The 115,343-nt window shown below is 70.6% G+C and carries 94 protein-coding genes, 1 tRNA gene and 2 pseudogenes; 48 read left to right on the top strand and 49 right to left on the bottom strand.

Annotated elements, in window-relative coordinates:
• Both AC2XR2_RS00005 and AC2XR2_RS00010 read left to right on the top strand, forming a co-directional pair.
• A partial coding sequence (locus tag AC2XR2_RS00005) for a helicase associated domain-containing protein (protein ID WP_491513787.1) occupies positions 1–1,057 on the top strand: 1,057 nt, incomplete at its 5' end.
• 379 nt (positions 1,058–1,436) lie between these two features.
• Positions 1,437–1,568, top strand: coding sequence for a hypothetical protein (locus AC2XR2_RS00010; protein WP_491513788.1), 132 nt, complete (start codon positions 1,437–1,439; stop codon positions 1,566–1,568).
• Here the strand turns inward: AC2XR2_RS00010 and AC2XR2_RS00015 are convergent.
• Complete coding sequence (locus tag AC2XR2_RS00015; RefSeq protein ID WP_491513789.1) at positions 1,555–2,298, bottom strand: DUF4241 domain-containing protein; 744 nt, start codon at positions 2,296–2,298, stop codon at positions 1,555–1,557. The genes AC2XR2_RS00010 and AC2XR2_RS00015 overlap by 14 nt on opposite strands.
• Before the next feature lie 90 nt (positions 2,299–2,388).
• On the opposite strand from AC2XR2_RS00015, the gene AC2XR2_RS00020 reads away from it, so the two are divergent.
• Positions 2,389–2,661, top strand: coding sequence for a hypothetical protein (locus AC2XR2_RS00020; RefSeq protein WP_491513790.1), 273 nt, complete (start codon positions 2,389–2,391; stop codon positions 2,659–2,661).
• Positions 2,662–2,836: 175 nt separating this feature from the next.
• Here AC2XR2_RS00020 and AC2XR2_RS00025 read toward each other — a convergent pair whose 3' ends face one another.
• Positions 2,837–3,022, bottom strand: a complete 186-nt coding sequence (locus AC2XR2_RS00025; RefSeq protein WP_491518377.1) for a DUF8636 domain-containing protein — start codon at positions 3,020–3,022, stop codon at positions 2,837–2,839.
• 166 nt (positions 3,023–3,188) lie between these two features.
• Here AC2XR2_RS00025 and tap point away from each other — a divergent pair, with 166 nt between their 5' ends.
• Entirely contained in the window at positions 3,189–5,288 is a 2,100-nt protein-coding gene (tap, locus tag AC2XR2_RS00030; protein WP_491513791.1) for a telomere-associated protein Tap, read from the top strand.
• A gap of 5 nt (positions 5,289–5,293) precedes the next feature.
• The gene (gene tpg, locus AC2XR2_RS00035; protein WP_491513792.1) at positions 5,294–5,854 is read left to right on the top strand and encodes a telomere-protecting terminal protein Tpg; all 561 of its coding nucleotides are present in this window, start codon (positions 5,294–5,296) and stop codon (positions 5,852–5,854) included.
• A 136-nt stretch (positions 5,855–5,990) separates the two neighbouring features.
• On the opposite strand, the pseudogene AC2XR2_RS00040 reads toward tpg, so the two are convergent.
• A pseudogene (locus AC2XR2_RS00040) lies at positions 5,991–6,537 on the bottom strand (aminotransferase class I/II-fold pyridoxal phosphate-dependent enzyme); the annotation flags it as partial.
• Positions 6,538–6,905: 368 nt separating this feature from the next.
• Positions 6,906–7,505, bottom strand: a complete 600-nt coding sequence (locus AC2XR2_RS00045) for a DUF308 domain-containing protein (RefSeq protein WP_491513793.1) — start codon at positions 7,503–7,505, stop codon at positions 6,906–6,908.
• Between the two features lie 209 nt (positions 7,506–7,714).
• Here AC2XR2_RS00045 and AC2XR2_RS00050 point away from each other — a divergent pair, with 209 nt between their 5' ends.
• Both AC2XR2_RS00050 and AC2XR2_RS00055 read left to right on the top strand, forming a co-directional pair.
• Complete coding sequence (locus AC2XR2_RS00050; protein ID WP_491513794.1) at positions 7,715–8,899, top strand: sensor histidine kinase; 1,185 nt, start codon at positions 7,715–7,717, stop codon at positions 8,897–8,899.
• The gene (locus tag AC2XR2_RS00055; protein WP_491513795.1) at positions 8,896–9,555 is read left to right on the top strand and encodes a response regulator transcription factor; all 660 of its coding nucleotides are present in this window, start codon (positions 8,896–8,898) and stop codon (positions 9,553–9,555) included. The genes AC2XR2_RS00050 and AC2XR2_RS00055 overlap by 4 nt, the downstream gene beginning before the upstream one ends.
• A 198-nt stretch (positions 9,556–9,753) precedes the next feature.
• Here AC2XR2_RS00055 and AC2XR2_RS00060 read toward each other — a convergent pair whose 3' ends face one another.
• Entirely contained in the window at positions 9,754–10,563 is an 810-nt protein-coding gene (locus tag AC2XR2_RS00060; RefSeq protein ID WP_491513796.1) for an SDR family NAD(P)-dependent oxidoreductase, read from the bottom strand.
• 393 nt (positions 10,564–10,956) lie between these two features.
• Positions 10,957–12,384: a coniferyl aldehyde dehydrogenase gene (locus tag AC2XR2_RS00065; protein ID WP_491513797.1), complete on the bottom strand. Its 1,428-nt coding sequence runs from the start codon at positions 12,382–12,384 to the stop codon at positions 10,957–10,959.
• Between the two features lie 174 nt (positions 12,385–12,558).
• On the opposite strand from AC2XR2_RS00065, the gene AC2XR2_RS00070 reads away from it, so the two are divergent.
• The 5 genes from AC2XR2_RS00070 to AC2XR2_RS00090 all read left to right on the top strand — a co-directional run bounded on the left by AC2XR2_RS00070 (position 12,559) and on the right by AC2XR2_RS00090 (position 15,763).
• A complete protein-coding gene (locus tag AC2XR2_RS00070) occupies positions 12,559–13,056 on the top strand; it encodes an acyl-CoA-like ligand-binding transcription factor (protein WP_491513798.1) in 498 nt (165 codons plus the stop codon).
• A 126-nt stretch (positions 13,057–13,182) separates the two neighbouring features.
• Positions 13,183–13,764, top strand: coding sequence for an SMI1/KNR4 family protein (locus AC2XR2_RS00075; RefSeq protein ID WP_491513799.1), 582 nt, complete (start codon positions 13,183–13,185; stop codon positions 13,762–13,764).
• Between the two features lie 304 nt (positions 13,765–14,068).
• Complete coding sequence (locus AC2XR2_RS00080) at positions 14,069–14,812, top strand: SDR family NAD(P)-dependent oxidoreductase (protein ID WP_491513800.1); 744 nt, start codon at positions 14,069–14,071, stop codon at positions 14,810–14,812.
• Positions 14,813–15,016: 204 nt separating this feature from the next.
• Positions 15,017–15,334, top strand: a complete 318-nt coding sequence (locus tag AC2XR2_RS00085; protein ID WP_491518378.1) for a hypothetical protein — start codon at positions 15,017–15,019, stop codon at positions 15,332–15,334.
• A 48-nt stretch (positions 15,335–15,382) separates the two neighbouring features.
• A complete protein-coding gene (locus AC2XR2_RS00090; protein ID WP_491513801.1) occupies positions 15,383–15,763 on the top strand; it encodes a VOC family protein in 381 nt (126 codons plus the stop codon).
• Positions 15,764–15,907: 144 nt separating this feature from the next.
• On the opposite strand, the gene AC2XR2_RS00095 is transcribed toward AC2XR2_RS00090, so the two are convergent.
• Positions 15,908–16,060 carry a hypothetical protein gene (locus tag AC2XR2_RS00095; protein ID WP_491513802.1) on the bottom strand — a complete coding sequence of 51 codons (153 nt, stop codon included), beginning with the start codon at positions 16,058–16,060 and terminating at the stop codon, positions 15,908–15,910.
• 437 nt (positions 16,061–16,497) lie between these two features.
• Here AC2XR2_RS00095 and AC2XR2_RS00100 point away from each other — a divergent pair, with 437 nt between their 5' ends.
• On the top strand, positions 16,498–17,466 hold the full coding sequence (locus tag AC2XR2_RS00100) for an ABC transporter ATP-binding protein (RefSeq protein ID WP_491513803.1): 969 nt from the start codon (positions 16,498–16,500) through the stop codon (positions 17,464–17,466).
• A gap of 48 nt (positions 17,467–17,514) precedes the next feature.
• Here the strand turns inward: AC2XR2_RS00100 and AC2XR2_RS00105 are convergent, their stop codons facing one another.
• From AC2XR2_RS00105 to AC2XR2_RS00120, 4 genes are all read right to left on the bottom strand, one after another.
• The gene (locus AC2XR2_RS00105; protein WP_491513804.1) at positions 17,515–20,349 is read right to left on the bottom strand and encodes a hypothetical protein; all 2,835 of its coding nucleotides are present in this window, start codon (positions 20,347–20,349) and stop codon (positions 17,515–17,517) included.
• 35 nt (positions 20,350–20,384) lie between these two features.
• Positions 20,385–23,651, bottom strand: coding sequence for an FtsX-like permease family protein (locus AC2XR2_RS00110; protein ID WP_491513805.1), 3,267 nt, complete (start codon positions 23,649–23,651; stop codon positions 20,385–20,387).
• Positions 23,652–23,899: 248 nt separating this feature from the next.
• Entirely contained in the window at positions 23,900–26,200 is a 2,301-nt protein-coding gene (locus AC2XR2_RS00115; RefSeq protein WP_491513806.1) for a hypothetical protein, read from the bottom strand.
• Positions 26,201–26,203: 3 nt separating this feature from the next.
• Positions 26,204–26,275: transfer RNA gene (locus AC2XR2_RS00120), tRNA-Pro, on the bottom strand.
• 168 nt (positions 26,276–26,443) lie between these two features.
• On the opposite strand from AC2XR2_RS00120, the gene AC2XR2_RS00125 reads away from it, so the two are divergent.
• The 5 genes from AC2XR2_RS00125 to AC2XR2_RS00145 all read left to right on the top strand — a co-directional run bounded on the left by AC2XR2_RS00125 (position 26,444) and on the right by AC2XR2_RS00145 (position 31,092).
• The gene (locus tag AC2XR2_RS00125) at positions 26,444–26,935 is read left to right on the top strand and encodes a hypothetical protein (protein WP_491513807.1); all 492 of its coding nucleotides are present in this window, start codon (positions 26,444–26,446) and stop codon (positions 26,933–26,935) included.
• Between the two features lie 294 nt (positions 26,936–27,229).
• Positions 27,230–28,216, top strand: coding sequence for a hypothetical protein (locus tag AC2XR2_RS00130; RefSeq protein WP_491513808.1), 987 nt, complete (start codon positions 27,230–27,232; stop codon positions 28,214–28,216).
• Between the two features lie 88 nt (positions 28,217–28,304).
• A complete protein-coding gene (locus AC2XR2_RS00135) occupies positions 28,305–29,828 on the top strand; it encodes a hypothetical protein (RefSeq protein WP_491513809.1) in 1,524 nt (507 codons plus the stop codon).
• A gap of 186 nt (positions 29,829–30,014) precedes the next feature.
• Positions 30,015–30,419 (top strand): PaaI family thioesterase, encoded by a 405-nt coding sequence (locus tag AC2XR2_RS00140; RefSeq protein WP_491513810.1) that lies wholly within the window; start codon positions 30,015–30,017, stop codon positions 30,417–30,419.
• A 28-nt stretch (positions 30,420–30,447) separates the two neighbouring features.
• Positions 30,448–31,092 carry a TetR/AcrR family transcriptional regulator gene (locus AC2XR2_RS00145; RefSeq protein WP_491513811.1) on the top strand — a complete coding sequence of 215 codons (645 nt, stop codon included), beginning with the start codon at positions 30,448–30,450 and terminating at the stop codon, positions 31,090–31,092.
• A gap of 101 nt (positions 31,093–31,193) precedes the next feature.
• On the opposite strand, the gene AC2XR2_RS00150 is transcribed toward AC2XR2_RS00145, so the two are convergent.
• Entirely contained in the window at positions 31,194–32,318 is a 1,125-nt protein-coding gene (locus tag AC2XR2_RS00150) for a helix-turn-helix domain-containing protein (RefSeq protein ID WP_491513812.1), read from the bottom strand.
• Between the two features lie 395 nt (positions 32,319–32,713).
• Here AC2XR2_RS00150 and AC2XR2_RS00155 point away from each other — a divergent pair, with 395 nt between their 5' ends.
• Positions 32,714–33,163, top strand: a complete 450-nt coding sequence (locus AC2XR2_RS00155) for a DUF2690 domain-containing protein (RefSeq protein WP_330269469.1) — start codon at positions 32,714–32,716, stop codon at positions 33,161–33,163.
• A 185-nt stretch (positions 33,164–33,348) separates the two neighbouring features.
• Here the strand turns inward: AC2XR2_RS00155 and AC2XR2_RS00160 are convergent, their stop codons facing one another.
• The 3 genes from AC2XR2_RS00160 to AC2XR2_RS00170 form a co-directional block, all read right to left on the bottom strand.
• Positions 33,349–35,109 carry a S8 family peptidase gene (locus tag AC2XR2_RS00160; RefSeq protein ID WP_491518379.1) on the bottom strand — a complete coding sequence of 587 codons (1,761 nt, stop codon included), beginning with the start codon at positions 35,107–35,109 and terminating at the stop codon, positions 33,349–33,351.
• A 264-nt stretch (positions 35,110–35,373) separates the two neighbouring features.
• Positions 35,374–36,066 (bottom strand): hypothetical protein, encoded by a 693-nt coding sequence (locus AC2XR2_RS00165; RefSeq protein ID WP_491513813.1) that lies wholly within the window; start codon positions 36,064–36,066, stop codon positions 35,374–35,376.
• A gap of 257 nt (positions 36,067–36,323) precedes the next feature.
• Entirely contained in the window at positions 36,324–38,261 is a 1,938-nt protein-coding gene (locus AC2XR2_RS00170; RefSeq protein WP_491513814.1) for an RICIN domain-containing protein, read from the bottom strand.
• A 548-nt stretch (positions 38,262–38,809) separates the two neighbouring features.
• Here AC2XR2_RS00170 and AC2XR2_RS00175 point away from each other — a divergent pair.
• Positions 38,810–39,276 (top strand): annotated as a pseudogene (locus AC2XR2_RS00175) (AbfB domain-containing protein); the annotation flags it as partial.
• A 106-nt stretch (positions 39,277–39,382) separates the two neighbouring features.
• Here the strand turns inward: AC2XR2_RS00175 and AC2XR2_RS00180 are convergent.
• Both AC2XR2_RS00180 and AC2XR2_RS00185 read right to left on the bottom strand, forming a co-directional pair.
• The gene (locus tag AC2XR2_RS00180; protein ID WP_491513815.1) at positions 39,383–40,657 is read right to left on the bottom strand and encodes a carboxylesterase family protein; all 1,275 of its coding nucleotides are present in this window, start codon (positions 40,655–40,657) and stop codon (positions 39,383–39,385) included.
• Between the two features lie 252 nt (positions 40,658–40,909).
• Complete coding sequence (locus tag AC2XR2_RS00185) at positions 40,910–42,340, bottom strand: endo-1,4-beta-xylanase (protein ID WP_491513816.1); 1,431 nt, start codon at positions 42,338–42,340, stop codon at positions 40,910–40,912.
• A 426-nt stretch (positions 42,341–42,766) separates the two neighbouring features.
• Here AC2XR2_RS00185 and AC2XR2_RS00190 point away from each other — a divergent pair, with 426 nt between their 5' ends.
• From AC2XR2_RS00190 to AC2XR2_RS00215, 6 genes are all read left to right on the top strand, one after another.
• Complete coding sequence (locus AC2XR2_RS00190; RefSeq protein ID WP_491513817.1) at positions 42,767–44,239, top strand: non-reducing end alpha-L-arabinofuranosidase family hydrolase; 1,473 nt, start codon at positions 42,767–42,769, stop codon at positions 44,237–44,239.
• 141 nt (positions 44,240–44,380) lie between these two features.
• A complete protein-coding gene (locus tag AC2XR2_RS00195; protein ID WP_491513818.1) occupies positions 44,381–45,004 on the top strand; it encodes a hypothetical protein in 624 nt (207 codons plus the stop codon).
• A gap of 364 nt (positions 45,005–45,368) precedes the next feature.
• The gene (locus AC2XR2_RS00200; protein ID WP_491513819.1) at positions 45,369–46,154 is read left to right on the top strand and encodes a glycoside hydrolase family 18 protein; all 786 of its coding nucleotides are present in this window, start codon (positions 45,369–45,371) and stop codon (positions 46,152–46,154) included.
• 41 nt (positions 46,155–46,195) lie between these two features.
• Positions 46,196–47,497 carry a ThuA domain-containing protein gene (locus tag AC2XR2_RS00205; protein ID WP_491513820.1) on the top strand — a complete coding sequence of 434 codons (1,302 nt, stop codon included), beginning with the start codon at positions 46,196–46,198 and terminating at the stop codon, positions 47,495–47,497.
• Positions 47,498–47,710: 213 nt separating this feature from the next.
• Complete coding sequence (locus AC2XR2_RS00210; protein WP_381308741.1) at positions 47,711–48,481, top strand: NPP1 family protein; 771 nt, start codon at positions 47,711–47,713, stop codon at positions 48,479–48,481.
• Between the two features lie 151 nt (positions 48,482–48,632).
• Positions 48,633–49,619 (top strand): L,D-transpeptidase, encoded by a 987-nt coding sequence (locus tag AC2XR2_RS00215; protein ID WP_491513821.1) that lies wholly within the window; start codon positions 48,633–48,635, stop codon positions 49,617–49,619.
• A 60-nt stretch (positions 49,620–49,679) separates the two neighbouring features.
• Here AC2XR2_RS00215 and AC2XR2_RS00220 read toward each other — a convergent pair whose 3' ends face one another.
• A complete protein-coding gene (locus AC2XR2_RS00220) occupies positions 49,680–50,171 on the bottom strand; it encodes a nucleotidyltransferase domain-containing protein (RefSeq protein WP_491513822.1) in 492 nt (163 codons plus the stop codon).
• A gap of 103 nt (positions 50,172–50,274) precedes the next feature.
• On the opposite strand from AC2XR2_RS00220, the gene AC2XR2_RS00225 reads away from it, so the two are divergent.
• Positions 50,275–50,946, top strand: a complete 672-nt coding sequence (locus AC2XR2_RS00225) for a hypothetical protein (protein ID WP_491513823.1) — start codon at positions 50,275–50,277, stop codon at positions 50,944–50,946.
• 173 nt (positions 50,947–51,119) lie between these two features.
• On the opposite strand, the gene AC2XR2_RS00230 is transcribed toward AC2XR2_RS00225, so the two are convergent.
• From AC2XR2_RS00230 to AC2XR2_RS00290, 13 genes are all read right to left on the bottom strand, one after another.
• Complete coding sequence (locus AC2XR2_RS00230) at positions 51,120–53,240, bottom strand: PQQ-dependent sugar dehydrogenase (RefSeq protein ID WP_491513824.1); 2,121 nt, start codon at positions 53,238–53,240, stop codon at positions 51,120–51,122.
• A 143-nt stretch (positions 53,241–53,383) separates the two neighbouring features.
• Positions 53,384–54,547, bottom strand: a complete 1,164-nt coding sequence (locus AC2XR2_RS00235) for a sugar phosphate isomerase/epimerase family protein (RefSeq protein WP_449352606.1) — start codon at positions 54,545–54,547, stop codon at positions 53,384–53,386.
• A gap of 304 nt (positions 54,548–54,851) precedes the next feature.
• Positions 54,852–56,003: an inositol-3-phosphate synthase gene (locus AC2XR2_RS00240; RefSeq protein ID WP_491513825.1), complete on the bottom strand. Its 1,152-nt coding sequence runs from the start codon at positions 56,001–56,003 to the stop codon at positions 54,852–54,854.
• Positions 56,004–56,489: 486 nt separating this feature from the next.
• A complete protein-coding gene (locus AC2XR2_RS00245) occupies positions 56,490–57,497 on the bottom strand; it encodes a sugar phosphate isomerase/epimerase family protein (protein WP_491513826.1) in 1,008 nt (335 codons plus the stop codon).
• Between the two features lie 15 nt (positions 57,498–57,512).
• The gene (locus tag AC2XR2_RS00250; protein WP_491513827.1) at positions 57,513–58,709 is read right to left on the bottom strand and encodes a Gfo/Idh/MocA family protein; all 1,197 of its coding nucleotides are present in this window, start codon (positions 58,707–58,709) and stop codon (positions 57,513–57,515) included.
• A 67-nt stretch (positions 58,710–58,776) separates the two neighbouring features.
• On the bottom strand, positions 58,777–59,826 hold the full coding sequence (locus AC2XR2_RS00255; RefSeq protein ID WP_330269447.1) for a substrate-binding domain-containing protein: 1,050 nt from the start codon (positions 59,824–59,826) through the stop codon (positions 58,777–58,779).
• A 165-nt stretch (positions 59,827–59,991) separates the two neighbouring features.
• Positions 59,992–61,026, bottom strand: a complete 1,035-nt coding sequence (locus AC2XR2_RS00260; protein ID WP_491513828.1) for an ABC transporter permease — start codon at positions 61,024–61,026, stop codon at positions 59,992–59,994.
• Entirely contained in the window at positions 61,023–62,546 is a 1,524-nt protein-coding gene (locus tag AC2XR2_RS00265) for a sugar ABC transporter ATP-binding protein (RefSeq protein WP_491513829.1), read from the bottom strand. Before AC2XR2_RS00265 ends, AC2XR2_RS00260 begins: the two co-directional genes overlap by 4 nt.
• Before the next feature lie 323 nt (positions 62,547–62,869).
• Positions 62,870–64,051 carry an ROK family transcriptional regulator gene (locus AC2XR2_RS00270; protein WP_491513830.1) on the bottom strand — a complete coding sequence of 394 codons (1,182 nt, stop codon included), beginning with the start codon at positions 64,049–64,051 and terminating at the stop codon, positions 62,870–62,872.
• 186 nt (positions 64,052–64,237) lie between these two features.
• Positions 64,238–64,858, bottom strand: coding sequence for an Rv1733c family protein (locus AC2XR2_RS00275; RefSeq protein WP_491513831.1), 621 nt, complete (start codon positions 64,856–64,858; stop codon positions 64,238–64,240).
• Between the two features lie 98 nt (positions 64,859–64,956).
• Positions 64,957–65,802, bottom strand: coding sequence for a hypothetical protein (locus AC2XR2_RS00280; protein WP_491513832.1), 846 nt, complete (start codon positions 65,800–65,802; stop codon positions 64,957–64,959).
• Positions 65,799–66,173, bottom strand: a complete 375-nt coding sequence (locus tag AC2XR2_RS00285; protein WP_491513833.1) for a TraR/DksA family transcriptional regulator — start codon at positions 66,171–66,173, stop codon at positions 65,799–65,801. Before AC2XR2_RS00285 ends, AC2XR2_RS00280 begins: the two co-directional genes overlap by 4 nt.
• A gap of 46 nt (positions 66,174–66,219) precedes the next feature.
• Positions 66,220–66,546, bottom strand: a complete 327-nt coding sequence (locus AC2XR2_RS00290) for a TraR/DksA family transcriptional regulator (RefSeq protein ID WP_491513834.1) — start codon at positions 66,544–66,546, stop codon at positions 66,220–66,222.
• 292 nt (positions 66,547–66,838) lie between these two features.
• Here AC2XR2_RS00290 and AC2XR2_RS00295 point away from each other — a divergent pair, with 292 nt between their 5' ends.
• The 4 genes from AC2XR2_RS00295 to secD all read left to right on the top strand — a co-directional run bounded on the left by AC2XR2_RS00295 (position 66,839) and on the right by secD (position 71,396).
• Positions 66,839–67,849 carry a HAMP domain-containing sensor histidine kinase gene (locus tag AC2XR2_RS00295; protein WP_381303117.1) on the top strand — a complete coding sequence of 337 codons (1,011 nt, stop codon included), beginning with the start codon at positions 66,839–66,841 and terminating at the stop codon, positions 67,847–67,849.
• On the top strand, positions 67,846–68,511 hold the full coding sequence (locus tag AC2XR2_RS00300; RefSeq protein WP_381303103.1) for a response regulator: 666 nt from the start codon (positions 67,846–67,848) through the stop codon (positions 68,509–68,511). Before AC2XR2_RS00295 ends, AC2XR2_RS00300 begins: the two co-directional genes overlap by 4 nt.
• 80 nt (positions 68,512–68,591) lie before the next feature.
• Positions 68,592–69,005: a hypothetical protein gene (locus AC2XR2_RS00305; protein ID WP_491513835.1), complete on the top strand. Its 414-nt coding sequence runs from the start codon at positions 68,592–68,594 to the stop codon at positions 69,003–69,005.
• A 132-nt stretch (positions 69,006–69,137) separates the two neighbouring features.
• Positions 69,138–71,396: a protein translocase subunit SecD gene (gene secD / locus AC2XR2_RS00310; RefSeq protein WP_491513836.1), complete on the top strand. Its 2,259-nt coding sequence runs from the start codon at positions 69,138–69,140 to the stop codon at positions 71,394–71,396.
• Here secD and AC2XR2_RS00315 read toward each other — a convergent pair.
• Positions 71,366–73,012: a rhamnogalacturonan lyase B N-terminal domain-containing protein gene (locus AC2XR2_RS00315; RefSeq protein ID WP_491513837.1), complete on the bottom strand. Its 1,647-nt coding sequence runs from the start codon at positions 73,010–73,012 to the stop codon at positions 71,366–71,368. The genes secD and AC2XR2_RS00315 overlap by 31 nt on opposite strands.
• A gap of 244 nt (positions 73,013–73,256) precedes the next feature.
• Positions 73,257–73,703: a DoxX family membrane protein gene (locus AC2XR2_RS00320; protein WP_381303100.1), complete on the bottom strand. Its 447-nt coding sequence runs from the start codon at positions 73,701–73,703 to the stop codon at positions 73,257–73,259.
• Positions 73,704–73,788: 85 nt separating this feature from the next.
• Here AC2XR2_RS00320 and AC2XR2_RS00325 point away from each other — a divergent pair, with 85 nt between their 5' ends.
• Positions 73,789–74,469 carry a helix-turn-helix transcriptional regulator gene (locus AC2XR2_RS00325; RefSeq protein ID WP_381303115.1) on the top strand — a complete coding sequence of 227 codons (681 nt, stop codon included), beginning with the start codon at positions 73,789–73,791 and terminating at the stop codon, positions 74,467–74,469.
• Positions 74,470–74,589: 120 nt separating this feature from the next.
• Here AC2XR2_RS00325 and AC2XR2_RS00330 read toward each other — a convergent pair whose 3' ends face one another.
• Both AC2XR2_RS00330 and AC2XR2_RS00335 read right to left on the bottom strand, forming a co-directional pair.
• Positions 74,590–75,144: a phosphatase PAP2 family protein gene (locus AC2XR2_RS00330; RefSeq protein WP_491513838.1), complete on the bottom strand. Its 555-nt coding sequence runs from the start codon at positions 75,142–75,144 to the stop codon at positions 74,590–74,592.
• Positions 75,145–75,199: 55 nt separating this feature from the next.
• On the bottom strand, positions 75,200–76,249 hold the full coding sequence (locus AC2XR2_RS00335) for a YihY/virulence factor BrkB family protein (RefSeq protein ID WP_381303098.1): 1,050 nt from the start codon (positions 76,247–76,249) through the stop codon (positions 75,200–75,202).
• A 147-nt stretch (positions 76,250–76,396) separates the two neighbouring features.
• Between AC2XR2_RS00335 and AC2XR2_RS00340 the strand changes: the two genes are divergently transcribed.
• Both AC2XR2_RS00340 and AC2XR2_RS00345 read left to right on the top strand, forming a co-directional pair.
• A complete protein-coding gene (locus AC2XR2_RS00340) occupies positions 76,397–77,002 on the top strand; it encodes a dihydrofolate reductase family protein (RefSeq protein ID WP_491513839.1) in 606 nt (201 codons plus the stop codon).
• A gap of 100 nt (positions 77,003–77,102) precedes the next feature.
• Positions 77,103–77,834: a dienelactone hydrolase family protein gene (locus AC2XR2_RS00345; RefSeq protein ID WP_491513840.1), complete on the top strand. Its 732-nt coding sequence runs from the start codon at positions 77,103–77,105 to the stop codon at positions 77,832–77,834.
• Positions 77,835–78,010: 176 nt separating this feature from the next.
• Here the strand turns inward: AC2XR2_RS00345 and AC2XR2_RS00350 are convergent, their stop codons facing one another.
• On the bottom strand, positions 78,011–78,355 hold the full coding sequence (locus AC2XR2_RS00350) for a winged helix-turn-helix transcriptional regulator (protein ID WP_356465642.1): 345 nt from the start codon (positions 78,353–78,355) through the stop codon (positions 78,011–78,013).
• Positions 78,356–78,451: 96 nt separating this feature from the next.
• Here AC2XR2_RS00350 and AC2XR2_RS00355 point away from each other — a divergent pair, with 96 nt between their 5' ends.
• The 3 genes from AC2XR2_RS00355 to AC2XR2_RS00365 all read left to right on the top strand — a co-directional run bounded on the left by AC2XR2_RS00355 (position 78,452) and on the right by AC2XR2_RS00365 (position 81,621).
• Positions 78,452–79,333 carry an NAD(P)-dependent oxidoreductase gene (locus AC2XR2_RS00355; RefSeq protein ID WP_491513841.1) on the top strand — a complete coding sequence of 294 codons (882 nt, stop codon included), beginning with the start codon at positions 78,452–78,454 and terminating at the stop codon, positions 79,331–79,333.
• 151 nt (positions 79,334–79,484) lie between these two features.
• Positions 79,485–80,198, top strand: coding sequence for a hypothetical protein (locus AC2XR2_RS00360; protein ID WP_491513842.1), 714 nt, complete (start codon positions 79,485–79,487; stop codon positions 80,196–80,198).
• Positions 80,199–80,436: 238 nt separating this feature from the next.
• Positions 80,437–81,621, top strand: coding sequence for a beta-ketoacyl-[acyl-carrier-protein] synthase family protein (locus AC2XR2_RS00365; protein ID WP_491513843.1), 1,185 nt, complete (start codon positions 80,437–80,439; stop codon positions 81,619–81,621).
• A gap of 75 nt (positions 81,622–81,696) precedes the next feature.
• On the opposite strand, the gene AC2XR2_RS00370 is transcribed toward AC2XR2_RS00365, so the two are convergent.
• Positions 81,697–83,859, bottom strand: coding sequence for an ATP-binding SpoIIE family protein phosphatase (locus AC2XR2_RS00370; RefSeq protein WP_491513844.1), 2,163 nt, complete (start codon positions 83,857–83,859; stop codon positions 81,697–81,699).
• 286 nt (positions 83,860–84,145) lie between these two features.
• Here AC2XR2_RS00370 and AC2XR2_RS00375 point away from each other — a divergent pair, with 286 nt between their 5' ends.
• Entirely contained in the window at positions 84,146–86,638 is a 2,493-nt protein-coding gene (locus AC2XR2_RS00375) for a SpoIIE family protein phosphatase (protein WP_491513845.1), read from the top strand.
• 19 nt (positions 86,639–86,657) lie between these two features.
• On the opposite strand, the gene AC2XR2_RS00380 is transcribed toward AC2XR2_RS00375, so the two are convergent.
• The 7 genes from AC2XR2_RS00380 to AC2XR2_RS00410 all read right to left on the bottom strand — a co-directional run bounded on the left by AC2XR2_RS00380 (position 86,658) and on the right by AC2XR2_RS00410 (position 97,884).
• Entirely contained in the window at positions 86,658–87,818 is a 1,161-nt protein-coding gene (locus AC2XR2_RS00380) for a substrate-binding domain-containing protein (protein WP_491513846.1), read from the bottom strand.
• Between the two features lie 56 nt (positions 87,819–87,874).
• On the bottom strand, positions 87,875–88,981 hold the full coding sequence (locus AC2XR2_RS00385) for an ABC transporter permease (RefSeq protein WP_491513847.1): 1,107 nt from the start codon (positions 88,979–88,981) through the stop codon (positions 87,875–87,877).
• Positions 88,978–90,525, bottom strand: coding sequence for a sugar ABC transporter ATP-binding protein (locus tag AC2XR2_RS00390; protein WP_491513848.1), 1,548 nt, complete (start codon positions 90,523–90,525; stop codon positions 88,978–88,980). The genes AC2XR2_RS00385 and AC2XR2_RS00390 overlap by 4 nt, the downstream gene beginning before the upstream one ends.
• Before the next feature lie 136 nt (positions 90,526–90,661).
• Positions 90,662–93,541, bottom strand: a complete 2,880-nt coding sequence (locus AC2XR2_RS00395; RefSeq protein WP_491513849.1) for a SpoIIE family protein phosphatase — start codon at positions 93,539–93,541, stop codon at positions 90,662–90,664.
• A 131-nt stretch (positions 93,542–93,672) separates the two neighbouring features.
• Positions 93,673–94,641, bottom strand: a complete 969-nt coding sequence (locus tag AC2XR2_RS00400) for a cyclase family protein (RefSeq protein WP_491513850.1) — start codon at positions 94,639–94,641, stop codon at positions 93,673–93,675.
• A 231-nt stretch (positions 94,642–94,872) separates the two neighbouring features.
• Positions 94,873–97,143, bottom strand: coding sequence for a M4 family metallopeptidase (locus AC2XR2_RS00405; protein WP_491513851.1), 2,271 nt, complete (start codon positions 97,141–97,143; stop codon positions 94,873–94,875).
• A gap of 321 nt (positions 97,144–97,464) precedes the next feature.
• The gene (locus tag AC2XR2_RS00410) at positions 97,465–97,884 is read right to left on the bottom strand and encodes a VOC family protein (protein WP_381303083.1); all 420 of its coding nucleotides are present in this window, start codon (positions 97,882–97,884) and stop codon (positions 97,465–97,467) included.
• A gap of 109 nt (positions 97,885–97,993) precedes the next feature.
• Between AC2XR2_RS00410 and AC2XR2_RS00415 the strand changes: the two genes are divergently transcribed.
• Entirely contained in the window at positions 97,994–98,986 is a 993-nt protein-coding gene (locus tag AC2XR2_RS00415; RefSeq protein WP_491513852.1) for a helix-turn-helix transcriptional regulator, read from the top strand.
• Between the two features lie 71 nt (positions 98,987–99,057).
• Here AC2XR2_RS00415 and AC2XR2_RS00420 read toward each other — a convergent pair whose 3' ends face one another.
• From AC2XR2_RS00420 to AC2XR2_RS00430, 3 genes are all read right to left on the bottom strand, one after another.
• Positions 99,058–100,644 carry an alpha/beta hydrolase gene (locus AC2XR2_RS00420; protein WP_491518380.1) on the bottom strand — a complete coding sequence of 529 codons (1,587 nt, stop codon included), beginning with the start codon at positions 100,642–100,644 and terminating at the stop codon, positions 99,058–99,060.
• Between the two features lie 14 nt (positions 100,645–100,658).
• Complete coding sequence (locus tag AC2XR2_RS00425; protein ID WP_491513853.1) at positions 100,659–101,942, bottom strand: serine hydrolase domain-containing protein; 1,284 nt, start codon at positions 101,940–101,942, stop codon at positions 100,659–100,661.
• Positions 101,943–102,112: 170 nt separating this feature from the next.
• Positions 102,113–102,841, bottom strand: a complete 729-nt coding sequence (locus AC2XR2_RS00430; RefSeq protein WP_491513854.1) for an HAD family hydrolase — start codon at positions 102,839–102,841, stop codon at positions 102,113–102,115.
• Positions 102,842–102,970: 129 nt separating this feature from the next.
• Between AC2XR2_RS00430 and AC2XR2_RS00435 the strand changes: the two genes are divergently transcribed.
• From AC2XR2_RS00435 to AC2XR2_RS00445, 3 genes are all read left to right on the top strand, one after another.
• The gene (locus tag AC2XR2_RS00435) at positions 102,971–103,996 is read left to right on the top strand and encodes a DUF4232 domain-containing protein (RefSeq protein WP_491513855.1); all 1,026 of its coding nucleotides are present in this window, start codon (positions 102,971–102,973) and stop codon (positions 103,994–103,996) included.
• Complete coding sequence (locus AC2XR2_RS00440) at positions 103,993–104,562, top strand: hypothetical protein (protein WP_491513856.1); 570 nt, start codon at positions 103,993–103,995, stop codon at positions 104,560–104,562. The genes AC2XR2_RS00435 and AC2XR2_RS00440 overlap by 4 nt, the downstream gene beginning before the upstream one ends.
• 233 nt (positions 104,563–104,795) lie before the next feature.
• The gene (locus tag AC2XR2_RS00445; protein ID WP_491513857.1) at positions 104,796–105,998 is read left to right on the top strand and encodes a PP2C family protein-serine/threonine phosphatase; all 1,203 of its coding nucleotides are present in this window, start codon (positions 104,796–104,798) and stop codon (positions 105,996–105,998) included.
• An 80-nt stretch (positions 105,999–106,078) separates the two neighbouring features.
• Here AC2XR2_RS00445 and AC2XR2_RS00450 read toward each other — a convergent pair whose 3' ends face one another.
• Both AC2XR2_RS00450 and AC2XR2_RS00455 read right to left on the bottom strand, forming a co-directional pair.
• A complete protein-coding gene (locus tag AC2XR2_RS00450; protein ID WP_491518381.1) occupies positions 106,079–106,744 on the bottom strand; it encodes a nitroreductase in 666 nt (221 codons plus the stop codon).
• A 343-nt stretch (positions 106,745–107,087) separates the two neighbouring features.
• The gene (locus AC2XR2_RS00455) at positions 107,088–108,305 is read right to left on the bottom strand and encodes an acyl-CoA dehydrogenase family protein (protein WP_491513858.1); all 1,218 of its coding nucleotides are present in this window, start codon (positions 108,303–108,305) and stop codon (positions 107,088–107,090) included.
• A 119-nt stretch (positions 108,306–108,424) separates the two neighbouring features.
• Here AC2XR2_RS00455 and AC2XR2_RS00460 point away from each other — a divergent pair, with 119 nt between their 5' ends.
• The 6 genes from AC2XR2_RS00460 to AC2XR2_RS00485 all read left to right on the top strand — a co-directional run bounded on the left by AC2XR2_RS00460 (position 108,425) and on the right by AC2XR2_RS00485 (position 115,331).
• Positions 108,425–109,261 (top strand): enoyl-CoA hydratase/isomerase family protein, encoded by an 837-nt coding sequence (locus tag AC2XR2_RS00460; protein WP_491513859.1) that lies wholly within the window; start codon positions 108,425–108,427, stop codon positions 109,259–109,261.
• Between the two features lie 109 nt (positions 109,262–109,370).
• Entirely contained in the window at positions 109,371–109,988 is a 618-nt protein-coding gene (locus AC2XR2_RS00465; protein ID WP_330269408.1) for a hypothetical protein, read from the top strand.
• Positions 109,985–112,600 (top strand): putative PEP-binding protein, encoded by a 2,616-nt coding sequence (locus AC2XR2_RS00470; RefSeq protein WP_491513860.1) that lies wholly within the window; start codon positions 109,985–109,987, stop codon positions 112,598–112,600. The genes AC2XR2_RS00465 and AC2XR2_RS00470 overlap by 4 nt, the downstream gene beginning before the upstream one ends.
• The gene (locus tag AC2XR2_RS00475) at positions 112,597–113,718 is read left to right on the top strand and encodes an acyl-CoA dehydrogenase family protein (RefSeq protein ID WP_381303072.1); all 1,122 of its coding nucleotides are present in this window, start codon (positions 112,597–112,599) and stop codon (positions 113,716–113,718) included. The genes AC2XR2_RS00470 and AC2XR2_RS00475 overlap by 4 nt, the downstream gene beginning before the upstream one ends.
• 18 nt (positions 113,719–113,736) lie before the next feature.
• Positions 113,737–114,180, top strand: coding sequence for a Zn-ribbon domain-containing OB-fold protein (locus AC2XR2_RS00480; RefSeq protein ID WP_491513861.1), 444 nt, complete (start codon positions 113,737–113,739; stop codon positions 114,178–114,180).
• Positions 114,177–115,331, top strand: a complete 1,155-nt coding sequence (locus AC2XR2_RS00485) for a thiolase family protein (RefSeq protein WP_491513862.1) — start codon at positions 114,177–114,179, stop codon at positions 115,329–115,331. The genes AC2XR2_RS00480 and AC2XR2_RS00485 overlap by 4 nt, the downstream gene beginning before the upstream one ends.
• Positions 115,332–115,343: the final 12 nt, after the last annotated feature.

The following is a 115,343-nucleotide window of genomic DNA, read 5'->3' on the forward strand; positions in this document are numbered from 1 at the left end:
AGAGGCCGTGGAACTGCTGGCCATTCCACAGGAGCCACAGAAAGACGTCGCGCAACCGTCCGTGAACATCGGTGTCGCGCCCGAGGAAGGCGAAGACGAATCCCGTCTTCTGCTCCGCTTTGCAGCTCCGCGGGATCCGGTGATGGTCGCAGACTGGGTCTCCTTCAACGTGATCGACACCGAGCGCCAGGACTGGGCCCGCGGCTGGGCGAAGCTGAAGGCGTACGTCGAGCGGACCGGAAACGCGAGGGTGCCCTACGGACACCGCGAAGGCGCGACACCCCTTGGGCAATGGGTCGCGGAACAACGACGTGCCTTCTGGGCTGGGGAGATGAGCGGGCTGCGTGCCCGCCGGCTCGAGCAGCTCGGCATGGTGTGGTCGGTGACGGATGAGCGGTTCCAGGAAAACCTCGAAGCCGCCAAGGCCTACTACGACCAGCACTGGACGCTGTGCGCTCCCAGGTCGGCAGCGATGCTGGACAGGCCGTTGGGGATGTGGCTCGCGAATTTGCGGCGGCCCGGTGCACTGGACGGGCACCCGGAGTGGAAGACCGCGCTGGAAGCCGTGGACAAGGACTGGAACCCGCCATGGTCGGCCGACTGGCAACGCCACTACGCCGCACTACGCGAGCTCCTGGCCGATGAACACGGACAGGCTGGTGAGACCGAGGTGCTGCCCGGGCTCACCGTCCACGGCATGGACATCGGGAAATGGCTGGCCAAGCAGCGCAAGCCCGAGGTCTGGCAGGCCCTTCACGACGGGCAGCGCGAACGCCTGGAACAGCTCGGCATCACGCCAATCGCCCCGGAGCCGGAAGCGCCCGCGAAACCGCCCACCACGGCCATGAGCGCCTTCGAGAAGGGCGTAGCGGCCCTGGCACAGTACAAGGCCCGGGAAGGGCACCTGACAGTGCCTAGGGGACACGTAGAACGGCTGGGCAACGGGAGCGAAGTCCGACTCGGAGTCTGGCTGACCAACACCAAGACCAGACGGGCGAAGCTCACCACCGAGCGGCTCGCGCAGCTCGCCGAACTCGGACTCGACTGGGCAGCATAGGAGGATCCGGGATGTCCTCGGCGGTCTCGGCGGCCACGGCGATCTCGGCGCTGGTGGTTGGCCTCGTGACGGCTATGTAGGCCATCAGCTTCCAGCGCGCGGCTGCAGGGGCTGATGCTTCGACCTGGACGGAGGAGAGCACCACGACGGTGTCGGCGACGTCGGCGAGCGCGAGGACCCCGCGGACGCGCTCGCCCATGGCGGCCGGGTCGGTGTTGCCGTCGGCGCCCTCGGCAGCCTCCGTGGCCGCGCGGTCGAGGGCACGGCGCGAGACAGTTGTCCAATCTTCTTCGGTGACGGCGACGCCGGCACGGAGCTCACTGCCGTCGGCGTCGGCCGCAGTTTGTCGTCCTCGGTGTCTCCACCCCTAGATCCGAGCATGTCGAACATCGGGATGAGCGCCATGTACGTGCCCACGGCGGCGTTGGACCAGGAGGCGACCAGCGGCACTGCCCCGCCGCGCCCGGTGGGCTACGACCGCGTCCGGCAGGCCTTGCTCACACGGCTGTGAACAGCCGGTTATGAAAGGCAGGCGTTCCAGTCGTGACGATCGAGGCGATACTCCCGGTCTCCGTGCGCCCCAGCCATACAACGCTCCCCCCATCGGCCGGGAACGTCACGAGGTCGGCTCCGAGAGCCTCGTCGCTCACCCGCTCAAACGACTCGCCCAGAGACTCGGCGGCCAGGGATGCATCCTGCTTGCCCGCATCGACCTCGAGCCAGACCTGGCGGAATGGCTCGGTCAGCGATGGCCAGGCGGTGGCGTCGGCGAAACTCCCCATATTTTCCTCAGAGTCGAAACCCGGCCGCTCACCGTGGACGATTTGCTCGATGCTCTCACCGACACCGAGGCCCGCCTCCCAGCAGGCCACTGGGGCATCGCTGACAAGCAGGCGGACGGCGACCGCCTCGCGGCCGTCGAACTGCTCGCCGTTGTACTCGTACGGCGCTTCCGTCCAGGAGGCCTGCACCCGGTGAACGCCAGGGGGGATCCGGTCCTTCAGTTCCCGGCCGGCCGGGGTGGGCAACTCCCAGTCGGAATCATCCGGCCAGGGTGAGGCGACGACGAGCCGACCGCTCGGCACCCGGATCGGGCTTACCTCCGTCACCTCGACGACGTACACGGCTCTCGCCGGATCCTCGGCATGCGTGCCCACCTGCGCCCCCAGTGTGAACACCGCCTCCAAGTACCGGCTCTCTTCCGGACCTGCCGCCAAACGTTCATCTGCCGTATATCCCATGGCCGAACCGTAGAGGGCCCCACTGACAGAGCCCCACGTCCCGGCACCGCCAGTGAGACCGAGGTGCTGCCCGGGCTCACCGTCCACAGCATGGACATCGGGAAATGGCTGGCCAAGCAGCGCAAGCCGGAGGTCTGGCCGGCCCTTCACGACGGGCAGCGCGAACGCTTGCAGCAGCTCGGCATCACGCCGATCGCCCCGGAGCCGAAGATGCTGGCGAAACCGTCCACGGCGCCTCTGAGCGCCTTCGAGCGCGGCGTTGCGGCCCTTACGCAGTACAAGACCCGCACGGGCTCCGTGACCGTCCCGCGGGGGCACGTAGAGCAGCTCGAGGACGGCACCGAAGTCCGCCTCGGCGTGTGACGCAGCAACATGCGCAGCCGGCGAGACTCGCTGCCCGATACACGCCGCCAGCTGCTCACGGACCTCGGCCTGTTCGACTGAGGGTCGGATCAGTGGCTGGTCAACGCGCCGCACGCGGCCTTCAGGCGCTGCTGAACGGGATTCGGCTGGTGTGCTCTACCTCGTGCCGCTTTGCTCAGGAAACCGGCTCGGGGACCTCCCCCGGCCTGACCGGCACGATCTCGACACGGGTACAGCCCACGGCCTTGAGTTCGGTGCGGCGACGCTTCGCGGACCGTTTGTCGTACCTGCCGGCCGACGCCTGCGGGGCGCCGTCCGGGTCGGTCCACAGCAGGCCGTAGTTCTGCATCACGCTCGTCATGGAGATCACGCTTCCCCTCCCCCGACGAACGTAAGCACCGCGCGAAGCGCACCGTGGACCCACTTGATCGCACTGGACGCGCTGGGGCTGAAATGGGTCCTTGGGGATAAGGAATGGGATAAGTTTGTGGTTAAGCAATACCGGTCCTGACGTGAAGGTGCAGGCAATGGCATCTGAGGAAGAGCTGTTCGCGTCCGTCGACGCTCTGCTGAACGAGGAGCCGCACCTGCCGCCTCCGGCGGAGCGGGCCCGGCTGCGTGAGGCTGCCGGTATCACGCAGGCCCGTCTTGCCGCCGCGCTGAAGACCACGACCCAGTCGGTGAAGAACTGGGAGAACGGCCGCAGCGAGCCGAAGTCGCCGCGTCTGGACGCCTACCAGCGGCTGCTGAACGGGTGGGCGGCGAAGTATCCCGCCCCCGGCGCAGCCCCGGCGGTCTCGGCTGTCGCGACAGCACCGGCGGCGTCTGCTGAACCGGCCGCGTCCGAGGCGGCGAGGGCAGACGCCCCGCAGCCTGTCGACGTTCCAGGTGCGGGGCCGACGCGTCCCGCCATCCGACCCGCTGCGGCATCGCGGCGCCCGGCCTCTGCGAGGTCTGCAGCCGATCCGCGGTTCCCGCACGGGCCGCTCGCGGTGCTGGGCGGTGACGGCTGTGCGTACGGCGTCGACGGGATCGTGCTCGACTGCCCGGCGGCCACCGTGGTGGAGCTGGTGGAGTGGACGCTGCGCGCCTCCGGGCTCGGTGCGCCGCGTCTGCACCGCAACGGCAAGGACAGCGACCCGCTGATCGTGCTCACCGCGGCGGCCGCCGTGAAGCTCGGGCTTCCGGAGCGCCTGGAGGGGCATGAGCAGCGCCGCTCCCTTCGGCTGCCGGAGGATCATCCGGTGGTCCAGCAGGTGGCGCGGGCGAAGTGGCGGCTCACCCAGCGCGGGTTCGGGCCGTGGGCACGGATCTACCGCAAAATTCAGGGGCGTGAGCGGCAGTGCGTGCAGCTGGCGGTCCTGTCCTGGGACGCTTTGGACCCTCGGTCGTGGCCCGGGGTGGCGGAGATGGAGCCGGCTGCCATCGCGCGTGTCCTGGGCGTGTACGCCCAGCGGGTCATCACCCCGCGCGGGTCGACGGCCGTGTCCGGGCTGGAGCTGATGACGGCGCTGCGGCCGCCCACCCGTGCGGTGCAGGACCCGCAGACGGGGAACTGGGTGCCCGGCCACAATCCCGGCTCGCTGGGGGTGGAGCCGGTGGACCCGGCGCCGCCGGAGGCCACCCCCGAACACCCCGTGGTCGTCGACAGCGGCTGGAGCGGCGGGTTCCTGAACGAGGAGGCGTATCAGTGGGTGCGCGATGTCAGCCTGCTGAGCGATGAGGAGTGCACGCTGCCGTACGCGGTGGGCCTGGACCTGAACACCGCGTTCCTTGCCGCCGCGGCCCGTCTGGTGGTCGGCCTGAGCGCCCCCGATCACTTCGTCGGCCCGGTGTTCAACCCGAAGATCCCCGGTTCCTGGCTGGTCGATCTGTCCCACGTCGAGGTCGACCCGCGGCTGCCCTGCCCGTTCACCCCGGACGGCACCCGGCCGACCGGGCCTGCCTGGTACCAGACCCACACCGTCGCCTACGCGCAGGAACTCGGCTACAACGTCGCTCCGTTGGAGGGGTATCTGCGCCGGGAGAGCGGCGCGTACCTGGATCCGTGGCACGACCGCCTCAAGGCTGCCTACGTCGACACCCTCGCCGACCTCGGCGTCACCCGGGAGCTCACGGACGTGGAGTTCCTGGCGGCGATGGAGCGGCACAAGGACGCCGACCCGGCGATGGCGGCGGTGCTGGCGGCGATCAAGGCGACGGTGAAGGGCGGCATCGGCAAGCTCCGCGAACGCCCGCAGGGCAGGAAGTACAAGGAGGGCGAGCGGTGGCCGGCCCTTCAGCGGCCGACCTGGCGCCCCGACATCCGCGCCGCCGTCATCTCCAAAGCGCGCATCAACATGCACCGCAAACTGCGCAACATGGCGGCGATGACCGGCCTGTATCCGCTGGCCGTGCTCTCCGACTGCGTCGTCTACCCCTCCCCCGGCGACTCGCCGCTGGACTTCCTGCCCTATGCCGCGTCCGGCAAGCCGCAGCCGGGTGGGTTCCGTCTCGGGCCCACGCCGGGGCTGGCGAAGCTGGAGGGCGTGCAGTCGATGCTGTGGGCGGTCGACCTCATGGAGCAGGGCTACAACCCCGCCCGCCACATCAAGGGCGGCGACGCCGTCCTGGACGAAGGAGAGTAGGCGCTGTGGCCGGAGAGATCGACGACGCCATCGAGCGTGCCGACCGGGAAGGGTTCACCCGCCGGCCGCCCAAAACCCTCAAAGGGCAGATCGGCTACCTGATCCGGCAGCTGGGCAGCGCCAAAGCGGTCGCCCGCGAGATCGGCGTCACCGCCGACTCCGTCAACCGCTACCGGCGCGGCGCCCGCAAACACGCCCGCCCCGACATCGCCGCCAGGATCGAGGACGCCGTACGCAAGCGGTGGCAGCCCCAGGTCCGTAAACGCCGGCAGAAGCAGGCCGCCACCACCGGCGGGATCACCGTCGAGACACGGGCCCGCTTCGGGTACACCGCGCCTGTCGGGACGACCGACGACGGACGCTTTCGCCGCCTGACCGTCCATCTCCCCCCGGCCTATGCGCAGCGGCTGTTCGACGCCCGCCGCACCGGGGCCGGCGACCAGCAGATGCGCCAGATCATCGCCGAAGGACTCAAAGACATCTACTTCCAGGACAACGGAAACCGCGCTTTGGGGCTCTCCGACGTCACCCTCAACGACATCGACTACCTCGACCTCGACTACTGAACTTCACGCCGGACGGCAAGCCCGGCACCTGCTCGTTGTGGCTCGGCGCTCTACTTGGCGGATGGGCGGTTGAGTCGGCGAACTGAAGCACTCGGGCGTGGGGACGCCTGGCAAGCTGAAGCGCTCAGTTCGCCGACTCAACCAGCCCCCAGAACGGGCCCCCGCGCCGCACCGCGAAACCGAGGCCGCGCAGATGCCGTCGCACGACCGCAGCCGGGCAGCCGTACGACGACGAAGAAACCCTCCGCGGGCCCGGTCACCCGCAGCCCGCCCGGGGCGAACTCCCGCAGCCCGGCGACAGGATGGGCCCGGCCGGCGGTGACGCGGTGGGCCGCGTGGGCGGCCTTGGCCAGGGCCCGCGGCTCCATGCAGGCCGCGGCCGCGGCGAGGGCCGGGGTGGAGACCGGCCACAGGGGCTGGGCCCGCTCCAGGTCCGCGATCGTCTCCGGGGCGGCGAGGACGTAACCGATCCTCAGACCGGCCAGCCCCCAGGTCTTCGTCAGGCTGCGCAGGACAACCGGACCGGGCACGTCCGTGCGCCCGGCCAGCGCCACGCGCTCGCCCGGCACCGCGTCCAGGAACACCTCGTCCACCACCAACGTCCGCCCCGGACGCGCCAGTTCGGCGATCGCGGCGGCCAGGTGCAGGACCGACGTGGGGTTGGCCGGGTTGCCGACGACCACCGCGCCAACAGCCACCACCCGGAGGCGACATCCGGGCGCTCACCCCGGCCCCGGCCCCCACGCCGGACCGCCTCACGGAGACGCCGTGAGGCGGTCCTCTCCGCGCAACCGGTCGAACCGGAACGGCCGCAGTACCTGCGGCCGGTCGCCGGTGAGGATGTACTGGGCGAGCCGGCGGCCGGTGGCGGATGCGACTGGCTGAGAGTGCGGTCGCGACTGCGGCGGTGGTTTTGCCGGGTGGGCTCTGGCGAGCCTCGTGCTTCCGTTGTTCAGCTGAAGGCCGGTGGTGATGTCTCTCCCCAGGAGGTCGTACTTCTGGTGAAGGCGCCGCGCCTCCGGGACAGGCGGTGGCGGCGACGTGGCGGTGGTCAACGCTTTTCGCGTCGGCTGCGCAGGCTCAGGGCGATGACAGAGACAAGGAACCAGAAGGCACCGAAGGCTGAGTATCCGGCGAGGGTGGACAGGCTGCTCGTCGCCGAGGCGGACATGGCAGCGATGGTGGCACCGGCGAGGACGGACTGTCCGCCGCTGATGACCATGGGCCACTGGGCGCCGACGGTGCGCCGGCGTCGGACCGCTACGACAAGCTGGATCGCTCCAGAAAACAGGGCCCAGACGCCGAACACGAGAAGGGCCGCACCGATGGTGGAGAAGACAGCGATGATCATTGCGAGGGTGGTGGCGAGACCGAGAGCCATGTTGATGCTACGGACGCGGTCCGTGCAGCCGGTGCCGGCCCGGCGACGCTCGATGAGCGTGGCGAGGGCGTCCCACAGGGGGTAGACGATGAGCAGCACGGCCGCGATCACTGTGGGCCTGTCCGTCGAGACGAGCGAGGCGCAGGTCGTGAAGACCAGTGCCACCCAGATCAGGGAGAAGACGACGCGGATCAGGTGGAGCGATCGGAGCCCGGAGGGCGTCGTAGCGGCCGTCGTCGAAGCTGCCGGAGTTACGGTGGTCTGAGTCATGGGGTGTCCCGTTGTGATCGTGACGGTGTGAGACGGTCGCCTCGAGGAGGAGTCTCAGCGGCCTCGGGCGGGGCCGTGTACTTCGAACGAAGTAGTTCTGCCATCCACTTCGAGGGACTGAGTTCTGCCGTCTTCATCGACCGAAGCAGCCTCGCCGTCTACATCGTTCGAAGTACACGGCCACAGCACACGTGAACGAGAATCAGCTCATGGCCAAGGCGCACAACAGTCAGGACGGGCCCGCGGCACCGCTGTGGGTCCGCCGTCCCGAGGTGCTGCACCGAGTCGCCTCTTCAGTGGCCGCGCTGGTGTTCACCGGTCAGATCGTGGCCGTGATACTGAGGGGCTCGGACTGGCCGACAGCCCTCTCCGTGCTCCTCGCCGGCGGCGGTGTCGCCCTCTCGTGGTGGAAGCCGTGGGCAGGACTGGTCGTGACGAGCGCGGCGTCCTTCGCCGTCACAGCGGTGGGCCACGACCCCCTGTCGGTGTGGATGATGGCGGTGCTCGTCCTGTTCTCGGCCACCCTCAAGGGGAAGCAGCCGCTGGCCGCAACCGGCATCGTGGCGGCGTTCTTCCTGGGAGCGTTCATGACGGTGGGCGGCTTTCGTGGCGGCGCGGTCGTGGGAGCCGCCGCCCTCTTCTCAGCCATGGCCGGAGGTGCGACAGGGGCCGCGCTCCGCATCCACCGAGACCACTGGTGGACCCTGGAGGAACGGGCCGAAAGCGCCATCGCCACCCGCGAGATGGAAGCCACCCGACGAGTGACCGAAGAACGGCTGCGCATCGCCCGGGACCTCCACGACGTCATCGGCCACCAGATCGCGATGCTGAGCCTGCACCTCGGTGCCGCGGAAATCGGACTGCCCGACGACGCCGAGTCCTCCCGGCAGGCCCTCGTATCGGCCCGGTCCAGCGCCCGCACCGTCGTCGTCGAGACGCAACGCATCCTCGCGCTCCTCCGCCTCGGGGACGACGCCGGTGGCGACGAGGCGCTCCGCCCGACCCCGGCGCTCAGCGGTCTAAAAGGACTCGTCGCCTCCTTCGAAAGCGTCGGCCTGGACATCCGGGCCTCCATCGATCCCCCCGCCGGCTTCGTGGAGCCCAGCGTCGGTGTGACGGTCTACCGGGTCGTGCAGGAAGCACTCACGAATGCCTACCGGCATGGAGAGGGGACGGCAACGGTGGAGGTGCGCGAGCGCGACGGCAGGATCTGCGTCACCGTGGAGAACCGCGTCGGTCATTCACCCCGCGGCTCCGACCCGGGCAGCGGACTCGGACTCGTGGGGATGCGCGAACGCGTCGAGTCCTCCAGCGGACGGCTGATGATCGACACTCACGACGGGCGATTCCGGGTCCATGCAAAGTTCAGCCCCCTGGGAACGGCCGTCCGATGACACGGATTCTGATCGTCGACGACCAGGACGACATCAGGGCCGGGATCCGGGCGATGCTTTGGCTCGACCCGGCTCTCGTTGTCGCGGGTGATCTCTCCGACGGGCTTCAGGTCGTCCCCTTCCTCCGGGACCACCCCGTCGACCTGGTCCTGATGGACATCCGCATGCCCGGCATCGACGGCGTCGAAGCCACCCGCCGGATCCGCGAGGAGCACCCGCCCGACAAGACGCGAGTGATCGTGCTGACCACTTTCGACCAGGACGACATCGTTCTCGCCGCCCTGCGCGCGGGCGCCAACGGATTCCTCAGCAAGACCATAAGCCCCGCTGAACTCGTCGCCGGAATCACCGAGGTCATAGGTGGTGGCGGTACGCTGTCCGCCGCCGCGACGGCCGCCCTCATCGGCCACATGACCGACAGTCCGCCCCCGGTGATCGACCGGGAACTGCTGCGACGCTTCGACGCCCTGACCCCCAGAGAGCGGGATGTGGTCGTTCACGTGGCAAGCGGACTCGGCAACGACGAGATCGCGGCCCTGATGTCCGTGTCACCGTTCACCGTGAAGACACATGCGGTACGGGCCATGACAAAGGTCGGCGCACGTGACCGAGCGCAACTCGTCTCCTACACCTTCCGGGCCGGCCTCTACCCCTGAACGAGCCTGCCGAACACAACCCCCAAAAAAGGTGGCCGCCGCAGCGATCCGAGCAGCCCGGGGGGCGAGAGGGCGTAGACGCGCACCAAGACCCGAACCGGCGCTGGACTCGTCGAGCGAGGCCAGCACATGCGCGGAGGTCCGGGGGCTGGTGCGGCAGAGGTCGGGAACCTCCCCTTGGAGGTGGTACGGAGCAGGTCAGTGACCGTGCCCGCGTGAGCGCATCTGCCACTGGGTCATCGCGCCGAAGGCCAGAACGTTGGCTCGGCGGGTGGTGAAGCGCGAGGTCAGGGTCATCGCCCAGTTGAAGGTGCCGGAGACGACGCTGGGGGGCGGGTTGCGCCGGTCCAGCGTGCGCAGTGCGGTGGTGACCACCTGGCGCGGGGTCTGCAGCCGTACACCGCGGGCCATGTCGTCGGAGCCGGCCGTGTCGAAGAACTCGGTGCGGGTCGGGCCCGGGGACAGGGCGAGCACGCGCAGGCCGGTCCCGCGCGACTCCTGCCACAGCGCCTCGGTGAAGCTCAGCACGAACGCCTTGGTCGCCCCGTAGACGGCGGCGTTCGGCCACGGCTGATAGCCCAGGGAGCTGGCCACGTTGACCAGGACCCCGGTCAGCTGGCCGATGAACGCCCTGGTGACGTCGACCAGGGCGGCCACGTTCAGGTTGATCTCCTGCTGGACGCGTGCCGCATCCTCCTGCCGGAACGGGCTGTGGGTGCCGAAGCCGGCGTTGTTGACGAGGCTGGTGACGGTGATCCCGCGCCGGGCCACCTCCTTCGCCAGGGCCTCGCCCGCGTTCGGCGCGGTGAGGTCGAACGGCACCACCGTGACCGTGACCCTGTACTTCGCGGACAGTTCGCCGGCCAGGGCCTGAAGCCGGTCCGCGCGGCGGGCGACCAGTACGAGGTTCGAGCCGCGCTCGGCGAACTGGCGGGCGAACTCCGCGCCGAGTCCGGCACTCGCGCCGGTGATCAGTGTGGTCTGGGTGCGGTAGTCGATCTTGTTCATGGCGGTCGGGGACGCGGTGCCCTCGCGGGCATCTCTTCCCCTCCTCCTTTCAGTCCTTGCGATGGTCTGGGACCGTCATCTGGTGGTCATCTGGTGGTCGTCGGCTGCCGAGGCGGGCTCGGAGCATGCCGGGGTGATGTGGTGTGTCGTTCGTTCGGGGTGCTCCCCGGTGACGAGAACGCGGCGTGATCTGCCGTCGGCGGTCCCGTTGCCCTGGTGTGCGCCCTGGCCCCGGCTACTGCGGGGGCCGTCGGGCGTCCCGGGGCTCGGCAGTGCCGCCCGGGGTGAACACCCTTGGCGCCGATCCGCCGATCCATTTCGGCTTACGGCCGGGCCGCGCTGGTGCGTGCGGGAGGGCGGATGGGCCGGTCGGTGCTGCGGGTGGTGGCTGCTTCAGCGCAGGAAGAAGTTCAGGAGGGTGTCGGTGCGCTTGCTGAAGGGGGCATGCAGCAGGCGGGTGGCGTTCCAGCGTCCCTGTACATAAATGCCCTTGGGGTGGCTGAGGGTGCGGAAGCCCTCGATGCCGTGGTACTTGCCCATCCCGCTGGCGCCGACGCCGCCGAAAGGCAGGTCGTCCTGCGCGACGTGCATGATCGTGCCGTTGACGGTGACGTTGCCGGACGTCGTGCGATCAAGGACCCGGCGCCGCTCGGGGCCGTTGCCGCCGAAGTAGTACAGGGCGAGCGGGCGCGGACGCGCGTTGACGTAGTCGATGGCCTCGACGATGTCGCGGTAGCCGAAGACCGGCAGGATGGGGCCGAAGATCTCCTCGTGGGCGATGCGCATGTCGTCGGTGACGCCGAGGACGACGGTCGGCGCGAGGGTGTGCGCACGGCGGGCCGCGTCGGCGGGCCGGTGTCCTACCTCGATGATCCGCGCCCCGCGGGCGCGGGCGTCCTCTATCAGGCCGGTGAGGATCCTGTACTGCTTGTCGTCGACGATCGAGGTGTAGTCGTCGCTGGTGGGGCCCTCGGGGTAGGCGGCCTTCACCAGACGGTCGTAGGCGGCGATGAAGGCGTCGATCTCCGATTCGTGCACCAGGGCGTAGTCGGGGGCGATACAGGTCTGGCCGCCGCTGAGCAGCTTGCCGAAGACGATGTCGGACACCACCTGGTCCCGGATGTGTCCCTTGGCCACGATGGTCGGGGACTTGCCGCCGAGTTCCAGCGTGACGGGGACGAGGTGGTCGCCGGCCGCCTTCATCACGGCCCGCCCGACCTCGGTGCTGCCGGTGAAGACGAGATGGTCGAACGGCAGGGAGGAGAACGCGGAGCCGTCGCCGCTGACCATCGTGACCTGCTCCGGTGGGAAGAGCTCGCCGATCATCGAGGCGAGCACCGCGTTCGTCGCCGGGGTCAGCTTCGACGGCTTGAGCATGACGCGGTTGCCGGCCGCGATCGCGGTGACCACGGGCATCAGCGACAGGTTCACCGGATAGTTCCACGGCGAGATCACGCCGACCACGCCCAGCGGCTGGTACTCGATGCGGTTGCTGCCGTTACGCAGCAGCAGCTCGATGTGGCGGCGGGTGGGGCGCATGAACCGGCGAAGGTTGCGGTGCAGGTAGTCGATCCCCTGCACGACACCCACGATTTCCATCAGCGCGCTCTCATGCCGGGAGCGGTGTCCGAAGTCGGCGTCTATCGCCTCCTCGATGGCGCCGCGCCGGGCGATCAGCGCCTTCCGGAACCGGGCCAGATCACTGCGCCGGGCTTGAAGAGAGGGCGCTCCGTCTCGGAGGTAGGCGGCACGCTGCGTCTGCAGGATGTGAAGGAAGCGCTCCGCGTCGGTGGGCTGTGCGGTGACATCGGTGCTGGTCATGGTCGTGTTCCTTAGCGGTTGACGAGGGCGGCGCGGGGAAGGAGTCGACCTCGCCCACGACATTCACTCTACGCACCGCTTTGCACTGAGTGCAAGCAACTGCATGACGTGAGTCTAATTACCATCGGTGCATGACTCAGAGACTAGCCCTCCAACCGGGAGCAGACCCGCGCGGTGGTCCTCGACGAGGTCGCCTCCGCCGCGGGCGTCTCCCGGCGCACCCTGTTCACCTACGGGACGGCGCTGCGCGCCGCCTTCCAGGTGCTGGAGGAGATCGACTTAACCGCCGAAGGGCGCCTGGAGTTCATCACGCTGCTCTTCGGCAACGACTCCCTGCGCGCCGGGCACGCCGAGAAACAGGCCCGCTGGCAGGGCCTGTTCGCACCGCACATCGAGCCGCGACTGCCCGACTCCGACCAGCGCACCCTGCAGGCCCGCGCCATCGCCGCCGCAGCGATCGTCTGCATGCAGGCAGCCAACGAGGAATGGGTACGCCAGAGCGGGCAGGCCGACATGTTCGACCTCTACGACACCGCCGTACAGGCCATCCAGCTACCTGCCTGGGACCCTCCACATCCAGCCCCACCACACCCGCCGGCGTGGGGACCTGGGAACGGACCGGCGTCGGCGGGCCCCCTCCCCCGACACTCCCCAGGATCTGGCCGGCCTTGAGGCCGCCGCCTTCAACGGGGCATGGACGGGTGGGTGCGCCGCCCAGGAAGACCAGGCCCTCGATGCCCGGTCGCGGGCCCACGTCATTAGCGCTACTAAGCGCCGCCGGACTGGCATCATCCTGGGATGACTCCATCGATAACCGAGTCCTGGACCCGCATAGAGGCATGGCTCGCCCGGCACACGCCTCGAACGTTCGCCGCTCTCGCGCCCCCGGCGCAGCAGTCGGCAATCGCCGCGGCCGAACAGGTCGTCGGGCAGCCGTTCCCCGAGCCCTTGGTGGAGTCCCTGCTGCGGCACAACGGCACAGGCGACTATGCCCTGTTGCCCCCGTTCTGGTCCCTGCTCGAGGTGCAGCACATCGCCGGGGCCTGGCAGACACGCATGAAGATCTACGGAGATGAGCTGGCGGGAGCTGAGGAAGGCGATCCGGACGGCGAGTACGGACCATGGTGGCACGCCCATTGGATCCCCTTCGCCTCCGACGGTGGAGGCGACTACCTCATCATCGACCAACGGCGCTACCACCGGCGCGGAAGGATCGGCAATGCCGATCACGAAACAGCATGTTCCTTTGCACCCAACCCCATGTGGGCATCGCTGCCGGCTCTCCTTGCCGCCACAGCGACGGCCCTGGAGACCGGCGAGGTGGTGAACGGCTACCAGCCAGTCGCAGTCGACGACGACGAACTGGACTGGGACTTCTGAATGAACAACTCGCTGAACCACTCTCCGCCGTGAACACCCTCAGTGCTCACACGGCGCGAGTGGCGTGAGGTGCGTTTCTACGCCGTCACGGCGTTGGACGGGGTGGTCTTCAACGCGTGGGACTGACATCCACACGGGAGGTCGCGATCGGCGCCGGGCATCGCCTGGCTGAGACTGGCCTGATCCTCCGCCCCCAGTCTCCCACTCCGGCATCAGGCAGTCCCGGGAGGAGCCGAGGAACGTCCGGCAGTGTGATGCCGCTCACATCGCGTCACGGGCGCGACGGGAGCGGTGTCTTGTGGGCATGACCGACACGAAGCAGTCCACAGTCCTGATCACCGGCGCCAACAAGGGTCTGGGTCACGAGGCCGCCCGTCGTCTCGGGGAGCTGGGATGGAAGGTGTTCCTCGGCTCCCGGGATGAGGTTCGCGGCCGCGCGGCCGCGGAGAAGCTGGCCGCCGACGGCATCGATGTCGTCCTGGTCCCGCTGGACGTCACCTCGGAGGAGTCCGTGGCGGCCGCCGAGGAACTCGTGCGCGCGCACGCCGACCGGCTGGACGTCCTGATCAACAACGCCGGCGCGCCGGGCCACGCGATCCACCCCGGCCAGGCGACGGTCGCGGAGGTCCACGCCGTTTACGACACCAACGTCTACGGCCCGATCCGCGTCACCCATGCCTTCCTGACGCTGCTGCAGGCCGCCGAGCACCCCCGGGTGGTGATGGTGTCCAGCGCCGTCGGGGCGTTCTCGGTGGTGACGGATCCAGAGCAGCCGGTTTCGAAGATGCACGAACTCGCCTACAGCTCCTCCAAGGCGGCCCTGAACATGCTGACCGTCCGCTACGCGCAGGCGTTCCCCGCCATCAAGTTCAACGCCGCCACCCCCGGAGAAGTAGTGAACCGCACCTTCGCGGCCACCGACATGAACAACAACACGGGCCAGCTGACCGTCACCGAGGGCACCGACTCGATCGTTCGCCTGGCGCTGCTGGACGCCGACGGCCCGAGCGGGACCTTCACAGACCGGCTCGGCCCCATCGAGTGGTGACCCTCCGGCCGGCGGCGGGGACGAACACGGAGCCGTTGGCGTGGGAGGGGAAGACGTTCATGCGGCCGGGGTTGACGAAGTTCCGCGGTCGGTCGAAGGCGGTGTGGGAGCGGCGGCAACGGCAGGCTGCGAAGCCAACCGGGGCCGCTGCCCCTGGCTGAGCGGATACTGATCGTTGCCGTGTACTACCGCACGAACCTGACGATGCGACAGTTGGCGCTGTCTGGCGTCTCGTCCCCCACGGTCTGCCGAGTCATCCAGCGGCTTGCTCCACTACCGGCACTCGAACCCCTCTCGGCACAACCGACGGCGCGGACCGGTTGCCCGCCAGGTGATCGCCGCCGCCCACCCGGTGCCCAGCACTACCGCGTACCCACACCCCTGACGGGCCTCCGGACTGAGCAAGCACCGCACGGGCGTGACCGTCCCGGGCCATCCCAACCCACGGCTCAGCTGGCCCACGGCCCCCGCAGAAGGAGTTCGCCTGTTCTGAGCCGGGGAGGCTGGCGTTCCTGGCCGTGACGGTTGATGATCAAGATGCGAGATCCCAGCTGATCAGGAAGAGCTGCAATGCATCGAAGCCGCGTATACGCCGTTCTGATCGACACACCCGTTGCTGAGGCTGACAAGGCGGCGGTCTTTTGGTCAGCAGCTCTCGGTGTCACTGCCCAGCCGTTTCCGCCTGCACCGGAGTTCACTACACTCCACCAGGCCGTGCCGGGGCTGATCATGGCAGTCCAAGCGGTCGACGATGCACCTCGCGTCCACTTGGACATCGAGACCGACGACGTCGAGGCGGAAACCACGCGCTTGGTCGCTCTGGGCGCTGAGCAGGCTTCGCAGTGGCAGGAGTGCCGAGTGTTGCGCGTGCCCGGCGGTCATTTGATGTGCGTACTCCCGGTGGAGAGCGACCCGGCCACTTTCCGAGCACAAGCCAACGTCTGGCCATGACGATGCCGTGAGGTCTGCCGTCAAGGGTGACCCGCGCGACTTCGTCAGCAAGGGGGGGCAGATCGCCTCGGCCTCCCTAACATGCCTATCCTCTCTGCACCGCGTCTGGCTCCTGGGACTACTGAAACCCACGGCGTCGCTGACCTAGATCCGGGAGAGCCGTTCGCAGTCTCTCGCGCGGCGGGCGGCCATCATCCAGGCACGGCCGCGTTCGACGACCCAGCAGCAGGGCAGCACGACCACGTCCTTGGCATGGTGGGTCGCGGGCGTCAGCACCGGCAGGCCGAGCGAGTCCAAGTGATCTGTCAGCTACGGCCGTTGATCATTTTCGTGGGCGTCGTAGCTGCGGCTTTCCCTCCCGACGGTGCAGGCGGCCTTGACCGACCGGCGTCGACTACCAGCATCACCGGGTGTGGGCAGCGGCCCTTGCCGGTCGGGAACTCTCTCGTTGACCTTCTCCCAGGGTGGGCAATCTGCAGCTAGGGCTCGCCACTTCGCACTGCTGTCGACGATGTGGCGGATGCCGCGGCGATCTCCCCCTGGGGCAATATTTCCGGGTGCCCGCCGACATTGGTCTGACAGGCCGACGCAGAGGCACGCTGCCTACCTGGTGGATCTCACCCTCGTACAGACTTCCGGATTATCCTGGCGGCGCTTCGACAGCGTTGTCCGTAGACCTCACCTTCTCGGGGGACCGTGTGCCAGCTCGCGAACAGCCTTCTGAGGGGCGGGACTTGGACGAGCTGCGGCGACGGGCCTCAGCAGGTGCTCCGCAGCGTGAGGCGGGGATGGTCGTGTGCGAGAACCTGGTGCGGATCTACCAGACCGAGGGGGTCGAAGTGCAGGCCCTCCAGGGTCTCGACCTGACTGTGGCGCAGGGCGAGATGGTCGCGGTGATCGGGGCCTCCGGCTCCGGCAAGTCCACCCTGCTGGGCATACTCTCCGGCCAGGACGTGCCCACCGCGGGAGCCGCTGAGGTCGCCGGACACGACCTGTTGGCGATGAAGCGCCGCGAGCGGCTCAGGTACCGGCGCGGCAGCGTGGGCTTCGTGTGGCAGCAGACCTCCCGCAACCTGCTTCCCTACCTCTCGGCGGCCGAGAACGTGATGCTGCCGATGACGTACACCGGGATCAAGCGCTCCCGGCGCCGGGCCTGGGCCGAGGAACTGCTCGACCTGTTGTCCGTCGGCCACTGCCGGGACCGCACCCCCGACACGCTCTCCGGCGGCGAGCAGCAGCGGGTGGCCATCGCTGTCGCCAACGCCAACGAGCCGCGGGTGCTGCTCGCCGACGAACCCACCGGCGAACTCGACACGGCCACCAGCGACGAGGTCTTCGCGGCGTTGCGTCAGGCGAACGAGGAGTTGGGCGTCACCGTGGTCGTGGTCACTCACGACGCGCTCGTGTCCGAGCAGGTGCAGCGCACGGTGGGGATCCGCAACGGCCGCACCTCGACCGAGGTGCTGCGCCGGGTCGCCGCCGGCGAGGACGGCGTTCAGGTGCTCACCGCTGAGGAGTACGCGGTGCTGGACGCCAGTGGCCGGCTCCAGCTGCCGGGCGAGTTCACCGAGCGTCTGCACCTGCGCAAGCGCGTGCGGTTGGTGCTGGAGAGCGACCATGTCGGGGTGTGGCCCGACGAGGCCGCGCGGCGGGCGAGGTCCGACGCGCAGGAGGACGCGGCGGGCGGCGGCCCCCAGCACTGACAGGTATAAGGCGAGGGCGCCCGCGGGCCTCCCACGCGTGCCGAGCCTTCACACGAGGCGCAGTACCCCTCCCAGTCCGCGTCGGCGGGCGAGGACGGTCTCGGTGAGCGCAGCGGCCAGGATCAGCGTCGTCACTCCGGCGACGAGGGCGATGGTGAGTGAGTAGTCGGTGCGCAGCGCGGGTTGGGCCGGGCCGCCGGTGAACTGGCGCAGGTCCAGGGTCCGCGCCATGAGCCGTGGTTCGAGCAGCCCCAGCAGTGTGCCGCCCGCTGCCGAGGCGAGGGCCAGCGGCAGCAGTTGCAGGAAGTGCAGCGCCCCGGCTTGCTTGGCGTCGAGGCCGAGCGTGCGCAGGAACGAGGTGGTGCGGCTGCGTTCGTGGGAGGTGAGGGTCAGTTCCAGGATGAGTGCGAGCAGGCCCAACAGGGCGGACAGGACACAGCTGGTGGTGTAGATCGCGCCGAGCCCCTGCGTCAGGCCGTCCGCGCGCAGGGCGCTCAGCGTCTGGGAGCGGATGTGGATGCGGGCCGTCGGTCCGAGGGCTTTGGCCGCCGCCGACCGCAAGGCTGCGGGCGGGGCGGTGGTGGAGCCGTCGTCCTTGAGGAGCAGGACGGTGCTTCCGGAGGCCTGCCGCGGGATCAACTGCCCGGCTCTGTCGGTGGTGATCAGCATCGGCGTCCCGGCAGCGATCTGGGCGGTGACCGGGCCGAGGAGGGGGTCCCGTAGTTGTCCGGTGGTGAGGGTGCCGACCGGCTTGAAGGTCAGGTCTTTCGGGGGCTGCCCGTTGGGGACGATCGTCGTGGTGAAGCCGCCGGTGCGCTCGCTCGCCCGCAGGCTGGGTGAGAGGAAGGACGGGAGCGGGGCGTGCGCACCGGCCCGGTCTTCCGTCGGGGTGGCCAGCCGGGACAGCAGGGCGCGGGCCAGCGGCGACGCCGGGGCTACGGCGGCCAGTTGCCGGGGATCTACGGTGATCACGGCGACCTGAGGGACCACCGTGCCCTCGGTCTGTCCTGCCAACTGGAGGGTGTACAGGTGCTGGAGAGCGGTCCGTATGCCGGTGGGTGCTGCCTCCGGTGCGGGGGCCACCGTCCCGGCCACCTTCGCGCTCGCGTCGGCGCCGGTGGTCCAGGCCGCACCCGTGGCCAGCCCGTCGTCGATGGTCTGCTGCACGAGGCCGCCGAACACGGCCGTCCCCAGGGTCAGTACCAGGACGAACAGGGCCAGTCCGGTCGCCGGGGCGTCCTGGGCGGCCCGTGCGGTCCCGATGAAGGCCACCGTTCCCCGGCCCCGCCGGGTCTGCCGCAGCACGGGGCGCAGCAAGAGCGGGTAGAGCCGCAGCAGGACGAGTACGACGGTCAGCGCGACCAGCACGGGCACCGCGCCCAGCAGCCCGTCGGGCCCCTGACCGCGCAGGGCGATCACGCCCGCCGCCGTCGTCGTCAGCACCGTCAGTTCCAGGACCACACGACGGCCGGCGGCGATGGTGCGGCGTCTGCGCCGTAGCCGGGCGGGCCTGCGCGGCTCGCGGACCGCGTGCCAGGTCATCAGCGGCACCGTCAGCGCCACCACCGCCGCGGCGAGTGCCGCGGTCATGGGTTGCGGCGATCCGGAGGTGCCGGTGGGAGCGAGGGTGACTCCAGCCGTCCAGCCGAGCAGTGCGGCGATCAGTACCACCGGCCAGGCCACGGCGCACCGCAGCAGTACGAGCCGCGTGGTGGACGCGCCCCGCGCGCGCTGCAAGCGCAGGTGTGCCTGCCTTCGGCGCAGCAGCAGTCGTACGGCGACGGTGACGGTGGCGAGCGCGACCGCGGCCAGGGCGTCCACGGCGAACGTCGCCAGGTCTCTTGCCTGTTGGTCCTGGGCGGTGAAGGCGTCGAGCAGCGGGCTCAGGGCGTCGGTCACCAGCAGGGGGCCGGTGGCCTGGCCTCTGATGTGGCAGCTGATGTCGCTGGTGATCGGGTCGACTCCCTGGCACAGGGCGTCGCTGAGGTCCGCGCTGTAGTGGGCCAGGGGCCCGGTCAGAGCGTGGGCGCGGTCGAGCGCCGCGCCGGACAGGTCGGTGCGCAGCTGCCAGGTCACTCGTGGGCCGCCCACTCCGGCGCCGGCCAGCAGGTCGGCGGCGTCGAGGCCGAGGAGGCCATGGACGGCGAGGACCGTGCCGGCAGAGCGCTCGGCCGGGTAGCGTGCGGGCTGGTCCAGTGTCTCGCGGCCGGTCCAGAAGTCGTCGCTCCCGGCCCTCGCGCGGAAGACCCCGCTCACCTGCAACTGCGCCCGGGGCGGGGCGTCTTGCACCCCGAGCGTCTTGGCGAACTCCAGGGTCAGCCGGCTGCCGGCCCGGACGCCGAGCGCCTGAGCGGTGGCCTGCGACAAGCCGATCTGCGGGGCGCTGCCGAGCGGTGTGTGATCGGCCGGCGCGTGGCCGCTGACGTACCGCAGGTGGGTCCGTGCGGACGGCAGGTGACCGGCCGTCAGCCGGGTGCTGGTGTCGGCCGGTCCGGGCGGCCGCGGTGAGATCAGGGACGCCTGGCCGTAGTCGTAGCTGCCGCCGGCGAGGGACAGGTGCCGCGCGGCGGATCCGCTGAGGTGCTCGGTGAGGGTGCGGCCCGCATCCAGCAGGGAGGCCGTGTCCAGTGCGGGCGGCACGGTGTCGAAGATCTCGGGTGTGGTGCTCAGGCTGATCAGGGGCGCTTGGCTCTGCGTGGCGCCGACGCCTTGGCGCAGTGCCTGGTCCTCCTGGCCGCCCGCGTAGGCGGGGATCCAGGCGCACAGCGTCGTCAGGACGAGGACCACCACCGTCAGACAGGCCAGCAGCGGCAGATCGCCGCGCGCCTCCTGGCGTATCAGGCGCCGCGTCACCGCCGCGCCCGCGCGCACAGGGCTCGTCACGGTCCGCTCTCGTCGGTCGTGTCCGGCCGCCCGGCTCAACGGTCCTCCCCCGCTCGCAGTACACGTACCAGGTTGACCCGGGCCAGCAGCCGGGCCAGGGCCAGCACGACCGCGCTGATGGCACAGGCGGTCGCCACCGCCGTCAGCGCCACCACGCCCCAGGGGACGACCAGCGGCAGCGGGGGGTAGGGGGCCTTCCCGCTGTCGTCCACGGTGACCAGGGGCAGTACCGCCGATGCCAGGGCCACGCCCAGGAGCGCCCCCGGGACCACCGCGAACAGCGTCAGACCCAGTTGCTCGGCGCCCAGCAGCGTGGACAGGTGTCCGGCGCGGACACCGATCGCCCGCAGCAATGCGAACTCCTTGCGGCGCTGCCGGGTCGAGACCACGGCGTGCACGGTGAAGGCGACGACCGCGAAGCCAGGGGCCAGATACCGGACGAGTTCCAGCACCCGGCGCAGCCCGCTGTGGAACGGGTCGGCCCGCAGGGACTCGGCGGTGCGTGCCGTGGTGGTGACCCGGCCCAGCGCGGGCTGCTCCTCGGCCGCGGCGGCCGTACGCGCGCTGTCGGTGCTGCTGAGCCACCAGAACGCCGGCTCCTGTAGGTCGGCGCCGGCCCGCGTCATGGCGGCGGCGAGTTGGCGCTGGTCGGCGATCAGATGCCCCTGACCGCGGCCCAGTCCGGGCAGCGAGTCCACTCGGCTCACCACCTTGGCGGCCACACGGGCACCGCCCAGCTCCAGCGTGGTGGTGCTGCCCACGTCCAGGCCGGCCTCGTTCAACGTGGAGGCGTCGGCGCGCACCGGCAGCGGTGCCGGCGGGCCGGACGGGCCCGCCACCAGCCGCACCCGGCTGGTGGGCCGGGTGTCGTAGTCCTCGGTGGACAGGCCGCCCATCACGTCGTCGGTGGCCTGGGAGGCGCGGATGCCGGTGCTGATGGTGGTCCGGAGGATTCCGGAACCGGCGGGAGCGACCGAACACACTCCGGGGGTGCCGGGCCCGTAGCTGCCGGTGAGCTTTCCTCGGCACGCACCCGCGGTGGCCTCGGCCGCGTAGTCCGTGCCGTCGGCCCAGACCTGCCCCGCGGGCAGCCGGGTGACCCAGGTGTCGGCCGCGCCGCGCGCACCGACACGGAACACTTCCAGGTCCAGCCGCGCGGGACGCACCTCGGGCTGTGGCAGGACACTGACAGCGGTCACCGTCAGCGGATAGTCCCGGCGGTGCGCGCCGCTCAGCGGCACGTCCAGGGGGACCACGACGGTGTGCCGGGCTCCATCGGCGGTGGGCAGACGGGTAGGCACGGTGCTGACCACGCCTGACGCGTCCTGCACGGTCAGTTCCAGGCTCGGTGCCGCACGGCTGCCGTCGCTGCTCAGCCGTTCCTCCACGAGCAGCGCGGTCGGACGCCCCGGAAGCGGTATGCCGAAGGTGACCGGCGACGGGGTGCGGGGAGCGGGTCCGCCGATCGTGCCGACCAGTTCCGCGTTGGCGCCGCCGGGCAGGGTCACCAGCGACTGGGTCACCGGTGTCACGGCGGTCACCGCCGGCAGACCGCGATAGGCCGTGCCCAGTACGGAGGAGGGGTAGGTGTCGGCTCCGGACGAAGAGATCCGCACGTCGGCGCCGACGGTGAACGCGGCCTGCTCCCACGTCAGGCCGCCCAGGCAGGCCAGTGCCGTGGTGGCGAACGTGCTCACGGACACGGCCAGGCACATCAGCGCCACCGGTCCCGCGTTACGTGCGGCCCGCCGGCTCACCTGCCAGCCGGCCAGCGCGAGGACGAGGCCCCGGCTGCGACGGGCGAACACGTCCAGCAGACGTGCGGTCAGCGGCAGCAGCCGTAACAGCAGGAGCGCGGCTGCGCCGGCCACAAGCGCCGGGACCAGAACCAGCACCGGGTCCGCGGACGCGCTGCCGGTGCCCAGGCCGGCGATCAGCGAGTGGTGCCGCCGCAGTTCCAGATACCCGAGGGTCGCGATGGCCAGCAACGCCAGGTCGGCGCCCAGCCGTTGGGCGGCGGCGGCCCGTGCGCCGCGGGGCGGCTTGGACCGCGCCGACGGCAGCACGGGCAGCAGCACCGCCGCGGCGTGCACCAGCAGGGTCAGGCCCACCGCCGCCCACGCGCCGGTGCCCTGGCCGCCGGGATGCAGCAGCCTGGCCAGGAAGGGGGCCGCGAGGGCGGCCGGGACGCCGGTCAGTGCCCACTCGGCCGCCGCGCCGCGCAGCAACCGCGGGGTGCCGGCGCCTCTGGCCCGTTGGAGAGCCAGCTCGCCGCTGCGCCGTACGGTCAACTGACGCGCGGCCAGCACCATGGTGGCCAGGGCGAGTGCCGCCAGCATCACGCTCGGCAGGTACAGCGAGGACCGCGCCGCCACCATCGGCACCGTCAGGTCCTCGATCGCTCCCGGCAGACCGGAACTCACCGCCAGGCCGTCAAGCGACGGCTCCCGCCCGCGGAACACCGAGATGCGGCTCTTGCTGCCGGAGAAGCCGCGCAGCCGGTCGTGCAGCCCGGGAAGGCTGCCCGCGTCGATGCGGGAGAAGTCCGGCTGCACACTCCAGTGGGCCGTCAACTGGCCGTTCAGGACGGCGCTGCCGTTGAGAGCGGATGCCGAGACCACCAGCAGGCGCTGGTCGGCGGTCTGCCCCTGGGCCAGGTCGCCGGCCATCGCGGGCCAGAACCCGACGGCATCTCTCGCCCGGAACACGCCGGTGATCCGCAGGGTCATGGCGCGCCCGAAGGCGTCCTGGACCTGGAGAGCGGAACCGGGCTTGACGTCCAGGCGTCTGGCCAGCGCCTCGGGCACAGCCGTCTCCACCGGGGCGGTGGAGCCGGTGGCGACCTGCACATCGGGAAGCGAAGTGAACGCGCCGGCCGGGGCGTCGGCCGTGCCGGCGGGCCATCGCCCGGCCAGCAACTGCCCGAACCTGCCCGCCGCTTGCACCGCGACCGGGTGCAGCCCGCTTGCTCCGGGACCTCGCGGAGGGCCCGCGCCGTCGATCCCTGCCACTGAGACCGGCGACGCGCCCAGCAGTCCCACATACGTCAGCTGCGGCACCCCGGCGAACACTTGAGTGGCGGCGGCCCGCACGTCCCGGTCGGCGGTGGCCATTCCCTGCGCCCGGAAGGACGCGCTCACGCTCACCTGCGCGTCGAGGTCGGCAGCCAGCCTGCGCACGGCCCCGGCCTGCACCGAACTCCCCGCCAGCGCCGCGAGCGCGGCCAGCGCCGTCGCACACAGCAGCACGGTCAGCGTGACGGCGGCCCACACCAGCCCGTGCTGCGTGGCCTGCCTGACCACGACGGGAAGCCGCTGCCGGGGCGGGCGCGGAGCCTGCGGGCGTCGCCGCGGTAAGGACCTCAAGGCCGTGGCGACCACATGAACCCCCGCAGAATCGAACATGTGACGGTGACGGCGCGGCACAGTCCTACCAGGCATCCGCCCGAGGGCACAAGAATTGCTGATCTCTTGGCGGCCGGGCGCTGGAGCGGCCACGGCCGCCGGCGCACCGCGGCATGCTGTGACGCCTCCTGCACGCGCAGGAGGAGTTACCGCATCCAGTGGCCGTCGGTGCTCCATCCCAGGAAGCGCCTGCTGCGGCCGGCGTCCGCCGTTCCGTCGTCGTTGAAGGTGCCGCCCTCGGTGACCAGGGCCAGGCCCGCGAGCGCGGGGGCCAGTCGGGTCTCGACGTGGCTGGGGTGACGGGCCGTCTGCGCATTCAGGCCCGCGACGAAACGTCGCTGCTCCTCGGGCGGGCACAGGGACAGGAAGAACAGCATCTGGCGCCATGCGTACGCGGCATCCTTGATGGTGCTCAAGGGGCGCGGATTGTTGTGGACGCGAGCGGTCAGCCGGCACACGGTGACGAATGAACGGCGCGCCAGGTCGGCCCAGCCGGGCCGCGGAGCGATGCCCACCCAGTGGACCAGCGTGGCGAGGTTGTGCGTGGTGAGGATCTGCGCCTGCTCGATCACCTTGCCGTTCGCGGCGACCGACCAGGAGTCCGGCGTCGTGCCGACTCGCCCGGCCGCCAGCCGTGCGAAGCCGGGAGAGGTCGGGGCACGACGTGAACGGGCCGGGGCCGTGCCGGTCTCGGCGATGGCCAGGTCGCGGATCTCCTCGTAGTCGATGCCGTAGTACCGCTCGTACAGCGTGCCGCCCAGCAGGTCACCGGCGATCCGCGCCGCCGTCAGGAACTTCCGGCTGAACTCGCCCATGAAGATGTCGGCGGCCAGCTCCTCCACGAACGGAACGCCCAGGCCGCACTGCCGTTCCAGCACGCCGAGTTCGCGGACCAGCGGGTTGGGCAGGATGGTGCCCGGGAAGGCCTGCACGGCCACCTCGCCCAACTGCTGCAGCACTGTCAGTGCGCCTTCGCCGTCCGACGTGCCCGTGACCGCGGAGCGGCGGCCGGACACCGCCCGCACCCACGGCAGTTCCTCGATCCGCACCTGCCGCTCCAGGTCGAGCAGCAGCAGGGACCGGCGGTTGCGGAACGCCCGGTAGTGGGCGGTCATCAACGCCCGCAGCGTTTCGTCGTCGTACGCCCGCGCGGTGGCGGCGGCGACCAACTGCGGTACCAGTTCGGCCAGAACCTCGGCGGAGGGGACGACACCCCGTTCGACGAGGGTGCCGAGCGGAGCGCTCAGTGCGGACACGACCACCCGGCCGATAGCGGGCGGGAGGGCAGCCCCGGCGGGCAGCCCGGCCGTCCGGCTCTCCTCCTCGCTCACTGGGCGAAGCAGCGGCTCCACCTCCGCGATGCCCTCCTGCTGCGGAAGGTCGGCGAGTCGGCGCAGCACCAGCTGGGCGAGGGCGTGGTGGGAGGGCAGCTCCGCCTGTGCGGCCTGGCTGCGGCGAAGGGCCGTATGGCCGGGCGAGCCGGGCAGGCCGCGTCGGCGCACCATGGACTGCACCGCGTGCCGCAGCAGGCCGAGCCGGCGCGCGTCCAGCGGCCGTCCGGCGACGACCTCCTCCAGCGCACCTCGCAGGATGCCCAGGTTCTCCTTGGGGTTGCGGTGCTTGGTGCAGAGCGTGTGTTCCGCGGCGAGCAGCCGGTAGCGGTCGAGCAGAGCCGCGGCCTGCGCCAGCCAGTCGGGGTCCGGGGCGTGTGCCAGGACCTCGCCCTCCTCGGCCGTGCGCAACCAGTGTGCGAGGAGGTCGTCTCCGAACGGCTGCCAGACGGTGAGTGCTTCTCGCTGGGTCTCGACGGCCGTGTTCGGCCGCCGTCGCCCCAGGGTGACGACCGCGTCCTGGACCGTGTGCCGGTGTACGGCCGTGCCGGGTTCTGGGGCGGGGCGGTCCGCCGGACGGGGCAGGAAGCGCAGCCGGTCGGCGAACGGCTCCAGTTCCGCCAGGAGGTCGAGCGCCGCGTCCGTCTCCCCGTGTCGCACCAGCGAGGCCATGGTGAGCAGTGCCGCCTCTTCGGGCACGTCGATCCGGTAGCGGCCGCTGTCCAGCAGGGCCCACAGCCAGGTGAGTCCGGGTTCGGTGAGGCAGTGGGCGAAGAGCGCATGGCGCTCTGCGGGCACCCCGAAGCTCCGGGCCGTCTCGGTCTCGTACGGCTGAAGCGGACCGGCCGCGCTCGCGGTTCCGGTGGCGAAGCCGCCGCGCAGCACCTCGGGGGTGACCCAGGCCGGGAGCCCCGCGACCGGGGTCCGCGAACCGATCGTGAGCCGGCCCGCGGCCATCCCGGCGAGGACCTCCCGCCAGCGCTGCCCGCGCACCTCGGCGCGACGCCGGGTGTCGGGGTCCTCGTGGGTCAGCGCGGTCCTGAATGCCTTGGCCAACTGGCCTGCGGCATACGAGGGCGTGGCGGTAGGAGGCTGCTGCTCAGCGTTGTCGTTCATAAGCCGACGTGGCAGGTTCCGCCCCTGCGCCCTCCGGGTCCCGAGCCCGGTGCTCTCCTGCTGAGCTACACGCCGATGAGCTCCGAAAGTAGCTGCGGGGGCGGGCGGGGCTCAACTGGATTTGGGGTCTTCCCAAGGACCGCCCCGGGGGCTCGTCGCCGTCCGACAAGGCGGCGGAGCAAGCTCGGCATCGGGCTGATATCGGGGTGCGGACCAGCTCGGGAGCGTGTCACAGTCACCGGCGTGACCTTGATGGACGTACTCGTCGACTTCTCCAGCACGGGCCGGATCGGTCCCCTGAGTTGTGGAATGTCTCTGGCTGAGGCTGAAGACCTGCTCGGACCGGGGCGCCCGCATCCAGCCCACCGCTTGAAGGGGCCCGATATCGACGGCTACCCCTACTCGTGGGACGGGCTGCAGTTGGTGGTCACTCAGCGGGCCGTCAGTGGGATCTGGATCAACCTCTGGCCCGGTTCGACGGTCAAGCTTCCGCCGCTCGTTCTGCCTGAATCCGAGTCGTTCGAGGCCACCGTCCTTCGCGAAGACCTGATCGGCGCCCTCGATGGCGCCGGCTGCCGGCATGCGGTCAACAGCACTCTCACCTTCGGCGAGCAGTCGAGCATCCTGACCCAACCCGCCGACGCCTGCGCGGTCTTCAGTCTGCCTGGGCGGGACAACCATGTTGCGCGCCGTGACCGGCACTTCCTCGACGTGATGCACAAGCACGCGGCTTGACGTCGCCAATTCCACAGACGGCCGGCGGTCACTGTGTCGAGGTCTCGGAGCAGGTGGTGTGGCGCGCAGGGCGGGAATGCAGGCGCGGACGGCCTGGTAGGTGGGACAAGGGTGTCCTGCAAAGGTGGGCATCGCGCGTCGGGGGCGGCCACGTGTGCGGCGGGGGCGGCGATCGGGTGTCCGGCGGACCAGGAGGCCACCTGAAAGACACTCGCCGATCCGCCAGGGACCTCCGAGCCGAACGCCCGAAATGCGTTCGTCCTACGTCGCCCAGCGGGGCTAGCCTCGCCGGTCATGGGAGCACGAGCGCAGTACGTGGTGGTCGAGGACGGCGCCTGGCAGCGGTACTACTCGCACTGGGCCGCCGGCCGGGTCGTCGACGACCTGTTGCCCGGTCCGGCCGCGGCGACACGGTGCTTCCGCGCCAACCGGGAGATCGACCACTGGCTCGACGACGTGTGGTGCGAGGGTGCCGCGCTCGTCGACCACGACCGTCGAATGCTGCTGTGGTTCGCCTTCGCGGACAGCTGGGCCGACCACACCGCCGCCCGCGCCGTACTGGCCCGGACCTGGCCCGGCTGGGACGTCCGCTTTGCGCACGACGGCATGGGTGACCTGACACATCACCTGGGCCTCGGCAGGAATCTGACCCGTCCCCCGGGTTGGTTCGAGACCTTCGAACCGTCCTGGTTCGCGGACACCGAGTGCACCGAGCCCTGGTCCGTCATCTCCCTGCGCCTCCCTGACGGAAGTGTTCGCGCGTGGGGCAGCTTCGGTGAGCCCATCGAGCACATCGCCGGCGGCCCCGGCCTGATCGACCTGCTCATTGCGTCGCCGGCCACTCCCCCGCTCACCGACATGCCGTATGGCGGTGTCCATTTCGACCCGCAGGTCCGCACCGTCTCGCTCTGGGCCGTGCAGACCGTGGCCGGCGTGCACGACTGGCCGTTGCCAGGCTGGGACGACTGGGGCCTGGACTTCCATGGGGACGACCACATCCAACAGGCCGGGCTGCTCCCGGCGGACTTCCCCTTCCCGCGGCCCCCGCTCGGGACCGCCCTACGGCGCCTCAGCGACGGCCTCGGCACCCCGCCGCCCGACGTGAGCTCGCTCCTTGCCAACGCCACTGGTGCACCTGGTGGTCCTGCGGGGACCACTCCTGTGCTGAACCCCGCTGCGCTGGTGGCGCACGAACCGGCCGATCCGACCCCGGCCGAACTGGCCGCACTGCGTACAGCTCTCGCTGCGCTGGTCGCAGAGGCAGAGGCACGGGCAGAGTGACGAAGTGGGCTGGACAGGACAGCACTTCGGGCTGCTCCTCGCCCGCCACGGCCCCCTCCAGGCGTCAGCGAGCTGACAGGATGACGCGATGTCCGACTCTCTGCGCGAACGTTGGCTGCGCGGCCTCGCGTTCAATCCGGCAGCGCCCGCCGACGTGCTCATACGCCTGTTGGATCCAGCGGCCGGCGACGCCGGACCGCTGATGTGCGAGGGCCGTGACCTGCCCGTCGCCGTCATCGACGCCGCCCTGCGCCATCCGTCCGGAGTCATCCGCGGCGCGCTCGCCCGCAACCGGTACGTCGACCCGGTGCGGCTCGCCCCCTTGGCGTCGGACCCGTCGGGGCTCGTCCGCGCGCGGCTCGCCTCGGGCCCCCGAGACTGGCCCCGACGGGTCCGACCGCTGCCGGACGAGATCCTCGTGACTCTGCTGCTGGCGCAGGACGGAGGCGAGGACAACAGGCTCACCGCGAAGGAGATCATCGCGGAGCTCGAGTCGTCCCGGCAGATCCCGCTGTCCTTCTTCCGCTCCGTCGCCGGCCACGCACAACCCGAACTACGGACCGTGGCCACATGGAGGTGGGAGTCCCTCACGCCGGCGCAGCGGGCGGCGCTGCTCGACGATCCGGACGACGGCGTCCGGGAAACGGCGCAGGACAGGAACTGGGCGCTGGAGCCGGAACGGGTGGAGGCCAGACTGCCGTCGTTCGGCCCGCGCAACGCATTCGTGTTCGGCACGTGTGCTCTGTCCCCCGCGCTCGTCGAACAGTGTTTCGCGGACGGCACGGTGCTCCCCATGGCCCGGAACCCCCACACCCCGGCCTACGCCCTCGTCCGGCTCACGCGCCACCGCGACGCGGAGGTCCGCGCGTCGGTCGCCGTCCGGCCCGACGTGGGACCGGACCTGGTGGCGGAGTTGAGGTCGGACCCGGTCGAGTACGTGCGGACGTGCGCGCGCCTCCACCCCTTCTCCCACACCTGGGCGGAGTACAGGGCGATCGACCAGGTCATCGGGCACGGTCCTGACTGCACCTGTCCGATCGGCGAGCCGTTCACCGATGCGCACGTCGACCCGGCTGTCGGGCCGTCGCCCGACTGGTTCGCCTCCTGTGCGGTGTCCGAGGAAGCGGTGCTCCGCCGGGTTGCGGCCAGTTGGCCGGGGCTGCCGGCGGAACTCGCCGAAGCCCTCGCACAGGACGACGACGAGGAGGTGAGGATCAGGCTGGCCTGCCACCACCCACTGGCTCCGCCGCGCCTCCTCCTGGATGTCTTCCTCACCCGCCCGGCCCACCGTCCACACCTGCTGGACCTGCCCACCTTCCCCCGTACCGGCTGGGCCCACCTCATCGATCACCCGGATGCCGAAATACGAACCCTGGCGGCCGCCGATCCCGCTTTGTCCGACCCCCCGGTGCAGGACCCCGACGCGTCGGTGCGCCAGGCAGCGGCCGCCAACGCGAGCCTGTCACCGCATGCCCTGGAGCCCCTCCTGACCGACCCCCACACCGCCGAGGGCGCTGCGTCCAACCCGGCTTTGCCCGTTCCCCGTATGCACGCACTCCTCGACCACTGCCTGGACGGCGCCGCCACCGTGCCGGCGGCCGTCCGGCGCTGAGTCTGTCTGGACCAGCTGACCTGGGCTCTCGACGACGGGGGTCGCGCCTCAGCCATGATCGGCGGAGTGGGCCACGCCCTCCTGGTCGAGAAAGCTCAGCACCTTCCGCACTTCGTCCACGATCCCCGATTGACGAGCTGAGTTAACGTCGATAACTTAACTGCACTAACTCAGATCGGAGCAGCCGTGTCCCTACTTGCCGCCGATGACGTGTACGCCCTCGCGCCGTACGCCAAGACGCTGGGGGTCGTGTTCGACGAGATGAGGGCGGACGGAGTTCGAGCCACGCTGGCGCACGATCTGTCCCTGTCGACGGTCGGAGGCGGGCTCCACGGCGGGGCGTTGATGGGACTCGCCGATGTGTGCGGTGCAGTGTGCGCAGCGCTCAACGGTCCGGCCGGTGCCGCTCCGGCCACCGTGGAATCGAGCACGCACTTCCTCCGGCCGGCGCGCACCGACGTCGTCGCGACGGCACGGCCCCTGCGGGTGGGCCGCAACACCGTCGTCGAGATCGACGTGCACGACGCCGAAGGCGCACTGTGCGCCCGGGTGACCCAAGTGGTCACGGCCGTCGCGCCGAAGACCTCATGATGGCGCCCTCCCACGGAGGCTCCCCTTCATGACCGGGTCCCGCACTCGCGCCGCCAAAGGCCAGGGCGGCCTGCTGCGCGACCATCTGCTCGACATCGCCGGCCGGATCCTCGAAGACGGTGGCGCCGGCGCCCTGACGATCCGTGCGGTGGCAACCAGCGCCGGGGTCACTCCGCCGGCCGTCTATCTCCACTTCGCCTCGAAGCAGGAACTCGTCCACGCCACGTGCCTGCGTGTCTGGAGCTCACTGTTCATCGAGCTGGAAGCCGTGTCCGGCGGGGTCTCGGACCCTGTGACGGCGCTCTACGAAACGTGTGTCGCCTACGTCGCCTTCGGGCTCCGGCACCCCGCCCAGTACCGCCTCGTGATGGACGGCGAAGCCACCGAGGCCAGCCGCCACAACGAGGACGCGTGTTTCCGCTATTTCCGCGACAAGGTCACAGCCTGCCGTGACGCAGGCGTGCCGGTGGACAGCGCGACCGAGACCACCAGACTGCTGTGTTCCGGCGTGCACGGCGCGGTGTCCCTCCTGATCCACCAGGAACGTGACGCATGGCCTGCGGACACCGGCCGTTACGTCGCCCGCACTGCGTCCTCAGTCGTCCACGGCGCTCTCCTCACCGCGTCTCATGCGGCTCCGCCCTCGATGGCGGCCATGACGGCGTCAGACTGAACCAGGAGAGCGCCGGGGTGCGTCAAGAGGGCCTCTAGTCACGGCGCCCCGAGTGTGGCACCACCGTGGAGTCCCTGTTCACCCCGGCCCGTTCGCCGCCGTCAGTTCTTCTCCGAGGCCGTGGGCGAGGCCGAGGACGGGGAGGGCGATGCCTTGGTTCGCAGGGCGCGCTCGCAGTGCGGCCAGTCGTGGAAGTCGCGGTCGCGGGACCAAAGCCGTTCGGCGGCCTGGATGTTCCATTCGGGGTCCAGCGCCTTACGCGGAGTGCCACCCAGTTCACGCAACCGGGTGTCGGAGATCTGGAAAAGGCCCCAGTTCCTGCTGCCGTTGGTGTTCGGCAGGATGTGCAGCGGGTCGAGGAAGGACTGGCAGTCGGCGATGGCGACGGCGTCGTCCGGTGCTTCGGCGAAGACCTCGCGGATACGCCGGCGGGCTTCCTCCGGCGACCAGGTGTCCATGCGGGCCTTCGACTCGTAGAGCGCCGTCTTGGTGGCTGTCGTGACGACGCCGTTGGGCGGGAGGCCGGTGATGACCTGGAAAGCCGTCACTCGGCGCAGTGTCTGCGGACCGAAGTCGCCGTCCACGTCGATGTCGGCGCCATGCCGATCGAGCAGCGTCTGTACTTCGCGGACGCACTCGTCGTGCTGGCCCATGCTCACGACGGGTGAGCAGACGGAGGAGAACAGGGTTCGTGAGTCTGACTTCTCCGCCTTCTCATCGGGGCCTGACGTCAGGGACATGGCCCAGCCGACGGTCCCCAGAACGGTGACGGCGGCCACGGCGGTCAGAGCAATGGCCCTACGATTCGCCGGGAGTTGACCACGCTTTGGCGTCGGCTCCTGGTTGCCGGGAGCGGAAGCAGGGCCCTGGGTGGGCAACGTACGGGATACGGTGGCGGGTTCCTGGTCAGCGCCGGCTGATACCGCGGCTGCGGGGGCGGCTTCCTCACCGGGCTCCTCCTGCGGCACCCGTCTCTCGCGTTCGGCGTCGGCGAGAGCCCACAGCCGGTGCAGTTCGCGCAGTTCGGCGGAGGCGGCGCCGCAGGCGGTGGCGATGCGGTGCAGGACGCCGTAGTCCTGCGGGACCGACGAAGCCGCGCAGTAACGGTGAAGGCTGGAACGGCTGATGCCGGCTCGCTGCGCGAGAGCGTCGTAGCTGAGCCCCGATCTCTCCTTCAGCGCACGCAGCTGAGCGGCGAGCCGCTCAGCCTCACTGTATTGGTTCATGGAGAACCCCCCTGTTGTTCGAACACGCTCGCCCGTCCTGGCGGCGTGTCGGCGCGTGCCGACGGCCCGATGCTTCGTCGGCAGGGGACGTGGTCACGATCCCGGCGGTCCAATGTGCCAGAACTTGCCCGGCCAGGCGGGGAGTTGATCGCTCCGGATGCCGAGGGTTGCTCCGCCCGCGTCCCATGCGCCTCCCAGGCCATCGAGGAACACGCAGCTCAGAGGGTGAGTGAGAGTGTCAGCGTCCCCAGCGTCACCATTCCGCTTGTTCGATTCGGCGGGGCCCGCCACCGTGACGCCGTCGGTGCCTTCCACGTCGTTCGCCTCACCCCGTGGGTGTGTGGACGAAGGTGCCGTCACTGGCTCAACTACGCGCTACGGATATGGGAGAACAGATGAGAAACAGCACGACCTGGGCGCGCGCCGCGGTCGCGATCCTGCTCGCAGGCGGCGGACTGCTCGCGGCGACCCCGGCGCAGGCGGCCGCCACCGCGTGCTCGGGGTCGGCCTGCGACGGCAAGGACCCGGCCGTCTACTGCCAGGGCGACGCGCGGACCGTGGAGAGCACCAAGCTCGGGCAGGCGCTGCTCGAACTCCGCTACAGCCCCAGCTGCCGGGCCGCCTGGGGCCGTATATCCAACGCGGGCTATGACACGCGGGACCAGTTCACCCCGTACGCCACGGTGCACCGCAACAGCGACGGGCGTGAGTACTCCTGTTCCGTGCCCAACGGCGACACCGACTGCTACACCCGCATGGTCAACGACGCCAATGTCACGTCGTACACGAAGGGAATGTGGGACAGCGGGGCCCGCATCTACGAGGGGCGTACGGCCTCCTACTGAACTTCCTGCCGAGGCTCGACGTCTTCTTGATGTACGCCGCCGCCTCGCGTAGTTCGGCCCGAGCGGCATGCCTTCCAGCTGCTCGGGCCGAACTGGCTTGCTTTGATCCGCGATTCGACGGCCTACGTCCTCAGCCCCTCCGGGCGTCAATGCCCGGCGGTACGCGGGTGTTGGCGGGCCCTGCGCTAGAAGGTCAGATTCCAGGCGTCGATCTTGCCCGTGTCGGAGGCGGCGTTGTCGTTGACGCGCAGCTTCCAGGTGCCGTTCGCGACCTCGGAAGAGGCGTTCACGGTGTAGGTCTGGGCGATGTTGTCGGCGCTGCCGCCGGTGTGGTTGTGCAGCGTGTAGACGGTGCCGTCCGGCGCCACCAGGTCGACCTTCAGGTCACCGATGTAGGTGTGCTTGATGTCCACACCCACCTTGAGGGTGGCCGGGGCGTTGCCGGTCACGCCGGTGACGGCGATCGGGCTCTCCACGGTCGCGTTGTCGTTGACGGCGAAGTCCGCGAGGTTCTCGAAGTACTTGCCGGGCGGCGGGGTGGTCCCGACGGCCTTGAGGGCGTCGACCTGGCCTTCGCCGAAGAACGAGTTGTTGGCCGTCGTGCCCGTGCAGCGGCTGTCCGAGGGGCAGGCGATGTCGTTGGCCTGCTCGGCCAGCTTGGCGCGGAGCTGCGCCGGGGTGATGCCCGGGTTGGCACTCGCGAGGAGCGCCGCCACGCCGACCACGTGCGGGGTGGCCATCGAGGTACCGCTCTTGCTGCCGTAGCCGCCGCCGGGGACGGTGGAGTACACGTTGCTGCCCGGTGCAGCGACGTCGATGACGCCCTGACCGTAGTTGGAGAACGAGGCCTTGGTGACGCCCGTGCCGTTGGCGGCGACCGTGACCACGCCCGGCAGCTCGGTCGGGATGTCGAGGCAGGCGTTGGTGATGGTGCGGGTGACCGGGGTCGAGTCGTTCGGGCTCGCGGAGTCGGTCGTCTTGTGGGCGAGGTCGTAGTTCTCGTTGCCCGCGGCGGCGATCTGGAGGGAGCCCTTGCTCTCGGCGTACTCCTGGGCGCGCTTGACGCCCTCGATAATGGCGGCCTGGTCGATGTTGTCCGGGCAGTTGAACTGCCACGGGTCCGTGTAATAGCTGTTGTTGGTGACCTTGAAGCCGTGGTCACCGGCCCAGACGAAGCCGCAGATGGTGTTCTCGGCGAAGAAGAAGGAATTGCCCGGCTCGGCGACCCGGACCGCGGCGATCTTCACCCCGGGTGCCACGCCGACGACGCCCTTGCCGTTCTTGGCCGCGGCGACGGTGCCCGCCACGTGGGTGCCGTGCGTGTCCACGTCGCGCCAGGCGCCGGCCCGGGTGTCGGGCTTGCCGTAGGCGCAGGAGACCGAGTCGGCCGCGTCGAAGTTGGGCGCCAGGTCCTGGTGCTGGTCGTCCACACCGGTGTCCAGGATGCCGACCTTGACGGAGGCGGAGCCGGGGTTCACGGCCCAGGCCTGGTCGGCCTTGATCTGGCTCATGTCGGCCCGGACCGGTTCGCCGGCCGGGGTCGAGGCCTGGGCCGGATTGGGCGGGAGCGCCGGGTCGTAGGCGGCGGCCGGGACGTCCGAGGTACGCGTGGCGCCGACCTGCTGCACGCCGGCGACGCCGCGCATGGTGGCGGCGAAGGTGGTGGACGCCGAGTGGGCGACGATCACGCCGATGGCGTCGAAGTTCGAGAAGACGGTGCCGCCGTTGGCCGTGATCGCCGAGCGGACCGCGGAACTGTCACCGGGGGCGGTGATCACGAGGAAGGCGCGCGTCCCGGCCACCCAGTCGGCGCTCTGGGATGCGGGCACGGCGGCCGGCGCGTGGGTCTTGGCGGCCGGCGCGGTGGAGGGGACGACGGGGAGCGTGCCCGCGAGGGCGCCGGGGGCGCCGAACGCGAGGGCGGCGCCGAGCGTGGCCGCCAGCACCAGCGTGCGTCTGGGGCGGCGGCTGGATATGTGGGGTATCAATGCGTCCTCCGGAGACGGCCCGGCAGTGCCGAGGGCACCTGTCGGGACGTACGAAACGAGTGGTCGGTGCAAGATGTCAGGTGCATGCCCTTGTACGGAAGTACCTTTCCGTGCAGAGAGGTCATAGGGGCATGGCTGAAAAGAGACGCACTGCGGGCATCGGGAGGGACGCGGATCCTCGGAGCCCGCCCGCGTACATGTGGGTGTAGCCGTTTCCCGGCGTCACGCCGGTTTGAGTGGCAGACCTGAACGCTCGTGCAGAGACGCGAGTGCGGTGTGGTCCACGGCCGCGACCCGCAAAGTGCCGGTGTTGTAGGAGTAACTGGCCAGGATGCGTCGCGATGGGTCGACGAAGCTCAGCCAGTCACCGCCCTTTTGCGTCTCACGAGACCCGACGTAGCTGAGCAGTGACTCGACGACCCCCAGTTGCTGCTCACGGATCCGGCAGGTGGCCTGGTGCGGCAGCGACCTCACGGCCTGCCTGCCGGCGACATTGATCAGGAAGGACGACAGTCTCCGGCATTCGCTGTACCACTTACCGCCCGGCTCGCTTCGGCCATGGACCCTGGGGTCGGAGAAGTCGGCGTCATCCGGGCGCACGCTCCACTGGGCGGGCCATCGGTTCTCCCCACAGAAGACCAGGTGTCCGTCCTCGACACGCAGGTGCGCGGGAACCATCACCCGGAGGGTGTGCTCGTGGCCGCCCATGCCCATCAGCTCCGGGTGCCGGCCCGCGGCGGCGTAGTAGTCACGCAGAGCGTCCGGCAGGCTGATCCCCAAGCGGTCCCCGACAGCCGTGACTTCGGCATCCACGCACCCGTCGTCCGGCGTCCAGCCACCGAACGCGGTCGACATGAGTTCCTGAAGCGACTCTTTGATCAAGGCAGGCCCCAAGCCGGTGGGATCATCGCTCACCGCGAGTGAGCGTTCCGTCCGCGATGATCATAAGTGACCTGCTCACGATCTCGATCGACAGCCGCCAGTGGACGGGAACCGGATCCGGATCGCATGGCAACCGGTTCGACAACTGCTCACGCCTAGGCCGCTGCCGCCCGGCAGCCGAGCATCCATGGTGTGGATCCGGCTGCCGCGCGTACATGGCGTGGCCGAGGGTGCGGCGACCATCCGACAGGAAGGCCTCGCAGCTCCCGATCGCCAGGGCCCACCCGCCGTCAGACCGCGATGATCTGCCACTGCTCCTCGGGTGCGCGGTTGTACGTGAACTGGTTGATGTTGGCCCCGTCGGCGGTCTGGCCGGCGTCGACGTTGAGCGCCAGTCCGCTGAGCCTGTTGGTCAGGTAGTAGTAGCCGTCGCCGGTCGGGGTGACCGCCCAGTGCTGTTGCGGGACGCTGTCGTCCGCCCAGATGGAGACGTTGCCGCCGTCGGCCCGCGAGAGTCCGGCCACCTCCATCAGCTTGCCGCTGTTGACGTTCTTGATCTTGTAATAGCCGTCTCCGGTGGAGGTGAAGGTCCACTTCTGAGCGGTGTTGTTCAGCCAGGGCCACAGCTGGATGTTGGTTCCGTTGGCGGTGCCGAAGTTGTACACGTCGGCGACCTTGCCGCTCTTGCGGTTGACGATGCGGTAGACCGTGCCGTCGCCGGGCAGGACCGACGAGACCAGTGCGGGTGCGGCGGTACGGCCACCGATCCGTAGGGCCCCGATGTTGGCGTAGCCACCGGTCGCGGAGTTGACCTGGATCCGGACGTACCCGGCGTTCCTGGCCGGCCATTCGGCCACCTTGGTGGCGCGGTCGCCGGTCCAGGTGCCGGTGGCGACCTGCGTGAAGTTCGTGCCGTCGGTGCTGGTGGAGATGGTGTACGAGGTGATGTCGCCGTCGGTGGTGTCGGTGCGGTTCCACTGCTTGGGGAGGTACTCGAGGGTGGAGATGTTGCTCCAGACAGCGCCCAGGTCGATGGTGACGGAGTGGGGCAGCGTCAGGCTCCAGGTGGACCAGCAGGTCTCGAAGCCCTTGTCGCTGAGCCCGTCGATGGCCCTCATGGGTCCCTCACCGGTGTGGAAGCCCGTTGCGTACGCGCTGACCGGGGTCACCGGGTGTTCCGCCCGCGGCATCTGGGCGGGCAGGGGCGGGCGCGAGTTGTTCGGGCTCCACGCGGCGCCGACCTCGGCGAGCCGAGCGACGATGTTGTCGTCCAGCCTGCCGTCGCGGTTGGGCGGGCAGTTGAGGATGAACGAGGTGTACTTCGGTTCGAGATCAGCCAGATGCGACAGGATCGCCGCCTTGCTGATGGGATCGGTGGTCGGCGTGTCAGGGTGCCAGAACCAGCCGTTGCTCACGGTCTGCCCTTGCAGAGCCGCATAGGTGTTACCCGCCGGAGCCGTGACGCCCAAGGGCTCCTCGAAATAGATCGCGTCGCCGAGGAAGGGCACCGACAACCCGCCGTGGTCGATCATGACGATGTCCGGCTGGAGCGACTTCACATGCTCCCGAACGCGCTGGTACGAGATCGCCTGCTGACCCATCTGCCAGGCGTAGCCGTCGGTGACGAACAGGTCGATGGTGCCGTAGTTGGTCAGCAGTTCGGTGATCTGGTTCAGGATGAAGGTCAGGTCGGCCGGCTGGATCACCTGGTCGGCGGGCACGCCGTGACGGGTGTCGTAGGCCTGCACACTGTAGGTGCGGTCCCAGATCGAGTAGTACAGACCCACTCTCAGACCCCGGGCCCGGAACGCGTCGACGTACTGTCGCACGACGTCGTGCTTGTACGAGCTGTTCGCCACGTTCTGCGTGCCGTACGCGCTGGGCCACAGGGCGAAGCCGTCGTGGTGCTTGGTGGTCAGTACGCCGTAGCTCATCTTCGCCGCGGCGGCCGCGGCAGCCCACTGTGCGCAGTCCACGGCCGTGGGAGCGAAGAGTGTCGGGCTCTGGTTCGGGGCCGCCCACTCCTCGTTCGTGAACGTCCCCAGATTGAAGTGGTTGAACATGCCGAACCGCATGTTCGCCAAGTTGCTGAGATTCGTCTGGGCGTCGGCGGCGGCGGCCTCCGTCAACAGAGGTGACAGCGCAGGGGCGACGGGCAGAGCGGTCGCGGTCACAGCGGCGCCGGCGGCACCCAGCAGCGTGCGACGCGACAGTTTTCCTGAGGACATGGACTCGCTCCTACTCCAGGGGAATTGGGCGCCCCGGGTTGTGGGCTGCTGCTGGGCTGTGGGCTGCTGCTTCGTTCACGTGCACGGCGCACGAGCGGCGGGGGAACTACTGGGGCTCGGGTGCCGGGTGGTTACGCATGAAGTTCCGCCATGTGACCCGTACTTGTCAACGGGCGTGCAGGGATGAATCCTGCCTTCAATACGTCGACTATCACCGTAAAAGTGAGGGATAGGTTGATTTATCTGCCGAGAGACATCACATGTCTGGGAGTGCACCGCGTTGCAGGTCGGCCCCACGTCCGGTGGTTCGCGGCTACCCGCGCGATCACCGCGGTGACTGGCGTGAACTACCCGACGTCCGCTACTACGGCGCAGCCCTCACCCAACTCGGCCGCTGGCACTTTGTCTTGAGGGGGCTCGTCGAACGTCCAGGACTCGCTGGGCCATCGACGATGAACGCCGAACCTGCCGCATGTACTGCCATCGTGCTCGGCCGATGGTGTCGGGGCGTTCTGACCTCACCACCGGCCCACCATGGGCTCCAGCGGCTGCGCCCCAACGTCTCCGGCTTCAACCCGATGCACAAGGAGGGCGCGATCATCCTCGGCATCGGCGGCGACGACAGCAAGGGCCATCACCGCCGCCGGCTACAACAGCGGCTCCACCAGCACCGGTTCGCTGACGCCCGGCTCCCGGATCTCCCTCCAGGCCACCACGTCACCCTGCTGCACCACGGACTACCTCCGCCACGACGACGCCGACACCAAGGTCGTCATCTCCAGCATCAGCTCCGCCAGCCCGGCCACCGACAAGGCGGACGCCACGTTGATCGACCGCGCGCGCCCTGGCCAACGGCTCCTGTCTGCCGTTCGAGTCCACCAACAACCCCTGCCAGTACCTGCGCCACTACAACTGCACGGCCTGCATCGCAGGCAACGGCGGATCCAACTCCCGGGACGCCACGTCCTCGTGGGCCCAGGACACCAGCTGGCTCACCGCCCCTCCCTGGGGCTGACCAGCCATCCGACTCCTCTGAACGCACCACCCGCGAGCACGGCATCCCGGCAACATCCCGGGACGCCGTGCTCGTCCTCGCTCGGCCCCCGTGGACCGTCGGTCCGTCAGTGACGATGCCGGGCTGCCATCCACTGCCAGATGTGGGTTCCGTTGATGCTGGGCTCGTTGCGGGCGACGTAGATCCACGACCAGTGGCCGTTGAACTGGTAGCCGTTCCGGATGACTTGGTCGTAGAGCGTCATCAGTGAGCCAGGGATCACGGCATGCGCGTGCACGGTGTTGGCCTGTGGGTCCACGGTGGGATCGTCGCGCGAGGTGACGAGCCAGGTCGGAGTGCTGATCCGGGCCAGCTCGCTGTCGGGGATCAGGGGTGGGCCACCGGCCGGGAACGACCCGACGACACCGCACACCGGCACCGAGGCGGCGAACAGAGCGGGATAGACAGTAGTCATCTTCATGCTCATGTAGCCACCGTTGCTGCACCCGGCGACGTGGATCCGGTCGCGGTCGACGGGGTTGCGGCGCGTGACGTCGCTGATGATCTCGTGGACGAGCGGGGCGAAGCGGGGGCCGTCCTCCATCCAGAACGAGGTGCTCTGCGGGGCGAGGACGTAGGCGCCGTCGAAGATGCGCTGAGCCTGCGGGGTCGCGAAACCCAGGGCACCGCGGTTGGCTCGCAGCGTGGTCTCGTTGTCGTAGTAGGCGTTGGGCAGTGAGGCGCCCTCGCCTCCGCCGTGCAGCCAGACGATCAGCGGACGCTTTTTGTGCCGGGAAGCGTGGGAGCCGGTGGGCGCGTACAGCCGGTACTTCATTCCCGAGCCGGAGATGTGCGAGCTGAAGGCGTCCACCTCGGGGTCCGACAACCGCGGGTGCTGCACGAAGTCGTCGATGGTGATCGTCCGGTGGTCGCGCAAGGGGATCGGGGCGTGCTGGGTGAGGGTGTAGACGAGGTCGAGCATCACGTTGCGGCCCGCGCGCGCGAGGTAGCCGAGCGTGCCGCCCCCGGTCTGTCCCTCGCCGTGGCTCAGTTCGAGCACGATGTCGCCGTGGTGGTCGAGGCGAACGGCGGTCACCGTCCGGTCGAGGTCGTACTCGCCGAAGATGATGTCGTCCGGGGGGACGGGAAACGGGCTGGTGGCCTCGGCGTGCACGCCGAAGGTGCCGGTGGTGAGGCCGGCCGGGTCGATCGGGCCGAGCCGGGAGGTCCTGAGGGTGATCGACGTGACCTGTTCACCGCCGTCGAGCACCTGGGCGTTCAGGGTGAATCTCACGCTGGTGGTCGCACCGTCGTCTGCGTGGGCGGCAACTCCCGGCAGGGACAGGCCCGCGGCGCTCGCTCCGGCGGCCAGAACGGTGCGACGGCTGATACGTGGTGCCATGCGGACTCCTTGTGGGGGTCGGAGGCTTCACCGCGACCTGTTCACGCCGACTCGGGGCGAAGCCGCCCAGGAGCGCGAACGGTCGGCCCCGTCTGCCGAGGCTCACACCACCGGACGCCAACCGGTGACAGGAGTCAAGAGTGCGTACACGAGTGACGGGGCCCTACTGGGTCCGCGAGTTCCAACTCGGCCGCGTCCAGGGGAGGGAAGCCGGTCGGGCCGCCGTCGTGTCGACGGCGGCCCGACCCCCCATCAGGTGCGGGTCCAGCGCTGGTTGCTGCCGTTCGAGCAGGAGTAGAGCTGGATCAGGGTGCCGTTGGCGGTGGCGGCTCCGGCCGCGTCGAGGCAGAGGCCGGACTGGACGCCGACGATGGTCCCGTCGGAGTTGAGGCGCCACTTCTGGTTGTCGCCGCCCCAGCAGCTGTAGATCTGGACCTTGGTGCCGTTGCCGGTGCCGGCGGCGTCCAGGCACTTGTTGCCGTACACCCTGAGCTCGCTGGCGCTGGTGTACGTCCACTGCTGGTTGGTGGCGGTGTGGCAGTCCCACAGCTGGAGCTGGGTGCCGTCGGTGGTGGTGGCGTTGGGGACGTCCAGGCAGCGGCCCGAGCCGACGCCCTTGATCTGTCCGGAGCCCGAAGGGGGCGTGCTGGTACCGCCGTTGAGGGCGTTGAGGACGGCGGTGTAGGCGGCCTTCTTACTGCCGTCGCCGTTGAAGAGCAGCGGGGTCTGGTCGGCTCGCCAGGAGTCGGTGTCGCGCACACCCCAGACGGTGATGCCGAGGCAGCGGGTAACGGCCAGGCAGTCGTTGGTCACGTTGGCGTAGGTCGAGGCCGGCGCGCCCTGGATGTCGAGTTCGGTGATGGCCACGTCGACGCCGAGGGCGGCGAGACTCTGCAGGGTGGTGCGGAAGTTGCTGTTGTACGGGCTGCCGCTGTTGAAGTGCGACTGGAAGCCGACGCAGTCGATCGGTACACCGCGCTGCTTGAAGTCCCGGACCATGGAGTACACGGCCTGGGTCTTGGCCCAGGTCCAGTCCTCGATGTTGTAGTCGTTGTAGCAGAGCTTGGCGGCGGGGTCCGCCGCGCGGGCGGTACGGAAGGCGACCTCGATCCAGTCGTTGCCGGTGCGTTGCAGGTTGGAGTCGCGTCGGGCTCCCGAACTGCCGTCGGCGAAGGCCTCGTTCACGACGTCCCACTGGGCGATCTTGCCCTTGTAGTGGCTCATCACGCCGTTGATGTGGTCGATCATCGCCTGGCGGAGGCTGCTGCCGCTGAGGCTCTGCATCCAGCCGGGCTGCTGGGAGTGCCAGGCCAGGGTGTGTCCGCGGACCTGCTTGCCGTTCTGCACGGCCCAGTTGTAGACGCGGTCACCGGCGGTGAAGTTGAACTGTCCCCGCTGTGGTTCGGTGGCGTCGATCTTCATCTCGTTCTCGGCCGTCACCGAGTTGAACTCACGCGCCGCGATCGTCGTGTAGGCCGAATCACCGAGCCTGCCCGAGGCGATGGCCGTACCGAAGTAGCGGCCGCTCTGTGCCGCGGCGGCGCCGAGCGTGCTCTCGGCGGCGCGTGCGGTCTGCGGCGTGACCAGTGCGGTGGCCGCGCTGAGGACGCCGATGACCAGCGCGAGCAGGAGACTGCGGCTCCTCCGGCGGACAGCGGGTCCGGGAAGGACATGCAAACCCATGGCTTTTGCCTCCAGTGTGGGCGTCGATGGATGACTCGGGCGCAGCAGGGAGGAGTCGTCCACTCCCCCGCTGCTCGATGACGTACGGCCACAGCGGTTCGAAATCTCGGAGCCCGTGCGCCCCTGGAGACGGATGATTGAGGCGTTGACGGTGGCCCGTCAATATGTTGGGGCGAAGAAAGTTTCACTATCTATCTCGAAACATTCGGAGCAGCCGAGAAAAGGCACCTCACCCTCTCTGGACTCTTTTTTCTCGTGTTCGCGGACCTCACGCCTCAGAAGCGAGCGACTGTTTGCAGACAGAACAGCGCCAAGCCTTGACCTCGGGACCCCGCATTTCTAGCTTGTGCCGTCGAAGGTTCTGCGAGCGGATCGAATGTTTCGAGAACCTCGCCTCTCGCCCGCCCGGCCCCAAGGAGGCCCCAGATGCGGTTACGCCGCCCTTCCACGGTCCCGCTCAGACGCCTGCTCGTCGCCCTCTCCCCTCTGCTGCTCGTGGTGACCTTCCTCGGCCTCGGCGCCCAGCCCGCCAGCGCGGCGACCGTGGACCCCAACGCCTCGTACGTGCTGGTCAACCGCAACAGCGGCAAGGCCCTGGACGTCTACAACATGGCCACCGGTGACGGCGCCCGCATCACCCAATGGGCCCGGAACGACCAGAGCCAGCAGCAGTGGCAGTTCGTCGACTCCGGGGGCGGCTACTACCGCATCAAGTCCCGTCTCTCGGGCAAGGTGCTCGACCTGTACAACTGGTCCACCGCGAACGGCGGTTCCATCGTCCAGTGGGCCGACCTGAACGCCACCAACCAGCAGTGGCGCCTGGCCGACAGCCCGGACGGCTACGTGCGGTTGATCTCGCGCCACAGCAACAAGGCCCTCGAGGTACAGGGCGCGTCCACCGCCGACAACGCGAACGTGGTCCAGTACGACGACTGGGGCGGCACCAACCAGCAGTGGCAGCTCGTCAAGGTCGGTGGCGACTCCCCCGGCGCGTGCGACCTTCCGTCGGCCTACCGCTGGACGTCCACGGGCGCGCTGGCCCAGCCCAAGTCGGGGTGGGTCTCGCTCAAGGACTTCACGGTCGTCCCGTACAACGGCAAGCAGCTCGTCTACGCGACGACGCACGACACGGGGACGAAGTGGGGGTCGATGAACTTCGGCCTGTTCACCAACTGGTCGGAGATGGCTTCGGCCGGCCAGAACACGATGTCGTCGGCCACCGTCGCGCCGACTCTCTTCTACTTCGCTCCGAAGAACATCTGGGTGCTCGCCTACCAGTGGGGCGGGACCGCGTTCTCCTACCGGACGTCGAGCGACCCCACGAACTCCAATGGCTGGTCGGCGCAGCAGGTGCTGTTCTCCGGGAGCATCTCCGGCTCCGGGACGGGCCCCATCGACCAGACACTCATCGGTGACGGGACGAACATGTACCTGTTCTTCGCCGGTGACAACGGCAAGATCTACCGGGCCAGCATGCCGATCGGGAACTTCCCTGGCAGCTTCGGCTCGACCTCCACGGTGGTCATGAGCGACACGACGAACAACCTGTTCGAAGCCCCGCAGGTCTACAAGCTGCAAGGGCAGAACCGCTATCTCATGATCGTCGAGGCGATCGGCTCGCAGGGCCGCTACTTCCGCTCGTTCACGGCCACCAGCCTCAACGGCTCGTGGACGCCGCAGGCCGCGACGGAGAGCAATCCCTTCGCCGGCAAGGCCAACAGTGGCGCCACCTGGACCAACGACATCAGCCACGGTGAACTGATCCGCACCAGCCCTGACCAGACCATGACGGTCGACCCCTGCAATCTGCAGTTGCTCTACCAGGGCCGCAGCCCCAGCTCCGGCGGCGACTACGGCCTCCTGCCCTACCGCCCGGGCCTGCTGACCCTCCAGCGCTGACCGGACGCAGCCCCCGCAGAAGGCCGACTTGGGCGGGCCCGGCGAAGAGCCGGGCCCGCCCGAGTCTCCACCGCCCAGGGCGTTGTCGGTGCCGTCTGCGATGATCCCCCATGGTTCAGGGACACCACGGTGGGAGGGTTCATGTCTTTCGGCTTCAAGACGACATGGCTGGCGGTGCGCGACGCCTCGCCGGAGGAAGTGGCCGATGCCCTCGAGCTGCGGTATCGGCAGCGCCTCGACTGGGAGACCGGCACCGAACTCGCCTACGACCACGGTGTCTTCGTCGCCCGGCCCGTCCCGGAGTGGACGCTCGCCCATGGCCGGATGCACCTGCTGCACGACACCGACCCCACGTACCCGGACTTTCCCGGTCGGCTGCGGGCGCTGGCCGCGCTCATCGGGGACTTCCAGTACTTCCGCACCGAACGTGTCAGTGACTATCACGCATGGGTCAAGGTCGAATCCGGTGAAGTGACCCGCGCCTACTGCTACATCGGCATGACCGGTGAGGTTCCCCTGCGCCAGGGAGAGCCCACCGCCATCGAGAAGGAGCTCGGCGTCGGACTGGTCGGGCGGGAAGAGGTACGGAAGGACTGGGGAGACGCCGAATGGGACGCTTGGCACGCCGCCATGCCCACAGAGCATGAGGTGATGCGCATCGCCGCCAACTGGAGCGTCTGCCCGCCCCTGATCGAGGACGACTCCGTCACCGCGCCCGGGATCTACGGTCTCCCACCGGGCGTTGAACCCGCATCCACGTCCTGATGAGCTGAAGCTCGGCGGGGTGCGTTTCCGGTCTTCCGGCTTCGCAGAGGGAAGGTGGCGTTCGGGCACCGGGCTGGTGGCGGTCGCCAACACGAGTCGACGAGGCCAGGTCATCCTGTACGGCTACCGCCGGAACGCTCTCATTCCTACGCTGCTTGCTCTGCTCCGCCTACAACTTCTCAACTCAGCACAGCCCTGGCGGACTTGCCCGGCCGCACCTCTTGACGGCCTTGGTGTAGACCTTTAGGTTCACCAGCCAGCAGATCCGTCACGCATGCATCCCCACCACACATATGTGAACCCGCGTGCTCACCTCTCACCGCCCGCACACGGGCGGCATCCCCCCTCAACGAAAGGCCCCGTCATGCAACGACTGGCCCTTCGCTGCACTCCCGACCTCTCCCTCGGCCTCACCGCTGTAGGCACACTCGCATCCCCCTCCGCCTCGGCCGCCACCGGGACCATCGCCGGCCTGGACGGCAAGTATCTCGACGTGACCGGTGCGCGTTCGGCAGACGGTACGGCCGTACAGCTCTACGACCGCAACGGCACCGCTCCGTACCTCCATAACGGCTGGGGCAATCCCCGCAGTCCCTACACTGTCATGAACGCGACAGGCGTGAAGTGGTGCGCGCCGGCGTTTGTCCTGAGTTCCTGCTCCAGCGCCGACGAACTGGCGGCGGCATACCAGAAGGTCATCAACGCCTACTCGCTGAAGGCGACAGACATCGGCCTCGATGCCGACGCCTACAGCAACGGCACCGTGCAGCAACGGACCGCGGACGCCTGGGCGACCACGCCGTTCGACTTCGGCGGTGCGGGCCAGAACATGGGCACCCTCACCCAGCGGGCGGCCCGGGGGCTGAAGACCGCGCTGAAGCACGCGTACGGCTACAGCGACGACGCCGCCTACCGCCACATGGGCATCTCATCGATGAACGGCGTCACCGACGACCACGAGACCGTCACCACCGCCGACTTCCGGACCATCCTCGGGTACGCCCAGGCCCACCACCTGGCACGGCTCACGTGCTGGTCCGCGAACCGCGACCGGCCCTGCCCCGGTGCCTACCCGAACGACGACACCTGCTCGGGCGTGAGTCAGAGCAACGGGCAGTTCACCGGCGTCTTCGCCCGGCACACCGGGTGAACGGCACGCGAGGCGACCACGAGGAAGGGATCGGCCACAAGATGAACACCGTTACATCCGGCGGCTCCACCCGCACGCTGCTGCGCGTCCTGCTCCTGCTGGCCACGCTGCTGGGCCTCGCGGCCGTACCGCCCGTCGCACAGGCCGACACCGCCGCGACCCCGTTCAAGGTCCTCGCCCTGTACAGCGGCACCTACGACGCGGCGCACATCGACTTCGACAAGGAGGCGAACGCCTGGTTCCCGCAGCAGGCGGCTGCCAACGGCTTCACCTACACGGCCAGCACCGACTGGGACCTGCTGGCCAACGGCGGGGTCAACGCCTACCAGGTCGTCCTGTTCCTGGACGATCTTCCGCAGACGTCCGCCCAACGCTCCGGTTTCGAGGCGTACATGAGGGGTGGCGGCGGCTTCCTCGGTTTCCATGTCTCGGCGTTCACGACCGACGCGGGGAGCTGGTCCTGGTACCACAACACGTTCCTCGGCTCGGGCAACTTCGCGTCCAACACGTGGGGGCCGACCGCGGTGACCCTGGAGGTGGAGGACCGCACGAGCCCCGCGACCGTGAACCTGCCGGCCACGTTCACCTCGTCGGTCAGCGAGTGGTACAGCTGGTCCAGGGATCTGCGCCAGAACCCGGACATCAAGGTCCTGGCATCGATCGACCCGAGCAGTTTCCCGGTCGGCACGGACCCCAACCAGTCCTGGTACAGCGGCTATTACCCGATCCTGTGGACCAACACGAAGTACAGGATGCTGTACGCCAACTTCGGCCACAACGCGATGAACTACACCACCAACACGCGGCTGTCGTCGACGTTCGCGAGCGCGACACAGAACCGGTTCCTGCTGGACGGGCTCAAGTGGCTGGGCGGGAGCGGCTCCACGACGCCTCCGACCGGCGACGAGATCTCCGAGACCGCCTGGTACAGCGTGCGGAACGGCGGCAACGGCACGTGCGTGGACGCCCGTTCGGCAGCGACCGCGAACGGGACGGCGATCCAGCAGTACGCCTGCAACGGCACGCTCGCGCAGCAGTTCCAGTTCCGCGGCACCGACAGCGGGTACCTCCGGATCACCGCCCGCGGCGACTCCGCGCAGGTGATCGACGTGACCGACCGCTCGACGGCCGACAACGCGCCGTTGCAGCTGTGGGCCTACTCCGGCGGCACGAATCAACAATGGCAGCCGGTGCGCGAGACCAGCGGGCGCTACCACTTCGTCGCCCGGCACAGCGGCAAGTGCCTCACAGCTGCCGCGGCGGCGACGAACAGCGTCCAGCTCACCCAGCGGACCTGCGACGGCTCGGCCGCGCAGTCCTTCCAGCTCGCCGCGCAGTCCTGAGCCACTGCGCGGCGACACAAGGGGGCCCCGGAACGGGGAGCAGTCCTCGTTCCGGGGCCGGCTGATCAGCCCACGTGCACCGATTCCACTTCAGCAAAAAACCTCCCTGAGTTTGGTGGAAAGCCCTTCCATCCCCCTCTCGGCTTGCCAGTCTCTGTCTGCACACACGCCGGATGTCATGTCCGCGATCGTCATGTCGCCACGGAGACCCCCATGCCTCGAACCACCCGCAGAACCTTCCGGATTGCCAGAGCCGCCGCGGTCACGGGGAGCGGCGCCGCTCTCGCCGTCACCCTGACGGGCAGCGCCTCCGCCGGCGTGCTGCAGAACCTCCCCGAGAACGCCACCACGTTCCAGAAGTACTTCGAGCCCGTGTACGACTACGACACGGACTCCTGCTACCCGGCCGCCGCCATCGACGCGAACGGAACCCTCAACGGCGGCCTGAAGCCGACCGGTCCCATCACCGGCCAGTGCCGCGACGGCCACCTCGGCCACGCCAACACCTACTCGCGGGCCAAGTGCAACAACGGCTGGTGCGGGATCATCTACGCCAGCTACTTCGAGAAGGACGAGGCCTCCCCCGGCATCGGCCACCGTCACGACTGGGAGTGCATGGTCGTATGGGTCCAGCAGGGAGCGGACACGCCGTCTTACCTGTCGGCCTCCCGGCACGGCGGCTTCAGCACACACCCCATCGCCGACGTTCCGATGAGCGGCCAGCGGGTCATGGCCGTGTACCACAAGGACGGCGCCAGCACCCACGCCTTCCGCTTCGCCAAGTGGGGCGAGACGGCGGAGAACGACACCGGCGCCTGGCACCAGGAGAACCTGCTCACCTGGGACAACCTCGCCCCCAACCTGCGCACGGTCCTGAACGGCTCCGACTGGGGCAGCGCCAACCTCCCGCTCCAGGACTCCAAGTTCAACGACACGCTCAACAAGGCCAAGCCGGGCGACATCCCCTTCGACCCGTACGCATGACGTCCACGCCTTCCCCGTACGTCCTCGTCGCAGGGCGGCGCGAACCTTGGGACACGCTTTACGCGACGCATGCAACTGCCACCTACGTCTTCTCTGTCTGACAGGGAGATGGGCCCGTCAGGGCCGAGGAGCGAGCAGACCGGGGCAGTTCGTGGGACGGCGCAAGACCAGCATATGGATCGCATTCGTCACGGGTGTGACGCTGATGGGCGCGAGCGCCTGCGGCGGAGGCGGCAGCGACACGGCGAGCGGGGGCGACGCGAAGGCCTCGGCCGAGCCGAGTGCGAGCGCCTCCCCGTCACCGACGAAGCCCGCGGGTCCGCCGATGCTGCTGGAGACGATCACCCCGCAGACGGGGACCACGGTCGGCGTGGCCATGCCGATCTCGGTGATCTTCACGAACCCCGTGGCGGCCAAGGCGCGGGCCACCGTCGAGAAGCACATGAAGGTGAGTGCCTCCCAGCCGGTGGCCGGCGCCTGGCACTGGATGGGCGACAAGCGCGCCGACTGGCGCCCGAAGACGTACTGGCCCTCCGGTACGACGGTGAAGATCGACGCCGACATGACGGGCGTCAGCAACGGCAACGGACGATACGGCGTGCACAGCTACACGCACACCTTCAAGATCGGTGACGACGTGCGCGCGGACGTCTCGGTGACCGGCCACACCATGAAGGTGACCCGGAACGGCACCCTGGTGCGCACCCTGTCGATCAACGCGGGCAGCGCCGAGTTCCCGACGTGGGACGGCACGATGGCCGTCATCGACAAGCAGGAGAAGGTCCACATGACCTCCTGCAGCGTCGGGATCAGCTGCGACAAGGGCAGTCCCAACTACTACGACCTGACACTGCCCTGGGACATCCACCTCACCCAGTCCGGCACCTACGTCCACTACTCGACCGGCGACCCGAACCCGGGCAGCGGCAGCGCCCGCGGCTCGCACGGCTGCGTCCACCTGTCCCTGTCGGACGCCAAGTGGTTCTACGGCCAGGTCAAGCAGGGCGACCCCGTCACGATCACCGGCTCCCCCCGCGGCAAGGCGCCGGCCGACAACGGCTACGCCGACTTCAACCTGGACTGGGACCAGTGGCTCGCGGGCAGCGCCTCCGGAGAGTCGACGACCGCGTCTCTTTGACGCACATGAGAGTGGGATTCTCCACTCTCTGCCGGAAGGCGCCGTCCTGTCGGGTCGGGGTCAGAAGTGCGTGGCGATCCCGAAGACGCGGCGGAGTTGCGCCATGTCCTGGCGGTCGCGTTCCGTTGGCTCGTACCCCTGATGGAAGTAGACCTGCTGCTCGGCGGACAGGCACGGGACGGGTGTTCCCTGGATGGTGCCCGTGACGAAGCAGGACGAGGGATAGGCGAAGGGATGTTGCGGGTCGGGGGACGCCTGCGCCGCTGAGCCGTCAGCGCTGAAGACCAGTGGATGAAGGTCGATCTCCCGCCCGTCCGCAGACTTCACGACGAAGCGGATGGGTCGCCAGTTCAGGCTCTCCGCGAAACCTGCCGTGGAGAGAGCGGCGACTACGGCGGCTTCCTGGTCCTGCCGGTGCATCAGGTCCAGGTCGCGGTGGTCTCGGGTCTGCACGCCGACCAGCGCGTCGATCCCCCATCCGCCACCGACCCAGACGTCAAGCTCCGCTCGCTGGAGCAGGGCCAGGACGAACAACACGTCATCAGCTGTCATCACCCGACGCAGGCTAGGAGTGTCAGGGGGCGGGCAGCGAATGCTTTCTCTCGACGCCTCCGGGGCCGGTCGGCCGGGGGCCGCTGCCCTAGGCTCGTCGACCATGGCGGTTCTGATCAGCGTGTGGGGGGCCTCTCCCGGAGTGGGCAAGTCGACCCTGTGCGCTGGTCTGGTCGGGTGGCTGGCCGATGCCGGGCTGCGCGTGGACCACTTCCGTGAGGAGGAGGTCCTGACCAGGCCGCAGTTCAGCGCGGTGGCCGAGTCTTTCGAGAGAACCGGCGCGGTCGACCTGGCGACGCTGATCGCGGCGACCGCCGAGTTCGTCGATTCGGTGCTGGTGGACGGCGACGACGTGGTGGTCGCGGACGCCCTGGTGCCTTACATACCTACGGTGCTGGCCATGGGGCACGAGGAGGAGACGATCGGCGCGTTCATGACCGAGCTGACGGCGGTGCTCGCCCCGGTCTCTCCGGTCATGGTCTTTCTCGACGGGAATGCCGAAGCCGCCCTGTCCCGGGCTGTCAGGAGGGAAGGGGCGCGGTGGCTCGACTGGTATGTCGGAAAGCTCGCCGCGTACGCGGTCAGCCCTCCGGTGACGGACCTCGCCTCGGCGGTGACCTACCTGCGGCGCGAGCGCGCGGTGACACTTGGCGCCATGGCCCGGCACGAGTGGGACCTCGTCGTGATCGAGCGCGCCGACGAACTGTCCCGAAGCGAGGTGCTGAGGGCCACGCAGCGGAGCTTGAGGCCGTGGCTCAAGACGGCCACGCGTTAGGGGAGGACGGCCCGGGCATCGGCCGTCGACCCTGGTGAAGTGGCGGTTGCGGGGGGGAAGGTCGGTGCCGCCCGGCCGGGGGTGCGTCCAGCAGCCCGCCTTGCTCGCGTGTCCGCGTACGGCGACGGGGCGCCCCGGCACGGAGCGCCCCGTCGCGGTCTCGTCGTAGCCGGTCAGTCGGCCGGGGTCAGGGCGACCTCCGCGCTGCCCGAGAGGGAAGGCAGGCCGGCCGGGGGTGTGTCGGTGTAGGTGGCGTTGAAGACCGCCTTGAGGTTGTCGGAGCCGGAGTGGCCGCCGTCCACGAAGGTCTTGAACGATCCGGAGCAGCCGTTGCTCGTCGACAGCGGGTGGCCGTGCGAGTCGTGGCCGAGGATGAACGAGACGCTGACCTTCGCGCAGTCCACCGGCTGGTCGTCGGTGACGGTGACCTGCCAGGTGACCGTGTCACCCCAGTGGAACGGGGTGCCGCCGTGCGGGGCCGGGTCGGTGGTGAGCGAGACGACCGGTGCCTTGTTGCCGACGACGACCGGAACCGACGCGGAGGCCGAACGCCCGGTGCTGTCGGTCACCTTCAGTGTGGCGTCGTAGACGGCGTTCTCGGTGAACGTGTGCTTCGGGTTCGCCTCCCTGGAGTCGACCGTGCCGTCGGCGTCGAAGTCCCAGGCGTAGCGCAGGGCGTCGCCGTCGGCGTCGGTCGTGCCGGCGCTGGAGAACTGGACGGTGAGCGGGCTGGTGCCGTTGACGACGTCCGCGGCGACCTTGGGCTCCGGGGTGCGGTTGCCTCGCGTGAAGTCGATGCGGGACAGCTGGGCCTCGGGCAGCTCCGCGAAGTACCCGGTGCCGTACTCGAGGACGTACAGCGCGCCGTCGGGGCCGAACTCGGCGTCGATCGGGCCGTCCGTCTTGATCGTGGGAATCGCGTCCTCGATCTTGAGGACCTGGTTCTTCTTGCCGAGGGTGATGGCCTTCATCTGGTCACGGGTCCACTCGTAGAAGAGCGGCTTGCCGTCGAAGTACGAAGGCCAGCGGTTCTGGGCCTTGTTGCTCTTGTTGTACTGGTAGACCGGGCCGCCCATGGGGCCGATGCCGCCCGTGCCGAGCTCCGGGAACTCCGCGGAGGCCCCGTAGCCGTAGACGATCTCCGCGTCCTCGACCGGGGGCAGCTCGCTGCGGCCGGTGTTGTGGCGGGAGTCGTTGACCGGCTTGGCGCAGTTGAAGGCGCCGGCGGAGGTCTGGGTGGCGAAGTCGTAGTCCTGGTAGGGCATGTCCTGGGTCACGCAGAACGGCCAGCCGTAGTTGGCGGGGCGGTCGATGACCATCCAGCGTCCGTGGCCGGCGGGACCGCGGCCCGGGTTGGCGGTGTTGGCGTCGGGCGAGTAGTCGCCGACGTAGACCTCGCCGGTCTTGTCGTCGACGCCGAAGCGGAACGGGTTGCGCAGGCCCATGGCGTAGATCTCGGGGCGGGTCTTCGGGGTGCCCGGCGCGAAGAGGTTGCCGCGCGGTATCTGGTATCCGCCGCCCGGCTTGACCTGGATGCGCAGGACCTTGCCGCGCAGGTCGTTGGTGTTGCCCGCGGTGCGTCGCGCGTCGTAGGCCGGGTTGCGGTCGGCGCGGTCGTCCAGCGGGGCGTAGCCGTCGGAGGAGAACGGGTTGGAGTCGTCGCCGGTCGACAGGAACAGGGTGCCCTTGGCGTCGAAGTCGATCTTGCCGCCGACGTGGCAGCAGATGCCGCGGTCGGCCGGTACGTCGATGACCTTCTGCTCGGTGGCGAAGTCGAGCTTGTTGCCGACGAGCTTGAACCGCGAAAGGCGGGTGACGCCCTTGTACTTGGCGAAGTCCGCGGCCGTACCGAACTGGGGTGCGTCGCCTTCGTTGACGCCGGGGGTGGCAGGGTCGTCCATGGGGGTGTCGAGGCGGGGCGAGTAGTACAGGTAGACCCAGTGGTTCTTGGCGAAGCCGGGGTCGATGGCGATGCCCTGGACGCCCTCCTCGTCGTGCTGGTAGAGCCCCGCGGGGCTCTTCTTCAGGTCGGCGGCGAGGAAGTTGACGCCGCTCTTGGGGTCGTGGATGCGGACCTCTCCGGTGCGCGCCGTGTGCAGCACGCGCCGGTCGGGGAGGACGGCGAGGGCCATGGGCTCGCCCGGGCGGTCGTTGAGGGTGACTTTCTGGAAGTCCGACGCGTTCGGCGGTGCGGGGTCCGGTTTGGCGGCCTGCGCCGGGGAGACGGGCATGAGCCCCACGGCTCCGGCCAGGGCGGCTGCCCCTAGGAGGGTGACGATCCGTCTGTTGCGCACTCAGAACTCCTTCGGTCTGGTCGGCGGCCGCGATGCGGGTCCGCGGCCGCCGGCCGGTGCAGGGTGGAGGCGGGTCAACTGGCAGGCGCGTTCCGTACGTTGCGCACGGGAGCACGTCTGCTGGGATGTCGGGTGAGGCTTCGTCAGTGGCGGGCGCGCAGGGCCGCGAGGTTGTCGTAGCCGATGCGGGCGTAGTCCAGGGACTGGCCGGGCACGGTCGTGCTGGGCGCGTTGTCCTGCTCGACCATCGGGTTGCGGTAGTTCTTGTCACCCACCCGGGTGAAGAACCGCCGGTAGTCGATGTCGCCGGTGCCGAACGGCACCATGTCGTAGCCCAGCCCGCTCTGGGTGTTGACGACGCCGTCCTTGGCGTGGAAGAGCGGGAAGCGGGTGCTGTTGCGCTCCACGAGGGCGGCCGGGTCGAAGACGCGCTCGCGCTGGGAGCCGTCGTGGGCGGTGTAGGTGTGGAACTTGTACTGGGCCACGTGCGCCCAGAAGACGTCGAGTTCCAGGTAGACGCTCTTGCGGTCGGTCACCTTCAGGAAGTACTCCAGCTTGCGGATGCCGGAACTGCGGGTCGGCCGGCCCTGGGCGTCGAGCGGGCCGCCGTCGAGCAGGAAGTCGTAGGCCGCGTCGTGGTTGTGGGTGTAGAGCTTGATGCCCTCGCGGCGGGCGATGGCGCCCAGCGTGTTCCACTTCTGCGCGGCGACGTCCCAGTCGGCCCGGTAGGGGGTGTTGGTGGGGTCGGCGCCGGTGCCCATGTGGTCCATGCCGAGGATGTTGGAGATCTCCAGCCAGCGCTTGAAGGTGTCCTTGTCGGCCGGCGTCAACGGCCAGGACGGCGGGATGTAGCCGTGGCTGCCCTGTGCCCGCAGGCCGTACTCGTCGAGCCAGGAGCGCAGCAGCTTCGCGCCCTGGACGGTGCCCAGGTCGGCGCCACCGGGTGCGTTGGCGTGCTGGCCGTAGCCGGCGAACTCCACCTGGCGGTAGCCGAATCGGGACAGCTGCTTGAAGACCTCGCGGAAGCCGGAGGGCAGGTCCGAGGCGAGCGGGTCGCGGCCGATCGCGTCCCGGACGGTGTAGAGGATGATGCCGCGCTTGTGCGGCGGGACCAGGGCGGAACGGCCGCGGTCATGGCCGGCGGCTTCCGGTCCGTTCTGCGCCAGGGCGGGCGAGGCGCCGAAGACCGGGGCCGCGATCGCCGCCCCGGTGACGGCCGTGCAGGTGCTGAGGAAGCGGCGGCGGCTGACGCCGAGGGTGCGGCGCAGTGCGTCGCCGGTGACGGCTTCGTCGTTGAACGCGGTCACAGTGGTTCTCTCTTTCGTCGTCGCGGTGCTGCGGGTGCCTTGCGGCTTCCGCCTCCGGCGAGGCCGGGGAGCCGCAGGAGAAGGGACTTCACTTCGGTGGCCGCTCCACGGCCGGATACTGCGCGGGGGGTGGAGAACTGGACGAGCGGACGGTCGTCGACGCTCGTACGGAAGCGGACCTGGCAGCCGCGGACAGGGGCCGCTGCGGGTGGGGCCAGAAGTGCCGCATCGGGTGGGGCCAGGAGTGCCGCTGCGGGTGGGGCAAGGAGTTCCGCTGCGGGTGGGGCCGGGAGGGAGGACGGCATCAGCGCGCCTCCCGAAGGCGGTCGGCGAACGACAGGAGCGCGGTGTACTGCTCCCCCAGACCCGCCGGGCCCGCGTCGGGGTCCTTGAAGTAGAAGCCCAGTTCGGGGAGCGGGCCGGACAGGCCCGCCTCGTGGGCGCGGGCGACCAGCCGGGCCAGGTCCAGGACGAGCGGCGCGGCGAGGGCGGAGTCGCAGCCCTGCCAGGTGGTCTGGAGGATCATGCGGGTGCCGAGGAAGCCGTCGAAGGCGATGTGGTCCCAGGCGGTCTTCCAGTCTCCGAGTGCCGGGACGTCGTCGATGTGGACCTCGCCCTGCGGTGTGTGTCCGAGGGTGTCGGCCAGGACGCGTTCCTTGCCGGCGTTCTTCGCCGCGGCCGCGCCCGGATCGGCCAGGGCCGCTCCGTCGCCGCCGCCCAGCAGGTTGGTGCCCGACCAGGCGCGGACCTCCAGAGCGCGTTGGGTGAACATCGGGCCGAGGACGGAGCGGAGCAGGGTCTGGCCGGTCTTGCCGTCACGGCCCGCGTGGGGCAGCGCGGCGACCGCGGCGGCCTCCGTGAGGGCCGGGGTGCGCAACCCGGTGGACGGCGTGAAGTTGACGTAGGGACAGCCGGCTCGCACGGCGGCGGCCGCGTAGAGGGAGCTCGCGGGCAGTCGTACGGCGTCGGGTGCGGGCAGTGGCTCGGTGGAGGAGACGTTGACGACGACCACCCGTGCCAGTGCGTTGCGCACGCGGAACGAGGTGAGGTCGGCCGCGAAGTCCGCGATGAGTTCCTCGTCGCTCCGCGTGTCGCCCGGGAGGGGGCCACCGAGCCGTATCTCCTCGTCCGCGGCCTGGAGTTCGGAACGCACGGCGGGGGCGAGCCCGTGCGGCAGGACACCCGCGTCGGTGAGGTGTTCGGCCCGCTTGGGCAGCGGGGAGTGCGCGGTGTCATGGCCGCCGAAGACGAGCGAGTGGAGGGGCGGCAGGCCCGTGCCGTCGAAGGGGGCGGTCTCGGTGACCATGCCGGTCGGCGGTCGCAGTCGGGCGGCGACCGCCGCGCAGCCGGCGACGGCGGTGGTCGCGACCGATCCGCGGGCTCCGACGAACCAGACACCGGTGCGTGCGGTCCGCCCGACGGTGTGGGGCTCCGATGCGTTCCCGTCGTGGGTCACGGGCTGCCTCCCTGCCATGTCGATGTTCCGATGCGGTTGGAGGACGGTCGGCGGGGGCGCGAGGGCCTCCCGTCCACCGTCGGCACGGGGACGGCTTCGGCCGCGGTCCGGAGGGGTGCTCCGTGGTAAAGGCGCGGCTGCGGCGTGCGAGCGGCGACAAGGGGCCGCCGGTGAGAGATGCGGGTGCCTCAGGGTCTTGGTCGTGCGCTGTGCGGGGTCGTTCTCGGTCGGACGGTCGAACGATTGGTGCGCGTACGGCCCTAACTCGTCGTCAGTTTCGAGCCACTGTGTGGTTCCTGTGCACGAAGGGACCGTAGCCCCGTTCGTCCTTGGCCGGAACCCCTTGCGCAGCGAAACGGCGAACTTCTTCCAGGACCAGGACAAAGCCGTGAATGGGCAGGGTGGATCGGCCCGGCGGCTCGCTGTGACGTTATGTCAGCACTCCGCCGGGTTTGCGCCTTCTGCACAGGGGCCCTTGGTGGTCGCCTAGTTGTCGCCGCCTCCGAAGGCGGCGTCGAAGGAGGCCGACGGCGGCTCGAAGTCGTAGCGCTTCAGGCTCTTCAACGCCTCCGGTGCGCCCTGCAGCCGGTCCATGCCGGCGTCCTCCCACTCCACCGAGATCGGACCTTGGTAGTCGATGGAGCGCAGCATGCGGAAGACGTCCTCCCAGGGCACGTCCCCGTGGCCGGCGGAGACGAAGTCCCAGCCGCGGCGCGGATCGCCCCAGGGCAGGTGGGAGCCGAGGCGGCCGTTGCGGCCGTCCAGGCGCTTGCGGGCCTCCTTGCAGTCGACGTGGTAGATCCGCTCACGGAAGTCGTAGAGGAAGCCGACCGGGTCCAGGTCCTGCCACACGAAGTGCGAGGGGTCGAAGTTCAGCCCGAACGCCGCACGATGGTCAACGGCCTCCAGAGCGCGCCGGGTTGTCCAGTAGTCGTAGGCGATCTCGCTGGGATGGACCTCGTGCGCGAACCGCACACCCTCGGCGTCAAACACGTCCAGGATCGGGTTCCAGCGGGCGGCGAAGTCCTCGTAGCCGCGCTCGATCATCGCCTCCGGCGCGGGCGGGAACATCGCGACCAGATGCCAGATCGCCGAGCCGGTGAAACCGATGACGGTCTCGACACCGAAGGCGGCCGCGGCCCGCGCGGTGTCCTTCATCCGGTCCGCCGCCCGCTGCCGCACCCCCTCCGCGTCACCGTCGCCCCAGATCACGGACGGCAGGATCGCCTGGTGGCGTTCGTCGATGATGGCATCGCACACCGCCTGCCCGACCAGGTGGTTGGAGATCGCCCAGCACTTCAGGCCGTACTTCTCCAGCAGTTGATGCCGGGACTTCACATACGACGGGTCCGCGAGCGCCTTGTCGACCTCGAAGTGATCGCCCCAGCAGGCGAGTTCGAGACCGTCGTAGCCGAACTCGGCGGCCAGGCGGCAGACCTCCTCCAACGGCAGATCGGCCCACTGACCCGTGAACAGCGTGAACTGACGCGGCATGTGTCGAAACCCTCCTCAGACGGCAATCGGCGTGTAGACGGAGTTCTTCTCCGCGCTCTCCTCCACCGCCGCGAGCACCCGCTGGACCTGGAGCCCGTCCGCGAACGACGGCCGCGGTTCCGTGCCGGACGCGATGGCGTGCACGAGGTCACGGGCCTGGTGGACGAAGGTGTGCTCGTAACCCAGGCCGTGGCCCGGCGGCCACCACGCCTCCAGGTAGGGGTGCTCGGGCTCGGTGACGACGATCCGGCGGAACCCCGCCGTGGCGACGGGCTCCCGATGGTCGTGGAAGGACAGCTCGTTGAGCCGCTCCAGGTCGAACGCGAGTGAACCGGACTCGCCGTTGATCTCCAGACGCAGGGCGTTCTTGCGCCCTGTCGCCATCCGGGTCGCCTCGAAGGTGGCGAGTGCCCCCGAGGCGAGCCGGCCCGTGAAGACGGCCGCGTCGTCGACCGTCACCGGCCCGCGCCCGGTACCGCCGGACGCCGTCAGGCCGGAGGAGGCGCCGTCGAGGCGGGGGCGTTCCCTGACGAAGGTCTCCATCTGGGCGGAGACGCCGACCAGGACCTCGCCGGCCAGGTACTGCGCGAGGTCGACGATGTGCGCGCCGAGGTCGCCGAGCGCCCCCGATCCCGCGTGCTCCCGTTGCAGCCGCCACGTCAGCGGGAAGTCGGGGTCGACCAGCCAGTCCTGGAGGTAGCTGACCCGTACGTGACGCAGTGTGCCGAGCCTGCCGTCCGCGATGAGGCCGCGCGCGAAGGTGAGGGCCGGCACGCGCCGGTAGTTGAAGCCCACCATGGCCAACTGCCCTCGTGAGCGGGCCTCTTCGGCTGCCGCGACCATGGCCTCCGCCTCGGCGACCGAATTGGCCAGTGGCTTCTCGCACAGCACGTGCTTGCCCGCCTCCAGCGCCGCGATCGCGATCTCCGCATGGCTGTCGCCCGGTGTGCAGATGTCGACGAGCTGGACGTCGTCGCGGGCTATGAGGGCACGCCAGTCGGTCTCCGTGGCGGCCCAGCCGTGCTTGTCGGCCGCCGCCCGCACACCCTTGGCGTCGCGACCGGCGACCGCGGCCAGGACCGGCCGCAGAGGCAGGTCGAACGCGTGCCCGACGGTGCGCCACCCTTGGGAGTGTGCGGCGCCCATGAACGCGTAGCCGACCATCCCCACGCCCAGTCGCGGCGGTGCGGTCCGACTGTCCCTCTGTTCCATACGGATTCCTCCTCGTCGGAGTGTCACTGAGTCGTCGTGCTCTCGGGGGGCGCTCGGCCCGGCCCGGTCAGATGAAGCCGGTCGGCAGGTACTGGTCGACGTTGTCCTTGGTGACCACGGCCGAGTAGAGGGTCAGCGAGGACGGGATCTCGAACTCGGCGAGGCCGCCGACACCCTTGCCCTGGCCGAGCGCCCGGGCGAGATCGATGGCGGAGGCGGCCATGGTCGGCGGGTACAGGACGGTCGCCTTCAGCACGCTGTTGCCGGCCTTGATGGCGTCCATCGCGGACTTGGCGCCGGCGCCGCCGACCATGAGGAAGTCGTCGCGGCCTGCCTGGTCGATGGCGCGCAGCGCGCCCACACCCTGATCGTCGTCGTGGTTCCACAGCGCGTCGAAGCTCGACTGGGCCTGGAGCAGCTGGGCCATCTTGGCCTGCCCGGACTCGACCGTGAAGTCGGCTGCCTGACGGGCCACCTTGCGGATGTTGGGATAGTTCTTCAGGGCGTCGTCGAAGCCCTTGGTGCGCTGCTGGGTCAGTTCGAGGTTGTCGAGGCCGGCGAGTTCGACGACCTTGGCGTTCTTCTTGCCCTTGAGCTGCTCGCCGATGTAGTGGCCGGCGTTGAGGCCCATGCCGTAGTTGTCGCCGCCGATCCAGCAGCGGTACGCCTGCGGGGAGGCGAAGATGCGGTCCAGGTTGACGACGGGGATGCCCGCCCGCATGGCCTGGAGGCCGACCTGGGTGAGGGCCTTGCCGTCGGCCGGCAGGATCACCAGGACGTCGACCTTCTTGTTGATCAGCGTCTGGACCTGGCCGATCTGCTGGGCGGTGTCGTTGGAGCCCTCGGTGATCTCCAGGGTGACGTCCGAGTACTTCTTCGCCCGTGACTTGGCATTGGTGTTGATGGCGTTGAGCCAGCCGTGGTCGGCCTGCGGGCCCGCGAAGCCGATGGTGACGGCCTTGCCCGGCTTGTCGTCCGCGACCGGGGCGGCGTTGTCCGCGGCCTGTGCCTGGTCCTTGGGCTCATTGCTGGTGCAGGCCGTGAGCAGGGCGCCGGCGGAGACGGCGGCGGTGCCGAACAGGAGGGCTCTGCGGCTGGTGGCGGGGGTTTGGGGCATGGCGGATCGACCCTTCGAGTGGGCGGGGGCGTCGGACGGAGCCCGACTGGACTGTGCGGGTCCGGTGGATGGGGGGTGGGCGCCGGACGGCGGTGTCAGGGGCCGCCGTCCGGCGGGTGTTGCACGGCGGTCAGATGTCACCGTGCAACGAGTGGCACACGGCGGTCAGATGTCACCGTGCAGCGAGCGGCGCTGGACCAGGACGGCGGCGACGATGATGGCGCCCTTCGCGATCTGCTGGACAGCGGTCTCGAGGTTGTTCAGGGCGAAGATGTTGGTGATCGTGGTGAAGACCAGGACGCCGAGGACGGAGCCGATGATGGTGCCGCGGCCCCCGCTGAGCAGGGTGCCTCCGATGATCGCCGCGGCGATGGCGTCGAGTTCGTAGAGGTTGCCGTTGGTGTTCTGCCCGGAGCCGGCGAGCACGATCAGCATGAACGCGGCGATGCCGCAGCACAGCCCGGACAGCAGGTAGAGGTACAGGCGCTGGCGGCGGACGTCGATGCCGGCGAGGCGGGCCGCCTCCGCGTTGCCGCCGACCGCGACGGTACGGCGGCCGAAGGTGGTGCGGTTCAGCACCAGCCAGCCGATGACGGTGACCGCGGCGAAGATCAGGACCAGGGGCGGGATGCCGAGGATGTAGGAGTCCCTGGCACCGAGGTCGAGCACCGACGAGACGCTCACGATCTGTGTGCTGCCGTCCGTGATCTGGAGTGCCAGACCCCGGGCGGAGGCGAGCATGGCCAGCGTCGCGATGAACGGCACCATCCTGCCGTAGGCGATCAGCAGCCCGTTCACGAGGCCACAGCCGACACCGACGACCAGTGCGGTGAACAGGATGCCCGCGAAGCCGAACTCCTGGGTGGCGACGGTCGTGGCCCACACCGAGGCGAGCGCCACGATCGCGCCGACCGACAGGTCGATGCCCCCGCTGGTGATGACGAAGGTCATGCCGACGGTGACGACGCCGATCACGGACGCCTGGGTGAGGACGAGTTGGAGATTGCTCGTCGCGAGGAACTCGTCCGGTGCGGTGATCCCACCGACCGCGACGAGGACGGCGAGGACTCCGAGCAGGGACAGGGTGCGCACGTCCCATCCCCACCGGGGACCCGATCGGCGTGAACTCTCCTGCTGCCCCGCGGACTTGGCGGTGGACGTCGGCGCATCGTCGTGCGCCGCGGTGGTCGGCTGGGTCATGGCGTCGGGCTCCCTTCCATCACTAGATCAAGTACGCGGTGCTCGTCGAGCTCCCGGGCGTCCGCGGTGTGCACGACGCTGCCTTCACGGAGCACCAGCACCCGGTCGGCGAGCCCCAGGACCTCGGGCACCTCGCTGGACACGAGAAGTACGGCCAGGCCCTCGTCGGCCAGTCGGCGGATCACGGCGTAGAGCTCCGCCCGGGCGCCGATGTCGACGCCCCTGGTGGGCTCGTCGAGCAGCAGGACCTTGCAGCCGCGCAGCAGCCAGCGGGCGAGCACGGCCTTCTGCTGGTTGCCGCCGGACAGGGTCCTGATCGCGGCGTCGGGGTTGTCCGGCCGCAGGGACAGTTCCCGTACCGCCTGGTGTGTCGCGGTCCGTTCGGTACGCCGGTCGAGCCAGCCCGCGCGGGCGAACCGGGACAGCGTGGAGATCGAGACGTTGCTGCTGACGGACTCCAGCATCAACAGGCCCTGCGCCTTGCGTTCTTCGGGCGCGAGACCGATACCGGCCCGGACTGCGGCGCGGACGCTTCCGGGGCGCAGGGGTGTGCCGTCGACGAGGACACGGCCCTCGTCGGGCCGGCGAGCCCCGTAGATCGTCTCCAGGATCTCGCTGCGCCCGGATCCGACGAGCCCGGCAAGGCCGACGATCTCACCGGGCCGTAGCTCCAGGTCGACGGGCGCGAACTCCCCCCGCCGGCTGAGCCCTTCGACCTTCAGCACGGACTGCCGCCGCGCGGCGAACCCGGCCTCGGGCCGCTCGGGGAAGACGTACTCCACGTTCCGCCCGGTCATCAGGGACACCACCTCATGGGTCGGTGTGGACTTGGCGGGCAGTCCGCCCGCGACCGAACGCCCCTCCTTCAGGACGGTGACCCGGTCGCCGATGCGCCGGATCTCCTCCAGGCGGTGGGAGATGTAGATGACGGCGACGCCGTCGGCCGTCAGATCGCCCACGATCCTGAACAGGTTGTCCACCTCTTCGGGGTCGAGCGCCGCCGACGGCTCGTCCATCACGATCAGCCGGACCTCGTGGGACAGTGCGCGGGCCATCGAGACGATCTGCTGCTGCGCCGCCGAGAGGTCACCGACGAGCCGCGTCGGATCGATCTCCGAGTGCCCCAGGCGTTTCAGCAGCTCCGCGGTCGCCGTACGGGCGGCGGAGCCGCGCACCACGAAGCCGGCCGAGGTGGGTTCGTGTCCGAGGTAGACGTTCTCCGCGACGGACAGCCCCTCGATCAGGTCGAGTTCCTGGTAGATGGTGGCGATGCCCAGCCGCATGGCGGCGATCGGCGACCCCAGGGTCACGGGCTCACCTCGCCAGGTGATCTCACCGCCGTCCGGCTGGTGGGCGCCGGCGAGCACCTTGATGAGCGTGGACTTGCCGGCCCCGTTCTGGCCGAGCAGACAGTGCACCTCGCCGGCCTGGACCTCGAGATCCACACCGTCCAGGGCCCGAACGCCGGGGAACGACTTGGTGATGCCGGACATGGTGAGCAGGGGTGGTTGTGGTGCCATGAGGAATCCCCTCGGCGGATGCGGGCCGTGAGTGGGCAGGGCTGGGGTGGATGTGTCGGTTGCGTGGACGGCCGTGGGAACCTCTGCGTCGTACCGGCCGCACCATGGGCTGAGGTTGCGGCTGAGGCGGCAGGGCAGGCTTGATCGCCGGGCGACCAGGCAGGGGGTGACGACCGCCGACGCTTCATGGGCGTTACGGCGGGGAAGTGGTTGTTCCTACGGCTGTGCTGTGGTCGTTGCTACGGCCGTGCTGTGGCGGTTGCTACGGCCGTACTGTGCTCGTTCCTGCGGCGGTGCTGTGGTCGTCCCTTGTCGGACGGCGGTCAGGCCGGTGAGAAGACGTGGTCGCTGATGAGCCGGGCCGCGCCGATGGCTCCGGCGGCCGGCCCCAACTCCCCCAGCACGATGGGCAGGTTGCCCGTGGCCAGCGGCAACGACTGCCGGTACACCTGGGTCCGGACGCTGGCCAGCAGGGTGTGCCCGAGGCCGGTCACTCCGCCGCCGATCACCACCAGGCCCGGGTTGAAGAAGCTGACCAGCCCCGCGATGACCTGGCCCAGGCGTTTTCCGCCCTCGCGGATGAGGTCCAGGGCCACGGCGTCTCCGGCTCCCGCGGCGGCGGACACGTCCTCGGCCGTCAGACGTCCGGCTGTCTCCAACCGGGCGGCGAGGTGTGCCGAGCGGCCCTCCCGCGCCGCCTGCTCCGCGTCGGCGGCCAGCGCGGCACCGCTGAAGTGGGCTTCCAGACAGCCCCGGTTGCCGCACACGCATGCACGGCCATCCGGTTCGACCTGGATATGGCCGATGTCGCCGGCACTGCCGGTGGTCCCGCGGTGGACCTCACCGCCGGCGACGATGCCGCAGCCGATACCGGTGCCGATCTTGACGCAGAGGAAGTCACCCACGGAACGTGCCACGCCCGCGTGCATCTCCCCCATCGCCATCAGGTTCACGTCGTTGTCGACCATGACCGGACAGCCGAGCTCCTGACTGAGCGCCTCCCTCACGGGAAAGCCGTCCCAGCCCGGCATGATCGGCGGAGCCACCGGCACACCCTCGGGAAAGCGGACCGGTCCCGGGACGCCTATGCCGGCGCCGTCGAAACCCTCCGCGAGCCCCGAGGCCCTCAACTTCGCCGCCATGGACAGCACTTGCTCGAAGACCGCGACCGGGCCCTCGCGAACGTCCATCGGCTGGTTCAGATGCCCCAGGACCTCCAACTCCGCGTTCGTCACGGCGACATCGATCGAGGTGGCACCGATGTCGACGCCGAGGAAACGCAGCGTCGGGGCGAGCCGGATGTTGTGGGAGCGGCGGCCGCCCCGGGAGGGGGCCAGCCCGTCCGCGACGACCAGCCCGGTCTCCAGCAGTCGGTCGACTTCGACCGCCAGCTTGGAACGGGACAGGTCCACCAGATCACCCAGCTGGGCACGGGAGTTGGACCCGTGGTCACGCAACAGACGAAGCAGTCGCGCCTGATGGGTGTTCTCAGGCCGAGCCGTCATCCGTCTCACGATCCCTCCCCTCACCCACGACCGGGTCCGGACACCTGATTCCGCCGACTGCGTCGTCAGGCTGTCGAAGAGGAACGTAACAACGATTTTCCAGACTGGGAAGTACTTGTGCGTGAGTCAGGCTTTCTTTTTCCACACTCAGGACAAAGTCTGACGAGGGTTCCCTCGTCCGGCTCGTCAGCGGGAGGCAGTCCACCGAGGGGCGGTCCGGGCCCAGGCCGCGTCCCACCCGGCGAGGTTGTGCCGTTCGAGACGGTGGTGGGCGTAGGCGTACGCGGCTGCGCCGAGGAGGGCGACGGTCATGGCGGCCAGGACGGCGTAGCCGATGGCGCGGTCACGGACCTGTTGCGGGGTCAGGGGCGCGTCCGTGAGCTTTCCCTCCGTGTCGACCCACAGGCGGACGGTGCTTCCGGCGGTCAGGGCGGGTTCGACGTCTGCCTTCGCCGTGCGGGTGTGTCCTCCGGGGTCGGTGAAGCGGACGGTGACCGGGTACAGCGCCTTCTTCGCCTCGTCCGATCCCGGTTCCGGGTGGCCGGGGGCATCGTGCACCAGGACGGCGGGGATGTGGTGCCGGGTGGCGATCTGGTGCCGGGCGGTCTTCTTCCCGTGGCCGTGGGCGGTTTCGCCGACCAGGATCATGACGGCAGGGGTGGCAGCGAGGACGGCCAGGAACAGACCGAGGCCGATCCATGCCTGTGCGAGATCCGTCCTACGGCGGAGGGGGTTGCGTCGCCATCGCCACAGCAGGACGCGTGGGAGGTCTTCGGGAGGGTGTTCAGGGGGTGTGGCGCGGGCCACGGTGTCTCTCCTTTCGCCTTTCGGACCAGCGCGAGGCGGCTCTCCGGGCACCTGGCGTGGCCGAGCATGGGGCCGGGCAGCGGGGCAGCGGTAGCGGCCTATGGGGCCGGGGCGGACGCGGGCCGGCGGGGCTGCGCGGCGTCGGAGGCCGTGGCGGACGAGGGGTGGGCGTGGGCAGCGTGCAGGAGTCTCGCGGCACCCCGGACCCCCGCGGTGTGCGGGGCGCGGACGTGCTGGACGGGAGCGTGCAACCGCTCGGCGAGGGGGCGGGTGATGTCGGCTCGCAGCGCGCCCCCTCCGGCGAGAAGTGCCCCTCGCCGCAGAGCTCCGAGCGTCTGGAGGGTGCGGTCCTCATCGAGCATGGCGGTCACCATGGCGACGACCGCTTCGGCGATCCGCGCGGGCGGGGTGAGGTCGTCCAGGTCGCTGGTGCCCAGGGCGGTGCGGCGGGCGTCGGTCACCGCGCCGTCGACGAGGAGCGTGACCTCGGTGAGGTGGGCGCCGAGGTCCACGACGAGCAGCGGCTGGGCCAGATCGGCGTCAGCGGCCACGGCGACGGCACGCGCGGTGGGCACGGTCAGGACGGCGCGCGGGCGCAGGACCTCGACCGCGGTGCGGGCCTCGGCCCGGTGGGCGACGCCGGCGAGTACGGGCATGGTCATGATGAGCAGGGGGCGGCCGCAGGGGGGCAGGTGTGGGCCGAGCAGCCGGTCCAGCATCCGGGCCGTTCCGGGCGGGTCGACGATGGTGCCGCGCTGAATGGGGCAGGTGGCGCCCGGGCCCGGGGAGGTGAGCGTGGGCGCGTCGAGGATGGTGCGGCGTCCGGATGTCCAGGCACGGGTGCGGGCGCTGCCCAGGTCGAGGGCGATGCCGTAGCAGCGTCGGCACCAGGGCCATGTGCGGTGCCGGGTCGGCGCCGGGCTGCCGGCGGGCGTGGTGGTCATCGGCCGACCTCCTTGACCTGTTGGCACCGTGCGCAGTAGCGGGCCTGCGGCACGATCAGCAGCCGTTCACGGGCGATGGGCCCGCGGCACAGGTGGCAGGTGCCGTAGCGGCCCAGGTCCATGCGGGTGAGGGCGGCTTCCACGTCGGCCAGGACCAGGCGGGCGGAGGCGGCGAGCTTGACGCGGACCTCGAGTTGGGCGGCCGACCGGCGGGAGGGCAGGGCGTCGGCGCGGGGTGCGGCGGCGGCCGAGAGCTGGTGGAGCTGTTCCTGGCGGAACAGTCGTTGCTCGTGCAGGTTCTCGCGCAGTGCGGCGAAGTCCTCCGCCGACAGCTCGGTGTTGTGCTCGTCGATGGTCTGGTGGTTCACCAAGTCACCCCCTGGGCAAGGCGGGAAGGAGTGGTCGCACGGCTGCTCGTCAGACGGCTTTGCGCTGGCAGGGGACACAGAACGGCGTGTAGGGCAGGATCTCCAGGCGCTCGACGGGGATCGGCTTGGCGCAGTCGCGGCAGATGCCGTAGCTGCCGTTGCCGACGCGGGCGACGGCTGCCTCCACCTCGGCGAGGACCCGCCGGATGGTGTCCTTCTGCGTGGACATCACCTGCTCCTCCGCGTCGGGCCGCGTCTCCTCGATCGCCCGCAGCTGGGTGAGACGGGAGGTGCGTTCGTGTTCGAGGCGCTGGAGGGCCTCGTGCGCCGTCAGTCGTTCACGACGGGTCTCGGTCTGCGGTGTGTCGAGGGACATCGCGATGCGTTCCTTCTGTGAGGAGGCGGCTCGTTCGTGTCTCCACCGTGGCCGGGATGCCGTACAAAGCCCATCGGGCGCGATACCCATCTGTGGCGCAGCCCGGGCCCCTTCGCAGCGTGGACAGGTGGGGACCAGGAAATGGGGACTGGACCCCATCGACAGTGCGCCCCGCGGCGGGCAGCCTGGGCAGTTGGCCGGTCGGAGCCAGTGAACGCGGCTCAGCCCCGGGGGTGCCGTGGTGACCGACAGGAGAGACGCGTCGCGTCACACGGAGAAAGGCGTCATCGCGGTGTCCCTGTTCTGGCGGATCTTCGCCCTCAACGCGGTCGTGCTGGGAAGCGCCACCGCGCTGTTGCTGTGGGCGCCCGTCACCGTCTCCGTGCCGGTGCTGCTGACCGAGGCGGTCGTCCTCGTGGCCGGTCTGGTCGTCATGCTGGTCGCCAACGCGGCCCTGCTGCGGATCGGCCTGGCCCCGCTCGGCCGTCTCACACGGCTGATGGCCACGGTCGACCTGCTGCGCCCCGGGCACCGCCTGCCGGAAGGCGGCCACGGAGAGACCGCCGAACTGATCCGCACCTTCAACGCCATGCTCGAGCGCCTCGAGCACGAACGGGCGTCGAGCAGCGCCCGCGCCCTGTTCGCCCAGGAAGCGGAGCGCCGCCGCATCGCACAGGAACTGCACGACGAGGTGGGCCAGAGCATGACCGCGATCCTGCTGTCCCTGGAGCGGGCCGCCGACGAGGCGGACGAGCCGCTGCGCGGTGAACTGCGGCAGATGCAGGAGATCACCAGGGGAAGCCTGGACGAGGTGCGCCGGCTGGTACGCCGACTGCGGCCGGGTGTGCTCGAGGACCTCGGTCTGGTGAGTGCGCTGACCTCGTTGTCCGGTGAGTTCGCCACCCACGTGGCCCTGCGCGTGGTGCGCCGTTTCGACACCGGCCTGCCCGTGCTGGACCACCAGACGGAACTCGTGCTCTACCGCGTCGCCCAGGAGGCCCTGACCAACGCGGCTCGGCATGCCGAGGCCGAGAAGGTCGAGGTGAGCCTGTGTCGCATCGGCGAGGCGGTGGTGCTCTCCGTCGTCGACGACGGCCGAGGCATCCAGGCCGCTCCCGAGGGCGCCGGTGTGCGCGGCATGCGTGAGCGGGCTCTGCTCGTCGGGGCCACGCTCGACATCACCTCCCCGCCGCAGGCCGGCACCGCGGTCCGGCTCACCGTGCCCCTCAGGAAGCCGGCCTTCGAGAAACAGCCCTTCGAGACGCAGTCCCTCGGGAAGCAGCCGTTCAGGAAGCAGCCATGACCACGCCCCACACCTCTGTGATCCGTATCCTCCTCGCCGACGACCACGCGCTGGTACGGCGCGGAGTGCGGCTCATCCTCGACCGGGAGCCGGACCTGGAGGTGGTCGCCGAGGCGGGCGACGGGGCGGAGGCCGTCGAACTGGCCCGCACCCACGAGATCGACCTGGCGGTGATGGACATCGCCATGCCCCGGATGACCGGCCTGCAGGCCACCCGGGAACTCGTCGCACGGAAGCCCGGCGTACGCGTACTGATGCTGACGATGCACGACAACGAGCAGTACTTCTTCCAGGCGCTGAAGGCCGGAGCGGACGGTTACGTGCTGAAGTCGGTGGCCGACCGCGACCTGGTGGCAGCCTGCCGGGCCGCGATGCGTGACGAACCCTTCCTGTACCCGGGCGCGGTCACCGCCCTGATCCGCAACTACCTCGACCGGGTCCGCAACGGCGAGGAGCCGCCCGAGCAGCTGCTGACGGCACGCGAGGAGGAGGTCCTCAAGCTCGTGGCCGAGGGCCACTCCTCCAAGGAGATCGCCGAGTTGCTCTTCATCAGCATCAAGACCGTCCACCGGCATCGGGAGAACCTGCTGCACAAGCTCGGCATGCGTGACCGGCTGGAGCTCACCAGGTACGCGATCCGCGCCGGCCTCATCGAGGCCTGAGCGGGCCGGTCGGCGGCGGGGGGGCGGGAGCCCTGACGGCTGCCGGTACGACACCACCGACGGGGAGGGAGGAGGAGGGGATGGCCCGTTCCGCGTACGCCGTCTCGCGCGTGCGGGGCCCCGGGGTGGCAGCCGCAGTCTGGGCCGTCCTGCTCGCCGCCCTCATCACCCTGCTGGGTCCTGCCGCCCTGGGCGGTGGCGAGTGCCGTGCAGGCGGTGGTTCGGGGTTCGCGGCCGTCGTCGAGCCGGCCTACGGGGAGCCTTACGCGGACACCGCCGACCCGGCCGTCAGCACCGCCGCGGTGCGCGGCCAGGGTGAGGTCACCGGCGAGCGACACGCACCACCGGCCGCTGTGCAGGGCGCGACGCCCACGGCCGGCTCTCCCTCGATGCGGCCCGCGCTGCCCGCCGTCACGACGGCGGGCCCGCCCGTCTCGGCGGATTCGACACCCCGTCACGGGGTGCGGGCACCGCCCTCGCTCTCCGGCATCTGAGCGCTGCCCCTTTCCCTTCACGACGTCCTCTTCCGACGCCCCTTCCCGACGTCCTTCCTGACGTCCTTCCCGACGTCCTTTCCCGGCCGTGGCGATTGTCTCTGGCCGCGGTGTGCCTGCCGGAGGCCCCTTGTGAACCGAACCGCGCGCATCAGAGGGCTGATCGCCCTCGCCGCCGTCGCCCTGTCCCTGTACGTCGCCCTCACCGTGCCCGTGCACCTCGGACTCGATCTGCGGGGCGGCACCCAGATCGTGCTGGAGACCCGCCCCACCGCCACCGCCGAGGCCGACGGCGAAGCCACTGACCGCACGGTGGAGGTGCTGCGCGGCCGTATCGACGCTCTCGGTGTCGCCGAGCCCTCCATCGCCCGCTCCGGCAGCGACCGGATCATCGTCGAACTGCCCGGGGTGCAGGATCCCCGGGAGGCGGCCGACGTGCTCGGCCGCACCGCCCAGCTCACGTTCCACCAGGTGCTCGGCACGGCAGCCGGCACCGACGACCTGCCCGAACCGCTGCCCAAGCGCGCCCGCGAGCAGGTGCTGGCCGACGAGTCCGGCCGGCTGCTGCGTCTGGGGGCGGCCGCGCTGACCGGCAAGGACGTCGAGAAGGCAGCGGCCCGCTTCGATCCGCAGGGCGGTGGATGGCACGTCACCGTCGATTTCAAGGGCGCGGGCGAGAAAGGCTGGGCCCGGCTGACCGGCGAGGCGGCCTGCCAACCGGCCGGGGCCCCGGGCCGCCGGGTCGCCATCGTCCTGGACGACAAGATCATCTCTTCCCCCCAGGTCGACCCGTCCGTCGCCTGCCGCTCCGGCATCGGCGGCGGCTCCACGCAGATCACCGGCACCTTCGACGACCACGCAGCCAAGGAGCTGGCCCTGCTCATCAACGGCGGCACGCTGCCGGTGCCGGTCGAGACCGTCGAGCAGCGCACCGTCGGTCCCACCCTGGGCGCCGATGCCATCAAGGCCAGCGCCTGGGCCGCCGCCATCGGCACCGCGCTGACCTCGCTGTTCATCATCGCCGTCTACCGGCTCATGGGTGTCCTGGCGACCGTGGCACTGGTCTGCTACGGCCTCGTCTCGTACGCCGCCCTCGCCGCCCTCGGAGCCACGCTCACCCTGCCCGGCCTCGCCGGATTCGTGCTGGCCATCGGTATGGCGGTGGACGCCAACGTGCTCGTCTTCGAACGGGCCCGCGAGGAGTACGCCTCGGGTGGGCGCCGCACCCCACGGTCGTCGCTGACCGCCGGATTCCGCAGGGCCTTCAGCGCGATCGCCGACTCCAACATCACCACCCTCATCGCCGCGGGACTGCTGTTCTTCCTCGCGTCCGGGCCCGTGCGCGGGTTCGGCGTCACGCTGGGCATCGGCGTCCTTGCCTCCATGGTCAGCGCTCTCGTCATCACCCGCGCCCTCGCCGACCACGCAGTCGCCCTCCCCCGGCTGCGCCGCCGTCCCCGGCTCACGGGCATCGCCCACACCGGCGCCGTCCGCGACCGCCTCAGCCGCAGGAACCCGAACCTGATGCGTCACCCGCGCCGCTGGCTGGCCGCTTCCTGCGCCGCTCTCGTGCTGGCCGCCTCCGGGATCGCCGTGCGCGGCCTCGACTTCGGCGTCGAGTTCACCGGCGGCCGACTCATCGAATACAGCACCGCCACTCCCGTAGACCCCGGCCGGGCCCGCAGCGCGCTCGCCGACGCCGGATTCCCCCGGGCCGTCGTCCAGACCTCCGGCGAGAACCAGCTCACCGTCCGCGCCCACCACCTGAGCGACACGCAGGCGGGGACCGTCACCGATACCGTCGCCGGCCTCGGGCAGCGGGCCGAGAAGATCCGCGACGAAGCCATCGGTCCCAGCATCGGCGAGGAACTGCGCCGGGGCGCCCTCGTGGCGCTCCTCGTCGCGCTCGGTGCCCAGCTCGTCTATCTCGCGGCCCGTTTCCGCTGGCTGCTGGGCACCTCCGCCGTCGCCGCGCTCGCCCACGACGTCGTGATCCTCGTCGGCGTCTTCGCCTGGCTGGGCAGGACCGTCGACGGCGTGTTCCTGGCCGCTCTGCTGACCGTCATCGGCTACTCCGTGAACGACTCCGTCGTCGTCTTCGACCGGGTCAGGGAACTCGGCCGCGGCGACCGCAAGCTGCCCTTCGAACGCGTCGCCAACCAGGCCCTGCTCCAGACCCTGCCCCGCACCGTCAACACCGGGATGGGCGCCGCGTTCATCCTCACCGCCCTGGCCGTCCTGGGCGGCGACACCCTGACCGACTTCGCCCTGGCCCTCCTCATCGGCCTCGCCGTGGGCACGTACTCCTCGATGTTCACCGCCACACCGCTGGCCGTCGCACTCCACAGGCGCCGTCTGCTTCAGAGCAGGTCGAGGGCGTCGAAGCCGTAGCTCGGGCTGAGGTAACCGCCGCCGCCCGCCGAACCGCTGGCCGCGTCGATGCGCAGGGTGTTGGTACCGGGCACCAAACGGCCCGCGGGGATGACGTAGGTGTAGGTGTGGTTGTTGCCGCGGTAGCTGCCGACGGTCAGCGTGCGGGTGGAGGGCTCGGTCGCGGCGGCCGGGATCTCGGAGGTCCAGGTGTCGTTGACGGTGATCTGGGGGCGGCCGTTCGCCTTCGCCGAGGTGATGCCGATGCGGAGGGTGCAGTCGCCGGCGGCCTGGGCCGCGGTGAGGGTGAAGGAGATCCGCAGGCCCTGGTTGATCTCCTTGAACTGGTAGGCGGGCCAGTCCGAGGCGGTCGAGCTGCCGATGACGTAGGGGCCGCCGGTCCAGGCGGCGGCGCGGGAGTCGGAGGGGTGGGCGTGGGTGACGAGGGAGGCGTTCTTGAAGCCGGCCGGGGTGCCGTTCCAGTCGCCGATGCGCCAGAGGGCGGTGTCGGCGGCGGGGTCACCGGCGATGGTGATGGTGTGCAGGGTGGTGGCGGCGCCCGCGGTGACCGTGACGTCCTGGGTGTGCACCGCCAGTTCGCCCTTGTAGACGGTGAGGGTGTAGGTGCCGGGCAGCACACCGGGCACGGCGTACTTGCCGGTGGCCGCGTCCACCTTCGCCCAGTACTGCGCCTCGGAGTTGGAGAGGCCCACCACGTAGGCGTACGAACTGTCCCGCCCCGCAAGGCCGTTGCCGACGATACGGCCCCGTCCGCCCGCGCCGGTCCAGCCGGTGAGCCCGAGGGCGTCGATCCAGGCGGTGTTGTCGCGCCCGGACACGGCGGAGGTGGGCGCGGCACCGTCGGTGAAGGCGAGGACGTAGGGGCCGTGCAGCCCGAAGCGTTCGGCCTCCGTCTGACCCTCGGCGTAGTAGAGGTGCTCGTACAGTCCGGCGCCCGACTCGTTGCCGTGGCGCAGGAGTTGGCGGATGAAGGGACCGCCGGAGTCCTTCTCCTTGGAGGAGCGGACGACCCAGACCGAGGCGGCGGAGGTGCTGAAGCCGAAGTAGTCGTAGTCGATGGTGCGCAGGTCGGAGAAGTGCTTCGATCTGGTCGTGCCGTCGGCTTTGGCGAACACGTCCGCGGACTCGATGACGGTGTCGGAGTTGGACCAGGTGTCCGGGTAGGTGGTGGGGAAGATGCCGGGCTTGAGGCGCGCGATGTAACGGCCGGCGGTGACCGAGGTGTCGGGCTTGTAGGTGAAGAGGTAGATGTTGTTCTGGCCGCTGCGCGCCGCGTAGTAGTGGATCAGGGTGCCGTGGACGACCTTGATCAGAACGACCCCGGTCGCGGGAGTGGAGACCGTCACCGTCGAGGCGCCGAGGCCGCTCTCGATATGGGAGTTCCTGCCGCCGTAGCCCTGGTACTCGATGCCGTTGTAGACGAAGGACGAGAGGTCTCCGTTGCTGTGGTTGACCTTGAAGACCAGGCCCGCGCCGGTGTCGACGACGTAGTTGGTGCCGTCGTCGGTGTGGCCGAAGCCGGCCGCCGAGGCGCTCGTGGGCGTGGCGAGGGCCAGGGCGAGGCCGGCCGCCGAACTGAGAACGGTACGGCGGGACAGCGGGCTGTCGAGCGGCATGCGTACAACTCCTGTGTCACAGGGTGCGGTTGGGGGCCCGGGCACCTCAAGCCTGACCGCCGCAGAGGCCGCCGTGAAGATCGGCGGCCGGTGAGCCACGGAGATGTAATGCCACGTCACATTCGGTCCCACCATGCGAGATCGAACCGGGGAATCGCATGATCATGAACGCCGCGTTTCGTGCGACTGCTGGGCCGCGAGCTGTGGCGGGCGGATCCCGCACGGGTCCGCCCGCCACAGCCGGTCACTGATCGCTGATCCCCGATTCACGGTGGTAGCGCTCGGCGAGTCGGGCGAGGGCGACCGCGGCAAGGAGGAGGCCGAAGTCGCGCAGGGCGATGTCGTAGTAGTCGGGGATGGTCAGCAGGTTGACGATGATGCCGGCCAGCCAGCCGGCCACCAGCCAGGCCCCGAAACGGGGCGCGAGGGCCACGGCGATGCCCGCCACGATTTCGATCACGCCCACGACGTACATGGCCGTCTGCGCACTCCCGGGAACGATGTCGTCGATCCACGGCGCGAGGTAGGCGGGCCAGTCCACGAGCAGGTTGGCGAACTTGTCCAGCCCGAAGAGGATCGGCGCCACGGTGAACGCGGTGCGCAGGATCGCGAACGCCTGATAGCCGGGATCGGAGAGCAGTGCGCGCCGCGGGCCGGCGGCGGTCCGGGTGCTGGTGGTTGCGGAGGACATGGCGACCTCTCCTTCTATCGACAACTCTCATCACCTATAGAAGCCCTCATTCCTTCTTTCGTCAACGACGATGGGTTTTACACTGGTGTTCGTGAGCGACCCGAAGGAAGTACGCGACGCCGATGTCTCCGCGATCGCCGCACTGGACGAGCCCACCCGCAGGAGGCTCTACGACCATGTGGTGCGCCGACCGGGCCCCGTCAGCCGCGACGAGGCGGCCGCCGCGCTGGGACTGGCACGGCAGACCGCGGCGTTCCATCTCGACCGGCTCGCCGACGAGTCGCTGCTCGACGTGGTCTACGAGCGGCGCAGCGGGCGGTCGGGGCCGGGGGCGGGCAGGCCCGCCAAGCTGTACCGGCGCTCGGCGAAGCAGATCGCGGTCAGCCTGCCGGACCGGCGCTACGAGCTGGCCGGGCGGCTCCTTGCCCAGGCCGTCGAGGAGTCCGCGGCGACCGGTACGCCGGTCCAGGAGGCGCTGCACCGCAAGGCCGAGGAGCTCGGCGAGCAGCTGGGCGAGCCGGACGGCACCGATCTCTTCGACCTGCTGGAGCGGTACGGGTTCGAGCCGCGGCACGAGGAGACGGGTGCCATCGCGCTGGACAACTGCCCCTTCCACGCCCTGGCCCGCGACCACACGCAGACGGTGTGCGGCATGAACCTCCACCTGCTGCGCGGAGTGGTCCAGGGTCTGGGCGAGCGCGGCTACGAAGCCTGCCTCTCCCCCACCCCGGGCCGGTGCTGCGTCCGACTGGAGCCTGTCGCCTGATCATCTCCGCGCCGCGGGATGCAACCGGCCCAGCTCAGGTGCGCCGACTGGGCCGAGACGGGGCATCAGTCGACGCCACCGAGCGATCAGGAGTGCCCGGACTGCCGCCCCTCACTTCCCTCAGCTGAACAACCGGAGGCGCAGTGCCAGGTGCAGGGCGTTGCGGGTGAGCCAGGCGCTGGCCAGGCCGATGGCGGCGCCTGCGGCTACGTCGCTGGGGTAGTGGGCGCCGCTCTGCACCCGCTCGACCGAGACCACGGCGGCCGGTACCGCGCAGGCGACGCCTGCGACCGGCCAGGCCGGTGTCACGGCGGCGGTGAAGGCGACCGCGGCGGCGGTGTGGCCGGAGGGGAAGGACGAGGAGTCGGGGCGGTCGTCGACCTCGTCGTGGGGGAACCACTCCCTCGGCGGCCGGGGCCGGGCGGCCAGCTGCTTGCACAGGCCGTTCGACGTCAGCTGGGCCACCGTCAGAGCTCCCAGGCCGGTCACAGCCGCCTTGCGGCCGCGCCACCCGCCCCACCACGCCATGGCCGCGGCGGCACCCCACCACAGCTTCGCGCTCTGCGCACTCTCCTCCACCGCCGAGAGCACTTTGCCGACCTGCGCCGGGATGGCGTGGGCCGCCTTCCTGGTCAGCGACCGATCAGCGTCACTTGCCTCCGTCAGAAGCCTCATGCCAGGCAGGTATCCCTAGGTCAACGTCCTACACCCAAGATCGACGGAGGTGCTGTCACCGCTCCCCCAGGCGGTGCCGGTCCCTCTCGTCCCACTTCCGGGTGTCGCGAGGCTGGGTATAGGGCTCGGCTTCGGCCGGATGGCCACCGGCGATGGCTCGCTGGCGGGCGATCTCGGCGTCGAACTCCAGGCCCAGCAGGATGGCGAGGTTGGTGATCCACAGCCAGAGGAGGAAGACGATGACGCCGGCCATGGTGCCGTAGGTCTTGTTGTAGGAGGCGAAGTTCGCGACGTAGAGCGCGAATCCGGCGGAGGCGATCATCCAGATCAGCAGGGCCAGGAAGCTCCCCGGAGTGATCCACCGGAAGCCTTTCACCCGCGCGTTCGGGGTGGCCCAGTACAGGATCGCGATCATCGCCGTGACCAGGAGCACGAGTACGGGCCACTTGGCTATCGACCACACGGTCAGGGCCGTGTCCCCGATCCCGAGCACCTGCCCGGCCTGGCGGGCGAGACTGCCGGTGAAAACCACGATCAGCGCGCTTATCACGGCCAGCACCATCAACACCACGGTCACGACGACACGCACGGGAAGCAGCTTCCACACCGGGCGGCCCTCGGGCATGTCGTAGACGGCGTTCGCGGCGCGGATGAAGGCGGCGACATAGCCGGACGCCGACCAGACCGCCAGGACCAGGCCGACGATGGCCATGACGGATCCGATGCCGGAATTGCCCTGCAGCTGCTGGACAGCGCTGGTGATGATGTCGCGGGCGGAGCCGGGGGCGAACTGCTGGAGGTTGTTCAGCACCTTGTCGGTGGTCGACCTGCCGGTGAGGCCCAGTACGGAGACGAGCACGAGCAGCGCCGGGAAGAGCGCCAGCACCCCGTAGTACGTCAGCGCCGCCGCGCGGTCGGTCAGCTCGTCGTCCTTGAACTCGCGCAGGCTGCCCTTGAAGGCGGCACCCCACGAGCCCTTCGGCAGTTTCGTCGGCGTGGCCGGGGCCCTGCGCTCCACCTCCGGCCCGGGGCCGGCCTCGACCGGCGCGGGTGACTCATCCTGAGCGTGATGTTCTTTTCGTCCTGGAATATGCAGCTTTGTCATGCGAGCCGTGTACCCGCCTCGCTCATCTCAAGCACGGCACCTTTGCAGCCGCGGCGGCACGAGCAGGTCGCCCCCGTGGGTCTCGCCCGTACCGCCGATGATTTTCCGGCGGTGGCGCGGTCTGTACGTCGACGGAAGGAGCGCACCATGCGCAAGATCATCGTTTGCACGTTTCTGACACTGGACGGCGTCATGCAGGCGCCGGGCGGTCCGGACGAGGACACCCAGAGCGGCTTCGAGCACGGCGGCTGGCAGAAGCCGGTGAGCGACGACGAGGTCGGCGCGGCCATCGCGAGCTGGTACGAGCCGTCCGACGCGATGCTGCTCGGCCGCAAGACCTACGAGATCTTCGCGTCGTACTGGCCGACTGCCGATCCCGGCAACCCGTTCACCGAGCGGATGAACAGCATGCACAAGTACGTGGCGTCCCGGACCCTGACGACCGTCGAGTGGCGGAACTCCACGCTGCTCGAGGGCGATGTCGTCGATGCCGTACGCAGGTTGAAGACGTCCGACGGCGGCGACATCAACGTCGTGGGCAGCGGCGACCTCGCCCAGACCCTGATGCGGCACGACCTGGTCGACGAATACCGGCTGACCATCCATCCGGTGATCATCGGCACCGGGAAGCGGCTGTTCGCCGACGGAGCGATCCCCACTTCGCTGGAGCCGGTCAGCGTCTCGACGACCAAGAGCGGCACCGTCGTCGGCGTCTACCGACCGAACGGGAAGCCCGCGTACGACAGCTACTAGGCGAAGGCGTACCCGGAAGCACGCGCTGAAGGGCGGGGGGTGAGGATGGCAGTGCCTCGGTGCCTCTCTCGCCGCGGGTATGACGGAAGGTGGGAACGCCGTGCGCTTGCTCTCCAGTACGTCGTGGGACGGCGTGGTCGAACAGCCCTTCATGCTCGACGAGATCCCCGGCGTGCTGTGGACACCGGAAGGTGGCCTCGGCACTCGCCCACTGATCCTGATGGGGCACGGCGGCGGGGAGCACAAGAGGGCTCCTGGCATCGTGGCCCGCGCGCGTCGCTTCGCCGCAGAGGGCGGGTTCGCGGTCGCGGCGGTCGACGTGCCAAACCACGGCGAGCGGCCGACGGACGGGCAGTTCGACCGCCTCGCGTCGGAGTACCGGGCGCGGGTGGCCGCCGGAGCGGATACGGCCGCGCTGGACAACGCCCTGTACACGCTGGTGGTCGGGCCTACCGTCGCGGAATGGCAGGCGGTCCTGACCGCGGTCCAGCGGCTCGACCGCGTCGGCGGCGGTCCGGTGGGCTACTGGGGCGTGTCGCTGGGCTGTGCGCTCGGCATGGCGTTCGTCGCCGCGGAGCCCCGGGTCCGTGCGGCGGTGCTGGGCCTTCAGGGAGCGCCCGTGCTGGCCGGGGCCGCCGCGCAGGTCACCGTGCCGGTGCAGTTCCTGGTCCAGTGGGACGACGAGCTGATGCCTCGCGCACAGAGCTTGGCGTTGTTCGACGCCCTGGGTTCAGCCGAGAAGACCCTGCACGCCCACCCTGGCGGGCACGGGGATCTGCCGCGGTTCGAGACGGACGACTCGCTGCGGTTCTTCAGCCGCCATCTGGGCTGATACGTCTGTGGTTTACGCCGGCGACGGACACCTCCGCCGGATCGTCACCCATCGCGGACGCATGGACCGGACGACGCCGGGCATGCGGGGCTGCAGGGCCTTGCAGCGCTGTTCCCCCGTGGCGTTGCAAGGCCCTTTTCTCGTCTGCCACCGGTTGGCCGTACCCCGGCATCTCCCTAACTGCCCCGGGCCGTCCGCTCACGCCCCCAGGCGGCCAGTGGCTGAAGTGCCTCGTTGAGGCGTTGGCCGGCTTCGGTCAGCGAGTACTCCACCCGGGGCGGCACCTCGTCGTAGGAGACGCGGTGCACTACGCCGTCCGTCTCCATCTCCCGCAGATGAGACGCAAGCACCTTCTCGGTGATCCCCGGGAGCAGTCGACGCAGTTCGCCGAAGCGGCGGTGGGGGCGCTCGTGGAGGGCCCAGAGGATCAGCACCTTCCACTTGCCACCGATCACCTCCATCGCCGTGTCGATCCCGCAGACGTGTCCGTCCGGTGCGCCCGGTCGGTTCAGCGTCGTCATGCCCCATCCCTCCGACGTGCTCGCTCACCCCGGGGTAACCACCCACTCCGAAGTACGTACTTGATCACTTCCGGGCCTGTGACCAGCCTAATCCGCATGACACAGAACACCTTTGAGAAGACCTCCGTCACACTCCTCGGCCTCGGCGCGATGGGCACCGCGCTGGCTCGCGGCTGGCTGGCCGCCGGCCATCCCGTCACCCTGTGGAATCGCACCCCGGCCCGTGCCACGGCACTTGCAGACGAGGGTGCGCGCGTCGTCGACAGTGCCGCCGAGGCCGTCGCGGCGAACTCCCTCGTCCTGGTCTGCCTGTTGGACGACGCCTCGGTCGGCGAGGTGCTGGCCGGTACCGACCTCGCCGGCCGGGACCTGGTGAACCTGACCACCAGCACACCCGCCCAGGCCCGCTCCCGCGCCGAGTGGGCCCGTGAGCGCGGCGCCCGCTACCTCGACGGCGGCATCATGGCCGTCCCGCCGATGATCGGCACTCCGGAGGCGGGCGGCTTCGTCTTCTACAGCGGCGCGCGGGACGTCTTCGAGCGACACCAGCAGATCCTGCGCGTCCCGGCCGGGACCGTCTACGTCGGCGAGGACGCCGGCCATGCCGCCCTGTACGACGTGGCGTTGCTCAGTGCCATGTACGGCATGTTCGCCGGTGCCGCGCACGCTTTCGCCCTGCTCCGCAAGGAGGACATCGACCCGGCCTCGTTCGCCCCGCTGCTCGCCGACTGGCTCGTCGCCATGGCCCCGTCGGTCCACCAGACCGCCGACCAGCTGCGGAGCGGCGATTACATAACGGGGGTCGGCTCCCGTCTCGCCATGCAGGTGGCCGGCATCCCGACCTTCACCGGCACTGCGGAGGAGCAGGGGGTCAGCCCGGAACTGCTCAGCCCCTTCTTCGAGTTGATGCGCCGCCGTCTGGCCGAGGGAGGCGGCGAGGAGGGGCTAACCGGCGTGGTCGACCTGCTGGTGCGCTAGGGGGTCTTCGGAGGGGCAAGCAGTGCGTGTGTGGCTTCTACCGTGTGCTTCATGGGTGATGCACCTGGGAGCGATGTCCCCGCCACGGCGGAGGGCGCGATGGCTGGAGGAGCCTGTGCGGGACGGTTTTTCTGACGGATTCTTCACGCGGATGGCGCACGACACGCATCCCGTGGATCTGATGTGTCTCTACCTGCTGCATGGCTCCGTCGAACGGATCCCCGGCCTGTTGGTCGATCGGGAGACGCTGTCGTACCAGCACCTCAGTCAGCAGGTCCGTGCCGCGGACCGCTCGACGTATGACGACGCTGACACGTTCTCACTTTTCATCAAGAACAAGGTCCGCGGGCGGCTGTACGGCTTGGAGTTCAGAATCCATTTCATCGCCGGTGAGCCCTATGCCGACGCGGCGATTCCCATCGGCGCGACGGTCGACCTGCCCCGGTTCCTGCACCACTTCCGTGGGCACTACGCCTCGGGGGGAGCTCGGGGGGACTGGGACTTCGATGTGTACACCGACGTGGATGATCTCCGTGAGAGCGTCGTGGTCTTCGGCAACCAACGCGAGGTCTGGTTCCACGTCAACCGCGGCCCGGTGACAACCGGCCGGAACAAGCCGGTTCCCTGGGCTCGGGGCCGACTGGTAACCGGTCGGCTGCACGGCACCCGGTTCGGGACGAACGCCGTACCGAACGCGGGAAGTGCGATGTTCCCTGACCGTCATGACCTCGTCGGGGGCACCTCGCCCGAGGCACGGGCCTACCGTCGGCATGTGGCCGGGCTGCACCATTCCCCACCCCGGCGAACGGGACTGCCGGTCCGCCCTGAGTTCGGCGTGAGGACACGACGGCGCTCCGGCGGGTGATGCCTCGCCCGATCTGAACGAAGACCCCTCTGCGGCAGTGTGCGCCGTTTCACGCAACCCAGAACCTCCCAAGTTGCCCAGATCACAGCGCGAACGCCCCTGTGGCATCCATGCTCGAAACGGACACTGACTCATCAATCGGTGCGCACTGTCGTGGAATTGGATGAATCTTTCCCAAGTGGCATATGACATGGCGCCCGTGACAATTCATCCCGTTCCCTGCAGAAAGGCGCTGATCATGGCCGCTTACCTGTGCCCGCCTGCCGTGATACACGGCAGGCACGCCGTGCGGACCAGCCAGATCGTGGACGAAGTGCGCGGTCGGCACCCGAACGCGGCGTGGGCGCCGCGGATCGACGGCATCGCGGCCAGTACGGGCATCGAAACCCGTGGCTGGATGCTGCCGTTGGAGGCCGCCGTCGCGCCCGGCAGCGGAAACGGCCTGCCGACCGCCGGCATCGGGCCCGCCCGTGAGGCGCTGGCCGGTGACGGGTTCACCCAACAGGACGTGGATCGCGTGATCGCCGCCCTTGAGGCGATACCCGCGCCGCAGACCGTCCAGGAGCGCACTGCGCCGGCCTGGTCGGCCGTGCAGTCCTACGGTGAGCGTGCGGCGCGCGGGGCCCTGCAGATCGCCGGGCTGGACGCCGCGGACGTCGACTGTCTGATCACCAGTCACTCCACCACCCCCGCGCTGCCGGGGCTGGACGTCTCCCTCGCCAACAGACTCCCGCTCCGGCGTGACGTACTGCTGCTGCCGGCCACGCAGTGGGCGTGCATAGCCGGGACCCGCTCGCTGGCGCTGGCGGCGGATCTCGTGGCCGCGGACCCCGACCGGGTGGTCCTGGTCGTGATCGCGGAGGCACTGAGCACGACCTACCAGCCCGCTGACGACACGCTGGAATCCCTGATCGTCCGGTTGCTGTTCGCGGACACCGCGGTCGCCGCGGTGGTCACGGGCCGCCCGAGGCCCGAGTCGACGCTGCGGCTGGACGCCGCCTGGCACCACACTCTGCCCGGCACCCAGGACCTGCACCGCCTGGAGACACGGGAGGACGGCACACACTTCGTGATGGACCGGCGCGGGCCGCGCGCCGTGCAGGAGACGGTCACCGCGATGTGGGAGTGGTTGCGTCTCCGATACCAGGACGCCCCCGGCTCCTGGCACCCCGATGTTCTGCTCGCCCATCCCGGCGGGACGCGTGTGCTGGAGTACATGGAGCAGACCATGCCCGACGGGTGGCCGTCGGGACTCCTGCGCTACAGCCGGGACGGCTACACCAGCGGCAACCGCGGAGGCGCCGCCGTGTTCGACATCATGCGGAGGGCATACGACGCCGGGCAGAAGCCGGGCAGCCGTGCCGTCCTGTACGCGGCTGCCCCGGGCCTCACCGCCACCGCCCTGGAAGGCGAGTGGCTGTAGGGCGGACCCGCGCCCCTCGTGACGCCGGTGCCGCCACCCGGCGAACCGGTCCCGCGCCGCCCGGCCGACACCCCGTCACCGCTCGACCGAAGCCCAGACCACCTTCCCGGTGTCCGTCCACCGCACGCCCCACCGGGTGGTGAGCCCATGCACTACGTGCAGGCCACGGCCGGCGTCGTCGAGGAGCCCGCCCGGCCCGAGCCGCGGCCTGCCGTTGCCGGTGTCGCCCACCTCGCACAGCAGCCCGTGACCGGTCCTGATCAGCCGTACCGTGATGGGTCCGTCGGCGAAGCGAACCGCGTTGGCGACCAGTTCGTCGACCACCAGCAGCACGCTGTCCCTGGTGTGCTCTCTGGTGCCCCACTGCCCCAGCAGCTCGGAGACCAGGGTGCGGGCCCGAGCGGCCGCGTCGCCGCGGGCGGGCAGACGCCATGTCGCGGTGTCCTCCTTGCGGTAGCCGATCATGCGGGCGATCAGCAGAGTCACGTCGTCGCGCCGACGCGTGGGCGCCACCGCCGAGACCACGCGCCGCGCGGCCTGCTCCAGGGCGTCCCACGGGTGCACCGAGGACACGGCGTCCGTCAGCCTGTCGATGCCTTCGTCGATCGACAGGGCGGGATCCTCCACCAGGCCGTCGGTGTAGAGGGCGAGCAGTGAGCCCGGGGGCGCACGGAACGCGTGCACGTCGTACGGCTCCCGCAGCGCGAACTCGGCGCCCAGCCCGGGGTGGGGGCGTAGCGCGACCGGGCCGGCGGGGCCGTCCGGGGGTACCAGGACCGGGGGAAGGTGGCCGGCGCTGGCCACCGCCACGTGGTGGCTGACCGGGTCGTACACGGCGATGCAGCAGGTCGACCCGAGGGCGCTGTAACCGGCCGCCAGTCCGGACTCCGCGTCGTCCAGCAGCGACACGGTCTCGTCCAGGTGCTCCAGCACCTCGTCGGGCGCCAGCCCCGCTGACAGCAGCGCGCGGGCCTCCATGCTCAGCTGTCCCATGGTCGCCGCGGCGCCCAGCCCGTGCCCTACGACGTCTCCGACCACCAGCGCGGTACGGCCGTCCGGCAGCGGAAAGCTGTTCACCCAGTCGCCGCCGACGCCGGCGCTGTCGGGGGTGGCGGGCTGGTAGACGCTGGCCGTCTGGACGGTGTCGCCGCCGGACCGTGGCAGCAGTCGGCGCTGCAAGGCCAGTACCTGTGTGTGCTCGCGCTGGTGCTGACGGGCCAGGTCCACGTGGTGGGAGGTTCTGGTCACCAGTTCCTGCAGGTCGAGCAGCTCGCTGTCGGCGAAGGGGCGGTCCGCCCGCCGCCAGACCTCCGCGACACCCAGGACCACGGGCGGCGTACCGTCCAGGACCAGCGGTACGCACACCACGGCCACCGCCTGGTCGCCGGGCACCAGGGCACGGACCAGCCGAGGATCATCGAGCACTCGTTCGATGGCATCCCGGTCGGGTACGACGATGGCCTGCGCGGCGTCGTCACGCCGCATGGCCTGCGACAGCAGCCGACTGGCACCGCCGGGGAGATCGTCGCCCGGGGTCACATAGCCGTCGGGCCACGCCCGGTCCGGCACCAGGGCCGCCCGCCGCAGCCGGAGGCGCCCCTGCGGCTGCTCGGTGACCGCCTCGCCCGTCCACACGGCGAAGTCGAGGTCGATGGCGGTCACGTCACCCCAGGCCAGCAGGGACTCCGCCAGCGACTGCGCGGTCTCGCCGATGTCCAACGAGGTGCCGATCGCCGTCTCGGCGGCGTACAGGTGCAGCCTCCTGGCCATGGCGATCAGGGAGACGGTCAGGCCCTCCTGAGGCGCCGCGGCGGCCAGGATGCTCATCGAGACCACCAGCTCCGAACCGTCGCCGCGTCGCAGGCGCTGGACCCGGGCGACGTGCGGCTCACGTGTCTCGAGGACCTGGCGCAGCCGCCGGGTGACCGTCGGTACGTCCGCGGGAGGCAGGAGATCGACGAAAGGGCTCCCGGCCACCACCTCCACCCCCGCGAAGACCGGGGCGCCCAGATTGCAGCGGGTGATTCTCAGGTCCCGGTCCAGATTGACCGCGCCGAGGATTTGCTCCTGACCGGTGGGCGTCGGGTTGTCGGACACGGCTCGGCGGGCGGCGTTGTCCCCCCGCGGATCGGCGGAACCGGCGGCTGCTGCCGCTCCGTCGACTGGCATGTACTGACCCAAAGCGCTGCTGACCATGTCGAACGGTGACGCAGACGAGGGGGGTGGGGTGGAGTCCATGCGACTCTCTCAGCTCGCTCGCCGACCCCGGCACCACGTCGGAGCCGTACCAGAACCCGGGCGACAGAGTCCCGGGATTCCTGACCGCAAACTTCATTCAATAACACCCGGAGCCGCTTCGCCTACACCAGCGGGCCCCACGGTGGTCGTCACCGCACTGCACCGGCACGCCGTAGGGGCCGAGTGGCCTGCTAAGGCTGACCGCCCCGCCACAGAGAGGGGCGAATGACCCTAAACTGGGAAAAGCACTCCATGGATGATCGAGGGCAGCGTGTCGGCCAACGGTATGGCATCGAGTTCATACCCGCTCAGCGCCGCGGGTGTCGGCGAAGCGCCCGAGCGCGACGACGCGTTGGTCAGGGCCGTCGTCCATGCCGTGGAGGTCACCGGAGCACACACCGGAAGCGTGTTCCTGCTCTCCGGCGACCATCGCTCGCTCCTCGTGGCCGCCTCCTGCGGGACACCGCCGTCCCTCCTCAGCGGATGGCGTCGGATCCCGGTCAACAGCCATATTCCGGTGGCGGAGGCGTGCCGCTCCGGGCGCATGATCCACCTGGCCGGCGCGGACGAGACGATGCGGCGCTTCCCCCAGCTCTCGATCGCCCTGCCCTACCCGTTCGGCTCCGCATCGGTCCCCGTGCGGGCCGGTGAGCGGACTTTCGGCGCCATCGCCGTCGTGTGGACACCCAAGCCGGACGGGACAGGACTGTCGAGAACGCAGCGCGGGCAGTTGCGCTCCGCCGCCGACCGGCTGGGCACCGCCCTCGCCGGACTGCGGGTCCGCGGCACCCTCGGCGAGTACGACGAGCGCACGGCTCCGATACTGGTCCCGCTGCCGTCCGCTCCGGCGATCCGGGTGGGCCTGTTCGACTGGAACCTCGACACCGGAGCCCTCACCGCCGACGACGAGCTGTGCGCGATCCTCGGGATTCCGCCCCGCGCGTTCGACGGTCGGGCGGACACACTGGCGGCCCGCATCGAGCCGGCGGATCTGCCCGGCTTCCGGTCCGCCGCCCGTGCCGCGGTCGAGGAGGGGCACCTGCTCGCGCACCACCTACGGATCCTCGACGGCCGTGGTGGGCACCGCGTCGTCGAGCTGTGGGGCCGGGTGCCGGAGAGCCCCGACGCCCCGGAGGCCCACCTGGTCGGCGCCGTACTCGACTCCGGGAGCGGCATGGCCGCGGTGGCTGCGATCGAGCGCCTCGCGGACGGTTTCTTCGCGCTCTCTCCCGACGGACGCCTCGCCTACGCCAACCACAGCCTGGAGGATCTGCTGCGGGTCCGCCAGGACGAACTGCTCGGCCGGCGCCCCTGGGACGTGCTGCCCTGGCTGGCCGATCCCGTGTACGAGGATCGCTACCGAGCCGCCGCCGTCTCCCAGCAACCGGTCTCCTTCCTGGTCCGCCGCCCACCGGACGAGTGGCTGGTCTTCTCCCTCCACCCGGGCGCTCAGGGCATGACGGGATGGGCCTCACGCGTACGGCAGCCCCTGCCGGCCGGCACCGGGCCCGGTACACCGGTCACCGAGGAGGAGCCGCCCATCTCCCTGGCGCCTCCGCCCGGGGCGCCCCGCGTGGGTTCCCTCTACCGGGTGCTCACGCTGGGCAGCGCCCTCACCGAGGCGGCCACCGCGAACGAGGTGTTCGATGCCGTCGCCGACCAGTTGCTGCCGGCTTTCGGCGGCCAGAAGCTGGCGATGGCCGTGGTGGAGGAACGGCGCCTGCACCTGCTCGCTCAGCGCGGCTACTCGAAACACTTCCTCGCCCGCTTCGAAGGCACCCCGCTGCACGCCCGGCTGCCCGTGACGGACGCGCTGACCTCCGGGGTCCCGCTCTTCGTCGAGTCCCGGGAGCAGCTCCGCGAGAGCTACCCCGAGCTGACGGTGGGGCACACCAACTCCTGGGCGTTCCTGCCGCTGATCGCCTCGAACCGCCCGGTCGGCGCCTGCATGCTCGGCTTCGACGACGTGCACCGGTTCCCCGACGAGGAGCGCGGAGTCCTCACCGCGCTGGGCGGCCTGATCGGCCAGGCCCTGGAACGCGCCAGACTCTACGACGCCGAATGCGCACTCGCCCGCGGCCTGCAGGACGCGCTGCTGCCGCACCGGCTGCCCACCCTGCCGGGGCTGCGCATCACCGGGCGCTATCTTCCGGGCACCAGGGGGATGGACATCGGCGGCGACTGGTACGACGTCATCCCCACCGGCGACGAAGTCGCACTGATCGTCGGGGACGTCGAGGGGCACAACGTTCCCGCGGCGGCCGCCATGGGCCAGCTGCGCAGCGCCATGCGGGCCTTCGTCGCCTCCGGCCACCGACCGAGCGATGTCGTCGCCGGCACCAACCGCCTCCACATGGACCTCGACCCGGCGCTCCTCGCCAGCTGCTGCTACGCCCGCATCAGTCCCCGCTCCGGGATCGTGCGCATCGTCCGCGCGGGCCATCTCCCGCCCCTGCTGCGCCGGCCCGACGGGCACACCACGATCCTGGATGTGCCCGGCGGCCCACTGCTCGGCATCGACGCGAAGGCACGCTTTCCGGAGTCGGAGCTGCGTCTGGCTCCCGGGTCGGTCCTGGCCCTCTACACGGACGGGTTGATCGAGAAGCGCGACTCGGACATCGGCTCCGACGTCGAGCGGCTCCGGGGGGCGCTGGCCCGGCTCGGCGGGGGTGGCCTGGACGATCTGGCCGACGGGCTGCTGCGGGATGCCTGCCACGCCTCCCCCGACAGGGCGGACGACATCGCGCTCCTGCTCACCGAGTACGCCCCGCCACGTTGACCGGTCCCTGCCGCCACTGTCACGTGCCCCAGATCTTCCGGTACGCCTCCCGGTATCCCACCGGGTCCCAGGTCGTGGCGCCGTGGCTGTTGTCGGCCGTGCTGATGTGGACGGGGGCCACATACCCGCTGGGCGGCCGGACGGAGAAGGCGCGATTGAACTCGTCGACGATCTGCCAGCCCTGCAGGGACAGCGGCTCCGGCACGGTGGCCGCCTGGTACTGCCTGCTGTTGATGCGCTGGAAGGCGGAGGGATCGCCGTCGCCGGCGCCGATGTTGAAGGGCGGGCCGGAACCCTGCTTGCCGGCCGCGCGGAACGCCGGGGCCGCATCGGCGAAGTAGAGGTCGTTGATGGCGACGGAGTGGGTCCATCTCCCCTGGAAGCGGGAGAGCAGTGAGGAGATCTCCCGGGGCATGCGGTTGCCTGCGTCCTGGATCGGGATGTTCTCGTACGCCAGCAGTTCCACCCCCGCGCAGGTGGCCAGCTCCTTCCTGATCAGGTCGGACTTGTACTTGGCGAAGGGGATCGAGGCGTCGGTGAAGACCACGGCCCCGGCTGTGCCGTCGGAGCTCGAGATGACCCACTGCGCACTGGCTCTGGCCACGTCCTCGACTTTGGTGGTGACGTTGGTGAAGAGCTCGGGGCGTCGGCTGGGGCCGGGGGAAGCGACGGCGTGCCAGCCGATGAGCGGGATGCCTGCCGCGTTCGCACGCGCCACCTGCTGCGAGGTCGAGCCCGGGTCGAAGCCCCCGATGACGATGCCCGAGGGTCTGAGGTCCACGGCCTCGCTCATCGCCGCCTGGATGCCGGCGGGGGTGCCGCCACCGTCGATCACCCGGGCGTGCCAGCCGATGACGCGCGCGGCTTCCCGCACGCTGTCCGCGACGCCCGCGACTCCGGGATTGGTCATGGTCTGGGCGACGTAGACGATGGTCTTGTCGGCCACCGCGGTGGGGCCGCTGGTCGGTCCGTTCCAGGGGATGTCCGTTCGCTCCGCCCGGCTGACGGCCGCCTCTGCCCTGGTCTGGACCGCGGGGCAGCCGCTCGGCCCCGAGGTGGCGGGCGCCGGGTCGCTCGACGAGCCGCGTTCACAGCCGGCCACCACGAAGACCGCGACGACCAGGGCGGTGCCGGCGGACCGCGCGTTGCGGAGGGTGGGGGTGTTGCGGTTGCGGTGCACGGGAGCTCCTCGCGGAGGGTGCCGTCCGGGCACTCTGGCGGTGCCCGCGGCGTGGGTCATGGAGGGCTGCCCTGCGTGCCTCCGTCCGGAGTCACGGGGGGCGGATCGCGGGGGACGACCGCGCCGGTGCGCAGTCGGCGTCGAGCGGAGTAGCCGGCCAGTCCGACGGCGAGGAGCAGGGTGCCGCCGTAGAACAACGGGACCGTCCAGAAATCGCCGCCCATCTGGGCGATGCCGGTGAGGCCGACCGCGAGGACGGCGACGGCGACGAGGGTGCCCAGGGCGTTGGGGCGCCCGGGTTTGATGGCGGTGGAGCCGAGGAGGGCCCCGACGAACGCGGGCAGCAGGTAGTCGAGGCCGACGCTGGGATTGCCGATCTGCTGCTGGGCCGCGAGCAGCACTCCGGCGAAGCCGACGATCAGTCCCGACGCGGCGAAGGCGTAGACGGTGTACCTGCGGGTCGGGATGCCGACCAGGTCCGCGGCGCGTGGGTTCGACCCGACGACGTGCAGGTACCTGCCGAGCGGCAGCCGCTCCAGAACCACCCAGAGGACGCCCGCGAGCGCGAGTACGTAAAAGGCGGGCACCGGCAGGCCGAGGAACGTCGAGTCGTAGATGTCGGTGAAGGCGGCCGGGAGGCCTTGCGGGCCGGGGACGATCCGGGCGCCGCCGGTGACCCATCCGGTCACCGCGTACATCATGCTGCCGGTTCCGAGCGTGGCGATGAACGAGTCGATCCGTCCGAATTCGACGACGACACCGTTGAGGACGCCCACGACACCCCCTCCGGCGATCACCGTGAGGCAGGCGAGGGGCCAGGGCCACCCCTCGACCACGACGAGCTGCATCACCATCACGTGGGCCAGGCCGAGGCCGTAGCCGATGGAGAGGTCGAACGCGCCGGTCACGATGGGGACCATCGCGGCGAGCGCGAGGACGGCCGGGATGGACTGGTTGGACAGGATCGAGTCGACGGTGTCCCGGGTGGGAAAGGTACGTGGCAGGGTGAGGGAGAAGATCAGGAAGAGCAGGGCGGTGAGGGTCAGGAGGCCGTAGGCGCCGATGAGTTGCCCGCCCCGGCCGCGCGGTCGGGCGAGTCGCAGCCATGAGCCCGGGCGACGCGGTCGTGGCGGGGGCGCGGCCGGAGAGGGAGAGCCGGTCACGGATTCGCCGCGCTTCCGGTGGAGGGCAGGGCCGAAGCCGCCCGTGTGAGCTCGGTGACCGTGAGGGCCGGGCCGGTCAGCTCGGTCGTCACGGATCCGCGGACGAAGACCAGGGCACGCCGGCACACGCGCGCGACCTCCTCGAAGTCGCTGGAGACGAGGAGGACCGCGAGGCCGGCCGCGAGCGCGTCGGCGAGCAGGCGATGGATCGCGGCTTTGGCACCGATGTCCACGCTCGCCGTCGGTTCCTCGAGGATCAGCAGGCGCAGGGCCGGCCGCAGCCACCGGCCGATCATGACCTTCTGCTGGTTCCCCCCGGACAGGGTGGCGATGGCGGCCTCGCTGTCGTGGGGACGCACCGAGAACCGTTCGATCAGCGTGCCGGCCTCGGCGCGCTCGCGGCGAGGGCTGATCCAGTGCAGCGCCGACGTGCCGCCCGCCCGGGGGTTGGCCAGGAGGTTCTCCCGTACGGTCAGCCCGGCGAGGCAACCCTCCCGCTGTCTGTCGCCGGGTACGAGGGCGACACCCCGTGCGACGGCGTCCGCGACCGTACGGGGACGGTACGGGCGTCCGCCGAGAAGGGCCCGTCCGCCCAGCAGCGGCCGGTCGCCCGCGAGGGCTCGGGCGAGGCCCATGTGTCCGGCGCCCGTGAGGCCGACCAGGCCGAGGACTTCCCCCCGCCCGAGCTCCAGACCGACCGGTCCCGCGTCGGGGGTGCGCACCCCGTCCAGGGTCAGGACGGCCGGGCCGCCGGCCGGGGTGGTGACGATGCGGTGGTCGGTCGGCTCCTCGCCGGTGATGGCGCGCACCAGAGCGGCAGGAGCGTGGGTCGCCGGCGAGCCGTGGCTGACCAGGCGTCCGTCGCGCAGCACGGCGAAAGTGTCGGCGACCTCGTACACCTCGTCCAGGCGATGGCTGACGTAGAGGATGCCGTGGCCCCGGTCGCGCAGGCTGTGCAGCACCCGGAACAGCCGGGTGCAGTCCGCGGCGGGCAGGCGGGCGGTCGGTTCGTCGAGGACGACGAGCCCCGCCCGTGCCGCCAGGGCTCGTGCGACGGCGACCAGCGAACGCTCGGCCGGGGCGAGGCGGGCGATCGGCGCGTCGGGGTCGAGATGTCCGGCGACGACCCGCAGGGCCGCGGTGCACTGTTCCCGGGTGCGGCGCCAGGAGATCAGTCCGGCGCGGCGCGGATACCCGGTGCCCAGAGCGATGTTCTCGGCCACCGTCATCCACTCCACCAGGCCGAGATCCTGATGGATGAAGGACATGTGCCGGGAAGCGGCGTGGCTCCCGAGCGGGTGCCCGGCCACGGTGACCTGCCCCGAGTCGGCGTGGTGGACGCCGGCGAGCACCTTGATGAGCGTGGACTTCCCGGCTCCGTTGGGACCGAGGAGGGCGAGGACACTGCCGGCGTGGACATCGAGGTCGACCCCGGCGAGCGCGAGGGTTCCCCCGAACCGCTTGACGAGTCCGCGGACACGGACCAGAGGTTCCGCCCCGAAGGGCGGGACCGCATGCGCAGAGGTGTCGTGGGCCTCGTGCACGGACCTCTCCGAGGTTGGAGCTGGTGTGTTCTTCCCGATGTGCACCCGTGATGTTAGCCGTACATATCGCGCATTATCCGACATCCCGGCGCTGTCTGTGCCCCGAGCGGAGCAGTGATGTGCCGGGGCCGGCGCCTCAGGCGGCCCCCTCGAGCCCGCATTCGGCCCAGATGACCTTGCCGTGCTGGGTGTAGCGCGTGCCCCAGCTCTGCGTCAGCTGCGCGACGAGGAACAGGCCGCGGCCGCCCTCGTCGGTGCTGGCCGCTCGACGCAGGTGCGGGGCGGTGTTGCTGCTGTCGGAGACCTCGCAGATCAGGGTGCGGTCGTGGAGCAGCCGTACCCGGATGGGCCCTGCGCCGTGGCGGATGGCGTTCGTGACCAGCTCGCTGAGCACCAGTTCGGCGGCGAACGCGGCCTCCTCCAGTCCCCAGTCGGCCAGTTGCCGGGTGGCGGAGGCGCGGACCTCGCTGACCAGGGCCGGATCCGCGGGCAGGTCCCAGGTGGCCATCCGCCCGGGGTTCAGGGCATGGGTGCGGGCGACGAGCAGGGCGATGTCGTCGCAGGGGTGGGTGGGGGCCACCGTGTCGAGTACCGCCTCGCAGGTCTCGTCGGACGTACCGTTGGCCTGGGCCAGCGTGGCGCGCAACTGATCGAGGACCACGTCGACGTCTCGGTGACGGTCCTCGATGAGCCCGTCGGTGTAGAGAACCAGCCGGCTGTTCTCAGGGAGGTCGAGCTCGGCGGCTTCGAACGGCAGACCGCCGAGGCCGAGCGGGGGCCCGGCGGGCAGGTCGGGGAACCACACGGTGCCGTCGGGGCGGACCAGGGCGGGCGGGGGATGGCCGGCGCGGGCCATGGTGCACCGCTGGGTGGTCGGGTCGTAGATGGCGTAGAGACAGGTCGCGCCGATCGTGCCTGCGTCCGCGGCGCCGGGGACCTCCCGGTCCAGGCGTCCCACGAGTTTGTCGAGGTGGGTGAGGACCTCGTCCGGGGGGAAGTCGAGTTCGGCGAAACTGCGGGCGGCCGTGCGCAGCCGCCCCATGGTGGCGGCGGAGAGCATGCCGTGGCCGACGACATCGCCGACGAAGAGCCCGATGCGGGTGCCGGACAGGGGTATGACGTCGTACCAGTCCCCTCCGACGTCGGATTCGGCGGGCAGGTAGCGATGGGCGACCTCGACGGCGTCCTGGTCCGGCACACCGTGCGGGAGCAGGCTGCGCTGCAGGGCCAGGACCATGGCGCGTTCCCGCGTGTAGCGCCGGGCGTTGTCGATGGACAGCGCGGCACGGGCGGCCAGCTCCTGGGCCAGCGACCGGTCGTCGTCCCCGAACCGTGGCGAGTCCTGCGCGCGGTAGAAGCCGGCCACGCCCAGGACCGTGCCACGGGCGACCAGGGGCACCGCGATGAGGGAGTGGACGTGGCTCAGAAGCTGTGCGGAGTGCTCAGGGTCCTGCGCGAACCAGCCCGCGGCAGCGTTCAGGTCCGGTTCCAGCACTGCCTGGCCGCTCGTCAGGCACCGCGACTGCGGCATCGTCGGTCCGTAGTCGACCTGCTTGCCGACCGGGTGGAAGGGACAGTCGTCATGGATGCCGTGGACCACCGTACGGCGTAGGTCACTGCGGGGATCGGAGGGCTCCTCGCCGCGGAGCACGGCCTCCGGCAGGTCGACGGTGACGAAGTCGGCCAGTTGCGGCACCGCCGACTCGGCGAGCTCCCGGGCGGTACTGCGCACGTCCAGGGTGGTGCCTATCCGGACACCGGCCTCGGACAGCAGTTCCAGGCGGCGGCGCGCGGCCAGGGCATAGGACCCCACGTGCGGCTCCCCCACCATCACGAGCCCTCTCATCGGGGGCGGGGAGTCGGAGTGCTCGTCCGTCGCGCTGTCGCCGGCCGTGACGTCCTCGACTCCCACGACGGCAGGGTCGTGCACCGCACCGGGCAGACGCCCCGGCGGCGGGGTGACGGAGAGCTGCCCGGGCGTCACGCCGGGGACGGCCCCGGTGAACGGGAGGAAAGCGCCGACGGCGGGCTCGGCAGGGAGATCCAGCGGCCCGTGGACCTGCTGCGGGAAGGCGAGGGGCCGACGCGGTGAGGGTCCGGGGACAACGGCCTCGATGGCGACGCCCTCCACTCCGGAGGCACTCGTCATCGGCCGGCTCACGAGGGTGACCCGCCGGCCGTCGGGCAGGGGCACGTCGACCCGGGCCCGCTGCGCGCGGGCGATCAGCTCGGCGGCCTTCTCCATGAGGATCGCCCGGTCGCGGGGGCTCATCTCCACGGCCAGTTCCCGGACCCCGATGCGGTGGCGAAGACCTGCGGCGACCTCGGCCCCGCTCTCCAGGTACGCCCGCAGCAGAGCGTGCTCACGCGCGGAACTCTGCCCCAGCATCCGCCGCTCGATGGCCTGGGCCGCCTTGCGTATCACGGTGTCCAGCGCCGGGTCCTCGGCGCTGCGCGGATAGCCGAAGCACAGGACGCCCTCGATGCGGCCACTGAGCGGGTCGCGCACGGGAAGCGCTCGGCATGCACTGCCCTGGGAGCGCTCGGCGAAGTGCTCGGCACCGTAGACCCGGATGGGTCGGCGCTCGGCCAGGGCGAGACCGATGCCGTTGGTACCCGCGACCTGCTCGGCGAACACGAACCCGGGGACACTCTGGACGGCCGGGAGAACTCTGGCCAGCGACGCTTCTCCGAAACGGCGCAGGAGAACCGTCCCGCTCGCGTCGGCGACGGAGATGTTCATCGCGCTGCCCGCGAACGTGGCCTGCAGCCGGTCAAGCACCGGAACGGCCGCGCGGACGAGCCGTCCGTCCGGTTCGAAGTCCTCCCGGAAGGGAAGGTCGGTCTGGTCCGGCGAGAGCCCCAGGGTCCGGCAGCGTCGCCAGGAATCCAGGATCGACGTGCGCACACCCGTCTCGACCGGCTCACCCTGCAGGAACCGCTCACGGAAACCGGCGGGCCCCGTGCCGCCTGGCGCACGCCCCGTCGGTATCGGATCTTCGCCGGCCCGGACCACGCTCCGCCTCACTCGCGCCTTCGACGGTCAACCCTTCCGAAATGTCTGGTATGGACGAGGATACGGGCATTGGACGCGCGAGTCACCGTTCACGAGGGCCCCTCACGCACGGTGACCGGACCGGATCGGTGTCACAGGACCGCGACCGGGTTGACGGGCGAGCCGGTCCCGCCCGGGACGTTCAGCGGCGCCACGACGAGCAGGAAGTCGTAGCGCCCCGCCGTCGCGGTCGCGCCGGACAGCGCTTCCAGGTCGAGGTTGTCCAGCAGTGGCACCCCCATCGCGGCCACGGCCAGGGCGTGGACCGGCGAATGCACGCCGTCCACGGGTGAGGGCCGTACGTCACTGTCGCCGTCTCCGCCGAGCAGCGCGATGCCACGCTCGGCCAGCAGCGGCAGGGCGTCCACATGAAAGCCCGCGCTGGCGGTGTCGGGGTCCCAGGCGCCGAGTTCCTCGCGGCGCCGGACGTGTCCGGAGCGCAGCAGTACCGCGTCGCCCTCGCCGATCGTCACGTCGAGCGCCTTCTCCGCGACGACGATGTCATCGGCGTGCACCGCTCGACCCGGCTCCAGCCAGGGGATTCCGAGGACGGCGGGCAGGTCGAGGAGCACTCCCCTCGTGACGAGGGACCCGAGCGTCGACACCGCGCCGAAGCGGGCGCCCGCGGCGTCGACGACCTCGTGTGCCGTACGGCCGTCGTAGAGCTGCCCCCGATAGGCGATGTGGGACAGCGCGTCGAGATGCGAGATGCCCTTGCCGTGGTAGTCGGCGGCGATGAAGTCCTTGTGGGTGGAGGGTTCCGGCGCCTCCACGTCACCGAGGTCGGTCATGTGGTGCAGGGCGGGCTTGCGGTTGCCGGGGCCGGGCCGGGTGTTCCACGGCAGCGCCAGCGGGACGACCGTCCCGGTCCGCACGCGCGCCGCGGCCCGCCGCACATGGTCCGCGGTGACCCGGTTCCAGGCACCGCGGTCGGCCGGGGACCAGCGACCCCATGTTCGAACGGCCTCGAAGAGCGCGTCGAACTCCCGACGGGAGACGGCGGGCCCGTTGCCGACGCCGGTCGGTGCGGGATGCGCGGAATCGCCGGAACTCGGACTCATCTGTACTCACCGCTCCCAGGCTGGAACGGCTCCGACGGCAGGACGTCACCGGACGCGACACGGATCGGACTCACGGCGTCTGCGCCCGGCTGACGCCGTGACACGGAGAAGCACCGTCCTCGTGATCGTAAAACCAGCTTCGCACATGCACGGGTGCTCATGGAGAGAACCGTGCCGCCCGGGCCCCGAGGGACCCGGGCGGCTGGGTGCCGATGTCGGCGGCTCAGGGCGTCAGGGAGTCAGCTGCCAGCGGGCGATGTAGCCGACGTCGATGGACGCACGGTCCTGGACGCGCAACTTCCAGGTGCCGTTGAGCGGTTGGGCGGAGGCGTTGACCGTGAAGGTCTGGTCGACGTTGTCGGCGGAGCCGCCGCTGCGGTTGAGCAGCGAGTAGACGGTGCCGTTCGGGCCGACGAGGTCGACGGTGAGGTCACCGCGGTAGGTGTGGACGATGTTGACGTAGACCGTGGTGGTCGCGGAGGCGTTGCCGTCGCGGTCGGTGATGGTCACCGGGGACTCCACGGCGGCTCCGTTGTCGGGGATGTCGACGCGGGTGGTGTTGGCGTAGACGTAGGCGATCTGCCAGCTGAAGGTGTCCGTGGCGCTCGCGCCGGTGCTGTCGGTCACGGTCACGGTGACGTCGCTGGTGCCGAGCGTGGTCGGGGTGCCGCTGATCAGGCCGCTCGGGCTGACGGTCAGGCCGTCGGGCAGGCCGGTGACCTCGTAGGTCAGCGCGGACCCGGTGTTGGTGGTGTAGGCGTCGAGCTGGAGGCTGACCACCTGGTTGACGCCGCTGATCTGGTCGGCGACGGGGGCGAGGTTGACGCCGAGGGCGATGCGGTTGCCGACGTTGATCGCGGCCCACGCGTCGGCGACGGCGAGGTAGGTCGGGCTGTAGGCGCCGAAGAGGTCGGCGGCGGCCGACAGGGTGGCGGTGCGGGCGCCGGCGTAGTCGGTGGTCGAGGTCATGTACGTCGTCAGGGCGCGGTACCAGATGGCGGCGGCGTTCTCGATGCCGATGCCGGTGACGGGCCGGCCGTCGGAGGTCGGGCTGTCGTAGGAGACGCCGTTGACGGTCTTGGCGCCGCTGCCCTCGGAGAGCAGGTAGAAGAAGTGGTTGGCGGGACCGGACGAGTAGTGGACGTCGATGCCGCCCAGGCCGGCGCTCCAACTGTCCCTGGAGTCACCGTCTTTGGAGGGCTTGTCCATGTAACGCAGCGGCGTGCCGTCGCCGTTGATGTCGATCTTCTCGCCGACCAGGTAGTCGCCGGGGTCGGCGGCGAGGTTCTCGTGGAACTCGACGGCGGCGGCGAAGATGTCGGAGGTCGCCTCGTTCAGGCCGCCGGACTCACCCGAGTAGACCAGGCCCGCGGTGGCTGCGGTGACGCCGTGGCTCATCTCGTGGGCGGCCACGTCGAGCGCCGTCAGCGGGTGGGTGTTGCCCGAGCCGTCGCCGTAGGTCATGCAGAAGCAGGAGTCCTGCCAGAAGGCGTTGACGTAGTTGCTGCCGTAGTGGGCGCGGCTGTAGGCGGCCACGCCGTCGTTGCGGATGCCGTTGCGGCCGAAGGCCTCCTTGTAGAAGTCCCAGGTGGCCGCGGCGCCGAAGGCCACGTCGACACCGGCGGTCTGGCGGTTGGAGGGCAGGCCTGTGCCCCAGACATCGTTGTCGTCCGCGAAGAGGGTGCCGGTGCCCGAGGTGCCCTGGTTCAGGTCGTACGTCTTGTGTCCGGCCCGGTCGGGATCGACGAGCTGGTACGTCGACCCGGACGGGGTGGTGCCCAGCGGGACCGTGCCGACGTACTGGCCGGTGCCCTCGCCGGTGTGCACCTTCTCGGCGGCCAGGAGTTCCTTGCCGGTGGCGGCGTCGGTGACGACCTGGAGTTCGCTGGGCGTGCCGTCCTTCTGGACGCCTTCGACGAGGGTCTCCCAGGCCAGTACGGGCCTGCCGGTGCCGGCCCAGACGACCAGGCGGGAGGCGTTGCCCACTTCGGCGTCCTGGACGCGGTCCCGCTTCGAGGCCGCGAGGGCCTTGTCGGTGGCGCCCCGGGCCGTGACCTTCGGGCTGAGCGAGGGCACCGAGAGGCGCGTCGCGTTGGCCTTGGTGACGGTCGTACGGCCGCGGCTGTCGTGGACGACGAGGTCGCCGCCGAGAACGGGCAGGCCGGCGAAGGTGCGCTCGTAGCGGGTGTGCTGGGTGCCGTCGGCGTCGGTGACGACGTCCTTGACGACGAGCTTCTCCTTGGCGCCGAGGCCGATGCGGCGGGCGGTGTCGGCCGCCGCGGACTGGGCGCTCCTGACCAGCGCGGTACGGCGGGCGGGGGTCAGGGAGGTCTGGGCGGCGCCGGCCCGGGGGGTGGCCGTGATCTGCGCCGGGCGGCCCGCGTCCGTCGGGGTGGCGTCGGCCGGGCCGGGGGCGGCCAGGGCGAGCAGGGAGCCTATGGCCGTGAGGGCGAGCGCGGTGGCGCGTCTGCGCCGCACGAGCGCGCGGTGTGACAGGGACAACGAGTTCTCCTTCGGTACGACGGCCGGCCCGTGGTGGGGGCCGTGGACGAGACGGATCGGCGGGGTACGCCGGTCCGGAGCGCTGCACGGCATGCGGGTGGAAGGAGGTGGGGGGTGGCGGTGGTGAGAACGCGGCTGAACCGCGTGATGAACCTGTGAGGGGACTGTGAACGCCGGGAGAAGAGTGGCATCGCGAAGATGTTCTTGTCATGAGTGCATCAAGACATCGGCTTGTTTTGATCAGGTCAGTCAGGCCAAACCGGCACACACGGTGCCGGTTTTCGGCCTGACGCACCTGACGTACCTGAGGCACTTGAGGCATCACGACCAGGCGACCGCGACGTCAAGGACCCAGGTGACGCCGAAACGGTCGGTGAGCATGCCGTACAGCGGCGCCCACGGTGCCGCTTCCAGCGGTCGTACGACGGTCGAGCCCTCGGCGAGCCTGGCCCACAGGGCGCTGATCTCCTCGGTGTCCTCGCCCCGTACGGAGACGAAGAACCCGTTCCTGCCCTGGTCCCAGGGCAGTTGGGAGGGCACGTCGTAGGCCATGACGTGGAAGCCCTCGTCGCCCGTGACCTCTCCCCACATCAGCCAGTCCGCCTCGCTCTCGTTCTGGACGGCACCCGCGTCCTTGTAGGTGACCGCGGCCGTGCGTCCGCCGAAGACGGACCGGTAGAAGTCCAGGGCCTCGCGTGCGTCGCCGCGGAAGTTCAGGTGGGTGGTGGTCGTGACGGACATGTCGCGCTCCTCGGCTCGGTGATGGGTCGCTCGTGCTGAGCGGCTCGGGTGCAACCCTGGCGGAGGTAGCGGACAGGTCGTGTCCTGTACTGCCAGGAGAATGGACGTCATGCAGAAAACCTCCTCCCGGCTGCTCTCGCTGCTCTCGCTGTTGCAGACGCACCGTGACTGGTCCGGCCGGGATCTGGCCGAGCGTCTCGACATCACCGCGCGCACCGTGCGCCGGGACATCGACCGGCTGCGTGAACTGGGCTACCTGATCACGACCGTGAAGGGGCCCGGGGGCGGCTACCGGCTGGCTGCCGGCCACCAGCTGCCGCCCCTGCTGTTCGACGACGACCAGGCGATCGCCCTCGCGGTCGCCCTCCAGACCGTGACGGTGGGCACGGCCGTCGCCGACGACGCCGTACGCGCACTGGCCACCCTCCGCCAGGTCATGCCGCCCCGGCTGCGCCACCGCATCGACCTGCTGCGCGTCACCGCGGTCCGGCCGCCCGACGACCACAGGGCCCCGCGGACGGACGGTCAGGTCCTGTTGGACGTCGGCCGCGCCATCCGCGCCCGCGAGGAACTGCGCTTCGACCACACCCCGGGTTCGGGCACCTCAGCGGGTGCACCTCGTCGTGTGCACCCGCATCACCTGGTCACCTGGCGCGACCGCTGGTACCTCGTCGCCTGGGACCTCGACCGTGCGGACTGGCGCACCTTCCGCGTCGACCGCATCCGGCCCCGCACACCGAACGGGCCTCGCTTCGCCCCCCGTGAACTGCCCGGCGGCGACGTGGCGGCCTTCGTCACCGGACGGTTCCGCGGGAACGACGGCCACGACGGCCACGACGGCACCCGTACGCGGTGGCCCTGCGAGGGCGAGGTCGTCCTTCATCTGCCGGCCGCCGACGTCGCCCCCTACGCCGAGGACGGAGTCGTCGAGGAACTCGGCCCGCACCACTGCCGGCTCACCCTCGGCTCGTGGTCCTGGACCGGCCTGGCCGCCGCCCTCGGACGCTTCGACGCCGACATCGAGGTCGTCGGGCCACCCCGGCTGGCGACGGCGTTCGCGGAACTCTCCGCGCGCTACGGCCGTGCGGCGAAGGCCCGTTGACCGCGCGACGGCCGTCTGACGAAGGCCTGTTGACCGCGCTACGACCGTGTCGTGAAGGCCTGTTGACCGCGCTACGGACGGGTGCCGGAGGGGTGGGCGGCGCAGGTGACGTCCTTGGCCGGGAGGCGGCCGGTGGCGAGGTAGGTGTTGACCGTGGCGTCGGCGCAGGGTGAGCCGTAGACGCCGTAGACCGCGTGCTGGTCGGCGCCGCGCAGGGTGACCAGTCGGGAGGAGGGCCACATCCGGCGTACCGCGGTCGCCCCGTCGTAGGTGGTGCGCGGGTCTCCGGTGGCGTTGACGAGCAGGGCGGGGAGGTCGTCCCTGATGACGGTCGGGCGTTCGCGGGGCGGGTCCCAGAAGGCGCACGGGTTGAGGTTGTTCGTGACGGGACCGAACAACTCGTCGCGCTCGCGCGCCCGTTGGACGTCGTGCCAGTAGACCTCCGGGTCCCTCGGGGCGGCGGCGTCGCCGCACAGGATCGCGGTCTGGACGCTGCCGTAGTGGGAGTCGCTGCCGGTCAGCATGAACCCGAGGGCCTCGGCGAGCCAGGGAGAGGGGGTGACGTTCCGCCCCTGCGCCGCGCGCAGCAGGTCCTGGACCGCCTGCGCGAAGTCCCCGTAGGCGATGTCGTTGTCCTGGGAGAGGCCGTTGAACACGACGAGGGGAACGACGTGTTCGTCCACCCGGTACGTCCCGAGCCGCAGGGGTGTGCGGGCGGCGGCGGCCTGGACGCGGTCCACGGTCGCCAGCACCGCCCCACCGGAGCGGCCAAGGCCGTAGGTCGCGTGACGGGCGGCGGCCCACGAGGCCCAGTCCTTCAGGGCGTGGCGGTTGGCCTTCTCGCTGCCCCGCAGCAGCCGGGGACCGTACCGGTCCGGGTCGATGACACCGTCCAGGACGACCCGCTCTACGCGGCCCGGGAACAGCGTGGTGTACACCTCGCCCAGGTAACTGCCGTACGAATAGCCCAGGTAGGAGATCCGCCGCTCACCGAGCGCGGCACGGATCACGTCCAGGTCACGCGCGGTGTTGCGGGTGTTCACGTACGGCAGCACGTCACCGGCGTGGCGGCGGCAGCGCTGTGCGAGGTCCTGGGCGAAGGCCGCCATGCGGCCGAACCCGGCGCGGTCGACGCCCGCACCGCGGAACGCCGAGCCGGTCGGCCAGTGGCAGTCCAGCGGGGTGCTCCGGCCGACGAAGCGGGGATCCACGCCCACCACGTCGTAGCGTGCGGCGACGTCCTTCATCGCGGCGCGGACCCATGGCGGGTCACCGAGCGTCTGCCCGCCCGGGCCACCGCCGTTGAGCAGCAGGGGGCCGACGCGGTGGGCGGTGTCGGTGGCGCGGATCCGGGAGATCGCGACGGTGACGGTACGGCCGTCGGGGTTGCCGTAGTCCAACGGCACGCGCACGTCAGCGCATTGGGCGCCCGCCTGCTCGAGTTCCTTGCCGGTCGCGTCGTCGGGGCCGCGCACGCAGCTCTTCCAGTCGAGGCGCTGATGGTGGTAGCGGGCGAGTGGGTCGGAGGCCGCCTGGGCGGGGAGCGTTGCGGCGGGTGACGCGGTGAGGGCGAGCGCGAGGGTGGCCAGGCCCAGGGCGGCTCTTCTCGTCGTTGTCGATGTCGATGTCGATGCCGATGCCGATGCACCGTGCGGCACGGGAGATGTGCGGGTCACTGGTGTTCTCCTTCGGTCGGTTGTGTCGCTCGGGAAGGCGGGTCTTCGCAGAAGGCGGCCTGGACGACGTCGTGGAAGTCCTGTTCCGCCCGCAGCGTGGCCGGTACCTGGTTGAGGGCGACGGAGACGGTCCGTCCGCCCGGTCCGACCGCGGTCAGGGCCCGGTGGCCTCCCGGGACGGTCCCGGCATGGCCCCACCACCGGCCGCCGCAGCGCAGCGGGGAGGCGATCAGGCCGAGCCCGTAACGGGCGCCGGGCCAGAGCCGGTCGGGGTCGGCGGCCACCGTGCGCCGCATGTCGGCCAGTTGGTCCGCGGGCAGCAGCCGGCCGCCGAGCAGCGCGGTGATGAACCGGCTCAGGTCGGCCGGGGTGGAGACCAGTGCGCCGCCGACCCCGCCGAAGGTCGTGTTCCAGGCGGTGCCGTCCACGAGCCGGCCGTCCTCGGCTGTGAAGTAACTGCGCGAGTGGGGTCCGCGGAGGCGAGTGTCGTCCCCGGGCCAGTACGTGTCGCGCAGTCCGAGGGGCCGGATGACGCGGCGGGTGATCTCCGCCTCCGGTTCGTGACCGGTGACCGCGCGGATGATCATTCCCGCGAGGAGGTAGTTGGTGGTGGCGTAGTACCAGGTGCCGCTCGGGCGGGGCAGGTCGAGGGCGCGGGCGACGAGTTCGCGGGGCTCGAAGTGGCGGTACCGGAGACGTTCGGGGTGCTCCCATTCAGGGGCGTCGAGATAGTCGGGCAGCCCGCTGGTATGCCGCAGCAGCTGCCGTACGGTGATGCGGCGGCCGTCGTACCCGTTGTGCCGGACGAGGCCCGGCAGGTAGCGGTCGACGGGGGCGTCGAGGTCGAGCCGGTGCTCGGCGGCGAGTTGGAGCACGACGGTCGCGGTGAACGTCTTGGTGACACTGCCCGCCCGTAACCGGTCCCCGGCGTTCATCGGCCGGCCCGTGCTCAGGTCCGCCGTTCCGACGCTCGCGGCCCGACTCCCGCAGGGTCCCTCCGCGTTGGCGTCGGTGATCAGGACGGTGGCACCGGTGATCCGGTCGTGATCGGCGAGGGTGCGCAGGGCCTGGCGCAGGTCGCCGTGCGGTCCGCAGACGGACTGCTGCCGGGCGGGAGGCGGTTGGGCGGGAGGCGGTTGGGCGGGGGACGGTCGTGCCACGGGCGGCTGCGTCGGGCGCGGTTGTGCGGCGGCCGGCGCGACGGGGAGGACGAGGGCGGCCAACAGGGCTGCCACGCCTGCGCGTCGGCCCTTCGTCGAGGTGTGGAGGGAGAGCGCCATGCGCCCCAACGCTAGGCAGGCGCCGCGGCCGGGTCACTCGGGCTGGCGGCCCCTTCACGGGTGGGGTCAGCCACAGGACGGCACCTGCGGCGTACCCCCGCACCGGTGTCCGGTCAGGGCGGGTCGCCGTCCCGTTGCGGCGGTCGGCGGAAGAGCAGTGCTGTCGGCCTTCACGCCGGCGGTGCCGGTCGCCCGGTCGGGCCGCCGCTCGCCTGATCCACGAGTGCCGGTACCTCGGTGAGCGCGGACACGGAGGAGCCGGCCCAGTCGTCCTCACGGGTGTGGGCGTCGTTGTCGGTCCAGTCCGTGGCCCGGAGCATGAACGCCCGCATACCGCAGCGGGACGCTCCGGTGAGTTCGTGTCCTCCCCCGTCGCCGACGTAGAGGCACTCCTGCGGGGTGGCATCGAGTCGGTGCGCGATCAGACGGAAGAGTTCCGGATCGGGTTTGCGCCGTCCCTCCTCGCAGGAGAGCACCCGGGCGTCGACCAGTTCGGCCACAGGCAGTTGCGGCCACGTCTCGGCCAATTCCGCCGTGCAGTCGCTCAGCACGCCCACGCGCAGGCCCCTCGCCCGCAGTGCGGTCAGTGCCGGGACCGCGTCCTCGCGCAGGACGAAGAGCTCCCGTTGCGCCGTCAGCCGAGCGGTGCACGCAGCGGCGAGGGCCTCGGCGCTCGGCTCGACTCCACAGCGCCGTGCGAGGGTGCGGAAGGTCGCTGTCAGATCGCCCAGGCTCCCGGTGGCCCGTTCGGGAAACGAGGTGTCCAAAGCCGTGCGCCAGGTGCGCGCGGGGATGCCGAGGGGAGCCGCGCTCCGTGCGGCATGGTCGTCCCAGACATGCGCCGGCGTGCTGGGAGTCAGGGTCCCGAAGAAGTCGAAGATGACTGCGGTGACGGACATGGCCTGGACCCTAATGGCCAGAATGCAAACCACCTTCCCGATGGCACCCCTGTGGTCTGTGACACCGCTGTGACCGGAGGTGTGGGTTCCGTCACAGCCCTTGCCCGTGGCCCCTGGTGGGGTGGGCGGATGCCGACCGTCTCCCGCACCGCACCGACCGTCCTCACCGCGGCTCTGCTGCTCACCGCATGTGGTACCCAGGGCGCTTCGCCGGGCGGCGGGGACGGCAACTCCCCTGTCCGGGCCGAGGTCTTGTGCCCCGAGGACCCTGTGCCCTACGGCGGCACCCCGCGCTCAGAAGCGTCGCCTCTCCCCTCCGGCACGCCCTCCGCACTGCCTCTGCCCTCCCCCGGCGGCGCGACCCAGGACGGCGTCGACATCACCGTGCTGTACGCCTGGGGCCCCGAGAGCGGCTGCGCGGGTGTCGACTACAGCGCGGACTTCGAACTCACCAACCAGGGGACGGAGAAGGCCACTTACACCCTGACCTTCGGGTTCCTGTCGGCGTCGGGAGGCGCCGTCGACAACGGGGAGCGGACCGTCGAGGCGGTCGGGCCGGGGCGGACCGTCAAGGGAACCGTCGTCATGAGGGAGGCGGTCGGGAACCCGCCCGCGGTGACGGGCGTGCGGGTGACCAAGGTACGCAGCGTCCCCGAAGCCGAGGCGTCGACCGCCGCCGGGCCGTGTCCGACGTCGGGCGTGCGTCTCTACGCCGATCAGGGGGACGCGGCCATGGGGCTGCGCGTCGTCGGTCTGCACCTGGTCAACTGCGGTCCACGGCCGTACCGGCTCGACGGGTTTCCGAAGCTCGAACTCGAGGACGCGGACCACGAGACCGTGAAGGGCGTGCGGATCCTGCGGGGCACCGAGGGGATCAGCACCGGGCTCGGAGGGGACGGCGGCCCGCGACCGGTGGTCCTCGGTCCGGGTGAGGCCGCGGTGGCTTCGCTGGCCTGGCGCAACACCACTCAGGCCGGCGAGGCGGTGAACGCGCCGTACGTGCGCGTGTGGGCCAGGCCCGCGGCCGATCCGGTGATGGTCGTACCGGAGCTCGATCTCGGAACGACCGGAGAGCTCGGGGTCGGCCCGTGGCGCGAGGACGAGACGTACCGGGGCCCCGCCACCACGCCCGCCACGCCCTCCGCCCGCCCGTGACGGCCCTCCTCGCCGTGATCGCGTGCGCGCTCGCCGTGTTCCTGCTCGTACACCCGCGGGTCGCGCCCGGGATCAAGGTCGTGCTCCTCACCGCTCCCCCGGTGGCCGGGGTCGTCTGGCTCCTGGTCGAGGTGTACGAGCGGCAGCTCACCGCGGCGGTCGTCGTCGCCGTGTTCGTGGTGGTACTGGTCGCGCTGACCGGACTGCTCGGGCACCCTCGGCTGCCGGTCTGGCCGAAGGTGATCGTGTTCGTCACGGTTCCGGTGGCGGCGATGGCCTGGCTGCTGGTCGTGACGGCGGACGACACGATCAAGGATCCCGGCGAGGATCCGTGTTCCATGTACTACGGAGGGGTCGGCGTCTCGAAGCCCTTTCCCCCGCAGGCCTACTGCCGCTACGACGACGGCACCACCCACGCCCTCGCGTCCGGTGCCCAGTTCGTGTTCTGGATCTGCTTCGCCGTCAGCCTGGCCCTGCTGTCGGTCGGGCTGTGGCAGGTCGTGCGGGACCCGAGGACCTTCCTGCGGCAGTTCCGGTTCGAGCTCAAGCTGACGCAGGAGCCCTAGGGCGGCCGGGGCGGGACGCACGCAAGCAGGAGCGACAGGCCGATGCTTTCGGGGAACCGTCGGTCGTCACGGAGCCCAGGGGGACGGTACTCCCGGCAGCGGCGGCGCGAGTGCGCGCGCCGTTCGCACACGGCACGAGCCACTGCGGGAGCGTTCTCAGGAGGCATCCGTCACAGAAATGATGTGTCCGCCGCCTCAGTGGGAAAACGACCTCGTAACCCAGGGAGGATGACATGGCGAGCGATCGGATCGAGCTGGCTCAGGTACTGGCCGCGGCTGAGGACGCCGCACCGGTGAGCTCCCTCGACGTCGTGGCGCGCAATCTACGTGACCGTTTCAGCGCCCGGCGGGTGTCCTTCCTGTTCGTCGACATGGTGGGGCAGCGCCTGCTGCGGGTCAGCGACGAGGCCACCGCGCCGCAGGAGCGCCACGCCGAGCAAGTCCCCCTCATCGGCGACAGCGCGTACGACGAGGTCCTGCGCACCCAGAACCTGGTGCGGATCCCCAGGGACGGGAAGGGCGACTGCGTACTCGCGCCCGTCTCGAACCGCGGCGACACCATCGGCATCCTGGAGCTGTTCCTCGACCACGCCGACGAGGACGTCCTGGAGCAGGTGGAGGAGGCCGCGCACGCACTGGCCTACATCATCGTCACCGACCGCCGTTTCACCGATCTCTACCACTGGGGGAACCGCACCACCCCGGTCAGTCTCGCCGCCGAGATCCAGCGCCAGCTGCTGCCCTCGGCCGCGGCCTGCGAGGCTCCCGCCTTCGCCCTGGCCGGCGCGCTCGTCCCGGCCGCCGACATCGCCGGTGACACCTACGACTACTCGCTCGACCACGACACCCTGCACCTGTCCGTCACCGACGCCATGGGCCACGACGTCGACGCGGCCCTCATGGCCACCCTCCTGATCAACGCCTCCCGCGGCGCCCGGCGCGCCGGCGTGGACCTCGCCGAGCAGGCCCGCAGGACCCACCAGGCCCTCCTCGACCACGGCCGCCGCACCTTCGCCACCGGTCAGTTGTTGCGTATCGCCCTGGACGGCACCAGCGCCCAGCTCGTCAACGCCGGCCATCCCTGGCCGCTGCGGCTGCGCGAGGACAAGGTCACCGAGCTGTCCCTGACCGTGAACCTGCCGTTCGGCGTCGTCGGTCAAGGCGCCTACCGGGTGCAGGACATCGACCTGCGTCCGGGTGATCGCCTCATCCTCTTCACCGACGGCATGGTGGAACGGCAGGCGGAGAAGGTCGATCTGCCCGGACTCGTCCGTGACACCGCGGCCGAACACCCGCGCGAGGTCGTGCGCACCCTGGTCCACGCGGTCACCGACGCCTGCGACGGCCACGTGCGCGACGACGCCACCGTCCTGTGCCTGGACTGGTACGGGCCCGGGGCCGCTGACGGCCCGGCACCTGCCGCGGCAGGCTCTTGACCGTCGTATGCCGCCCGTTACCACGCTGAAGCCGGCCCCAGCGCCTCAGGCAGTCTCCTGTCGATCTCGGCTGTCAGCGGTCACACTCCGATGAAGCTCACCGTTTCCGTCATGTCCGCCCGCTCGGTACGCAGCCTCGGCACGCCTTCCTTCTCGAATCCCACTGAGATGCCGCAGAAGAGCACGAGCCCGTCATCGGCTCCGACTGTCCGGCTGACAGTCTTGCGGTACATGGTCCACATCACCTGGGGGCAGCTGTGCAATCCTTCCGCCCTCAGCAACAGCATGACGGTCTGCAGATACATCCCCGCGTCACCCCACTGTCCGGGCCCCATCATCCGGTCGAGGTAGCAGAAGAGGACGACCGGCGCCCCGAACGCCTCCGAGTTCAAGGCGGCGATCTTGTGGGGCCGGTCAGGGTCGTCGCGCTCGATTCCCAGGGATTTGTACCGCTGGGCGGCCGCAGCGGAGAAGCGGTCCAGGTACGGCGAGGTCAGTTCGTCCGGGTACATCGGGTACTCCCGCTCATCACCCGGGTCTCCCGCCCGTGCCCTGGCGGTTGCGTGTCTCTTCAGTTCGGCCAAGGGTTCGCCAGTCACGACGTACACATGCCACGGTTGGAGGTTCCCACTGGAAGGAGCCCGCGTCGCTGCGGTCAGCACTCGTTCGAGTACCTCCCTGGGCACCGGCTCATCGCTGAACGCCCGCACGGCCCGGCGACTGTCCACGGCTTCATACACATCCACGTCCTCGCGTCCTCTCATTCGACCGGGCTCCTCCACCGTATTCAGCGGTGAGCACCGAACGTCGCCGGAGGCTGGAGATGTCCAGTCGTTGATGGGGCTGTGGGAGACAGAGGTGGCTTGACGGGTGCGCAGTGGGAACGGCTGGAGCCGCTTCTACCTGTGTCGACAACGACCGCGACGAGAAGCGCAGCACCGTCGAACCGGCGATCAACAAGGTGAAGGCTTTCCGCGCGGCTGCGACCAGGTTCGACGAGCGCGGCGATGTCTACCCGCCGTCGTCACCGCAGCCGCACTCGTCATCTGACTCGCCTCATGATCGCCGGGACACTGCCCAGCCCCTCCATCACCCCTCCACCGCTCCCGCCCGTGCCTGCCGGTACGGCCGTACCGCGCGCCGTGCGATGGCGAAGCGGTGTGTCTCCGAGGGGCCGTCGTAGATCCGGAACGGCCGCACCTCCCGGTACAGACGGGCCAGCGGCGCGTCGGCGGCGGAGATGCCGAGGGCGCCGCAGATCTGCACCGCGCGGTCGACCACGCGGTTGACGGCCTCGGCCACGAAGGTCTTGGAGACCGAGCTCAGCTGGGCGGCGGCCGGTGAGGCGGTGTCCAACTCCCAGGCGGTACGCAGGATCAGCGCGCGGCTCGCCTCGATGTCGATCTCCGAGTCCGCCAGCATCTGCTGGACCATGCCGAGGTCTCCGAGCGCCGAGCCGAACGCCATCCGGCTCCCCGCCCGTTCCAGTGCGACGTCCTGGGCACGGCGGGCCGCTCCCAGCCAGCGCATGCAGTGGGTCAGCCGGGCGGGTGCGAGCCGGACCTGGGCGCCCTCGAAGCCGTGGTCCACCTCACCGAGGACCTGCTCCTCCCCCACCACGCAGTTCTCGAAGACGATCTCGGCGTGTCCGGCGAAGAGTGATTCGTCGAGGGTCTCGATGGTGCGGACCAGGCGCATGCCGGGCGTGCCGGCGTCGACCAGGAACATGGTGGCGCCGCCCGGGTCGCCGGGGCCGCCCGAGGTGCGGGCCATGACGATGGCGAAGCCGGCTCCGTGGGCGCCGGTGATGAACCACTTGTGCCCGTCGAGGCGCCAGCCGCCGGGGACCCTGGTCGCGGTGGTGCGCAGGGAGCGGGGATCGGCCCCGGCACCCGGCGCCGGTTCGGTCATGGCGAAGCAGGACCGGATCTCCCCCGCGGCGAGGGGACGCAGATAGGCCTGCTTCTGCTCCTCGGTGGCCACCTTCTCCAACAGGTGCATGTTGCCCTCATCGGGGGCCGCGCAGTTCAGCGCCAGCGGCCCGAGCAGGGAGTAGCCCGCGGCTTCGAAGACGGCCGCCTGTCCGCGCAGGTCGAGACCGTGCCCGCCCCAGCGCTCGGGCACGTGGGGGGCGAAGACGCCCGCCTCACGGGCGGCCTTCTGCAGGGTCTCGCGCAGGGCCTCGGGGGCGTCGTGCACGGACCCGCCGCACTCGCGCTCCGCCGGGACGACCACCTCACGCACGAACTCCGTGGTGGACGCGACGAGTTGGGCGACTGTCGGATCGACATCGAACTGGATGGGCACGGGTCCTCCCGCCGACGGGCGTACGGGCATCCGGCCCGCCGCATCCTAGAAACTGTATAGCGTCTTCAGTATCTTGCCGGGAAGCACCCGGCGACGGGAAGACGCGAGGAGCACCGCCCATGAGCCTGTCCGTGAGCACCGAGCCGGTCCGGATCGTCCGCCACCCCGACCGGGTCGTCGAGCTGAGACTGGACGATCCCGCGCGGGGCAACGCCCTGGACCTGAGGACGGCGGAGGCGCTGCGGGACGCGGCCGTCGAGGTGGCCGCCGACCCGGGCGGCGCGGTGCTGCTGCGGTCCGCGGGCGGCAGCTTCTGCGTGGGCGGTGACCTGCGCGCATTCGCCGGCCGGGGCGCGGAGACCGGCGCTTATGTGCGTGCCGTGGCGGGTGCCGCGCACGCCGCGATACAGGCCCTGTACGACCTCCCGGTGCCGCTGGTCACGGCGGTGCGCGGCGCGGCCGCGGGCGGCGGGGTCGGTCTCGCCCTCGTGGGGGACGTGGTCCTGGCGGCCCGGTCGGCGCGGTTCCGGCTGGCGTACACGGCGATCGGGCTCACCCCGGACTGCGGGGCCTCGTGGTTCCTGCCGCATCTGGTGGGCCCTCGCAGGGCGGCCGAGCTGATCCTCACCGATCGGGTCCTGACCGGCGACGACGCCGAGAAGTGGGCTCTGGTCTCCCGGTCCGTGGACGACGGGGAACTGGACGAGGCGGCGCACGGGACCGCGTCCGTCCTGGCCGCCGGCGCCGGTGACGCGTTGCGTGCCGCGAAGGCGCTGTTGCGCGCGGGTGACGGTGACGGACTGCGGCAGCACCTCGCCGCGGAAGCGCGGTCGATCGCCACCCTGGCGGACGGCCCGCGAGCGCAGGAGCTCATGGCGGCGTTCCTCGCCTCGCGGGGCCGTCCGAAGGCGCCCGGCGCTCGGTCCGGGGCCCTCGCGCCGGAAAGTGTTTCTTGAGTCACTCTTCACTAACCCGCCCGTCAAGGCGTAACCTCCGGGCAACACAGAACCGAGGAACCGGTCACCACAGAACCGGGGAAATGGTGTGGCGATGCAATCTGCTGCCGTGGACCTTCCGGACGCGTCCGACGAGCCCCTCACCGAGGCGGTCGTCGATCTCGTTCTGCGCGGTATGTGGCGCGGCCGGCCGGAGTCCGAGCACCGTCCGCTGGTCGACGCCGGGCTGGCGATGGCCAAGGGGCCGGTGGTGCTGCCGACCGAGCGGGCCAAGTCCCTCGCGGCGCGCGTCCTGCGGGTTGCCGCCGGTTCCGACGAGGAACGGCGCATCACCGCGGCGTACGAGGCGTTCCTGCCGGTCAACCGGAAGATCCGCGATGTGTGCACCGCGTGGCAGTGCCGCCCCGACGGCACCCCCAACGACCACTCGGACGACGTCTACGACGCCGGGGTGCGCGAGTCGCTGGAGGACGTGCACGAGGCCATCCAGCCCGTGCTGCGCAGGCTGGAGCAGGTGCTCGCGGGCAGCGACCGGTATCTGCCGGCCCTGGAGGACGCCCTCGACCGCTTCGACGACGGAGCGCCCGAATGGCTCGCCTCACCGCTGTGCGACTCCTACCACACCGTGTGGATGCGGCTGCACCAGGAACTGCTGCTCGTCCTGGGCATCAGCCGGGCCGAGGACGAGGCCCGGGAAGAGGAACTGGTCGCGAGGAGCCGGGGGTGAGCGTCACCGACCGCGAGGCGGGCCACCGCACCGCTCCACGATCGACGCCGGGGCCGCTCGCACCGTCCGGGACGGTCTCCGCAAGCCCCGGCCGGGTCCTGGTGCCCTACGGGCAGGGACGGATCCGCGGCCTCGGCGCCGACGAGCTGGGGGCGCACGGCGCGGCCATGGACCGGCTGCTGGCCCTCGGCCTGCCGGTCGTGCCGGGGCTCACGGTGCCCGCGGGCGCCGCCGCGTCGCTGTGCGAGGCCGACACCGCCGAGGCCGCCGTAGAACTGGTCGAACAGCTCTCGGGGCGGCGCGTGGGCGACCCGGCGCGGCCGCTGCTGCTGCGCCTGTCGGCGAGCGCGCCCACCGAGGTGGCCGGACTGCCGCCCGACCTGGCCTGTCTCGGCCTCTCCCCCGCCCGCGCGGACGAGCTGTCCGCTGTCATCGGTAGCGGCGACGCCCTCTACGAGGTGTGGGCCGGCACGGTGCGCATGATCGCCGAGTACGCCCTCGACGTGCCCGCCGCCGTGCTCGACGACGCCCTCCTGGACACACCCGAACCCCGAGCCCGGGTGGAGGTGCTGCTGTCCCTGGCGGCGGAGCACGGCTCCCGTCCCTTCCCCGACGACCCGGCACAGCAACTCGCGCTGGCCGCGAGCGCCCTGCTCGGCCGGTGGGACTCCCCCCGGGCACGCAGGTCCCGCCGCGCCCAGAAGCTCCCGGCCGAGCTGGCCGTCGCCCTGCACGTCCAGGCCCTGCGCATCGGCCCCGCCGACCACTCGGGCTACGGCACCGCGGTCAGCCGCGACCCCGCGACCGGGCGCTTCTCGCCCCACGGCGCCTTCTTCCGCGGAGTGCGCCGCAGCGCCCCGGCACCGCACACCGGTGAGCCGCTGGAGCGGCTCGCGGGCGGCACCGCGCTGCTCGAACACTCCCTGCTCACACTGGAACGCCATCTGCGCACCCCGGTGTCGGTCGACTTCGAGGTGCGCGACGACGAGATCTCCCTGCTCGCCGCCTCCCCGCAACCGCGCCCGCCGCTCCGCGCCTCGGTCTGCCTGGCCGCGGACCTGGCCCGGGACGGGGCCCTCAGTCACGAGGAGGCCGTCCGCCGGATCGGCCCCGCGCAGGTCCAGGAACTGCTGCACGCGCAGTTGCGGCTGACCGGCGGCGAGGAGCTGCTGGTGAAGGGGCTGCCCGCGTCCCCCGGGGCGGCGACCGGGGCGGTCGTGCTGTCCAGTGAGCGCGCCCTCGAACTGGCCGCGGACGGCACGCGGGTCGTCCTCGTCGCCGCCGAGACGAACCCGGCCGACGTCCCCGGGATGCTGGCCTCCACCGCGGTGCTGACCGCCACCGGTGGCATCGCCTCCCACGCCGCCGTGGTGGCGCGGGGCGCCGGCAAGCCCGCGGTGTGCGGCGCGGAGGGACTGCGCGTGGACCGGGCCGCCGGCACGGTGCGCTTCGGTGAGCGTGTGCTGCGCGAGGGTGACCCGGTCTCGCTGGACGGCCGTACCGGCGCCGTCTACGCGGGGACGCTGAGCGTCAGTGTCGCCGGACCGCCGCCCGAGCTGTCCACCCTGCTGGAGTGGGCGGACTCCGCGCGCCGGCTGGGTGTGCGGGTCAACGCCGACACGGCCGCCGAGGTGGAGACCGCCCTCGCCCTGGGGGCGGAGGGGGTCGGGCTGTGCCGTACGGAGCACCAGTTCCTCGGTGAGCGGCTGCCGTTGATCCGGCGGGTGCTGCTGGCCGCCGACCCGGCCGCCCGCGACGAGGCGCTGGTCGGGCTGGAGCGCGCCCAGCACGAGGACTTCCGCGCGCTGCTGGCCGCCGTGGGGGATCGTCCGGTGACCGTGCGGCTGCTGGACGCGCCGCTGCACGAGTTCCTGCCCGCACCCGGGCAGGCCCTGGACGCTGCCGAGGAGCAGCGGGCCGCCGCGCTGCGGGAGGCGAACCCGATGCTCGGGCTGCGCGGGGTGCGGCTGGCGCTGCTGCACGAAAGGCTCTACCCGGCGCAGGCCGAGGCGCTGTTCACCGCCTGGGCCGATGTCGCCGCCACCGGCGTCCGGCCGCGGCTGGAGGTGATGGTCCCGCTCGTCAGCCTGCCGGAGGAACTGGCCGCCGCGGCCGCATACGTCCGCGGTGCCGCCGACGCGGTCGCCGCCCGCACCGGAGTCGAGGTGCCGTACCGGCTCGGCACGATGATCGAGACCCCGCGGGCCGCGCTGCTGGCCGGCGAACTCGCCGAGCACGCCGAGTTCTTCTCCTTCGGCACCAACGACCTCACCCAGCTCACCTACGGGTTCTCCCGGGACGACGTCGAGCGCCAGGTGCTCGCCTCCTACCAGGACCGCGGGTTCCTCACCGCCAGCCCCTTCGCCCGGCTCGACCCGCACGGCGTCGGAGCCCTGGTCGCCCTGGCCGCCGAGCGGGCCCGGGAGGTGCGGCCCGGCATCAAGCTCGGCGTGTGCGGTGAGCACGGCGGTGACCCCGAGTCGATCGCGTTCTGCGACGGCCTCGGTCTCGATTACGTCTCCTGTTCCGCACACCGCGTCCCGGTGGCCCGGATGGCCGCCGCGCACAGCGCCCTGCGGGAACCGGGCGAGCACAGCGGGAGCACACGATGACGACGAGCACCGTGACCGACGGCACGGCCCTGTCGGACAGCGAACTGGACGACCTGCGCGAGACCGTGCGGTCGGTGTGCGCCGACGCCGGTGGCACCGCCGCGGTCCGCGGGCTGTCCGAGGAGGCCCCCGGCATCGACGCCGGGTTGTGGGACGTCCTCGGCCGGCAGGTCGGCCTCGCCGCCCTGGGTCTGCCCGGGTCGGCGGGAGGCATCGGCGGCCTCGCCGAGATCACCGCCGTCTGCGAGGAGTTGGGCCGGACCCTGGCCCCGGTGCCGCTGCTGTCCTCGACCGTGCTGGCCGGGCAGGTGCTGGCCGGCTGCGGTACGGCCGACCGGGCGCTGGCGGAGCTGGCCGAGGGCGCCGTCCATGCCCTGGCGGTGGCCTCGCCCGACGGGACCTGGCGGGCGGACGCCGTGCCGGTGGCCGTCTCCTGGCAGGGCAGCGTGCCGGTGCTGGACGGCACCGCGCCGTTCGTCCTGGACGGTGCCGACGCCGAGACGCTGGTGGTGGCCGCGGCCGGGGCCGACGGCGTGGACCTCTTCCTGGTCGACCCGCACGAGCCGGGGGTCACGGTGCGCCGGGTGCCCACGCTGGACCTCAGCCGGGGCCAGGCCGTGGTCGCCTTCTCCGGCTGCCGGGCCCGGGCGCTGACCGCCGGCGGCGAGGGGGCGGACGTCGTCTCCCGCGCCCTGGACGTGGGCCTGGTGGCGCTGGCCGCCGAGCAACTCGGCGGCGCGCAGGCCGCGTTGGACATGACGGTGGCCCATGTGCGCGACCGCACCCAGTTCGGGCGGGCGATCGGCGGCTTCCAGGCGGTCAAGCACGCGTGCGCCGACATGCTGCTCCAGGTCGAGGCCGCCCGGTCGGCGGTGGTGCGCGCGGTCCGCTCGGACGGCTCGCCCGAGGCGCTGGCCGAGGCCGCGGCGGTGGCCCAGGCCTGGTGCGGCGAGGCGTTCGTCTCGGTCGCCGCCCAGTGCGTGCACCTGCACGGTGGGATGGGCTTCACATGGGAGCACGACGCGCACCTGTACTTCCGGCGCGCGCAGTCCGACGCGGTCCTGCTGGGCGGCGCCGCACACCATCGGGAACGGCTGGCCGGTCTGCTGGGCTGGTGACGTGGAAGGCGGGACGGCATGACCACCAGACTCATCGACGAGTCGTTGTTCGAGAGCCGGGAGAACCAGGAGTACGACGACGGGGCGCCACGGCGTCTCATGGGCGCCCGCTGCTCCGGGTGCACCACGGTCGTCTTCCCCCGGCAGGACTCGTGCCCCCGGTGCTCGCACGGGGCGATGGCCGCGCATGTACTGCCGGTGAGCGGACGGGTGTGGTCGTGGACGCTCCAGGCGTTCCCGCCCAAGCCGCCCTACCGGCCGCCGGCCGGCGGGCACCAGCCGTACCACCTGGGCTATGTGGACCTCGGTGAGGTGCTGGTCGAGGCGCGTCTGGCGGTGCACCGCGAGGAGATCCGGATCGGTCTGCCGGTCCGGCTCACCACGGTGACCGCGTACCAGGACGAGGACGGGACCGAGGTCATGACCTTCGCCTTCCGCCCGGAACGGGACGACGAGCGATGAGCCGCCGCGACGACGTGTACGTGGTCGGGTGCGGGATGACGCCGTTCGGACGCGACGAGAGCGTCAGCGGAATGGACATGGCCGAGCGCGCGGTGCGCGAGGCGCTCGCCGACGCCGGTGTCACCTGGGACGCCATCGGCTTCGCGGCCGGCGGCTCCGACGTGTCCGGCAAGCCCGACACGCTGGTGGGCCGGCTGGGCCTGACCGGAGTGCCGTTCGTCAACGTGCAGAACGGCTGCGCGACCGGCGCCTCCACCGTGCTGACGGTGGCCGACGCGCTGCGCGCGGGCGAGGCCTCCCTCGGACTGGCGGTGGGCTTCGACAAGCACGAGCGCGGGGCGTTCCACGTCTCCGCCGCCCGTTACGGACTGGGCGACTGGTACGCCGAGACCGGCATGATGCTCACCACGCAGTTCTTCGCGCTGAAGACGCGGCGGTACCTGCACGAGCACGGGATCTCGGAGCGGGCGCTGGCGATGGTCGCCGCGCGGGCCTTCCGCAACGGCTCGCACCATCCCCTGGCCTGGCGGCGCAAGCCGCTGACGGAGCACGAGATCCTCGACTCGGCCGAGGTCAGCCCGCCGCTCACCCAGTACATGTTCTGCTCGCCCGGGCAGGGCGCGGCCGCGCTGGTCCTCGCGCTCGGCGACCGCGCCTTCGACCTGTGCGAACGCCCCGTCAGGCTGGCGTCGCTGGCCTTCCGTACCCGCCGCTTCGGGTCGTTCGAGGTGTTCTCGCCCTGGCTGCCGCCGGGACCGCACCGCAGCCCCAGCGTCGACGCCGCGGAGGCGGCCTTCCGTACGGCGGGGGTGCGGCCCGCGGACGTCCAGGTGGCCCAGCTCCAGGACACCGACAGCGGCTCGGAGCTGATCCACCTGGCGGAGACCGGGCTGTGCGGCCACGGCGAGCAAGAGGAACTGCTGGCCGGCGGTGCCACCGAACCCACGGGCCGGACACCGGTCAACACCGACGGCGGTTGTCTGGCCGGCGGTGAGCCCGTGGGCGCCTCCGGGCTGCGCCAGTTCCACGAGGTCGTACGACAGTTGCAGGGCCGTGCGCCCGGTCTGCAGGTGCCTGGTGCTCCCCGGGTGGGCTTCACCCATGTGTACGGGGCGCCCGGGATCAGCGCGTGCTCGGTGCTGACGGTGTGAGAGGGGGCAGCC

It is taken from the genome of Streptomyces sp. LS-MS-L19 (assembly GCF_058382285.1).

Bases quoted from the DNA above. Each gene is read 5' to 3' on its own strand.
- AC2XR2_RS00115 (WP_491513806.1), bottom strand. From the start codon at position 26,200: ATGAACGACAACGCTGAGCAGCAGCCTCCTACCGCCACGCCCTCGTAT.
- AC2XR2_RS00255 (WP_330269447.1), bottom strand. From the start codon at position 59,826: ATGCCCCAAACCCCCGCCACCAGCCGCAGAGCCCTCCTGTTCGGCACC.
- AC2XR2_RS00185 (WP_491513816.1), bottom strand. From the start codon at position 42,340: ATGGGTTTGCATGTCCTTCCCGGACCCGCTGTCCGCCGGAGGAGCCGC.
- AC2XR2_RS00245 (WP_491513826.1), bottom strand. From the start codon at position 57,497: ATGCCGCGTCAGTTCACGCTGTTCACGGGTCAGTGGGCCGATCTGCCG.
- AC2XR2_RS00055 (WP_491513795.1), top strand. From the start codon at position 8,896: ATGACACGGATTCTGATCGTCGACGACCAGGACGACATCAGGGCCGGG.
- AC2XR2_RS00425 (WP_491513853.1), bottom strand. From the start codon at position 101,942: ATGGCGCTCTCCCTCCACACCTCGACGAAGGGCCGACGCGCAGGCGTG.
- AC2XR2_RS00355 (WP_491513841.1), top strand. From the start codon at position 78,452: ATGACACAGAACACCTTTGAGAAGACCTCCGTCACACTCCTCGGCCTC.
- AC2XR2_RS00065 (WP_491513797.1), bottom strand. From the start codon at position 12,384: ATGACCAGCACCGATGTCACCGCACAGCCCACCGACGCGGAGCGCTTC.
- AC2XR2_RS00365 (WP_491513843.1), top strand. From the start codon at position 80,437: ATGGCCGCTTACCTGTGCCCGCCTGCCGTGATACACGGCAGGCACGCC.
- AC2XR2_RS00050 (WP_491513794.1), top strand. From the start codon at position 7,715: ATGGCCAAGGCGCACAACAGTCAGGACGGGCCCGCGGCACCGCTGTGG.
- AC2XR2_RS00315 (WP_491513837.1), bottom strand. From the start codon at position 73,012: ATGCCGCTCGACAGCCCGCTGTCCCGCCGTACCGTTCTCAGTTCGGCG.
- AC2XR2_RS00075 (WP_491513799.1), top strand. From the start codon at position 13,183: ATGACTCCATCGATAACCGAGTCCTGGACCCGCATAGAGGCATGGCTC.
- AC2XR2_RS00060 (WP_491513796.1), bottom strand. From the start codon at position 10,563: ATGAACAAGATCGACTACCGCACCCAGACCACACTGATCACCGGCGCG.
- AC2XR2_RS00335 (WP_381303098.1), bottom strand. From the start codon at position 76,249: ATGACAAAGCTGCATATTCCAGGACGAAAAGAACATCACGCTCAGGAT.
- AC2XR2_RS00290 (WP_491513834.1), bottom strand. From the start codon at position 66,546: ATGTCCCTCGACACACCGCAGACCGAGACCCGTCGTGAACGACTGACG.
- AC2XR2_RS00225 (WP_491513823.1), top strand. From the start codon at position 50,275: ATGGCGGTTCTGATCAGCGTGTGGGGGGCCTCTCCCGGAGTGGGCAAG.
- AC2XR2_RS00195 (WP_491513818.1), top strand. From the start codon at position 44,381: ATGTCTTTCGGCTTCAAGACGACATGGCTGGCGGTGCGCGACGCCTCG.
- AC2XR2_RS00130 (WP_491513808.1), top strand. From the start codon at position 27,230: ATGGGAGCACGAGCGCAGTACGTGGTGGTCGAGGACGGCGCCTGGCAG.
- AC2XR2_RS00320 (WP_381303100.1), bottom strand. From the start codon at position 73,703: ATGTCCTCCGCAACCACCAGCACCCGGACCGCCGCCGGCCCGCGGCGC.
- AC2XR2_RS00445 (WP_491513857.1), top strand. From the start codon at position 104,796: ATGGCGAGCGATCGGATCGAGCTGGCTCAGGTACTGGCCGCGGCTGAG.
- AC2XR2_RS00375 (WP_491513845.1), top strand. From the start codon at position 84,146: ATGGCATCGAGTTCATACCCGCTCAGCGCCGCGGGTGTCGGCGAAGCG.
- AC2XR2_RS00170 (WP_491513814.1), bottom strand. From the start codon at position 38,261: ATGTCCTCAGGAAAACTGTCGCGTCGCACGCTGCTGGGTGCCGCCGGC.
- AC2XR2_RS00220 (WP_491513822.1), bottom strand. From the start codon at position 50,171: ATGACAGCTGATGACGTGTTGTTCGTCCTGGCCCTGCTCCAGCGAGCG.
- AC2XR2_RS00250 (WP_491513827.1), bottom strand. From the start codon at position 58,709: ATGGAACAGAGGGACAGTCGGACCGCACCGCCGCGACTGGGCGTGGGG.
- AC2XR2_RS00085 (WP_491518378.1), top strand. From the start codon at position 15,017: ATGCGACAGTTGGCGCTGTCTGGCGTCTCGTCCCCCACGGTCTGCCGA.
- AC2XR2_RS00155 (WP_330269469.1), top strand. From the start codon at position 32,714: ATGAGAAACAGCACGACCTGGGCGCGCGCCGCGGTCGCGATCCTGCTC.
- AC2XR2_RS00370 (WP_491513844.1), bottom strand. From the start codon at position 83,859: ATGGACTCCACCCCACCCCCCTCGTCTGCGTCACCGTTCGACATGGTC.
- tap (WP_491513791.1), top strand. From the start codon at position 3,189: ATGGCATCTGAGGAAGAGCTGTTCGCGTCCGTCGACGCTCTGCTGAAC.
- AC2XR2_RS00430 (WP_491513854.1), bottom strand. From the start codon at position 102,841: ATGTCCGTCACCGCAGTCATCTTCGACTTCTTCGGGACCCTGACTCCC.
- AC2XR2_RS00020 (WP_491513790.1), top strand. From the start codon at position 2,389: ATGGACATCGGGAAATGGCTGGCCAAGCAGCGCAAGCCGGAGGTCTGG.
- AC2XR2_RS00260 (WP_491513828.1), bottom strand. From the start codon at position 61,026: ATGACCCAGCCGACCACCGCGGCGCACGACGATGCGCCGACGTCCACC.
- AC2XR2_RS00350 (WP_356465642.1), bottom strand. From the start codon at position 78,355: ATGACGACGCTGAACCGACCGGGCGCACCGGACGGACACGTCTGCGGG.
- AC2XR2_RS00045 (WP_491513793.1), bottom strand. From the start codon at position 7,505: ATGACTCAGACCACCGTAACTCCGGCAGCTTCGACGACGGCCGCTACG.
- AC2XR2_RS00305 (WP_491513835.1), top strand. From the start codon at position 68,592: ATGGCCCGTTCCGCGTACGCCGTCTCGCGCGTGCGGGGCCCCGGGGTG.
- AC2XR2_RS00265 (WP_491513829.1), bottom strand. From the start codon at position 62,546: ATGGCACCACAACCACCCCTGCTCACCATGTCCGGCATCACCAAGTCG.
- AC2XR2_RS00135 (WP_491513809.1), top strand. From the start codon at position 28,305: ATGTCCGACTCTCTGCGCGAACGTTGGCTGCGCGGCCTCGCGTTCAAT.
- AC2XR2_RS00330 (WP_491513838.1), bottom strand. From the start codon at position 75,144: ATGAGGCTTCTGACGGAGGCAAGTGACGCTGATCGGTCGCTGACCAGG.
- AC2XR2_RS00200 (WP_491513819.1), top strand. From the start codon at position 45,369: ATGCAACGACTGGCCCTTCGCTGCACTCCCGACCTCTCCCTCGGCCTC.
- AC2XR2_RS00210 (WP_381308741.1), top strand. From the start codon at position 47,711: ATGCCTCGAACCACCCGCAGAACCTTCCGGATTGCCAGAGCCGCCGCG.
- AC2XR2_RS00435 (WP_491513855.1), top strand. From the start codon at position 102,971: ATGCCGACCGTCTCCCGCACCGCACCGACCGTCCTCACCGCGGCTCTG.
- AC2XR2_RS00205 (WP_491513820.1), top strand. From the start codon at position 46,196: ATGAACACCGTTACATCCGGCGGCTCCACCCGCACGCTGCTGCGCGTC.
- AC2XR2_RS00340 (WP_491513839.1), top strand. From the start codon at position 76,397: ATGCGCAAGATCATCGTTTGCACGTTTCTGACACTGGACGGCGTCATG.
- AC2XR2_RS00025 (WP_491518377.1), bottom strand. From the start codon at position 3,022: ATGACGAGCGTGATGCAGAACTACGGCCTGCTGTGGACCGACCCGGAC.
- AC2XR2_RS00410 (WP_381303083.1), bottom strand. From the start codon at position 97,884: ATGTCCGTCACGACCACCACCCACCTGAACTTCCGCGGCGACGCACGC.
- AC2XR2_RS00090 (WP_491513801.1), top strand. From the start codon at position 15,383: ATGCATCGAAGCCGCGTATACGCCGTTCTGATCGACACACCCGTTGCT.
- AC2XR2_RS00485 (WP_491513862.1), top strand. From the start codon at position 114,177: ATGAGCCGCCGCGACGACGTGTACGTGGTCGGGTGCGGGATGACGCCG.
- AC2XR2_RS00010 (WP_491513788.1), top strand. From the start codon at position 1,437: ATGTCGAACATCGGGATGAGCGCCATGTACGTGCCCACGGCGGCGTTG.
- AC2XR2_RS00300 (WP_381303103.1), top strand. From the start codon at position 67,846: ATGACCACGCCCCACACCTCTGTGATCCGTATCCTCCTCGCCGACGAC.
- AC2XR2_RS00180 (WP_491513815.1), bottom strand. From the start codon at position 40,657: ATGGCACCACGTATCAGCCGTCGCACCGTTCTGGCCGCCGGAGCGAGC.
- AC2XR2_RS00280 (WP_491513832.1), bottom strand. From the start codon at position 65,802: ATGACCACCACGCCCGCCGGCAGCCCGGCGCCGACCCGGCACCGCACA.
- AC2XR2_RS00015 (WP_491513789.1), bottom strand. From the start codon at position 2,298: ATGGGATATACGGCAGATGAACGTTTGGCGGCAGGTCCGGAAGAGAGC.
- AC2XR2_RS00415 (WP_491513852.1), top strand. From the start codon at position 97,994: ATGCAGAAAACCTCCTCCCGGCTGCTCTCGCTGCTCTCGCTGTTGCAG.
- AC2XR2_RS00460 (WP_491513859.1), top strand. From the start codon at position 108,425: ATGAGCCTGTCCGTGAGCACCGAGCCGGTCCGGATCGTCCGCCACCCC.
- AC2XR2_RS00270 (WP_491513830.1), bottom strand. From the start codon at position 64,051: ATGACGGCTCGGCCTGAGAACACCCATCAGGCGCGACTGCTTCGTCTG.
- AC2XR2_RS00400 (WP_491513850.1), bottom strand. From the start codon at position 94,641: ATGAGTCCGAGTTCCGGCGATTCCGCGCATCCCGCACCGACCGGCGTC.
- AC2XR2_RS00360 (WP_491513842.1), top strand. From the start codon at position 79,485: ATGGCGCACGACACGCATCCCGTGGATCTGATGTGTCTCTACCTGCTG.
- AC2XR2_RS00145 (WP_491513811.1), top strand. From the start codon at position 30,448: ATGACCGGGTCCCGCACTCGCGCCGCCAAAGGCCAGGGCGGCCTGCTG.
- AC2XR2_RS00475 (WP_381303072.1), top strand. From the start codon at position 112,597: ATGACGACGAGCACCGTGACCGACGGCACGGCCCTGTCGGACAGCGAA.
- AC2XR2_RS00150 (WP_491513812.1), bottom strand. From the start codon at position 32,318: ATGAACCAATACAGTGAGGCTGAGCGGCTCGCCGCTCAGCTGCGTGCG.
- AC2XR2_RS00080 (WP_491513800.1), top strand. From the start codon at position 14,069: ATGACCGACACGAAGCAGTCCACAGTCCTGATCACCGGCGCCAACAAG.
- AC2XR2_RS00480 (WP_491513861.1), top strand. From the start codon at position 113,737: ATGACCACCAGACTCATCGACGAGTCGTTGTTCGAGAGCCGGGAGAAC.
- AC2XR2_RS00190 (WP_491513817.1), top strand. From the start codon at position 42,767: ATGCGGTTACGCCGCCCTTCCACGGTCCCGCTCAGACGCCTGCTCGTC.